This window comes from Nocardia sp. NPDC051833 (assembly GCF_040681225.1).
GTDB lineage: Bacteria > Actinomycetota > Actinomycetes > Mycobacteriales > Mycobacteriaceae > Nocardia.
On sequence record NZ_JBFAYK010000002.1, the window covers coordinates 226052 to 340769 of the forward strand.

The following is a 114718-nucleotide window of genomic DNA, read 5'->3' on the forward strand; positions in this document are numbered from 1 at the left end:
CCGAGCCCAGCATCTCGTAGGCGACGGTGAAGAGCAGATTGCGCTGTGCGACGAAGGCCGCGGTGGCGCGTTCGCTGTCCCTCATGCCGGTCCTTTCCTCGGTGTCGACAGGTGTCGCACACGAGAGGTCCGCGACCGCCGTTCTGTGACATCGGCGGACCGTGGCACCGCTCACACCGCGGTGGTGTCACAGCTGTCCGGGCGCGGGCTACTCGTGGTCATCCAGCACACACGCGGACAGGAGAACCGAGATGGAGTACGAGATCACGGACGAACAGAGTGGGGTCGCGCGGCGGATCGCCGTCTTCGGGGCGAACGGTCCCACCGGCAGGCTGCTGACCGGTCGGGCACTGGCCGCCGGCCGCCTGGTCACCGCGGTGACCAGGCGGCCGGAATCGTTTCCGCTGCAACATGATCGGCTCCGGGTGGCGGGCGCCGACGTGCTCGACCCGGTGGCAGTCGACGAAGTGATCGCCGGACAGGACGCCGTGCTGTCGACGCTCGGGGTACCCGCGGGCAAGGAGCCGATCACCACCTACTCGCAGGGCACGGCGACGATCGTCGCCGCGATGCGACGGCACGCGGTCCGCCGTCTCGCCGTGGTGAGTTCGAGCGGCGTCGACCCACAGTCCTATTCCGACGGCGGGTTCCTGTTCAACCGGGTACTGCTGCCGTACGTGACGCGGGTAGCGGGCCGCACCCTCTACGACGATATGCGCCGGATGGAACAGCTGGTCGGTGACAGCGGACTGGACTGGACGATCGTGCGCCCGAGCGGGCTGTATCACCGGCCCGCACCCACCGACTACACGGTGGTCGACGGACACGCCGACGGCCGATTCACCGCCCGCGTCGACCTCGCCGCCTACCTGCTGGCCCTGCTCGACGACGACCGGCACATCCACCGGACCGTCGGCATCATCACCACCACCGACACCCCGACCCTGCTCCGATGGCTCCGCACCGAAGCCCTCGCCGGACGCTGAAAATGGGGGTGGCGGACCGTGGCAGGTGTCGTTAGGGTCGGAGACCTCATGGGTATCGGTTTCCTGTTCTTGTGATCGCGCGAAACGCGTCGAGCTGAGCTCCGCGTTCCGCCACCGCACGCACCCTCCCACAGCGCGTGCGTTCCCTCGATCCAGTCCCGCCACGGGGACTTTCGTGCGGCCGGATGCGGCCGAGAACAGGAGCTGCCATGACCAGCACCGCCCAACTCACCCTCCACGACGTCACCCTGCGCTACGACGCCACCACCGTCCTCGACGCCGTCTGCCTGTCGATCGCGCCCGGCGACACCGTCGGCGTGATCGGCGAGAACGGATCGGGGAAATCGACCCTGCTCCGGCTGCTCGCCGGAATCCAGCAGCCCGACAACGGCAGCGTCACCGTGGTCGCGCCGGGCGGAATCGGGTACCTCCCGCAGGCACTCGACCTGCCGGAGACCGCCACCGTCGCCGACGCGATCGACCACGCCCTGGCCGAACTGCGTGCCATCGAAACGCGGTTGCGCGACACCGAGCGGGAACTGGCACACGGCGATCCGGCCGTGCTCGACGCGTACGCGGCCCTGTCGGCCCGGTTCGAGGCACGCGACGGCTACCGGGCCGATACCCGGGTCGACATCGCGCTGGCCGCGCTCGGCCTGCCCGGGCTCGACCGTGCGCGCACGCTCGCGACCCTGTCCGGCGGGGAGAAGGCACGACTCGCGCTGGCGGCGACCCTGGCATCGGCGCCGGAACTGCTGCTGCTCGACGAACCGACCAACGATCTCGACGATGCCGCGGTCGCCTGGCTCGAACAGCAGCTACGCGCCCACCGGGGCACCGTGGTCGCGGTGACCCACGACCGCGTGTTCCTCGAGCGGATCACCGGCACCATCGTCGAGGTCGACGCCGGAAAGGTCACCCGGTTCGGCGACGGCTACAGCGGGTACCTGGCGGCCAAGGCGGCCCAACGTCGCCGGGCCGCCCAGGAATACGAGCAGTGGCGGGCCGACCTGGCGCGCAGCAGGCGGCTGGCCGAATCGAATGTGATCCGGCTCGAGGCGATCCCGCGGAAACTGCCGCTGGCGGTGTTCGCGGCGGGACCGTTCCGCGCGCGTGGCCGTGGACACGGGACGATGTCGCGCATCCGCAACGCCAAGGAGCGCGTCGCCCGCTTGCACGCCGATCCGGTCGCGGCGCCGCTCGACCCGCTGCGGTTCGACGCGACCGTGGCGACGGAGGCGCCGACACCGACCGGGCCGGTCGCCGAACTCACCGACCTCCGGATCGGTGACCGGCTACGGGTGCCCGCCCTGCGCATCGAACCGGGTGCCCGGCTGCTCGTCACCGGGCCGAACGGTGCCGGCAAGACGACGCTGCTACGCGTGCTCGCCGGAGATCTGCGCCCCGACACCGGGTCGGCGCGCATCGCGGGCCGAGTCGGCTGGTTGCGTCAGGACGCGCCGCGCTACCCGGCGTCGGCGACCGTCCTCGGCGCGTTCGCCACGGGCAGGCCCGGGCATCCCGACGAGCACGTGGACACGCTGCTCGCGCTCGGCCTGTTCCGTCCCGCCGAACTCGGGCTGCGGGTCCGCGAACTGTCCTACGGACAGCGCAGGCGGATCGAGATCGCCCGCCTCGTCACCGAACCCGCCGATCTGCTGCTGCTCGACGAACCGACCAACCACCTCGCACCCGCCCTGGTCGAGGAACTCGAGCAGGCCCTCGACGACTACCGGGGCGCGCTGGTGATCGTCACCCACGATCGGCAGCTGCGCCGCCGGTTCACCGGGCAGCGGATGGCGGTGTGTCACGGTGCGGTGGTCGACGCCGCCGCCTAGAACCGGATTTGCCGTTCCGGCAAGGAATCTGGTCACCCCGGCGCGGCGGTGGTGATACTCGGGCGCTGCTCCGAGGAGGTCTTCCCATGCTGGACAATCCCACCCGCGCCCACACCACGGCCGGCGCCGTCCGTCCCTGGACGGTGCTGGCCGTGTGCTCACTGAGTCTGTTCGTCGTCGGGCTCGACGCCACCATCGTCACCGTCGCGCTGCCGTCGATCGGGGCCGGGGTGGACGTGGGCACCCAGGGACTGGAGTGGATCGTCGACGCCTACACCTTGGCCCTGGCGAGTTTCCTGATCACCGCGGGCGCGCTCGCTGACCGGTTCGGCAGGCGGCGGGTGTTCCGGCTCGGGCTCGCCGTCTTCGGGCTCGCCTCGGCGGCGTGCGCGGTCGCGCCGACGGTCGAGGTGCTGATTCTCGCGCGGGTCGCGCAGGGGATCGGCGGGTCGATGCTGAGCCCGGTGGCGTTGGCGATCGTGGTCGCCGCGATCGCCGATCCGCGGCAGCGGGCGAAGGCGATCGGGGTGTGGGCGGCGGTGTTCGGGCTGAGCATGGCGGTCGGGCCGACCCTCGGTGGCGCGCTGGTCGACTGGTTCGGGTGGCGGTCGGTGTTCTGGATCGCGGTGCCGGTCGTGGTCGTCGCGCTCGGGCTGACGTGGCTGGTCGTGCCGGAGTCGCGGGGGCGGCCACGCCGGATCGATGTCGTGGGCCAGGCGCTGCTGGTCGTCGTGGTGGGCGGGGTGATCGCGGTGCTCATCGAAGGACAACGGATCGGGTGGACCTCGCCGCTGGCGCTCGCGGCCTATCTCGGAATCGTTGTCGCGGTGGTCGGATTCGTGCGGGTCGAGGCCCGGGTGGCGGCGCCGCTGATGGATCTGCGGCTGTTCCGGCGGCCGCCGTTCACCGCCGCGGTGGGCGGCGCGGTCGTCGTCTTCGTCGCGCTGACCACGACGCTGCTGCTGAGTACCTGGCAGCTGCAACACGATCGGGGCCTGAGCGCGGTCGCGGCCGGTGCGTTCACACTGCCGCTGGCCGTGGCTGCCACCCTGTGCGCGCCGCTGTCGGGCGTGCTGGTCGGCCGGGTCGGCGCCAGGACACCGCTGCTGTTCGCCGGTGGGTTTCTCACCGCCGGTGGGGTGGTGCTCGTGGCCGCCGGGGACGACGCGAGCAGCGCGGTGCTGTTGATCGCGTTCGCGCTGATCGGGATCGGATTCGGATTCGCCAACGCGCCGATCACCAACACCGCGGTGAGCGGGTTGCCCGCCGACCGGGCCGGTGTCGCGGGCGGGATCGCCTCCACCGCCCGCCAGGTGGGCGCGGCGGTGGGGATCGCGGCGGCCGGCGGGCTGATCGCGGGCGCCCACTCCGCCCGGATCGGGTGGTCGGTGGTGGCGGTCTGCGGGCTGCTGGTGCTGGCGACGGCCCGGCTCGCACCGACGAAAGCATCCTGACCTGCGGAAGCGGCGGGTGCGAAAAAGATTTCGCGCGCAGCGATGAGTTCGCCGACCCGGCCCCGTCTCAATGAGTGCTACCTGTAGCCGAGATCCGGGAGAGTCGCATGACCGCCAGTTCCGCCGTCACCACCGGCACCCTTGTGGTGCCCGATGCCCGCCTGTACTACGAGGTCCGCGGGGCGGGGCCACTGCTCGTGCTCGTCGGCGCGCCGATGAACGCCGCCTCGTTCGCGGCCGCGGCCGAGCAGCTCGCCGCCACCAACACCGTCCTCACCACCGATCCGCGTGGCCATTTCGCCAGCCCCCTCGACGATCCGCACCAGGATTCGACGGTGCTCGCCCGTGCCGACGACCTCGCCCGCCTGATCGCCCACATCGACGCCGGTCCCGCCGTCGTCTTCGGCTCCAGCGGCGGCGCCGTCAGCGCGCTGGCTCTCGCCCAGACCAATCCCGATCGGGTCACCACCGTCGTCGCCCACGAACCGCCACTGCGGGAACTGCTGCCCGACGCGTCCGCGCAGCGCGCTGTCACCGAGGAGATCATCGCCACCTACGACCTCGGTGACGTGGTCGGCGCGTGGAAGAAATTCTTCGCCCAGGCCGCCCTGCCGATCCCGGACGAGGTGGTGGAGCACATGTTCGGTGGCGACCGCGATCCGCTGCAGGTCGCCAGTGAACGCCACTGGTTCGACCACGAACTGCGCGCCACCACCGGCTGGGTGCCCGACCCGCCGTTGCTGCGTGCCGTGCCCACCCGGGTGATCGTCGGGATCGGCGCCGATTCGGCGGGCCAGTTCTGTGACCGGACCTCGCGCGCGCTGGCCGCCGAACTGCGCTGCGAGCCGGTACTGTTCCCCGGCGATCACACCGGATTCGTCGGGGATCCCGCGGCATTCGCGCTCCGGCTCCAGGAAGTCGTCGACGAGCCGTGACGCGACACCCCATTTCGGCAGTCGATGCAACTACGCATCAGGTGCGACGGGAATGGCGTCGCGGCATCGCACACTCAGACGCTCCAGGGCCGCGAGGAGTTCGGGCGGGCCGGTGACGGTGAAGTCGGTGTCGAGGGCGGTGATCATCCAGGCCAGCGAGGCGGGGGAGTCGGCGCCCAGACGCAGCAGGCAGGTCGCGTCGTCGACCGCTTCGAGCACACCGGTCCCCGGCCACAGCCGCTCGGCCACGTCGGCCGCGGAGCAGTGCAGGGTGACGACGGTGCGCCACGGCCACGAGGCCACCGACAGCCTGCGCGACAGATACGTGGCCGCGTCACCGTCGGGCGGCGGGCGCGGCGTGAAGCGCGGCCCGGTCGGGACGCGCGGCACCAGCCGGTCGACCCGGAACGACCGCCAATCCGCGCGATCGACATCCCAGCCCACCAGATACCAGTGCCTGCTGACATTGACCAGCGAGTCGGGTTCGGTGTCCCGCCGCGACACCCGGCCCGCGTGATCGGTGTAGTCGAACCGGAGACGTTCGTGCCGACGGCACGCCTCCGCGATCGCCAGCAGCGTCGCCGGACTGACCCGCGGCGCCTCGGCCGCGACCCGCACCATCGACTGCTGCAAGGTGGTCAGCCGGTGGCGCAGCCGGGAGGGCAGCACCTGTTCCAGCTTGGCGAGCGCGCGCAGCGACGCGTCCTCGATGCCGGTGACGGTGCCGCCCGAGGTGGTCCGCAGACCGACCGCCACGGCCACCGCCTCCTCGTCGTCGAGCAGCAGGGGCGGCATCGACGCCCCTGCGCCCAGCCGATATCCCGCCGCCCCCTGCAATGCCTGCACCGGATAGCCGAGACCGCGCAGCCGCTCGATGTCACGGCGGACCGTGCGCGCGGTGACATCCAGTTCCGTGGCCAATTCGGCACCGGACCACGCCCGATGGGTCTGCAACAGCGACAGCAGACGGAGCAGGCGGGCGGAGGTCTCGGACATGCCTCCAGAATGCTCTCGACTTAGGACCGATGTCGACCTAAGTGGTTCGTAGCGTGGTCCGCATGAACGACATCCACCCTTTCCGGATCGACATCCCGCAGTCCGACCTCGACGATCTGCACGACCGCCTCGCCCGCACCCGCTGGGCCGACGACCTGCCCGACGTCGGCTGGACCTACGGCCTGCCCACCGCCTACCTGCGCGGTCTGGCCGACCACTGGCGCACCGGTTTCGACTGGCGCGCCGCCGAAGCCGCGCGCAACGCCCGACCGCAGTTCGTCACCGACATCGACGGACAGCGCGTGCATTTCACCCACGTGCGCTCGCCCGAACCCGGCGCGTTGCCACTGGTCCTCGTGCACGGATGGCCGTTCACCGATTTCGGCGCGACCATCGGCCCCCTGACGAACCCCGCTGCCCACGGTGGCGACCCGCGCGACGCGTTCGACGTGGTGATCCCCACCCTGCCCGGCTTCGGCTTCTCCGGTCCCACCCAGCTGCCCGGCCAGGCCGCGACCGAACAGTCCGCCGCCGTGATCGCGCAGCTCATGCGCCGCCTCGGCTACGCACGCTACGGCGCGCAGGGCAGCGACGCCGGCTCGTTCATCGCCCCGCAGCTGGGCCGGATCGACACCGAGCGGGTCGCCGGCGTGCACCTCAACGCCGCCATCACCATTCCCGCCTGGGACGACGACGGCGCCGGCTACTCCACCCAGGACCAGGAGAAGCTCGCCGCGTTGCAGGACTGGAACAGCAACGAGACCTCCTCCTACGCGGCCGTGCACAGCACCCGCCCGCAGACCCTGTCCCACGCCGTCACCGACTCGCCCGCCGGGCTGCTCGGCTGGGTCGTCGACGTGGTCAACACCTACAAGGACCCGGCCGCCGCCCTCCCCGAGGACTCCCTCGATCGTGACGCCCTGCTCGCCGAGATCGCCGTGCTGTGGTTCACGCGCACCGCGGGCTCCTCGATGCGGCTGTACAAGGAATCCCAGCAGTGGGGCGCCGACCTGCCCAGCTCCGGGGTGCCGACCGGTATCGCGGTCTTCCCCGGCGACACCACCATTCGCGGTATCGCCGAGAAACAGAACAACCTCGTGCGCTGGACCGAATTCGACCGCGGCGGACACTTCGCGGCGATGGAGACACCGGATCTGCTCGTCGACGACATCCGGGAGTTCTTCCGGCCACTGCGCTGACGGCAGCCGTGTTCGAGGACCACGCGCCGGCCGGTCCTGGCATGCTCGGATCATGACCGATACCGAGGGCACGACACTGTTCCACGCCTCCATGCCGTTCACCGAGCGACTCGGCGTCGAGGTCCTCGAACACGGGCCGGAGGTGGTGCGCAGCAGGCTGGCCTGGGACGAGTCCCTGTGCACGCTCGGCGGCGCGCTGCACGGCGGCGTGCTGATGTCGCTGGCCGATGCCACCGGCGCGGTCTGCGCGTTCCTCAACCTGCCCGAGGGCAAGCAGGGCACCACGACCGTGGAATCGAAGACGAACTTCGTGCGCGCGGTGCGCTCCGGCTATGCCGTGGCCACCGCGCGTCCCCTGCACGCGGGCCGCAGCTTCATCGTGGTGGAGACCGAGATCCACGACGACGCGGGCAAACTCGTCGGCAAGACCACCCAGACGCAGGCCGTGCTGTAGTTCGCGGCTACGCGTCGACGAAGACGGCGCCGACCTCGGTCATCCGCCGCGCGGCGTAGCCGGGGTCGATCAGCGCCTCCGGGGTATGGGTCCCCGGGGCCACCGGGTCACCGCGCAGGCCGATCAGCCGCTCGACACCGAGGGCGATACCGAGGGCGGTGAGCGGTCGCTGGCCCGCGGGATGGACCAGGTAGCGGTGCCTGCGCAGCGGCGATCCCGTCGCGTCGGCGCCGTCCAGTTCGATGCGGATCTCGATCGAGGCCGCGTCGCCCCGGCGCCGGCCCGGCGATTCACCGACCGCGAGATCCACCCGGACATCCGGTGCTCCGGTCGCCAGCGCCAGGCTCGGCACATCGAGGACGGGAACGCTCTGTCCGGCCAGCCGGGAGCCGTCCACGGCGGGCACGTCGACCTGCGCGTCCTCGGCGGCCAGCCAGGTGAAGACCCCGTCGCGGCGCACCAGGCCCGCCGCGGTCACCGCCGACCACCGTTCCAGGTCGGCGATCCCCGCGGGCCCACCGGTATCCGTCTCGTCCAGGATCGCGCCGAGCCGGACGCTGTCGATCCGGTCGAACTCGCGCGCGGCCGCCAGGGCGGCGAGCGTGGCGAGTCCGGCGAGCAGGTGACTCGCGACCAGAATCGGTGCGACGCTTGCCCGTCGGGCGCCGGTGACGACTTCGGGCCCGATGTCGAGCAGGCCGCTCGAGATGCTGAGGTAGGGCAGCCCGTGCTCCTGGGCGTAGCCGAGGCCGTTGAGCCGGTCGTCCCATAGGGTGGCGACCACCGCCGCGAAGGTGGCGTCGGTCGGCAGGCCCAGGTCACGGCGGCGCAGGTCGATCGTGACCGCCGTGGCGGTGCCGAGGTCGTCGGCGACCCGCTGGGCGCGGTCGAGATCGCGGCCGGCGATCGTCAGCGGCAGGGTCGGATGCCAGCGCCGCAGCAGCGCGGCCGTGTCCGATCCCGCCTGTCCGGAACCGCCAAGGATCAGGACGGATGGTGCAGTCGACATGGTGTTTTCCTCTCGCCACACAAGCTACATTTTGTAACCTACTCTTTGTAGCTAAACTGTTTCCATGACGCAAGGCAGGACGGCCCGCATGCCCAAGGCGGCCCGGCGCGAGCAGCTGCTCGACACCGCGCTGGCGATGGTGCGCGACCACGGCACCGACGGGCTCACCCTCGTCACGCTCGCCGAGGCCGCTGGCGTGAGCAGGCCGATCGTCTACGACCACTTCGGCACCCGCCCCGACCTGCTGCTCGCCCTGTACCGGCGACTCGACGAACGGCACCGGCTCGCCGCCGAACAGGCCGTCCTCGCGGCCCCGGCCGACGCGAAGGAGATCGCGCGCGTGATGAGCGCCGCCTACTTCGCCTGTGCCACCGACATGCCCGAATTCGACGCGATCTCGGCGGCGCTGAAAGGCAATCCGGAGGTGCTGGCGATCCAGCACGCCATGCTCGACAGCTACCGCGACTGGATGGCCACCACGCTGCTGCCGTATTCGGATCTCACCGACACCGCGCTGCGGCTGCGCTGCGTCGCCGTCCTGGGTGCCGCGGAAACCCTGGGCGCCGAACTCAATCGGGGCACCACCACCGCCGGCGACGCGATCGACGCACTCGCCGACCTCCTCGTCGGCAGCATCGGCGCCGACCGTCACCGCACCGCTCCTCGGTAGGATTCGGCGCGTGCCAGAGACTGCCGACATCGCCCGGCTCTTCGACAAGCGACCGCGCCAGTGGGGTTCGCCCGCGGATCCGGTCGCGTGGAATGCGGTGCGGGACAGAGTTTGTGCGGCCGCGCCGCCCGCGACCGCGACGGAGTTCGCCGTGCTGCTGCGCGACGAGTTCGCCCTCGTGGCGGGCGTCGAGCTCGACGATCCCGATGCCGTTCCCGAGCTGTCCTTCGTCGTCGAAGGCACCTCGGAAGCGGTTCACCTGCCGACCTGGCGCACCATCCTGCTCCCGCTGCTGACGACCCGCGCCCGCCAGCTCTACGGCGAAATACCCACCGAACGCCCCTGATCGACGAGCTGGTCGTCGAGCATGCCCAGGAAGAACGTCCGGATGTCCTCGGCCGGCAGCTCGGGCACTTCCATCGCCGCGAAGTGGCCGCCGCGATCGAATTCCGACCAGTGCCGGATGTCGTAGAGCCGCTCGGCCGGTGGTCGCACCGACTGGGTGATGTCGCGGGGGAACACCGCGACACCGAGCGGGACCGGGCACGGCGTGACCCCGCGCGTGGTCTCACGGTGCAGTCGTGCCGAGGACGCCGCGGTGGCGGTGAGCCAGTACAGCGAGATATCGGTGAGCATTCGGTCGTCGTCGATGGGGGAGCGCGGGTCGGTCCACTGCGCGAAGCGTTCGGCGATCCAGGCGAGCTGGCCGACAGGGGAGTCGGCGAGCGTGTAGCCGATGGTCTGTGGCGTGGCGGCCTGCAGCGCCTGGGAGACGCCCGAACCGAAGTCGCCGCCCTGCGCGCCGTAGCGCTCGTAGCCGAGCCGGTGCATGAGCTCGGCCCAGGCACGCGCGATCCGGGTGACATCCAGCCGCGCTCGTGGGTGGGACCTGAGAAGCCGTAGCCCGGAATCGACGGGATCACCAGATGGAAATCGCGGGACAGTGGCTCGATCACCTCGAGGAACTCGAGGAACGACCCGGGCCAGCCGTGCGTGAGGACGAGGGCGAGCGCATCCGGCTTCGGTGACCGGACGTGGACGAAGTGGATGTTCTGGCCCTCGATCTCGCACGCGCATCGCCTGGTGTCCGATGGGTTCGCGGCTTCGGCGCCCGCGGCTACCACTACCGGCTGCTGGCCACGCTGGCGGAGTTCGGTCCGGCCAGTCAGGCCGAACTGGGCAGGCGCAGCGGCATCCACGTCAGCGACATGGTCGCGACGATCAACGACCTGGCCGACAACGATCTCGTCGAGCGCGACCCGATCCCGACGACCGGCGCCGCAACATCATCTCCCTGACCGCTGCGGGCACACGTCAGCTCCGGCGCCTGGAGAAGCAGCTCGCCGCATGCCAGGACGAACTGCTCGCCCCGTTGTCGGCCGCCGAACGCGCGCAGCTGACCACGCTGCTGACCCAGCTCCTGGATGACCGGACGCTTGAGCGCGGGCACACGGAGGGCCTTTCGGGCCGTTTCCACCTGTGCGACGATGGACGCTATTCGGAGCATTCACGCAATCGGGTGATCGATATGCGGTCGGTGAACCAGTTCGCGATGTACGCGCTCGTCTTGCTTCTCCTCGGCACCGCCTGTGCCAGGCCGACCAAGGACGGCTCACCGCCGACCACGGTGGCTAATCCGCCGCCGGAATTCGTCGATGGTCCCTGCGCGACCACCTCACATCCGGTACCGATCCTGGACGGGGCGCACTGCGGGGAATTGATCGTGCCCGCCGACCGCGCCGAAGAAAACGGCGCGACACTGCGCTTGGCGGTAGCCGTTGTTCCGTCGCGAATTCAGCCGCCGACCTCGGATCCGCTGGTCTTCCTCATGGGCGGACCCGGCCAGGACGGCGTCACGAACCCACCGATTCCGGAGGATATCGTGCTGAATCGCGACCGCGATCTGATCCTGCTGTCCCAGCGCGGCACTCCCTCGTCGACGCCGGCATTGACCTGTCCGGAAATCTACGATTTCTACGCCCGCCGAGTCGGCCTGCTGTACGACGCTCCCACCACCGGCGAACAGTACGTGCAGGCGGTCCGGGCGTGCCGCGACCGGCTTTCCGCCGACGTGGACCTGGCGGCATTCAACACGAACGAGAGCGTCTACGACGTGATAGACCTGCGAAAGGCGCTCGGTATCGATACGTGGAATGTGTATTCCCACTCGTACGGTACCCAGCTCGCGCTCAGCTACCTGGCGCACGATGCTCGCGCTGTCCGATCGATCGCGTTCGACGGCGTACTCCCGAACTCCGCCGTCGACGTCTCGATTCTGGGGACCAGCGCCCGGGAAGGGATCGACACGATGATCGCGGCGTGTGCGGCACAGCCCGCCTGCCTGCAGCGCTATCCCGACCTGGGCGCGACGTTCACCAGGCTGGTCGGCGAACTCGCGGCGAATCCCGTCACCACCACCGTCGACGTCCCCGGGATCGGTGCGACGCAGGTGGTCCTCGACGGCGGCGCGCTGCTGAACTGGGCGGTGTCGGCCACGCATTTCCCCACCGAGTTCGCCGCCGGGCTCGACGAACTCGACCACGGGAATCCACAGCCGATCGCCGCGCGCTGGGCCGAGATCTGGTCGAATGCCGACCAGGCCGGTGTCCTGGCCTGGGGCCTGCTGCTGAGTGTCGTGTGCCAGGAATGGGTCCCGTTCGAAACCCCGGCGGAACAGCTTCGCCAGGCGCGGGAATCGTTCCCGGAATTCCCGGCGTCGGTACAGGCGCACACTCCGCAGCTGCCGTTCATCCGGGAAGCGTGCGCGGTGTGGGATGTCCCGGCGGGCCCGGAGTCCGCGCGTGCGGTGGTCACCAGCGATATTCCCGCGCTTGTGCTGTCGGGCAGTTTCGACGCTCAGACCAGCGCGCGATGGGGAGCCGAGATCGCGCAGAATTTCTCGCGGTCCACCGTCGTCGTGGTACCCGGAGCCGCCCACGGCTTGTACGCCGACCCCTGCGGAGCCGCGGTGATCGCCTCCTTCTTCGACAATCCCGAGCGTCCCGATACTCGTTGTGTCGAGGAAACGGAGCCACCGCCGTTCGACATTCTCCCGCCACGACCCTGACGCCGAAAAGGTGGCCCTATCGCGGTGCGCGGTCAGATGATCTTCCGGTGACACGCGATGTGTGTGACGATTGATCCGGTGGCGATATCCGCCCCGATTCTTCCGGGCATCCACATGGTCGGGTGATCGAAATGCGGTATAGGAACCAGCTCGCGGTCTACGCGTTCGTGCTACTGCTCGTCGGCGCGGCGTGCGGTACGCCGAACACCCCGCCCGATGCGGGCGCGCCATCGACGGTGGCCGCTCCACCGGCGGAATTCCTCGACGGGCCCTGCGCGACGACACCACATCCGGTGCCGATCCTGGACGGGGCGCGCTGCGGGGAGCTGGTGGTGCCCGTGAACCGCTCTGAGCCGAACGGCGCGACCCTGCGCCTGGCGGTCGCGGTGATTCCGTCGCAGATTCAGCCTCCGACCTCGGATCCGCTGGTGTTCCTGATGGGCGGCCCCGGGCAGGACGCGATCGCGGATCCCCCGATCAACCCCGACTACCCACTGAACCGCACGCGCGACCTGATCCTGATGGGGCAGCGGGGCAACCTGACGTCGAGCACGCCGATGGCCTGCCCGGAGATCGACCGGTTCTACGCCCGCCGGGTCGGATTGCCGTACAACGCGCCGTCCACCGGTGCGGAGTACGTGGCCGCGGTGCGGGAATGCCACGACCGCCTCGCCCCCACCACCGACCTGTCGGCATTCAACTCGACCGAGAGCACCTACGACCTGATCGACCTCAGAAAGGCCCTCGGCATCGCGAAGTGGAATGTGTTCTCCCATTCCTACGGCACCGACCTCGCCCTCATCTATCTGCGCCACGACGCCGACGCCATCGCCTCGATCGCCTTCGACGGGGTCACCCCGCCCTCGGTCGCCGCGCTGGGCTGGACCTGGGCCAGCGCCGAGGAAGCGTTCGACAACATGATCGAGGCCTGCGCGGCGCAACCGGCCTGCGCGCAGCGCTACCCCGACCTGGAAGCGACATTCCTCCGGCTCGTCGGCGATCTCGAGGCGAATCCCCTCACCACGACGGTCGATGTTCCCGGCGTCGGCCCCACGACGGTGGTCATCGACGGTGGCATGCTGCTGAACTGGTTCGTTCCCGTGGCCACCCACCTGCCCGCCGACTTCCCAGCGGCGATCGACGAACTCGCCCACGGGAATCCGGACCTCGTCGCGAGCCAGTGGGCCGCGGCGTGGACCAATCCGGACAAGGTCGGCTTCCTGGCGTGGGGTCTGACGCTGAGCATCTGGTGCCGCGAATGGGTCCCGTTCGAGACCGTCGAGGATCAACTGGCCGCGGCGAACGCGGCCTTCCCCGAATTCCCCGACTCCGTGCTGGCCCAGGCGCCGCAACTGCCGTTCCTGCGCGAAGGGTGCGCGGCGTGGAACGTGCCGAAGGCTCCCGACTCGATTCGTGACACCACCACGAGCGACGTTCCCTCGCTGGTGCTGTCGGGCAGCTATGACGGGCAGACCGGCGCGGTGTGGGGAGACTACATCGCGAAGAACCTGTCGCGATCCACCGTCGTGGTCGTCGCCGGAGCCGCCCACGGCGTGTACGCCGAGCCGTGCGGCGCCGAGATCATCGCCTCGTTCTTCGACAACCCGGGCAATCCGGACACGAGCTGCGCGGACACCACTCGACCACCCGCATACGACATCCGTCCACCAGGGCCATGACCACCATGTCCCCGGTGGTGTCGCGGCGATCGGTGCTGGGCGGTGCGGTCGCCGGGCTGGCGATCCTCGGACTGCAGGCCTGCTCGTCGGACCAGCCGACGAACACGCTCGCGACGAGCACCCCGGCCGGAAGGGCAGCCGCGTTCGCCGAACTCGACGCCAAGATCGAGACGGCCATGCGGGCGTATCGGATTCCGGGCGTCGCGGTCGGTGTGCTGACCGACGGCGAGGAATACATCAAGGGGTACGGGGTCACCAATGTGGACCGGCCGGTCCCCGTCGACGGCGACACACTGTTCCGGATCGGCTCCACGACGAAGACGTTCACCGGAACCGCGATGATGCGGCTGGTCGACGAGGGCAGAGTCGAACTCGACGCACCGGTGCGCCGCTACCTGCCGGACTTCGCGGTCGCCGACCCGGACGCCGGCGCCACCGTCACGGTGCGACAACTGCTCGACCACACCTCCGGATGGCTCGGCGACTTCGTCCAGGACTTCGGGCGCGGCGACGATGCCATCGCCCGGTACGTCGCGGCGATGACCCGGCTCCCGCAACTGACCCCACCGGGTGCCGTCTTCGCCTACAACAACGCGGGACTGGTGGTGGCCGGGCGGATCATCGAAGTGGTCACCGGAGCGACATACGAGACCGCCGTGCAGAACCTGCTGCTGGACCCGCTCGCCCTCACCAACACCCGGTTCTTCTCCGACCAGATCATCGGACTCAACGTCGCGGCCTCGCACGATGTCGTCGGCGAGAAGGCCGTCGTCGACACCGGCTTCTGGCACTTCCCGCGTAGCTGCAACCCGACCGGCTCGCTGATCTCCACCGCCCGTGATCAGCTGCGGTACGCGAGATTCCACCTCGGCGACGGCACCGGGCTGATGAGCGAGCAGGCGCTGATCGCCATGCGCTCGGACCCGGGGGCGGGCGGCACCCTGCAGGTCGAGCTCACCGGAATGGGTGTGGCCTGGATGCTGCGGCCGTCCGCGGAGAACGAGACGATCGTTCAGCACGGCGGGACCTGGTCGGGACAGCGATCGGGATTCTTCCTGGTGCCATCGCGCGATTTCGCGATGACCGTGCTCACGAATTCCGAAGGGGGAGGGCACCTGCTGTCCGAACTCTTCGCCGACGACTGGTCGCTGCGGACCTTCGCCGGCCTCAGCAACCTCCCCGCGACACCGCAGCGGCTCGGTGCCGCTGAGCTCGCGCCGTACGAAGGGCGCTACGTCGCCGACCTGATCACCGAGACGGGCGCGTGGGACCACGCGGTCATCGACTTCCGCAGCGGTGACGGGCGACTGATCGGCACGACGGTCGACAGCCCGGACGCGAGCACCCCACCCGGCTGGCCACCGACATCGGGCCTCGCCTTCTACAAGCCCGACTACGGCCTCGACCTCGACGCCGACCTCGAACCGGTGGGCACCCGATCGGATTTCGTGCGCGGAACGGACGGGAGTGTCACATGGTTCCGCAGCCATGGGCGGCTGTACCGACGGCAATGAGTCGCGGCGAGCGATCCGCTACGGGTGGCAGGTAAGGCTGGTCAGCGCGGCATCGAGCTCGGGAAGACTGGCCGCGGAGTGGAACTCGCCGTCGGCGAGCTCGGCGAGCGCGTCGGTGAACGCGCCACGGTCGGTCGTCGGCAGCACCTGCACCGAGGCAGTGCCTGCAAAAGTGACCAACCCCAGGGTCGTTCGAGCGGGCTGCCGGTACGCGAAATCCGTCGCCGCGCGCCGTGCGACGGTCCATCGACTCGGCGCGACATCGGTGGCTTCCATGGACAGCGAGACATCCAGGACGAACAGCACCATCGTGGGACAGGCCGCGGCGCCATCGGCCTGGGGGATCGGTGTCCCGGACACGGACTGTCCGCAGGCCGCGACGAGGACACCGACACCGGTCAGCATCGCGGACACGGCGATTCGGATCCCGGGGCGTCGCGGCACCCTGTCACGTTACCTGCGGTGGACGGTCGCCAGCCAGGCGGGAGTGGACTCGCTGAACCGGGTGCGCAGGCTCTCCTCGTCGATGGCGGCGATCTCCCATTCGGCCGGATCGAAGGCCGCGGTGAGCTCGGCCCGGCTGACCGGGTGCGGTCCGGGGTCGACACCGAAGTCGGCGAAGCACAGCACGTACAGGGTCCCGCCCGGGGCGACGACCGCGCCGAGACTCCTGGCGTAGACGGCTTGTTCGGTGCGGTCGAAGGTATGGAACAGTCCGCTGTCCAGCACGGTCCGGAACCGGCGCTCCAGCCGTTCCAGGTGGAGCGCGTCGGCCACGTCGAAGGTGGCTGCGAGGCCACGGTTCTCGGCGGTGCGCCGGGCGATCGCCACCGCCGTCGCCGCCACGTCGACCCCGTGCACCGGAAACCCGAGCGCGGCGAGGTGGAGCGCGTTGTCACCGGTGCCGCAGCCCACGTCGAGCACGTCGCCGGCGAAACCGCCCGCCACGGCCAACCGCACCACCGCCGGTTGCGGCTGACCGATGTCCCACGGCGCGGGTCCGTCGCGATAGGACGCGTCCCACGATCGACCCGACTGCCGCTCGTGACTGGTCGGCAGCCGGTCGGGCAGCGGGTCGTCGGCGAACGAACTCATGTCAGCGCAGGAAGACCGCGGCGCGATCGGCCAGGTCGAGCAGCGGCTGCGGGAAGACACCGAGGATGAGCGTGGCTCCCGCGCTGAACGCCACCACCAGGGTCGTCGCGAACGGGGCGGTGACGGTCGGGGCATCGGCCGGTGGGTCGGTGAAGAACATCAGCACGATCACCCGGATGTAGAAGAACGCCGCGATCGCGCTGCACAGGACGCCGACGATCACCAGGAACGTGTACCCCGCGCCCGACGCGGCGGCGAACACCGCGAACTTGCTGACGAAACCGCTGGTCAGCGGCAGGCCAGCGAACGAGAGCAGCAGCAGCGCGAACACCGAGGCCAGCCACGGGGACCGGCGGCCCAAGCCCGCCCACTGTGACAGCTGGGTGGCCTCGTCACCGGAGGAATCCCGCACGAGACTCACGACCGCGAACGCGCCTACCGTCCCCAGACCGTAGGCCAGCAGATAGAACAGGACCGCGGCGACACCGGCGTCGTCGGCGGCGACGAGCCCGACCAGCAGGAAACCCGCGTGCGCGATCGAGGAGTACGCCAGCATCCGCTTCACATCGGTCTGGGTGATCGCCATGACCGCGCCGACGACCATCGTTGCCACCGCGACCGCGGCCAGGACCGGTCGCCAATCGTCGCGCAGCGCACCGACGGCCACCATCAGCACCCGCATGGTCGCGCCCACCGCCGCGATCTTGGTGGCCGCGGCCATAAAGGCGGTGATCGGCGTCGGGGCGCCCTGGTAGACATCGGGCACCCACGCCTGGAACGGGACCGCGCCGATCTTGAACAGCAGGCCGACGGCCAGCATCCCGATACCGAGCAGGGCCAGCGTCGCGTTCTCGGGCTGTTTGTCCAGCGCCGCACCGATACCCGGCAGCGACACCGTCCCGGTCTGCCCGTACAGCAGGGCGACGCCGTAGAGGAAGAACGCGGAGGAGAACGCGCCGAGCAGGAAGTACTTCAGCGCCGCCTCCTGCGAGAGCAGGCGCCTGCGCCGCGCCAGCCCGCACAGCAGATACAGCGGCAGCGACAGCACTTCCAGCGCGACGAACATCGTCAGCAGATCGTTCGACGCGGGGAACAGCAGCAGACCGCCGACCGCGAGCATGGTCAGCGGGAACACCTCGGTCGTCGACACCCCCGCCCGCACGGCGGCGAGCTCGTGCGCGCTCCCCGGGACCGCGGACGCCTGCGGGGTGAACGCGTCGACGCCACGATCGAGCACGGCGGCCGCCCGGCTCCAGGTGCCCGGTCCGCTGCGGGCCCGGGGCACCGCGCCACGCTCGGCGATCAGCAGCAGACCGAGTACCGCGACCGCCAGGATCGTGCCCTGCAGGAACAGCGTGACCCCGTCGACGGCGACCGCGCCGGCCACCGCGGTGCCCGTCGTCCCCGCGAGCAGCACGACAGTGACCAGCGCGCCGACCACACCGGCCAGCCCAAGGCTCAGCTGCGTGAGGTACCGATACGGTCGCGGCACGAACGCCTCGACCAGCACACCGACGACGCCGACCGCGAACACGATCAACATCGGTGCGAGCAGGTGGTATTCGATGCTCGGTGCGGGCAGGGTGGCCGCGAGCTCGTTGATGGTCACGGAGTCCGTCCTCATTTGTGTCCGCCCGCGGGCGGGGTGGCCGCACCTGCTTCGGGAGCGGGAACCGTCGGAGCGGGATCGTGCTTGCCGATCGTCGAGAGGGTGTGTCCCACGGCGGGATCCACCAGGTCGAGGATCGGTTTCGGGTAGAAGCCGAGTACCAGCAGCGCGGCCAGCAGCGGCACCACCACGGCCAGTTCGCGCGGCACCAGGTCACGCAGGTGCTCGTTGCCCTGCTTCAACGGGCCGGTCATCATGCGCTGGTACATCCACAGCACGTAGATCGCGGCCAGCACCAGTGCGCCGGTAGCGATGACGGCGGCCACCTTGTACTTGGAGAAGGTGCCGACCAGCACCAGGAATTCGCTGACGAACGGCGCGAGACCGGGCAGCGACAGGGTGGCCAGACCGGCGATGAAGAAGGTGCCCGCCAGGATCGGCGCGACCTTCTGCACGCCACCGAACTCGGCGATCATCCGGGTGCCGCGCCGCGAGACGAGGAACCCGGCGATGAGGAACAGTGCGGCCGTGGACAGTCCGTGATTGACCATGTACAGCGTCGCACCGGCTTGCGCCTGGGTGGTCATGGCGAAGATGCCGAGGATGATGAACCCGAAGTGCGAGATCGAGGTGTAGGCGATCAGCCGCATCACATCGGTCTGGCCGATGGCCAGCAGCGCACCGTAGACGATGCCGATCACCGCGAGGGTGATCACCAACGGCGCGAACGTATCCGAGGCCAGCGGGAACAGCAGAATGCAGTACCGGAGCATGCCGAACGTGCCGACCTTGTCGACCACCGCCATCATCAGCACCGCGCTCGACGGTGTGGCCGAGACCGCGGCGTCGGGCAGCCAGGTGTGCAGCGGCCACAGCGGCGCCTTCACCGCGAAGGCGAACATGAACCCGAGGAACAGCGCGTTGACGACCGCGGTGCTGCCGCCGAGCTGTCCGTTGTTGGCCGCGGCGACGACGGTCCGCAGATCGAAGGTGCCCGCGCCGCCGTCGCCCAGGCCCGCCTGCGCGGTGAGCACGTAGAGGCCAATGACCGCCGCCAGCATGATCAGACCGCCGAACAGGTTGTACAGCAGGAACTTCACCGCGGCCCGCGAGCGCTGGGCGCGCACGGCGGCGTCGCTGGTGCGCGGTCCGAAGCCGCCGATGAGGAAGTACATCGGGATGAGCATGGCCTCGAAGAACACGTAGAACAGCAGGATGTCGAGGGCGAGAAAGGAGATCAGCACCATCGACTCGACCAGCAGCATCAACGCCAGGTAGATGTGCGCGGTCTTGCGGCCGTCGCCCGCCGCGGTGTCGTCGTGCCAACCGGCCAGGATCAGCAGCGGCATCAGCACGGCGGTCAGCAGCACCAGCACGGTGGCGATGCCGTCGAGGCCGAGCGTATAGCCGACGCCGAACGCCGGAATCCATTCGTGCGCTTCGACGAACTGGTACTGGTCGCCACCGGGATGGAACCGCAGCGCCAGGCTCACCGCCAGCACGAGCACGCCGATCGATACCGCCAACGCCAGCACGCGGGCCACATTCCGGCGCGCGGCGGGCACGGCGAGCACCGCCGCCGCGCCGATCGCGGGGGCGAGCCAGAGCGTCGTCAGCCAGGGAAACGAGTTCACCAGAACCTCACCGCCAGCAGGGCAGCGGCCACCAGGGCCGCGCCGGTGAACATGGACAGGGCGTAGGAGCGTACGAAACCGGTCTGAATCCGCCGGACCCGTGCGGACAGGCCGCCGATGCCCGCGGCCGTGCCGTTGACGATCCCGTCGATGCCGCGCGCGTCGAGGAACACCAGCGCGCGGGTGAGGTGACGGCCGGGACGCTCGAAGGCGGCCTCGTTGATCGCGTCACCGTAGAGATCCTTGCGCGCGGCCGTCGTGAACACCGTGACCGGCTCGGGCGCGGTCTCGGGGACCGGGCTCTCGGCGTACTTGCGGTAGGCGATCGCGACACCGATGGCGACCGAGGTCAGGGCCAGCCCGGTGACCACACCCGCGGGCACGACCGGCTCACTATGGTGCGAGCCGACGACCGGGGCGAGCCAGTTCTGCAACGACGAACCCCACACGAACAACCCACCCGCGAACACCGAGCCGAACGCGAGCAGGATCATCGGCCCGGTCATCACCGCGGGGGCCTCGTGCGGGTGGGTGTCGGGCTTCCAGCGGCGTTCGCCGAAGAAGGTCATCAACATGACGCGGGTCATGTAGAACGCGGTGAGCCCGGCGCCGACGAGCGTGACCACGCCGAGCAGGATTCCGGTGGTGCCGCCGTGGTCGAACGCGGCCTCGATGATCTTGTCCTTGGAGAAGAACCCGGAGAACGGCGGCACCCCGATGATGGCGAGGTAGCCGAGACCGAACGTGGCGAAGGTGATCGGCAGCAGGGTACGCAGACCGCCGTAGCGCCGCATATCGGTCTCGTCGTCCATCGCGTGCATCACCGAACCGGCACCGAGGAACAGTCCGGCCTTGAAGAAGCCGTGGGTGAGCAGGTGCATGATCGCGACCGCGTAGCCGGCCGGGCCGAGGCCGACGGCCAGGATCATGTAGCCGATCTGGCTCATCGTCGAGGCGGCCAGCGCCTTCTTGATGTCGTCCTTGGCGCAGCCGACGATCGCGCCGAACAGCAGCGTCACCGCACCGACGGCGAGGACCGCAGTCCGGGCGTCGGGTGCGAGGTCGTAGATCGGGTTGGAGCGGGCGATCAGGTAGACGCCCGCGGTGACCATCGTGGCAGCGTGGATGAGCGCCGAGACCGGGGTGGGACCCTCCATGGCGTCACCGAGCCAGGACTGCAGCGGTACCTGGGCCGACTTGCCGCACGCGGCGAGCAACAGCAGCAGGCCGATCGCGGTGAGCGTGCCCTCGCTCGCGCCCGGGGACGCCGCGAACACGGTGCGGAAATCGAACGATCCGAACGTGGCGAACATTGTCATCATGGCGATGGCCAGGCCCATGTCACCGACCCGGTTGACGATGAAGGCCTTCTTGGCCGCCGTTGCGGCCGAGGGCTTCTCGTACCAGAACCCGATCAGCAGGTAGGACGCCAGACCGACGCCTTCCCAGCCCAGGTAGAGCACCAGGTAGTTGTCGGCCAGGACCAGCACCAGCATGGCGGCCAGGAACAGATTGAGGTAGCCGAAGAACCGGCGCTTGCCCGGATCGTGGCTCATGTAGCCGATCGAATAGACGTGGATCAGCGAACCGACGCCGGTGATGAGCAGCGCGAAGCACACCGAGAGCTGGTCGAGTTGCAGTCCGAACCCGACCTGCAGATCACCGACCGGCACCCACTCGAACAGCTGCTCGTGGATGGCGCGGTCGGCGTCGGATCGGCCGAGCATGCCGATGAACGCGACCACGGCGACGACGAACGAGGCCACCGCCGCGGCGGTGCCCAGGTACACACCCCAGCGGTCGGCGAACCGGCCGAGCAGGAGCAGCAGGATCGCGCCGGCGAGCGGGAAGGCGGGCAGCAGCCACAACGTTGCGGTGCCCATGTCAGAACTTCAGCAGGTTGGCGTCGTCGACCGAGGTCGACCGGCGGGCACGGAAGATCGTCATGATGATGGCCAGGCCGACGACGACCTCGGCGGCGGCGACGACCATGGTGAAGAAGGCGATCACCTGACCGTCGAGGTTGCTGTGCAGGCGGGCGAAGGTGACGAAGGCCAGGTTCACCGCGTTGAGCATGAGCTCGATGCACATGAACACCACGATGGCGTTGCGTCGCAACAGCACTCCCGCCGCGCCGATGGTGAACAGCAGGGCGGACAGGAACAGGTAGTTCTGGGGGTTCACCGGTTGCCTTCCTCGTCGGCCGTCGGGGTGACGTCGCTGCCCGCGCCGACCGAGAGCGCGGCGGCCTCGGTGTGCGCGCGGGTGCGGCGGTGACGCAGGATCGTGCTCACCGAGAGTTCGGCGAAGCTGCCGTCGGGGAGCTGAGCGGGGCTGTCGACGGCGTTGTGCCTGGCGTAGACGCCCGGGGTCGGGAGCGGAGTGGCGCGTTCGCCCGCCGTCCGGAATCGGTCCCGCGACATCTCGCGCTGCCCGCGCCGCGGCGTGAACTGTTCGCGGTGCGCGAGAACCATCGCGCCGATGGTGGCGGTGATCAGCAGCGCACCGGTCAGCTCGAAGGCCCACACGTAGCGCAGGAAGATCAGTTCGGCCAGTTCGGCGATGACGTCGCGGCCACCGAAACCCCGCCCGGGGAAGCTGATCCCGCTGTCGCGCAGCGCCGCGCCGATCCCGCCGATGAGCAGGAACCCGAACCCGACACCGACGACGGCGGCCGCGATCCGCTGGCCGCGCAACGTCTCGCGCAGCGATTCGGCCGAATCGACGCCGACCAGCATCAGCACGAACAGGAACAGCATCATCACCGCGCCGGTGTAGACGACGATCTGCACGACGCCGAGGAACAGCGCGCCCTGGGCGATGTAGAACACCGCCAGCGCGATCATGGTGGCGGCCAGGCACAGTGCCGAGTGCACGGCCTTGGCCGCGGTCACCATGCCGAGCGCGCCGAGCACCGCGATCGGGGCGAGCACCCAGAACAGCACCGCCTCCCCGGTGGAGGTCGACGCGACTTCGGCGGCCAGCAGTGCGGTCATCGCAGCACCTCTTCCGACGTGGTGGGACGAACCCGGCCCAGGTAGTAGTCGGCCTCGTCGGTGCCGGGCGCCATGGCGTGCGGCGGGGCGACCATGCCGTCCTGCAGCGGGGCGAGCAGGCGGTCCTTCTCGTAGATGAGGTCGGCGCGGTTGTCGTCGGTGAGTTCGTATTCGTTGGTCATCGTCAGCGCGCGGGTCGGGCACGCTTCGATGCACAGGCCGCAGCCGATGCAGCGCAGATAGTTGATCTGGTAGACGCGGCCGTAACGTTCACCGGGGGAGAAGCGTTCGTCCTCGGTATTGTCGGCGCCCTCGACGAAGATGGCGTCGGCGGGGCAGGCCCAGGCGCACAGTTCGCAGCCGATGCACTTCTCCAGGCCGTCCTCGTACCGGTTGAGCTGGTGGCGGCCGTGATAGCGCGGCGCGGTCGGCACCTTCTGCTCGGGATAGGACTCGGTGTTGGGCTTCTTGAACATCGTCGCCGCGGTGACCGCGAAACCGGCGAGGGGTTCGAACAGGCCGATCTCGGGTTGCACCTCGTCCGTGCGCGGGGGCAGCGGCGGAACCGGGAACCCCAGGAACACCGGTGATTTCGTGGGCTCCTCCGGCAGCGGTGGCAGGCCCTCGGCCCGGCCCGCGCGCAGGAACATCGCGATCATCGCCGCGGTGATGACGATGCCGACGGTCACCAGGATCGGGGTCTGGCCGGTGACGCCCTCGATATCGAGGACCCGGGCCGTCGCCACGATCATCACCCACACCAGCGAGGTGGGGATCAGCAGCTTCCAGCCCAGGTTCATGAACTGGTCGTAGCGCAGACGAGGCAGCGTGCCGCGCAGCCAGACGAAGACGAACAGGAACGTCCACACCTTGAGGGTGAACCACAGCAGCGGCCACCAGCCGGAGTTCGCGCCCTCCCACAGGCTGATCGGGAACGGCGCCCGCCAGCCGCCGAGGAACAGTGTCGTCGCCAGCGCGGACACCGTGGCCATGTTGACGTACTCGGCGAGCATGAACATCGCGAACTTGAGCGAGGAGTACTCGGTGTGGAAACCACCGACGAGTTCGCCTTCGGCTTCGGGCAGATCGAACGGCGCGCGGTTGGTCTCGCCGACCATGGACACGCAGTAGATGAGGAACGAGGGCAGCAGCAGGAAGACGTACCAGGTGCCCTCCTGCGCGGTGACGATGCCGGAGGTGGCCATGGTGCCCGAGAGCAGGAACACCGTCGCGAAGGTCAGCGCCATCGCGATCTCGTAGGAGATCACCTGCGCGGTCGAGCGCAGGCCGCCGAGCAGCGGATACGTCGAGCCCGACGACCAGCCGGCGAGCACGATGCCGTAGACGCCGATGGAGGTGATGGCCAGGATGTAGAGGACACCGACGGGCATGTCGGTCAGTTGCAAGGCAGTCTGCTGGCCGAAGATCGACACCTCGGGGCCGAACGGGATCACCGCGAACGCCATGAACGCCGGGATCACCGAGATGATCGGGGCGAGCACGAAGATCGGCTTGTCCACGATCGCCGGGATGATGTCTTCCTTGAGGGCCATCTTCACGCCGTCGGCGATGGACTGGAACATGCCGCCTGGGCCGATCCGGTTGGGGCCGACGCGCATCTGCATCCACGCGACGACCTTGCGTTCGGCGTAGACCGCGATGAGCGGCACCAGCATCAGGTAGATGAACACGCCGAGCGCCTTGACGATCACCAGCCAGAGCGGGTCGGTGCCGAAGACAGGGGCGGTGTCGGCTGCCAGGTGCAGCACGGGATCACTCATGGCGGTGTTCCTTCATCCTGTCGTCGGCGCGGCGCAGGCGCACCACGGCGCCGGGTGTCACGCCGAGCGTGGCGGCGACCGTCGAGCCGGGGGAGTGCAGCGGCAGCCACACCACCCGGTCGGGCAGGTCCGTGATCATCAGCGGCACGGTGATCTCGCCGCGTTCGGTGTAGACGATGACGTGATCGGCGTCGGCCGCTTCGATCTCGGCGGCGGTGGCGGCCGAGAGCCGGGCGACCGGTGGGCGGGCGACGCCGGCGAGGTTGGCTTCACCGTCCTGCATGCGCCCGGCGTCGAGCAGCATCCGCCAGCCGGCCAGCACCGCGGTACCGATACCGGGCGCCGGGCGGGTCTGGCTGCTCAGCTCGGGTGCGGCGATCGGTGTGCCGTTCCACGCGCCGAGCAGGTCGAGTTCGCTACGCGCGGACGCGGTGTCGGGCAGGTTGATCGGCGTCCCCATCTCGGCGGCGAGCGAGTGCAGCACCCGCAGGTCCGACAGCGGAGCGGCGGCGCGGCGGGTGGTGTCGAGCGGGGCGGCGGCGAACGGGCGCGGCCTGCCCTCCCAGGTGCGGAAGGTGCCGGACTTCTCCATGACGGGCGCGATCGGGAAGACGACGTCGGCGCGCTCGGTCACGGCACTGTGCCGCAACTCCAGGCTGACCACGAACCGCGCGGCGTCGATCGCGGCCAGCGCGGCCGCCGGGTCGGCCAGGTCGTCGGGGTCGACACCACCGATGACGAGCGCGCCGAGCTGAGCGGCGCTCGCCAGGATGCCCGCGGTGTCACGGCCGAGCGTGACGGGCAGATCGTCGGCCTGCCAGCGGTGCCGAACCTGTTGCCGCGCGGCCGGATCGACCACGGGCCTGCCACCGGGCAGCAGTCCGGGCAATGCTCCCGCTTCCAGCGCACCGCGTTCACCCGCCCGTCGGGGTACCCAGGCGAGCCCGGCGCCGGTGGCGTCGACCAGCCGGACCACGGCCGACAGCGCGCCGGGGCTGCCCGCGAGCCGCTCGCCCGCCAGGACGACCGCCCCCGGGCTGCGCAGCAGTGCCATGAGTTCGGCCGCGTCCGCCGAGGTCTCGGCGGCGATGGCGTCGAGCACGTCGGCCTCGCCGCACGGCGGGGTCTGGATGAGCGCGCCCGACATCCGTTCGAGCCCGCGGGAGGCGAACGGGGCCAGCGACACCACGCGCAGCCCGCGGGTCCTGGCGGCCTTGCGCAGGCGCAGGTAGACGATCGGGGATTCCTCTTCGGGTTCGAATCCCACCAGCAGCACGACCGGTGCGGCGGCCAGCGCCGCGTAGTCGACGTCGACACCGTGTCCGGCGACGCGGGCGGCGAGGAAGCGTTCCTCCTCCTCGGAGTGCACGCGGCTGCGGAAGTCGATGTCGTTGGTGGCGAGCACCATGCGCGCGAACTTGCTGTAGGCGTAGGCGTCTTCCTCGGTGACCCGCCCACCGACGAGCACGCCCGCGTTACCGATCGCGGCCCGCAGCCCGGTCGCCGCGGCGGCCAGTGCCTCCGACCAGGACGCCGGGGCCAGCACACCGTCCCAGCCCCGGACCAGCGGCGTGGTGAGCCGATCGCGTTCGGTCGCGTAGGTGAAGGCCCAGCGGCCCTTGTCGCAGTTCCATTCCTCGTTGACCTGGGGATCGTCACCGGCCAAGCGGCGCAGCACTTTTCCGCGCCGATGGTCGGTGCGCTGGGCGCATCCGGAGGCGCAGTGCTCGCACACGCTCGGAGTGGACACCAGGTCGAACGGGCGGGCCCGGAAGCGGTAGGAGGTGCCGGTGAGCGCGCCCACCGGGCAGATCTGCACCGTGTTGCCGGAGAAATAGGAGTCCAGTGGTTCGGCCTGGGCGATGCCGACCTGTTGCAGCGCACCGCGATCCATCAGTTCGATGAACGGATCACCGGCGACCTGCTGGGAGAACCGTGTGCACCGTGCGCACAGGACGCACCGTTCGCGGTCGAGCAGGACGGCCGAGGAGAGCGGGATCGGTTTCGGGTAGGTGCGCTTCTCCCCGTCGAACCGGGAGTCGGCGCTGCCGGTGGACATCGCCTGGTTCTGCAGCGGGCACTCGCCGCCCTTGTCGCAGACCGGACAGTCCAGCGGATGGTTGATCAGCAGCAGCTCCATCACCCCGCGCTGCGCCTTCTCGGCGACCGGCGAGCTGACCTGGGTACGCACGATCATGCCGTCGGTGACCGGAATCGTGCACGACGCCACCGGCTTGCGCTGCCCCTCCACCTCGACTAGGCACTGCCGGCAGGCGCCGACCGGGTCGAGCAGCGGGTGATCGCAGAAGCGGGGAATCTGCACGCCGACCAGTTCGGCGGCGCGGATCAGCAACGTGCCCGCGGGCACCCGGACGGTGGTGTCGTCGATGGTGACGCTCACCAGATCCGCGGGAACGACGTCGCTGCTGTTGCCGGGGGCGATCGCTGTCATCGGTCCTCATTCCCTGCCGAGGCCCACACCGTGGCACGGGCCGGATCGAACGGGCAGCCGCCGCGGCGCTGATGCTCGAGGTACTCGTCGCGGAAGTACTTCAGCGAGGAGAAGATCGGGCTGGCCGCGCCGTCGCCGAGCGCGCAGAACGATTTGCCGTTGATGTTGTCGGCGATGTCGGCGAGTTTGTCGAGGTCGGCCTCGGTGCCCTGCCCCGCTTCGAGCCTGCGCAGCAGTTGCACGAGCCAGTAGGTGCCCTCGCGGCACGGTGTGCACTTGCCGCAGGATTCGTGGGCGTAGAACTCGGTCCAGCGCAGGACGGCACGCACGACGCAGGTGGTGTCGTCGAAGATCTGCAGGGCCTTGGTGCCCAACATGGATCCGGCGGCGGCGACACCCTCGTAGTCGAGCGGGACGTCGAGGTGCTCGGCGGTGAACAGCGGCGTCGACGAACCGCCCGGTGTCCAGAACTTCAGGGTGTGACCCGCCCGCACGCCACCGGCGTATCCGAGCAGTTCACGCAGGGTGATCCCCAGTGGCGCCTCGTACTGGCCCGGCCGGGCGACATGGCCCGACAGCGAGTACAGCGTGAACCCGGGTGACTTCTCGCTGCCCATGGACCGGAACCATTCGGTGCCCTTGCGCAGGATCGACGGCACGGACGCGATGGACTCCACATTGTTGACGACCGTCGGGCAGGCGTAGAGCCCGGCCACGGCCGGGAACGGCGGCCGCAGCCGCGGCTGACCACGCCGGCCTTCGAGCGAATCGAGCAGCGCGGTCTCCTCGCCACAGATGTAGGCGCCCGCTCCGGCGTGCACGATCAGTTCCAGGTCGAACCCGGAACCCAGGATGTCGCGCCCGAGGTACCCCGCGTCGTAGGCCTCCGCGACCGCGGCCTGGAGCCTGCGCAGCACCGGCACCACCTCGCCGCGCACGTAGATGAACGCGGTGGCCGCCCGGATCGCGTAGGCGGCGATCACCACCCCTTCGATCAGGGTGTGCGGGGTGGCCAGCATCAGCGGAATGTCTTTGCAGGTCCCGGGTTCGGACTCGTCGGCGTTGACGACCAGATAGTGCGGTTTGGTCGTGCCGTCGGGACCGGGTCCCTGCGGGATGAACGACCACTTCATGCCGGTCGGGAAGCCCGCGCCGCCGCGACCGCGCAGGCCGGCGTCCTTCACCGTCTGGATCACGTCGTCGGGTGCCATCCGCAGGGCGGCGCGGAGTCCTTCGTAGCCGCCGGTGGCGCGGTAGCTGTCGAGGGTCCAGGATCGTGGGCGGTCCCAGTGTTCGCTGAGAACAGGGGTGAGGGTGGTCATCTCATTCCCCCTGTCCGAGGGAATCGCCCTCTGCGGCAGTGGTTTCCGCGATGTGCAACCCGGCGAGGGTAGCCGCGCCCGGGGCGCCGTCGAGCGCGCCGGGACGTTCGTCGGGGAAGCCGGCGAGGATGCGGGCGGTCTCCCGGAAGGTGCACAGCGGCGCTCCCCGGGTGGGACGCACCTGGTGCCCCGCGCGCAGGGCATCGATGATCGCGCGCGCCGACTCGGGCGTCTGGTTGTCGAAGAACTCCCAGTTGACCATCATCACCGGCGCGTAGTCGCAGGCGGCGTTGCACTCGACGTGCTCGAGGGTGATGGCGCCGTCGGCGGTGGTCTCGCCGTGGTGGATGCCCAGATGGTGTTGCAGCGCTTCGTAGATGGCGTCGCCGCCGAGGACCGCGCACAGCGTGTTGGTGCACACGCCGACGTGGTAGTCGCCGGTCGGTGTGCGCCGGTACATCGAGTAGAACGTCGCGACGGCGGTCACCTCGGCGCCGGTGAGACCGAGATGGTCGGCGCAGAAGTCGATGCCGGTGCCGGTCACGTATCCCTCTTCGGCCTGCACCAGGTGCAGCAGCGGCAGCAGCGCCGAGCGGGGGTGCGGGTACCGGGCGATGATCTCCTTGGCGTCCACTTCGAGCCGCTGCCGCACGTGCGGCGGGTACGGTTCCGGCCTGGTGGTGAGTTTCAGTTCGATCTTCATCGGTCCACTCCGCCCATCACGGGGTCGATGCTGGCGACCGAGGCGATGACGTCGGCGACCATGCCGCCTTCGCACATCGCGGCCACCGCTTGCAGATTGGTGAACGAGGGATCGCGGTAGTGCACCCGGTACGGCCGGGTGCTGCCGTCGCTGACCATGTGCACGCCGAGCTCACCGCGCGGTGACTCCACCGCCGCGTACACCTGGCCCGCGGGTACCCGCATGCCTTCGGTGACGAGCTTGAAGTGATGGATCAGCGACTCCATCGAAGTGCCCATGATCTTGCCGATGTGCTTGGGCGAGTTGCCCAGTCCGTCGGGACCGAGTTGCAGGTCGGCGGGCCAGGCGATCTTCTTGTCGTCGACCATGACCGGGCCGGGCCGCAACCGGTCCAGGCACTGCTCGACGATCTTGAGCGACTCGCGCATCTCGGCGACCCGGATCAGGTAGCGGCCGTAGCAGTCGCACCCGGTGGTGGTCGGGATGTCGAATTCGTAGTTCTCGTAACCGCAGTAGGGCGCCGACTTGCGCAGGTCGTGCGGCAGACCGGTGGCACGCAGGACGGGGCCGGTGATGCCGAGCGCCATGCAGCCGGTGAGGTCGAGGTAGCCGATGTCCTGGGTGCGCTTCTTCCAGATCGGGTTGGCGCTGAGCAGGTGCTCCATGTCGCGCAACCGGCCCGGCATGATCTCCAGGAGCTCACGCACCTTGGTGACGCCGTCGTCGGGCAGGTCCTGGGCGAGGCCGCCGGGACGGATGAACGCGTGGTTCATCCGCAGGCCGGTGATGGTCTCGAACACGTCGAGGATCAGTTCGCGTTCGCGGAAGCCGAACAGCATCGGGGTGAGCGCGCCGAGTTCCATGCCGCCGGTCGCGAGGGCGACCAGGTGCGAGGAGATCCGGTTGAGCTCCATCAGCATGACGCGCACGACGGTGGCGCGTTCGGGGATCTGCTCGGTGATGTCGAGCAGCTTCTCCACGCCGAGGCAGTAGGCGGTCTCGTTGAAGAAGGGGGACAGGTAGTCCATCCGGGTCACGAAGGTGACGCCCTGGGTCCAGGTACGGAACTCCAGGTTCTTCTCGATCCCGGTGTGCAGGTAGCCGATGCCACAGCGGGCCTCGGTGACGGTCTCGCCTTCGATCTCGAGGATCAGGCGCAGCACGCCGTGCGTCGACGGGTGCTGCGGGCCCATGTTGACGACGATGCGTTCTTCGCCGCCGCCCTCGATCACTTCGCTGACCTGGTCCCAGTCCTGGCCTGCGACGGTGACGACCTGCGGTTCGTCGCGGCGGAAATCGGTGTCGGTCATCAGCTGTAGGTCCTCCGCTCGTCGGGCGGCGGTATCCGCGCGCCCTTGTACTCCACCGGGATCCCGCCGAGCGGGTAGTCCTTGCGCTGCGGATGGCCGCGCCAGTCGTCGGGCATGGTGATGCGGGTGAGGGAGGGATGCCCGTCGAAGAGGATGCCGAAGAAGTCGTAGGTCTCGCGTTCGTGCCAGTCGGTGGTCGGATACACCGCGAACAGCGAGGGGATGTGCGGATCGGCGTCGGGGGCCGACACTTCCAGCCGGATCCGCCGGTTGTGGGTGATCGACATGAGGTGGTAGACCGCGTGCAGTTCGCGGCCCTCGTCGTCGGGGTAGTGCACGCCGTTGACGCCCAGGCACAGTTCGAAGCGCAGCGAGGTGTCGTCGCGCAGCGCGCTCGCGACGGCGACCAGGTGCTCACGCCGGACGTGCAGGGTGATCTCGTCGCGGAAGACGACGATCTTCTCGATCACGGTGTCGAACGCGATCACCCGGTGGGTCAGCGCGGCGCGCAGGGTGCCGACGAACGCGTCGAACCAGCCGCCGTAGGGCGGCGGGGTGCCCGCGGGCAGCGCGACGGGCGTGACCAGACCGCCGTAGCCCGAGGTGTCACCGGTACCGGTGACACCGAACATGCCTCGGCGGGTGCCGATCACCTCGTCCTCGGGTGCCGCGGGCGGCCTCGGCGTGGCGGGTGTGTCGTCCGGAATGTCTTGTCCCGCAGTGCTGTCGGCGTTGTCGGGAGCGTCGAAGGTCATCGCAGCAGGCCCTCCATCCGGATGGTCGGCGTGCTGGCCAGCGCGGCCTGTTCGGCGGCCCGGATCGCTTCCTCGCGGTTGACGCCCATCGGCGTCTCGGCGATCTTGGCGTGCAGCGCGAGGATCGCGTTGAGCAGCATCTCCGGGCGCGGCGGGCAGCCGGGCAGGTAGATGTCGACGGGGACGATGTGGTCGACGCCCTGCACGATCGCGTAGTTGTTGAACATGCCGCCCGAGGAGGCGCACACGCCCATGGCGAGTACCCATTTCGGCTCGGTCATCTGGTCGTAGACCTGGCGCAGGACCGGCGCCATCTTCTGGCTCACCCGGCCCGCCACGATCATCAGATCGGCCTGGCGCGGGGAGGCGCGGAACGCCTCCATGCCGAAGCGGGCGATATCGAATCGTCCCGCGCCGGTGGCCATCATCTCGATCGCGCAGCAGGCCAGGCCGAACGTCGCGGGCCAGACCGAGCCCTTACGCAGGTAGCCGGCGAAATCTTCCACGGTGCTCAGCAGGAACCCGCTGGGCAGTTTCTCTTCGAGACCCATTATTTCCCACTCATTCCCAGCTGAGGCCGCCGCGCCGCCACTCGTAGGCGTAGGCGACCGACACATTGACGATGAACAGCGCCATCGCGGCGAGACCGAAGAGCCCGAGCGCATCGAAGTGCACGGCCCACGGGTAGAGGAACACGATCTCGATGTCGAAGATGATGAACAACATCGCGGTGAGGTAGTACTTCACCGGAAAGCGCTGTCCCGTGGCGTTTCCGGGGCCACCCGCGATGGCGTGCGGGGTCGGCTCGATGCCGCATTCGTAGGGTTCCAGCTTGGCCCGGTTGCGCCGCTTCGGGCCGATCAGCGCCGCCATGATGACGGAGAACACCGCGAACGCGGCGGCGATGGCGCCGAGAACGAGCGCGGGCACCTCGATATTCACGACTGCTTTCCCCTCCTCGCTGGAGCAGGTCGAGCCGTGTGGCCCGGCCGCGGACGGCAGCTTTGGCGAGACGGGGCCGACAACGTTGTCCGCCGATACGGGGCTCGCGCAAGGCTGTGCAGCGATGGCGGAGCGTTATACAGGAGCCCGCGCTCGTGTGAGCTAGAGCACAGACTACCGCCGTTGCTGGGGCGCGCCGCGCGTTTCCGGGGTGGGCTTTGATCGATTTCGATACAGCGATTCATGAGCGATCCGGGGGTAATCCCGGATCGGCGCACGCCACGTAACCACTGGTGTTACCAGTGGTAATAGGCAGAACTGTGGGGCGTGGGACTATCCGCGGGGGCGGGACGATGCCCGGAGGTCGCCGATCAGCGGGCGAGCAGGATGCTGGTGACCGCGTGGGTGAGCTGCATGGGGTCGATCGGGTGCGAGACCGCGGCCTCGGCGCGCGACCAGTTCGCCAGCCAGGCGTCGTCGGGCCTGCCGGTCAGCACGACCACCGGCGGGCACTCGTCGATCTCGTCCTTGAGCTGCTTGGCGATGCCGAGGCCGCCCGCGGGCGCGGACTCCCCGTCCAGGACCGCCAGATCGATCCCCCCCGCGTCCATCTGTTCGATGACCACGGGTGCCGTGGCCACCTCGAAGAAGTCGAGCTCCGGCAGATCGGGGCGCGGCTTACGGCCCAGCGCCAGCATCACCTGTTGCCTGGTGTCGGCATCGTTGCTGTAGACCAGCACACGCAGCGGGGTGGAACCATTCGATTCGGCCACGCTCGGATCGTACGTCCGCGCGGGCGCGCGGCGTGGCAGGTTCGCCGGATCGGCCGGTTGGCCTGCGGGGCAAGCGAGTCCACCGCGGGCCCGCGACGGCTACCAGTCGCCGTCCTCGACCTTCTTGCCGCCCAGCGGGATCACCGGAAGTGGTTGCTCGAGCGGCGGATTGGGCTGCTCGTCGGCCAGCCACGCACCGGTGGGCTTCACCCCGGCGAGCTCGGCCGAAGGGGCCAGGTCTTCGGCGTCGGCGGCGTAGTAGTCGAACCAGGGCAGATTGTGCTCGGCGTAGGCCTGGGCCGTGATCGGCGTCGGCGGGGCCGGTTCACCCGTGATCTGCTGCCATTCGGCCGCCGAAGCGAGGTGGACGAAGACGCGGCCGTCGGCCTCGGCGTGATAGTCCTCGACCGGCCTGCGGTCGGCGAAGATCTCCTGCCGCATGGTGCCACCCGCGCCGAGCCCCATCTTCCTGGCCGCTCCACGCATCCGGGCGGCCCCTGCGGGCGCCGCGGGCGGCGGCCCACCCGGCGCCGGACCGGAATACATCGCCCCGGCCGCTGGCGCGCTCACCGGCATCGGCGCACCGTACACCGGCTCACCGGACTGCCAGGGCGGGACGGTGCGCGCGGCGCGCTGCCGGGCTTCCTCGGCAGCACGCCAAGCAGCACGGGCGGCGTCGGTGAGCCCGTGGACGGCCAGTTGCACGCCACCCCACTGTTCGACCCCGGTGACCTGACCTTCGACGGTCGCGCCGAGCCCGAGCGGCACCGCGACGAACTGGCGGACGGTGCCGTCGCCGGAGTTGATGCCGTCCATCCACGGCTGCTGGGGCAGGGCGAGATAGTTCTGCGGGTCCTGGCCGATGGTGTCGCTCCACGGTTTCCCGGAGACCGCGCAGATCTTGCCGACGCCGACCTTGAGCGCGGTGGGCGCGCTCGCGGAGAAGCGCAGCCACAGGGCTTCACGCTGATACACCGGCAGCATGACCCCGCCGCGTGTGCGCCACTCCTCGGGCACGGTGTCCGGGTAGTCGGCGACGCGGCGCAGCGGAAAGCTGCCGAGTCCGGGCGGCAGCGGATAGGCGCCCGTCTCGGGCAAGCGCAAGGTACGGATGAACGTCACCCGGACGCCGCCCGGCAGTTCGAGCGCGTCTCCCGACAGCGTCACTTCCGTTGCCATGCCCCACCCCTTCGTTTCGATTGTGCGCAGACGATGGACCGCCCCTGGCGACGACGGTACCCGCGGCGACCATGGCCGTCCACGGCGTTGTCGTCAGTACCTCGGCGGCAGTCCGAACTCGGCGCGGATGCCCGCGAACAAGACCTCGACCCGGTCGCCGAAGGTGATCGCGGCTTCGTTCAGGCCCGCGAGCGCACCCTGCAGCGGATCGGCGAGGCGCGCGTGGAACAGGGTGTTGACGGCGAAATGCGGGCGGCTGATATTGCCGCGGTCGTAGGGATTTCGGCGGCGTGCGGGCAGATCACCGTCTACCCGGAGGACGGACCGGAACTGCGCCGCGCCGGGGCCGTACTCGTCCTCGTCCAGCCGGGCGAACGTCGCGGCCGCGTCCTGGAAGTGCTCGGGGAACGGGTCACCAGAACGCAGGGCGGCGAGCGCGGGACGGACCCACGGGCGGTCGGCGAGCCCGGCGTACTCGTAGGCCCGCTCGGCGCAGAACACGCTCAACGCCCGGAGTTGCTCGACATCCATCCCGGCGATCGACTCGGCGAGCGCGCGGTCGTATCCGGCGAGATCGCGGGCGCAGTAGATGTCGGCGAGCGCGGCGATCGGCTCGCCGCCCCATTCTTCCCTGGCACGCTCCGCCGCCTGTTCCCACTGCCGTGCTTGGTCGTCCGGCGCTGAGCCCTCGGTGGCGAACGGGATCACGAGGTGCGCGGACGCGGCCGTCGTTCCGCTCGGGAGTGTGACGCCGGAATCGATGCGCGGCAGTGCGCTGGACGAGTCGGCTGCGAGATCGGGGTCGACCCAGACCCGTGGTGTTCGCAGCGCGCTGCCGTCGTCGGGCCAGCAGCGAATCCGCCAATGATCGCCCGGCGTGGTGGTGCCCGGCCAGCCGTATCCGACGAAGCCGGTGCCCGCGATCTCGACGATGTAGTCGCCCGGCGGCACCGGCGCGGACTCCCAGGTGTCCACCGGCGAACTGATGTTCAGTCCGTACTCGCCGATGTGCAGCCGGGCTTCGCTGATCTGTTGCCAGTCGTCCTCGTCGGCCGGGGGACGTGTCGCCCACACCTGCACCACCACGGGCATCTCGAAGTTGTTCTGGTGCGGACTGCACACCACGACGGTGTGTCCGTCACCGGCGGACGGACCGGTGGCGAGCGCCGCTTCCAGCAGGGCCAGTTCGGCGTCCTCCTCGCCCTCGCCGCCGTGGAGCACGAATTGGCCGTAGTCGAGGGCCAATTCCAGGTGGTGTTCCAGCACGGGTTCCAGGTCGCGGGTCATGAGCGGCATCGTGACACGGTGTACCGACACCCTGCTCCGGCCAGCCGGTCGGCATAGTTGTTGTTATCGAGACAAAAACCAGTGGCGGGGCGACGGTCTCGCCGGTTACGGTCACGACGATGACGAAGAAATGGCACCACGTGGCCGTGGTGAACGAGGAAATCGCCGAACGAGGCACCTACCGGACCGCCGCGGGAGTGGCCGTCGACGTCGGTCCGGAACTGGCGGCGGCGCGAGGCGGAACGGTGTCCTACACGCCGACGCTCTTGGACGAGATGATCCGAACGCCGACACCCGGTTCCGGCCCGACGAGCATCGACGTGACCGGCGAAGGCAGCGTGGCGGCCGCCCGGCGACTGCACTGCGAGGAAAACGGCGGGCGGATCGGAATACTCAACTTCGCCTCGGCACGGAACCCTGGAGGTGGCTACCTCAGGGGCGCGCGAGCCCAGGAGGAGGACCTGTGCCGGAGCGCGCTGCTCTACACCTGCCTCATCGAGGCGACGGATTACTATGCGGCGCATCGCTCGTCGTCGGATCTGGCCTACAGCCACCGGGTGATCGTCTCGCCTGATGTGCCGGTCATCCGTGACGACGAGGACGCGCTGAGCGAACCGTTTCCGGTGACCTTCCTGACCTCGCCCGCCCCCAACGCCGGCGAACTGGCCCGTCGGGCGGTGACCGTCGACCTGCCCCTGCTGTTGGCCGAGCGAGCCGAACGGGTGGTCGCCGCCGCGGCGCGGCACGAGGTGCGCACCCTGGTGCTCGGCGCGTGGGGCTGCGGCGTGTTCCGCAACGATCCCGTCCAGGTGGCTGACGCCTTCGCCGCGGCGCTGGAGCAGTGGGGCGCGGCGTTCGATCGGGTCGTGTTCGCCGTGTGGGATCGGGCGGCGGTATCGGCCAATCGCACAGCCTTCGACGCCCGCTTCGCCGCCCGATAACGCCCGAAAACAGCCCGCTAGGGCCCGATCGCGGCGTGGAAGGCGTCGGTTCCGGTCTCGAGCGGGTCGATCAGGTGCGCCAGGAACAAGCGGGTGGCCGGGGTGGGGGTCGGCGTCGTGACCGCGTGCCAGGCCCGGTCCAGCGGGGTCCCGGGCACGTCGATCGTGTGCAGCGCACCGGATTCCAGATGCTCGCCGACGGCATCGGAATGAATGAGGGTGATGCCCAGCCCCTCACGGGCGGCGGCGATGACCGCGCCGTGCGAACCCAGTGTCAGGGTGGGGGGATCGATCTGGAGCCGGTCGAGTAGCGCGAGGGTCGCTTCCCGGGTGCCCGAGCCGTTGCCGCGCAGCAGCCAGGTGTCGTGGCGTGGATCGTGGGCATCGTTCGCGCCGACGACGACGAGCGTGCTCGGCCGCCGGGCCTGGATGACCAGATTCGCCGCGTGCGGGGGACGGCCCGCGATGACGAGATCGGTCTCGTGGTGCTGCAATTCGAGAAACAGCACGTCACGGGGCTGAATCGACAGGCTCAGTTCCACATCGGGATAGCGGTGCCGGAACGAGGCCAGCGGGCGCAGCACCACCGATTCACCCGCCGTGGCGACGACGCCGATGCGGAGCCTGCCCGCCTCGGCCTGGCGGACCGCGGCGTGCGCTTCCTTCATCAGACCCAGGATTCCGCGGCAGTACTCGGCGTAGACCCGGCCCGCTTCGGTCAGCGCGATCCCACGCCCCGATCGGGTGATCAGTTTGGCGCCGAGCTGCTTCTCGACATGGGCGACGGCGGCGGAGACGGCCGCCTCGGTGACGTGCAGCTGAGCGGCCGCGCGGCGCACGCTGCCGAGCCGGGCCACCGCGAGGAAGGTTTCCATCCGTCCCGCGCTCACCCTGCCCATTACCCGACGGTAGCAAACTCAACGTTTCGGTTGAGCGTTCCCAGAAACATTCACATTGTTTGCTGCCCGGCCGGGCCTCATCCTGGAATTCGCAAGGCGTACACCGGATTCCACCGCCGGTGAAGTCAGGGCCCGGAGGCGGTAGCTTGCGTCACCATGGAGGGCCCCTGAACCGGCGAATCAGGTACAGGAGGAACGATGGCGGAAGAAACCGAACGGGATCGTTGGGATCCGGGCGTACAGTCCTACGCGTCGATGGGATATTACGCGCCCGACTACGTGCCTTCGGAGACCGATGTGCTCGCGGTGTTCCGGGTGACGCCGCAGCGCGGAGTCGACCCGATCGAAGCGGCGGCCGCTGTCGCGGGTGAATCCTCCACGGCGACATGGACTGTCGTGTGGACCGACCGCCTCACCGCGCATTCGAAGTATCAGGCCAAGTGCTACCGGATCGACGAGGTGCCGGGCAGGCCGGGTGAGTACTTCGCCTACATCGCCTACGATCTGGATCTTTTCGAGGAAGGGTCGATCACCAACCTGACCTCCTCGATCATCGGCAATGTGTTCGGATTCAAACCGCTGCTCGCGCTGCGGCTCGAGGACATGCGTATTCCGGTGGCCTATGTCAAGACCTTCCAGGGCCCACCGCACGGCACGGTGATGGAACGCGAATATCTCAACAAATACGGCAGGCCGCTCCTGGGCGCGACGGTGAAACCGAAACTCGGTTTGTCCGCCCGGAATTACGGCCGGGTGATCTACGAGGCCTGCAAGGGGGGTCTCGACTTCACCAAGGACGACGAGAACATCAACTCCCAGCCGTTCATGCGCTGGCGCGACCGGTACCTGTTCGCGATGGAGGGCGTGAACCGGGCGATGGCCGAGACCGGCGAGATCAAGGGCCACTACCTCAACGTCACCGCCGCGTCCATGGAGGACATGTACGAGCGGGCCGAGTTCGCCAAGGAACTCGGATCGGTGGTCATCATGATGGACCTCACCGTCGGCTACACCGCCATGCAGTCGATGTCGAAGTGGGCGCGACGCAACGGGGTCCTGCTGCACCTGCACCGGGCCGGGCACTCGACGTTCACCCGGCAGAAGACGCACGGCGTGAGTTTCCGGGTGCTGGCCAAGTGGTGCCGGCTGATCGGCGTCGACCACGTCCACGCGGGCACCGTGGTGGGCAAGCTGGAGGGCGATCCGGCGACCACGCGGGGGTTCTACGACACGTTGCGGGAGAACCACATTCCCACCGATCTCGGCAACGGCATCTTCTTCGACCAGGACTGGGCCAGCCTGCCCGGTGTCATGCCGGTGGCTTCGGGCGGTATCCACGCCGGGCAGATGCATCAGCTGCTCGATCTGTTCGGCGACGACGTCATCCTGCAGTTCGGTGGCGGCACCATCGGCCATCCGCTGGGCATCGCGGCGGGGGCCGAGGCCAACCGGGTGGCGCTGGAGGCGGTCGTCAAGGCTCGCAACGAGGGTCGCGACCTGCTCAAGGAGGGCCCGGACGTGCTGCGCGCCGCGGCCTCGACCTGCCGTCCACTGGAGGTCGCGCTGTCGACCTGGGGTGATGTCACCTTCGATTACACGTCCACCGACGCACCCGACGCGGTGCCGACGCCGAGCCTGTAGGGAGCAACCATGTATCTGCGACACGGGACGTTCTCGTATCTGCCCGAGCTCACCGACACCGAGATCGCCGCCCAGGTGCGCTACGCGCTGCTCAACAACTGGCCGATCTCGGTCGAGTACACCGACGACCCGCACCCGCGCAACACCTACTGGGAGATGTGGGGGTTGCCGCTGTTCGACCTCGACGAACCCGACGGGGTGATGGCCGAGATCAACGCCTGCCGGGCGACCTTCCCCCGACACTACGTGCGGGTCACCGCCTACGACGCGACCTACACGAAACAGACGACGGCGCTGAGCTTCCTGGTGCAGCGTCCCGCGGACGAGCCCGGTTTCGAGCTGGCGCGCACCGAGGGACCGGATCGGCGCCAGATCTACAGCATGCGGTCCTACGCCACCGATCGTCCGCAGGGACAGCGGTATGGCGGCTGACGGGTCCGCTGCCGGATTCCGGTTGCCGCGGCCGGGCGTCGATGACGCCCGGCCGTCGCGCCCGCCCGCTGAGGGCGTCACCGCGACCGAGGAACTGCTGAGCGAGGACGCGCTGTTGGACCTTTCCCTCGATGTGGCCGGGCACGACGTGGCCGAGACGCTGGCCGCGTTGGACGCCGAGCTGATCGGCCTGGCGAATGTGAAGGAACGGGTGCGCGAGATCGCCGCGCTGCTGATGATCGATCGGGCGCGGCGGCGGTTCGGGCTCGAATCGTCGCGCCCGACCATGCACATGAGCTTCACCGGTGGGCCGGGCACCGGCAAGACGACGGTGGCGTTGCGGATGGCGCAGATGCTGCACGCGCTGGGCTACATCCGCAAACCCAAGGTGCACACGGTGACCCGTGACGACCTGGTCGGCCAGTTCATCGGCCACACCGCACCCAAGACCAAGGAGGCGATCGCCAAGGCCGCGGGCGGGGTGCTGTTCATCGATGAGGCCTACTACCTGTTCCGGCCGGAGAACGAGCGCGACTACGGGCAGGAGGTGATCGAGATCCTGCTGCAGGAGATGGAGAGCGAGCGGGCGAGTCTGGTCGTCATCTTCGCCGGCTATCCCGACCGGATGGACCGGTTCTTCTCGGCCAATCCGGGGCTGTCCTCCCGGGTGCCCCATCACCTGGAGTTCGCCGACTACACCCACGACGAGCTGATGGGCATCGCCGAACTCATGGTGGCGGGCGAGAACTTCCGGTTCGACGCCGCCGCGCACGTGGCGTTCTCGGAGTACCTGACGGTGCGGATGACCAGGCCGCGGTTCTCCAACGCGCGCAGTGTGCGCAACGCGATCGATCGGTGCCGGTTGCGGCAGGCCAAGCGACTGGTGGAGGCGGCGCGGCCGCTGTCACGGACCGACCTGATCACCCTGTGTGACCGGGACGTGTACGGCAGCAGCGTGTTCGACGAGACGGTGCAGGAGGTGGCCACGACGCCATGCCGAACGGATTGAAGACGCTCACCCGCTACACGATCGAGGAGGAACATCGGCATCCCGGCTCGTCGGGGGAGTTCTCGGCGCTGGTCAACGTGGTGGCCACGGCCACGAAGATCATCGCCAATCAGGTGACCCGTGGCGCGATCATCAGCTCGACCAGCGACGCGGAGCCGCTGTCGGTGAGTGCGCGCCTGGATGTGCTGACCGACGAGATCATGGTCGCGCAGACGCAGTGGACCGGGCATCTGTCGGGGCTGCTGTCCGAGCGCCGCGCCACGGCGCTGCCGGTGCCCGCCACGCAGCGGCGCGGCAAGTATCTGCTGGCCTACGACGCGCTGGACGGGTCGAGCAATATCGATGTGAACCTGCCCGTCGGTTCGATCTTCAGCATTCTGCGCGCGCCGCAGGAGGTGCTCGACGGGACGGCGGAACCGGTCGACGCGGATTTCCTGCAGCCGGGGGTGCGCCAGGTCTGTGCCGGGTTCACCCTCTACGGGCCCGCGACCATGCTGGTGCTCACCACCGGCAGCGGCGTGGACGGGTTCACCCTCGATCGGGAGATCGGCGCGTTCGTGCTGACCCACCCGCGCATGCGCATCCCCGAGGACACCGCGGGATTCGCGATCAATGCCGCCAACGAGCGGTTCTGGGAGCGGCCGGTGCGCCGCTATGTGCAGGAATGTCTGCAGGGGTTGGACGGACCGCGGGGCCGGGATTTCAATATGCGCTGGGTCGCGTCGCTGGTGGCCGACACGTTCCACATCCTGACCAGGGGCGGGGTGTACCTCTATCCGCGCGACACCCGCAATCCCGCCCGCCCGGGGCGGGTTTCCCTGCTGTACGGGGCGAATCCGATCGCGTTCATCGTCGAGCAGGCGGGCGGGGCGGCCACCACCGGGCACGACCGGGTGATGCTCGTGCCGCCCGCGGAGGTGCATCAGCGGGTGCCGTTCATCTTCGGTTCCCGCACCGAGGTCCTGCGCATCGAGCGCTACCACTCCGAGCCGGACGCGGGCCCGAGCTTCGACAGTTCGCTGTTCGGCACGCGGTCACTGTTCCGTCCGGCCAAGCACGACCAGCGCACTTAGGAGTCGCCCATGTCGGTCAAGCATCCCGTTGTCGCGATCACCGGGTCCTCCGGCGCGGGAACGACCAGCGTCACCCGCACGTTCGAGGAGATCTTCCGCCGCGAGGGGATCAGCGCCGTGGTGGTGGAGGGTGATTCGTTCCACCGGTACGACCGCTCGGAAATGAAGGTCGCGATGGCCGAGGCCGAGCAGCAACGCAATACGACGTTCTCGCATTTCGGCGAGGACGCCAATCTGCTGCCCGAATTGGAGGCACTGTTCCGCGAATACGGTGAATCGGGGGTGGGGCAGGTGCGCAGATACCTGCACGACGACGAGGAGGCGAAACCCTACGGGCAGCCGGCGGGCACGTTCACCCCGTGGGAGGATCTGGCGCCCGGCAGCGACCTGTTGTTCTACGAGGGATTGCACGGCGCGGCCGTCACCGACGCCGTCGATGTCGCCCAATACACCGATCTGCTGGTGGGGGTGGTGCCGATCATCAATCTCGAGTGGATTCAGAAGGTGTACCGGGACAAGACTCATCGCGGGTATTCCAGTGAGGCGGTGATCGATACGATCCTGCGCCGGATGCCGGACTACGTGAAATACATCTGTCCGCAGTTCTCGCGGACCTATGTGAACTTCCAGCGGGTGCCGACCGTCGACACGTCGAATCCGTTCATCGCGCGCAGCATTCCCACGGCCGACGAGAGTTTCGTGGTGATCCGGTTCGCCGACCCGAAGGTGATCGATTTCCCGTATCTGCTGTCGATGCTGCACGACTCGTTCATGTCGCGGCCGAATTGCATCGTGGTACCCGGCGGCAAGATGGAACTGGCGATGCAGCTGATCTTCACCCCGCTCATCCTGCGCTTGATGGACAAACGGCCCAAACGATTCGTGTGAGGTCGAGGGTGCGGGCCTGTCAGTCCGGGAGCATCGGGACCGACAGGCCCTCACCGCTGTTGAGCAGTGCGGCGCGGGTGACGGCGGCCGAGCCGAACCGGCGGCGCAGGTCGTCGAGGGTGGCGTCGAGTGTGTTCTCGGCGCGGGGTTCCAGGGGGAGGGTGAGTTGCATGGTGTCGGCGTCGTCGAGGTTGGTCAGTGACAGGCCGATGAGGGTGATGCCGCGTTCGGTGATCAGGGGCTGGGCGGTGTCGAGCAGCAGGCGGGCGGCGTGGCGCAGCGACGCGGTGGCGTCGGTGGCCTCGACCAGGGTGTGCGAGCGGGTCGCGCGGGTGAAGTCGTCGAAGCGTAATCGCAGGATGACGGTGCGGCACACGCGCTCCGCGGCGCGCAGCCGGCGACCGAGCCGGTCGGTGAGACCGTCGAGGTAGGCGGCGATCTCCTCCGGGGTGCGGTGGCGGCGGCCCAGGGCGCGCTGCGCGCCGATCGAGCGCCGGCGTTTCCCGGTCTCCACGCGCCGGGGATCGCGACCCCACGACAGTGCGAACAGGTGCCGTGCCGCGCCCGGCCCGAGGATGGCGCGCAGATGTGGTTCGCCGAGTTCGGCGAGCTGCCCGACCCGAGTGATGCCGTTCTCGTGCAGAGTCGCGGCGGTCACCACGCCGACGCCCCATAATCGTTCGACCGGCAGCGGGTGCAGGAAGTCGAGTTCACGGCCGGGCTCCACCAGCCGCAAGCCGTCGGGTTTGGCCACCGCCGAGGCCACCTTGGCCAGGAATTTGTTGCGGGCGATACCGACCGAGATCGGCAGCCCGACCTCGCTGCTGATCCGGGCCCGCAGGGCGTGCGCGATCTCGATCGGCGCGCCGCTGATCCGCCGCAGCCCGCCGACGTCGAGGAACGCCTCGTCGATCGAGATGCCCTCCACGATCGGGGTGGTGTCGTGGAAGACCGCGAACACCGCCTTGCTCGCCGCGGCATAGGCCGACATCCGCGGCGGCACGACCACCGCGTGCGGGCACAGGCGCAAGGCCTGGCCCGCGTTCATCGGGGTCCGGATGCCGAAGGCCTTGGCCTCGTAGCTCGCGGCCAGCACCACCCCGCCACCCACGATGACGGGTTTGCCCCGCAACCACGGCTGATCGCGTTGCTCGACCGAGGCGTAGAAGGAATCCAGGTCGGCATGCAGGATCGACGCCTCGGCGCGGGTCTGGATGCGCGGGCGGCGGGTGGGAACGGAGTCGGACACGAACATATGTTCGCATCGGGGTACGACAGAAAGGGTTGCCGCGCGATAGCGGTCTCACCGCGGCCCAGCCGGTAGTGTGAAGCCGGTTTCGGCGAGTCGGCGATGATGAGGGAGACGGTAGGCGGTGCGTGGTTTCGGCGATCTCGAAGCGGTGCTGATGGACCGCCTGTGGGATCGCGACGTGGACTCGACCACCGTGCGCGAACTGTTCGACGAGCTCGCCGCCGAACGTGACATCGCCTACACAACGGTCATGTCGACCATGGACAACCTGCACCGCAAGGGCTGGCTGGCCAGGGAACGCGACGGTCGCGCCTACCGGTACTGGCCGACGATGACCCGCGAGGAACACAGCGCCCAGCTCATGCACGAGGCGCTTGGGCTCGGCGGTCGGTCCGATCTCGTGCTGAGTCATTTCGTCGACCGGATCAGTGACGACGAGTTCGCCGGATTACGGGCCGCGCTCCGGCGGGTGGTGTCCAAGCGCGCCGAGGAGAACTAGTGCTCGAAGTCGGGTGGGACCAGGTTTTCGCCTGGCGGTTGCGCAGGCAGTTCGTCTCCGAGCCCGCCGCGGGCGGCGTCGCGGCGATCGCGGGCAGGCTGGCCGGGGTGCAGGCGCAGGTCGCGTCGGCGGCGGAGACCGCCGTCGCGATCCGGAGCCGGGACGCGGCGCCGAACGCGCTGGCCGACGCGCTGGCGGCGGGCACCCTCGTCAAGACCTGGGCGATGCGCGGCACGCTGCACGCGATGGTGCCCGATCAGGCCGCCGCGGCCCTGGCGCTGATCGGCGCGGCCCGGACGTGGGAGAAGCCGTCGTGGCAGAAGACCTTCGGCGCGACCCCCGATCAGGTGGCGGCGCTGGTGGAGGTGGTCTCGGCGGTACTCGCCGAGCAGGTGCTCACGCGCGACGAACTCGTCGATGCCGTGCTGGCCGAGCCCGGCTTCGCGCACCTGGGTGAGCAGTTGCGCTCCGGCTGGGGCGCGGTGCTCAAGCCGCTGGCCTGGCAGGGCGCGCTGTGTCACGGTCCCGCGCGCGGCACCAAGATCACCTTCACCAGTCCCGGACGCCTGGTTCCCGGCTGGACGGGTGTGCCCGACCCCGAGCTCGCCGCCCCGACACTGATCAACGCCTACCTCGGCGCGTACGGTCCGGCGACGCCGGAGGTCTTCGATGCCTGGCTCAGCCGCAACAGCCTGCGCAAGACCCTGGTGCGCGGCTGGTTCGCCGCGCTGGGCGACGCGCTGACCGAGGTCGACGTCGAGGGCCGGCGCGGCTGGATCCCGACCGAATTCGCCGACGAACTCGCCGCCGCGCGACTCGACGGCGCCGTGCACCTGCTCGGCCCGTTCGATCAGTACGTGCTCGGACCCGGCACCGCCGACACCGCGCTGCTGCCCGCCGAGCATCGCGCGAAGGTCAGCCGCACGGCGGGCTGGATCTCGCCGCTGGTCGTGGTCGACGGGCGGATCGCGGGGACCTGGGACCGGGTCGACGGCGAGGTCACGGTGACGATGTTCGACGGTGGACAACTGCCGTCCCGGGCGCTGTCGACGGCGGTGGCCGCGGTGCGAGAAGGCTGATCGGAGACCGTATTCCGGATATTCCGGACACCGAACCAAGCGCTTGCTACGCTCGCGCGATGATCCCCACGATCGTTTGGGGCACCGGCAACGTAGGCCGAGCGGCCATTCGTGCCGTGGCTGCCCACCCGGCCCTGGAACTCACCGGGGTGCTGGTGCACAACCCCGACAAGGTCGGCCGCGACGCCGGTGACCTGGCCGGACTCGACTACGGGCTGGGGGTGGCGGCCACCGACGACATCGACGCGCTGCTCGCCACCGGGCCACGCGCGGTCGTCTACGCGGCCTCCGGTGAGATCCGCCCCGATGACGCCCTCGCCGACATCGTGCGCGCGATCCGTGTCGGTGCCGTCGTCGTCACGCCCGCCCTCTACGCGCTCTACGACCCCAGCAACGCACCCGCCGAGATGCGCGACCCGGTGCTGGCCGCGATCGCCGAGGGCGGCGGTTCGCTGTTCGTCTCCGGTGTCGATCCCGGCTGGGGCAACGATGTGCTGCCGCTGTTGATCAGCGGGCTCTCGAGCACCCTCGAGGTGGTGCGTTGCCAGGAGATCTTCGACTACTCCACCTACGACCAGCCCGACTCGGTGCGCTATCTGGTCGGCATGGGACAACCGATGGACTACCAGCCGCCGATGCTGCTGCCCTCGGTGCCGACCATGGTGTGGGGCGGGCAGGTCCGGCTCATGGCCAGGGCGCTGGGCGTGGAACTAGACGAGATCCGCGAGACCCTGGACCGGCGTGCACTCGATGCGACGGTGCAGACCACGCAGATGGGCGAATTCGAGGCGGGCACCCAGGGTGCGGTGCGGTTCGAGGTGCAGGGCATCGTGGAGGGTGAGCCGCGCATCGTCATCGAGCACGTCACCCGGATCCATCCCAGCTGCGCGCCGGACTGGCCGACACCGCCCGACGGTGTCGGCGCGCACCGCGTGATCATCGAGGGCACGCCCCGGATCGAGGTCAGCGTGGAAGCCGCGGACGAGGGCGGCAACCGGTCGGCGGGCGGAAACGCCACGGCGGTGGGCCGGTTGGTGAACGCCGTCGACTGGCTGGTCGAGGCCGAACCCGGCCTCTACGACGCACTCGATGTGCCGCTGCGGGCCGCGGTCGGCAAACTCGGAAGGAAGACACCATGATCATCGACATTCCCGAGGGCAAGGACCCGATCGGCTACGTCTGGGGCGAGATGGTGCCCGGTATCGGGGTCGCCGCCGCCGCGTTCTCGCTGTCGGTCTACGAGCACTCGACGCTGGGGCTGCGCGAGTTCGAGGCGGCCCGGCTGCGGATCGCGCAGATCAACGGGTGCCTGTTCTGTCAGGACTGGCGCACCGAACGCGACGGGCAGAAGGTCGAGGCCGAGTTCGCCGACGCCGTCACGAACTGGCGCACCACCGAACTCTTCGACGACCGGGCTCGCCTGGCCGCCGAATACGCCGAGCGCTACGCCACCGACCATCACAGCCTCGACGACGAGTTCTGGGCCAGGATGTTCGAGCACTACACCCAGACCGAGGTGGTCGAGCTGAGCATGAGCATCGGATCGTGGCTCGCGTTCGGCCGGCTCAACCGGGTGCTCGGCCTGGACACCGTCTGCGTCCTGCCCGGCCACTGACGCGGGCGCAGTAGGCTGCGGGCCGTGGTGGACTCTCCGGTACAGCAGCTGATCGACACGGTGGCCTGGGTACTGATCGAGGACGGGCGCATCCTGTGCGCCCGCCCCCGGGGCAAGGACGTCTTCTTCATCCCCGGCGGGAAGCGGGAAGGCGCCGAGACCGATGTGCAGACGCTGGTGCGCGAGGTCGCCGAGGAACTGAGCGTCGACCTCGCACCGGAGAGCGCGGCCCATGTCGGCACCTACGAGGCCGCGATCGCCGACGGTCACCCCACCGTCGTGCGGATGGCCTGCTACACCGCCGAGTACCGCGGCGTCCTGACCGCCAGCAGCGAGATCGAGGCCCTGGCCTGGTTCGGCTACCGCGATCGCGATCTCGTGCCGCCGGTCGATCAGTTGCTCTTCGACGATCTGGCGGCGGCGGGTTCCCTACGGTGAGCGGGGTCGGGCGGACGATCGGCTATGCCCTGCTCGCGCTGCCCCTGGCCCTGTCCCCGGTCCGCACCCGGCTGCGGGTGCCGCGCCTGCTCCTGCACGAACCCGTCTCCGCCCGCCGCGTCCCGGCGCTGCGCTGCCTGGTCCACTCCGTCCTGTCCGCGGGTACCGGTCTGGTCGCCTGGTTCCTCACCCTGCTCGCCGGCCTGGTCCTGATCCGCGGCCTCGCCTACCCCCTGGTCGCCGCGAATGCCTACGAAACCGCCTGGGGCGGCCCCACTCTCGTCGGCGCCTGGCTGGTCCACGCCGCGCTCGGCCTCCTCCTGGCCCCGGCCTTCCTCGGCATCGTCGCCCTCCTCGGCCGCCTCCAGCTGCGCCTGGCCCGCACCGTCCTCGGCCGCGACGCAACCTGGTGGACCATCCCGATCAGCATCGCCCTCACCACGGCGGGCACCCTGTTCTTCATCGCCTGGACCCACCAGATCTGAACGGGCTCAGCCGAATTCGCGATCCCTCGGCGCGCCCACCGGCATCATCACCGGATACCGCACCAGCCGGAACCCGGTGACCGTGATGTCCCTGACGTGGGTGAAATCCGACCAGAGCAGCTTGCCGCCCCGCAGGAGCCGCATCGGCCGCACCCGGCGACGCACTTCGTCGAGTTCCTCGGCTATGGCCGGTCGTCGGGCGCCGAGCGTGCCGTCGAGGCGCACCCCCGGTGCCGCCGGGAATCGACCTGCCAGCAGCGAGCGGAACCAGAACGACCCGCCGGAATCGACGGCCATCAGGCAGACCCGCGCCTCGGCATCGGCATTGCGTCCCAGTGCCTTCGTGTACTGGTCGAAGAAGTAGCCGGTGCGGTCCGCACGAAGGAACAGGGTTCCGACCGGGGTGACGTTCGGTGCGCCCGTCGCGTCGACGGACGCGATCGCGAAGTGTCCGGTCGACCGCCGTGCTCGCGCGACGATCGACCGGACCTCGTTCCAGTCGTCTGCTGGTGTGCTCACCCGAGCCACGCTACGGCGAGCGGAGGCCGAGGGCACGTGATCTCGGATGTGCGAAGTTCTACCCGTGGGATGCCGGTACCGGCTCGGCGTCCAGTTGCTCGGACGCCGGCGGTGTCGAGCGGATGCCGAGGCCGAGTAGGCCGGCGAGGACGGCGACGGCGGCGGTGACGTACCACGCGCGGTGGAAGGCGTCGAGGGTGGCGGTGGGGGTGGCGGGGTTGCCGAGGAGGGCGACCAGGAGGGCGACGCCGACGGCGAGGCCGAGTTGGCGGGACATGCTCAGGACGGCCGAGCCGGTCGCGAAGCGGTGCGGGGGTAGGGTTCCCGCGCCGGCGGCGAAGGCGGTGGGTAGGGTGAGGCCGACGCCGAGGCCGGTCAGCAGCATGCCGCCGAGCAGGCCGGACGGGTAGTCCGGGGTCAGTTCGGCGGCCCGGGCCCACCACAGCAACCCGCCGCCGAAGGCCAGCCCGCCCGCGGCGATCACCGGACCGGCACCGACGCGGGCGATGAGGCGGCCCGCAGCGATCGCGACGAACGGGACGACCAGCGGTCCCGGCGCGATCGCCAGCCCGGTCCGCAGGGCGGACCATCCCCACACGTTCTGCGCCCACAGGGTGACCGACAGCAACATGCCCGCGAACGCGATCTGGAACACGAGCGAATTGGCGCTCGCCAGGGTGAAATTCGGGGCCCGCAGCAAGGCCGGATCCACCACCGGACTGGGATGCCGCGCCGACGACACGACGAAGACCACTCCCAGGACGAGCGCGACCGCGAACGCGGCCAGCACCCCGGTCGACGTCCAGCCCCAGTCCGGCCCCTGCACCACGGCCAGGATGAACGACCCGACCGCACCGATCAGTGCCACCGCACCCACCAGGTCCGGCAGCGGACCGCAATCGGCAGGCGGGCGTGGCAGCGTGCGCGCACCGACAGCCAAGGCGACCAAACCGATCGGCACGTTCACCAGAAACACCCAGCGCCAATCGAGTTCGACCAGCAGCCCGCCGATCACCGGTCCCAGCGCCGCGCCGAGACCGCCGAAGGCGACCCACAGCCGCACCGCGCCCGCCCGCCGCTCCGGCGGTGTCGCGGCCAGCACCAACGCCAGCGACGACGGTGTCAGCAGCGCGCACCCGACGGCCTGCACGACGCGGAATCCCACGAGCGAGGCCACATCCCAGGCCACCGCGCACAGCGCCGAACCCAGCACGAAAACGGCGAGGCCGAGCAGGAAGGTCGCGCGATTGCCGTTGCGGTCGCCGAGTCGCCCCGCGGGGACGAGCAGCGCGGCGAAGACGATCGCGTAGAGATTGAGCACCCACGACAGCCCGGTGAGCCCGGCGCCGAAATCGGTGGCCATGGCGGGCATGGCGACATTGACGATGAACAGGTCCAGGCTCGACAGCAGGACGCCGGTGGAGACGACGGCGAGTACCACCCGGGGATCGGTGGTGCGCGCGGTGACGACGGAATTCATACGAAAGCTCCCGATCAGCCGAGCACGCGGCGGGTTTGGCGGGCGGTGGCGAGCAGGACCCCGTCGCGATCCCAGATATCGGTGTCGTCGACGGACCAGCCGTCCCCGGCACTGATCGCGGCGGCGCGCACGAGGACGGGGGCCTCGGCGAGGCGGGCGGGATCGGCGTGCAGTTGCAGCGACAGCGTGACGGTGGGCACCGCGACCGGCGCGGTGAGCAGCGGGAACAGCCCGGGCGGCAGCGCGTCGGCGAGGACGGCCAGGCTGGGCGCGTCCAGCGGCAGCGCGGGATCGAGCGCGATCCAGGCGCACATCATCGCCTCGTCCGCGCCACTGAGCGGCAGCGGGCCGGCGGCGGGCCGGATGACGAAATGCGCTCCCACCGGAACGATCTCCGGCGGCAACTGGAACAGCGCGCACTCCTGCGGCGCGGGCACAGCGGGCGCGGGCCGGGCCGAGTGGGCGGCGATCGCGGTGACCCCCGCCGCGCCGAGGGTGACCGAGGCGGCGGCGACGGGCGCGCCGTCCTGCTCGGCGATCACGTCGAGGATCGTCGTGCTGCGTCCGACGACGTGTTCGGCGGTGCGCAGCGTGAACGCCCCGGTCGCCGGGCGGCCAAGGAAGCGGATGTCGGCGGCGCGCACGGGCTGGTCGCGGGTGCTCGCGCGCTGGGCGGTGTCGATCAGGAGTCCGGCGAGCGCGCCACCGTGCGGGCCGGTCCAGCCTCGCCAGGAATCGTCGACGACAGCGTGCCAGTGCCCGGGCGCGATGGCGGTGAGGGCGAATTCCGCACCCAGCCGCCCAGTGAGTTTCATCATGCAACTTACGGTAGATGGGTGAGTTCGTTCATGCAACCGACTAGACTCGGGGCATGCGCCGCACCAGCTTCGAGGACATGAACTGCTCCCTGGCCCAATGCCTGGAGGTGGTCGGGGAGTGGTGGACGCTGCTGATCGTGCGCGACGCCCTGTTCGGCGTGACCCGCTTCGACGAGTTCCGCGAGCGGCTCGGCATCGCGCGCAATGTGCTCACCCAACGCCTCGACGGCCTGGTCGAGCACGGGATCATGACCAAGGAGCCCTACCAGGACAACCCGGTCCGCCACGACTACCTGCTCACCCCCAAGGGGCGCTCGCTGTGGCAGGTCGTCACCGCGATGCGGCAGTGGGGCGACGAGTGGGCGGCGCCCAACGGCGCGCCGGTCGTGGCCGTGCATCGCGGCTGCGGTCACGTCGCCACCGTCGAACCGGTGTGTTCGCACTGCGGCGAGCGGGTGCTCGGCCGGGACCTGACGCCGATCGACGGCCCGGGGGCCGGTCCGGTGTCGATGCTGCCGACGCGCTGACCACGCCAGCGCCGGTTCGGCTCGGTCCCGCGTAGAGCGTGCACACCGGGCGACGCCACTGTGAAGTGTGCCAAGGTGTGCGCGGTCGTGCGACGAGTCAGCTAGCCTGCCGGGTGTCCGTTCCCCGAACGAAGGTGATCGAAAAGTGACTTCCGTGGTCGATGCCCCTGATATCGCGTCGAAGGTTGGGCATTACTACCGGGTCGGCGACGTCTACGAGGTCGGCCGCGAGAAGATCCGCGAATATGCCCGCGCGGTACAGGATTTCCACCCCGCGCACTGGGACGAGGACGCGGCGACCGCGCTCGGCTACCCGGGCCTGGTCGCGCCGCTGACCTTCGTTTCCATCCCGGCCATGGCCGCCAACCGGCCGCTGTTCGAGTCGGTCGTCGTCGGCTACGACATGTTCGTGCAGACCGAGCAGGTCTTCGAACAGCACAAGCCGATCGTCGCCGGTGACCGGCTGGTCGTCGACGTCGAGCTGTCCTCGGTGCGCCGCATCGCGGGCAAGGACCTGATCACCGTCACCAACACCTTCGCCGACGAATCCGGCGAGACGGTGCACATCATGCACACCACGGTCGTCGGTATCACCGGCGAGGGCGTCGATCCCGAGATCACCAGCGCGGTGGAGAACGTCATGGTGCACGGCGTCAAGGTGTTCGGCAACAGTGACGCCACCGCCGAAGACGCGGGCGAGACGCCGCTGCGCCCGGAAGGCGAGCTCCGGCTCTCCGTGGCCGGCGCGGCCCGCGTCCCCAGCACGACGCTGTCGTTCGAGGAGCTGACCGTCGGTGCCGAGCTCCCGCTGCGCGACGCGCACTTGTCCCGCGGTGACCTGGTCAACTACGCGGGTGTCTCCGGCGACGGCAACCCGATCCACTGGGACGAGAGCATCGCCCGCCTCGCGGGCCTGCCCAACGTGATCGCGCACGGCATGCTCACCATGGGCCTGGGTGCCGGTTTCGTCTCGGCGTGGTCCGGCGACCCGGGCGCGGTGACCCGCTACGGCGTGCGGCTGTCGAACTACACCATTGTCGACTTCCAGAGCGGCGGCGAGGTGGAGTTCACCGGCCGGGTGAAGTCGCTCGACGCCGACACCAAGTCCGCGGTGATCGCCATCGTCGCCAAGTCCGGCGGCCGCAAGATCTTCGGTCTCGCCACCACCACGCTGCGCTTCCGCTGATCCGATGGTGGTGGACCCGGCCGCCCGGGTTCACCACCATCGCCGGTTCAGCCGGCCGCGGGCACGCCGATCCGGTCGCTGTCGGCCGCGCCCCGCTCGGTCACGACCGGGCTCACGCGCACCCAGGTGTTGTTGACCGCCGCGGTCCCGGTGAGCGGATCGGTGCGGGTCGGATCGTGCAGCAGGTTGACATTGACGCCCGGCTGGGCCGCGGCCACCTGCCAGCCGACGCCGGGCTCCCGATGCCCCCAGCCGTGCGGGATGGCCACCACGCCGGGACGGATGTCGTCGCTGACCTCCACCGGCACGACGATCGTCCCGACCGAGGACTCGACGCGGGCCGGATCGCCGTCGGCGAGGCCGCGGGTGGCGGCGTCGTCGGGATGCACCAGGACGGTGCAGCGATCGCGGCCCTTCATCATGGACGGGATGTTGTGCAGCCAGGAGTTGTTGCTGCGCAGGTGGCGTCGGCCGATGAGTTGCAGGTCGTAGCCCGCGCTCGTCGCGGTGTCGGCCTCGTCGAGGACCGCGTGGAGCGCGGCCAGCAGGTCCGGCGGCGTCAGCTGGACCTTGCGATCCTTGGTTCCGATCAGCTCGCGCAATCGGGGCACCAGCGGTCCCAGGTCGACACCGCCGGCTGTGGACCGAATCCTGTTGACCGTCAACCCCTTCCGCCCCTTGCGCAGGATGCCGTACGGTCCGGTGGCGATGGCCGCTGCGGTCAATCGCAGCGGGCTGAGCTGTTCGAGCACGCCGGTGAGCACGCGGCCGGTGACGCGCCGTGCGGGCAGCGGCACCACCTCGGTGAGCAGCCGGGCCAGGATCTGCCAGTCCTCGAGCCCGTCGGCAGGCGGTTCGAACACGGGCGCGTCGAAGCGCACGTTGTTGCGGACGCTGAACACCGGGAACACCAGATTGAGGTCCTCGCGTTCCAGCGGCGAGACCGGCGGCAGGATGATGTCGGCGTGGCGCGTGGTCTCGGTGACGTACATGTCGACCGCGACGTAGAAGTCCAGGGACTCCAGGGCCTCGTCGAGGCGTCCGCCCTGGGGCGTGGACAGCACCGGATTGCCCGCGTAGGTGATCATCGCCCGGATCCGGTCCGGGCCTTCGGCGAGGATGTCCTGGGCCAGCACCGAGACCGGTAGTTCGCCGCGGAAGGATTTCTGGGTGCCGGAGCGATCGGTCCAGGCGCCGTAGCCCATCGGCAGGTATTTGCCGTAGCGGGCGACGTCGACCGGCGGTGTCGCGAACATCTGCCCGCCTACGCGATCGAGATTGCCGGTGACGGCGTTGATCGTGTTCACCAGCCAGTGGGTCAGCGCGCCGGTGGTCTGCAGGCAGACCCCGATCCGCGCGTACAGCACCGCCGAGGGGGCCGCGGCGTGATCGCGGGCCAGGCGGCGGATGGTGTCGGCGTCGACGCCCGCGTGCACTGCCATCCGGTCCGGTGTCGTCGTCGCGACCAGCTCGGTCAGCTCATCCCACCCCGCGCACTGCGCGCGAACGGCGCGCTCGTCGCACAGCCCCTCGGTGACGAGCACATGCAGCATGCCCAGCAGCAGGTAGACGTCGCCGCCGGGACGCACCGCGACGTGCTCGTCGGCCAGCCGGGCGGTCTCGGTGCGGCGCGGGTCGATCACGACGACAGTGCCGCCGCGCTTGCGGACGTCCCGGATGCGCAGTTTCGCGCCGGGCATGGTCGTGATCGACCCGTTGGACACCGCCGGGTTCGCGCCGAGGATCACCAGCCGGTCGGTGCGGTCGATGTCGGTGACCGGCATCAGCACATTGGCGCCGAACATCCGCCAGGCGACGAATTCCTGCGGGAACTGGTCGATCGAGGACGCGGAGAAGAAATTGCGGGTCAGCAGCGCGGTCCGCAACGCGACGCCGTAGATGACCGAGGAACTGTGGGCGGCCGGGTTGCCCATGTACATCCCGATCGCGCTGGGACCGTGTGCCGCGCGCACCGCCCGCAGCCGCTGCCCGATCTCGCGGAACGCCTCGTCCCAGCCGATCGGTTCGAAACCGTCCCCCACGCGGCGGACGGGAGTGCGCAAACGGTCGGGATCGTGGTGCAGCCCGCCCATCGCCGTCGCCTTGGGACAGATGTAGCCCTTCGACAGCACGTCATCGGGATTACCCTCGATCCGCGTGACCTGCTCGCCCTCGACCGTCACCAGAATTCCGCAGTGTGCCTCACACAGTGTGCACTGCCGCGCGATCGTCTTGCCGTCCACAGCTTCCCCACCTTTCGCCGAACCGCTCGATCCACGCTAACCCGGCCCCAGTGCCCACAGATCCATCTACGGGTGGAGATTTTCCTTCGTTGGTGGTGGGTGACGGGTAGTCCGGCGATTCTCGACACGGTGGGCTGTTGCGGCGAGGATGGGCCGATGTCGACACGTGAACTGGTCGTGCTCGGGACAGCGGGTGCTGTGCCGACGCGGCGGCGGAACCACAACGGGTATCTCCTGCGCTGGGACGGGCGGGGTGTGCTGTTCGATCCCGGGGAGGGGACGCAGCGGCAGATGTCGCAGGCGGGTGCGTCGGCGACCGAGCTGCACTGGCTGTGTGTCACCCATTTCCACGGCGACCATTCCCTCGGGGTTCCCGGCATCGTGCAGCGGCTGGGCCGTGATGGTGTCCCGCATGATGTGCACGCGGTGTTTCCCGCGGACGGCGCCGCCTACTGGGAGCGGTTGAGGTACGCGACCAGCTACTACGACGAACCGCGTCTGGTGGAACATCCGCTCAGCGGGCCCGGCGAGACACTCCAGGCCGACGGTTTCAGCCTGACCGCTCTGCCGCTGGACCACAGCATCACCACCTACGGTTACCGCCTCGCCGAACCCGACGGCCGGACCTTCCTGCCCGAACGCCTACGCGCCCACGGGATCTCCGGTGCGGCGGTCCGGGAACTGTCCGGCGCGCTGCTCGAGGAATGCACGGTGCCCCGGCCGGGGCAGAAGGTCGCGTTCGTGATGGACACCCGCCTGTGCGACAACGTCTACGCCCTCGCCGACGGGGTGGACATGCTCATCATCGAATCCACGTTCCTGGACTCCGAGACCGACCAGGCCAACGAGCGGGGCCACCTCACCGCCCGGCAGGCGGGTGAGGTGGCCCGGTCGTGTGGGGTCCGGACCCTGGTCCTGACCCATTTCTCGGAACGCTACGGCGAATCCGACGATCCACTGTTCCTGGAACAGGCAGACTTTCCCGGGGCCGTGCTCGCGCACGATCTCGACCGGGTCCCGCTGCCCGCCCGGCGCCTGGTCCGGTGATCCGTCACCGTTGGTAGTCCCGCACGAACGGCGTGTCGACGCCCAGCGGGCCGAGCGCGGTCGCGCCACCGGGTTCCCCGAGTGGCGCGTCCCGCCCTGGCAGCGGCTCGGCGAAGAAGCGGGCGTTCTCGGCGCGGAACTGTTCCTGCCCGGCCGGGAGGTCGTCCTCGTAGTGGATCGCCTCGACCGGACAGACCGGTTCGCACGCCCCGCAGTCGATGCACTCGACGGGCTGGATGTAGGCCATCCGGTCACCGACGAAGATGCAGTCGATCGGGCACTCCTCGACACAGGCCCGATCCAGGACGTCGACACAGTCGGCGCCGATCACGAACGTCACAGTGGTCTCCTCCGATCCTGACCCGCGACACGGGACACCTACGATCCTGGTGCCCGTTCGGCGCGGTGGGTAGTAGGCCGGTGCCTACCACCCCATCAGCACCGCTTATGGGTTCGTGGTCGTCACAGCCACTCGCGCAACACCTTCGCGATCGCCTCCAGTGCTCGGCCCTCCGTCATCCGCCAGTGCGTCGCGTCGACGACATGGTTGCGCACGGGGCGGGTGACGGCCTCGGTCCAGGACGCGGCGCCGGTGGCGCCGGTGGGATCGTCCTGGCCCGCGGTGAAATAGGTGATGGCACCGTCGAATCGGTGTGGCCGGTAGGCCGCGTCGAGTGCCACCGAGGTGATCGCCGCCTCGACGACGCGCTCGATCCGGGCGGGATCCAGCGAGGCCAGCGGCGAGGCGAGCCGGCCGAGGACCTGCGCCAGCCCCTGGGCATCGGCGACCTCGTCGAGGGCGCCGTCGGTGGCGAGATCACCGGCGAAACCGCCGAGCAGATCGGCCGCCGTGACCTGGCTCGCCGTGGCCGGTGCCGCGGCGGTCAGCGTGCTGTCCAGCATGGCGAGCAGCGCGACCTCCTCACCGTCCTCCTGCAACTGCACGGCCATCGCGTGCGCGATCACCCCGCCCAGGGACCAGCCGAGCAGGTGGTAGGGCCCTTCGGCCTGGACCTCGCGGATCTGCTTGAGGTAGAGCAGCGCCCATTCCTCGATCGAATCCGGCAGCGGCTCGGCCGAACTCAGCGCCGGTGACTGCAGACCGTAGACGGGCCGGTCGGGGTGCAGGTGGGCGGCGAGCCCGCCGAACGACCAGGCGACACCGCTGATGGGGTGGATACAGAACAGCGGTTCCCTGGTTCCGCCGGTCCGCAACGGCAACAGGACCTCGAACGCGGCGTCGGCACCCGTGCTGTCGGCCCCGTCGGCGCGCAGCGCCGCGAGGATGCCCGCGGGCGTCGGCGTGCTGAACAGCCAGGTGACCGGGATGGTCGCGGCCACCGCGTCGCTCAGCTGCGTCGCCAGGCGGGTGGCGCTGAGCGAGGTGCCGCCCAGCTCGAAGAAGTGGTCGTCCAGGCCGACCCGGTCCAACCGCAGGACATCGGCGAAGATCTCGCACACCGTCTGCTCGATCGCGGAATCGGGGGCCCGGTAGGCGCGGACCGCCAGCTCGGGTGCGGGCAACGCCGACCGGTCGAGCTTGCCGACATGGGTGAGCGGCACCTGATCGATGACCATGATCGTGGCGGGCACCATGTGCGAGGGCAGCGACCGCGCCGCCCACTCGAGCAGGTCCTCGACGACGACCACCCGATCCGGCGCGGCGACCACATAGGACACCAGCACCGTCGCGCCGGTCTGGTTCTCCCGGCCCACCGTGACGGCATAGCCGACATCGGCGTGCCCGGCGAGCACGGCGTCGATCTCCTCGAGTTCGATGCGGAAACCGCGGATCTTCAGCTGGAAGTCGGTGCGCCCGCGATACTCCAGCGCCCCGTCGGCATTCCACGCCGCCAGGTCACCGGTGCGATACAGGCGGGTGCCCGCGTGGAACGGGTTGGCCACGAACCGCTCCGCGGTCAGATCCGGCTTGCCGAGATAGCCGCCGGCCAGCTGCGCGCCGGCCAGGTACAGCTCACCCGGCACACCGACCGGCACCGGGCGCAGCCGCGCGTCGAGCACGTAGACCTGACTGTTCCAGACCGGCTTGCCGATCGGGACCGTCGCGGTGTCCGCGGAGCCGACCTGGTGACTGGTGATCGAGACCGCAGCCTCGGTCGGCCCGTACACGTTGAACAGGGTGGCGTGCGGTGCCGCGGACTCGAATCGGCGGGCCGAGGCCGCGGGCAGGGTCTCGCCGATGGCCAGGACCCGGCGCAGCGAGCTGGGCAGGGCGTCGGCGGGCAGCGCGTCGAGCATCGAGGGCACCGCGTGCAACGTGGTGACGCCCTCGCGACGCATCAGGTCGGCGAGGTAGGCCGGATCCCGGTGACCGTCGGGGGCGGCGATGACCAGGCGTCCGCCCGAGACCGCCGTCGACCAGAACTCCCACACCGACAGGTCGAAGGTCGCCGCCGTCTTCAGCAGCACGACGTCCTCGGCGGTGAGACCGAATCGTTCTGCCTTCCAGCGCAACTGGTTGACCACCGCCGCGTGCGACACCACGACACCCTTGGGCCTGCCCGTCGAGCCGGAGGTGAAGATCACGTACGCGGTATTGGCGGCCCGCAACGGTGCGCGCCGATCGCGATCGGTGAGCGGGGCGGCGTCGAATGTCGACAGCTCGAGCTGATCGACGGCGACGACCCGGGTTCCGGCGGCCGTGAATCCGGTGGCGGTGTCGGTGAGGACGAGGATCGGCAGGGCAGTGTCCAGGATGTACTCGGTGCGCGCGACCGGCTGATCGGGATCGATCGGCACATAGGCGCCACCGGCGGTGGCCACCGCGTACATCGCGACCACCAGGTCGACCGAGCGCCGCAGAGCGAGCGCCACCCGGGTCTCCGGTCCCACACCCGCGGCGACCAGATACCGGGCCAGCCGGTTCACCCGCGCGTCGAGCTCGGCGAAGGTCCACCGTCGGCCGTCGGCGACGAGGGCCACCGCGTGCGGGTCGGCGGCGACGGTCTCGTCGAGCAGCGACACCAGGGTCGCGGCCGGATCGGTATGGCGCGCGGTGCGATTCCACCGCTCCACGATGCGGGTCCGCTCCGCTGGGGCGAGCAGATCGATCGTGTGCAGCGGGGCGCCGGGCGCGGCTACCACGGCGGCGATGATCCGGCTGAACCGCTCGAGGAAGCCGCGCACCGTCGACGCGTCGAACAGGTCGGTGGCGAAGGTGCAGTAGCCGCCGATCCCGGCCGCGGAACCGTCGGCGGTGTACCGGTCGGCCAGGATGAGGTGCAGGTCGAACTGGGACAGTTCGCGATCGATCTCCACCGAGGAGACGGTGACGCCGGGCAGGTCCATCCGCACCTCGGCGAGGTTCTGGAACGACAGGCCGACCTGGAACAGCGGGTGACGGGCCGTGGAGCGGGCCGGGTTGAGCACCTCGACGAGCCGCTCGAACGGGACGTCGCTGTGCGCGAAGGCCCGCAGGTCGATCTCGCGCTGGCGGCCGAGGAGTTCGGCGAAGCTCGCGTCGCCGTCGACCTCGGTGCGGAACACCAGCGTGTTGACGAACATGCCGATCAGATCGTCCAGCTCGGCCTCACCGCGCCCGGCGACCGGAGTGCCGATGGCGATGTCGGTCGTGCCCGACAGCCCGGCCAGCAGCACCGCCAGCGCGGTGTGCACGGCCATGAACAGGGTCGCGCCCTGCGTGCGGGCCAGTTCGGTGAGCGCGGCATGGGTGGCGTCGTCCACGGTGAACGGCACCCGGCCACCGGCGTAGGACTGGACGGGCGGTCGCGGGCGGTCCCGGGGCAGGTCGAGCTGGTCGGGCAGCCCGGCCAGGGCCCGGCGCCAGTAGGCGATCTGCTCGGCGCCCACCGAGGAGGGATCGGTGTCCTCGCCCAGCAGCGTCTGTTGCCACACCGCGTAGTCGGCGTACTGCACCGCCAGCGGGCTCCAGGTCGGCGCGTGCCCGGTGGCGCGGGCGCCGTAGGCGGTTACCAGATCGCGGGTGAGGGGTCCGCCGGAGAAGCCGTCACCGGCGATGTGATGGATCGCCATGGCCAGGACGAAGTCCTCGGGGCCGACCTCGAACAGCGCCGCCCGCAACGGCACCTCGGTGGTGACATCGAACACCGTCGAAACGAGCTGCGACACAGCGGATTCCACCTCGACCGTCGCCTGCGCGGTCAGCCGGGGCAGGTCGGGATGGTCGGCGGGCAGCACCACCTGCACCGGCGCGTGATCGGCGACCGGATACACCGTGCGCAGGATCTCGTGCCGGGCCACCACATCGCCGAACGCCGCCTGCAACGCGACGACATCGAGCGCACCGGACAGGCGCAACACGACCGGAATCGTGTAGGCCGAGGTGCGGGTGTCGAAGCGGTTGAGGAACCACATGCGCTGCTGGGCGGGCGAGAGCGGCACCCGTTCGGGCCGTGGCTGTGCCCGCAGCGCCGGACGGCGGCCCGCCCGGGTCAGCCGGGACACCTCCGCGGCGCACTCGGCGACCGTCGGTGCCGCGAACAGCACCCGCACCGGGACCCGCAGGTCCACTGCCGCGCTGAGGCGAGCGGTGAGCCGGGTCGCGAGCAGCGAGTTGCCGCCGCGTTCGAAGAAGTTGTCGTCGGCGCCGATCCGGTCGACGCCGAGCACCTCAGCGAAGATCTCGGCCACGGTCCGTTCCAGCCCGCTCGCGGGCCGCCGGTAGGGGCGGGCCGCGAAGACGGGCGCGGGCAGCGCCGTACGGTCGAGTTTGCCGGAGGCGGTCAACGGAATCCGCTCGAGCACCACCACGGCGGCCGGAACCATGTGCGCGGGCAGCATCGACGACGACCACCGGGCCACCGCGGCGGGGTCGAGGTCGCGGCCGGTCACATACGACACCACCGTGGTCTCGCCCGCCGGATTCTCGGCCCCGACCGTCACCGCGAACGTGACCTGCGGATGCCGCGCCAGCACGGCGTCGATCTCGCCGAGCTCGATCCGGAAGCCCCGGATCTTGACCTGGAAATCGGTGCGGCCCAGATACTCCAGCTCGTCGGCGTCCTCGGCGCCGCGCACCCAGCGCACGAGATCGCCGGTGCGGTACATGCGTTCACCCGCCGCACCCCACGGGCAGGCGACGAACCGGTCGGCGGTCACAGCACCACGGCCGTGGTAGCCGCGGGCCAATCCCGGACCGGCCAGATACAGCTCGCCGGTGACCCCGAGAGGTACCGGATGCAGCCGGTTGTCGAGGACCACCGCGCGCAGTCCGGGCACCGGGCGACCGATCGTGACCCGGTCACCGGCGCGCAACCGCGCGTAGGTCGCGCCGATCGTCGCCTCGGTCGGCCCGTACCCGTTGAGGAAGCGGCGGCCGCGCTGCCAGGCGGCCAGCAGCTCGGCGGTGCACGCCTCGCCACCGGCCGAGACACACACCAGATCGGGCAGACCCGCCGGATCGAGGGTGCCCAGCAGGGCCGGGGTGATGATCGTGTGGGACACGCGTTCCCGGCGCAGCAGGTCGTCCAGATCGACGCCGCCCACGGTCTCCGGTGGCGCGATCACCAGGGTGGCACCGCGATGGAAGGCGGTGCCGATCTCCTCGATCGACTGGTCGAAGCTGGGCGAGCAGACGTGCAGCATCCGATGGTCGTGCCGCAGGCCCATGATGGTGGCCGAGTGCGTGACCAGGGCTGCCAGGCCCGCGTGGGTGACGCTGACGCCCTTGGGCCGCCCGGTGGAGCCGGAGGTGTAGATGACGTAGGCCGCGTGGTCGCGCCGTAACGGCGCCCGGCGGTCCCGGTCACGCACCGCGGTGGCGGGACGGCCCGCGATGCGGGAACGCACGGCCGGATCGTCGAGCACGAGCCAGCGCACCGATTCGCCGAGGTCCTGTGCGTGTCCGGTGACGGTGAGGCCAACGGCGGCACCGGAATCCTCGAGCATGTGCCGCACCCGGTCGGCGGGATAGTTCGGGTCGACCGGCAGATACACGCCACCGGCTTTCGCGATCGCCCAGAACGCCAGGATCGACCGGTAGCCGCGCGGGATCGCCGAGGCGACCACGGTTTCCGGCCCGACCCCGTCGGCGATCAGGACCCGCGCCAGGCGCGAGGAGTCGGCGTCGAGCTCGCCGTAGGTGTGGCCGCGACTGTTGTCACGCACCGCGATCCGGTGCTGTCCGTAGTCGGTGCCACGGACCAGCAGCTGCGGCAGGGTGGCGATGGTCGACGGTGTGCCGCCGTCGCCGAGCCGGGTCAGGAACAGGTCCTCGTCGCGGTCCGACAGCGGCAGGTCACCGACCGGTGTCCCCGGGCGCTGGGCGAGCGCGGCCAGGATACGGAGCAGGCGCCGACCGAACGTCAGTGCGTCGTCGTCGTCGAAAAGTGTTCGGGCGAAGGCGATGTCGAGCGTCGGGCCCGCCGCGTCGTCGAGCACGGCGAGGGCCAGCTCGCCGGCGGGGAGGTGATCGAAGCCCAGACACACCTGAGCGAGGTGATCGGTCCCGAGCAGGACAGCCAGGTCAGCCGGGGGAATTCCGGCGTGCTCGAGGGCCTGGGTCTCGCTGTGGTGCGCGTGGGGCAGCAGGGCCAGGAACGGCTGGGCGGCGTCGATCCGGGTGCGGACCACCATGTTCTGCTCGGGTGCGGCGATCACGATGTCGTCGGTGCCGGTGAGCCGGGCCAGTAGCACCGCGACCGCGCTGCGGATCAGCGCCGACCAGCTCACCCCCGCCGCCTCGGCGAGCCGGCGCAGGTCGTCGTACACCGCCGCCAGGATCGGCAGCCGCGCGCGTCCCGGAGCGTCCGCGGTGCCGCGTCCGGCCGTGGGGAGCGTGAGCCGCCCCGGCGGATCCGCCAGGGTCCGGCGCCAGAAGCGGGCGCGCGTGATCGGGTCGGTGGGCTCGGCCGCGAGCCGCCGCGCGACCTCCGCGGCCGCGCTGTCCGGGGCGGCGATCACCTCGGACAGAGCGGACTGCAGCCGATCGGTCACCGCCTGCGCGGTGGCATCGGCGACGAGATCACGTCGGTACTTGATCTGCACCTGGGTGCGGGCACCCAGGAACACCAGGATGGTGAGCGGGTAGTGGGTGAAGTCGGCGCCGCGCAACCCGTCGATGCTGAGGTCGTCCAGCGCGCCACCGGCCTGCTGGAGTCCTTCGGCGTCGACCGGGTAGGACTCGAAAGCCAGCATGGTGTCGAACAATTCACCGCGCCCGGCCACCCGCTGGATCGCGCCGAGACCCAGATGGTGGTGATCGAGCACCGAGGCCTGCTCGGCCTGCACCGCGCGCACCAGGTCGGTGACCGTGGCGGCGGGGTCGAGCCGGACCCGCACCGGGACCGCGTCGACGAACAGGCCGATCATGTCACCGACACCGTCCAGCTGCGGCGGACGACCGGACACCGTGGCACCGAAGACGATGTCGTCACGGCCCGTGGTGCCGGCGACGACCAACCCCCACGCCGCCTGGAACACGGTGTTCGCGGTGACCTCGGTGTGCGCGGCGAACGCGGTCAGCTCGGCCGTGCGGTCGGCGTCGAGGTCGAACTCGCACAGCCCGAATCCGGACTCCGTGGCCGGCGGCCACGCCAGCTCCGGTGCGAGCACGCTCGGCTCCACCCCGGCCAGCACCGTCGCCCACGCGTGCTCGGCGACCGCGCGATCCTGACGGCTCAGCCACTCGAGGTAGGCGCGGTAGGGCCGCACCGGCGGCAACGGCGTCGCGTCACCGTGCGTCGCGTACAGGACCAGCAGTTCCTTCATCAGCAGCGGCATCGACCAGCCGTCGAGCAGGATGTGATGACCGGTCAGCACGAGCCGGCTGCGCCCGGAACCGGTGGTGTACACGGTGAATCGCAGCAGCGGCGCGATCGCCGGATCGAATCCGGCCTCCTGATCGGCGGCCAGCAGCGCGGGCAGGTCGGCGTCGGCGAGACCGCCGACGATCCGGAACGGCGCCTCGACCGCGTCGGCCACCACCTGCACCGGTGTGCCGTCGGCGGCGGTGACGAACGCCGAACGCAGATTCGCGTGCCGCTCCAGGACGGTGCGGGCCGCGCGGCGCAGCCGCTCGGTGTCGAGATCACCCGTGAGTTCGGCGACGAGCTGGATGACATAGGCGTGCACCGACTCGTCGAGCAGCTCACCCAGCGCCAGCAGCGAATGCTGCAGCGGCGACAACGGCAGCACCTCGGCCAGACCGGGGTGGGTGCGGCGCCAGAGATCCAGATCCGCCTGTGACACCCGCACCAGCGCGACGTCCGACGGTGTCAGACCGCCCGCGTCCGCGTGCCGGGTGTGCTCGGCGAGCGCGGTCAGGTGCCTGCGCCAGTCGTCGGCCAGTTCCAGCACGTCGTCCGCGTCGAGAATGCCGGTGACATACCGGAAGTCGGCGCGCAGCTGGAGACCGGTGTCGGTGGGGACGGCGATCGCGTTGATGTCGACGACGGTGGTCGCGGGCAGCGCGGGGTCATAGTCGACCGCGAGGTCGCCGAGATCGGCGGCGGGCAGCCAGGCGGTGTCGTCGGCGGGTCCGTGACCGGTCGTCGCACGGCCGAGGTAGTTGAAGCCGACCTGGCCGAGACCACCGGTGAGCTGGTGTGCCGCGTCCAGGCGCAGCACACCGAAGCCGATGCCGTTGTCCGGCACGGCCAGCAGCTGCTCCTTCACCGACCGGACCACCGTGGCGAGGGCGGCGTCATCGACCTGCCCCGGGACCCCGGACAGGTCGAGCACGACCGGGTAGACGCTGGTGAACCAGCCGACGGTCCGGGTCAGATCGGCGCCGGGGACGAGGTCTTCCGCGCGACCGTGCGCTTCCAGCCTGATCCGCAGGGTGTCGGCGTCCACGCCACGGCGTGCGCGCCAGTCACGCACGGCCAGCGCGAGCGCAGCCAGCAGGGCGTGGTCGGCGCCGGCCCGGTACTGCGCGGGCAGCGTGGTGAGCAGCGGCTCGGTGATCTCGGCGGGCACCTGCACCGTGATCGAGCGCGTCGTCGCCTCGGTATCGACCACACTGTCCACCGCTCGCGCGCCGAGCAACGGATCCGGGGTGGCCAGCAGCTGCCGCCAATAGTCGAGTTCGCGGGTCCGGTCGGCCGCGACGAGACCGTGCGCCCACCGCCGGAACGACGTACCCACCGGCGGCAACACGATCGCCTGCCCCGCGGTGTACCGGGCCCACGCGACGACCAGATCGGGCAGCAGGATCCGCCACGACACACCATCGATCGCATAGTGGTGCGCCGCCACCACCAGCACATCCCGGGCCCCGTCGCGGCGCACCCAGGCGAACGTGATCATCCGGCCCTCGCCCGGATCGAGCGCCGACAGCGCCGAGTCCATGGCGGTGCTACCGAGCCGGGTGAGGTCTTCGCCGTCGGCAGCGGCCGCGTCGACCTCGGTGATCAGCGAGCCCGCGTCCACGGTCTCGGGGTCGAGGACCTCGAACCGCCACCGGAGGCCGTCGTGACGCAACCGCGAACGCAGCATGTCGTGATGGCGCAGCACGGCGGCCACGGTCGTGACCAGCCCGGTGCGATCGATACCGTCCGGCAGCGCCAGGACCATCGTCTGCGCGAAACGATCACTCGAACCGGTGGCCAGGAACTCCGCCAGCACCGGGGTCAGCGCCACCGCACCGATCCCGCCACCGGGCAGCTCGGCGAGCGCGACCGCAGGACTGTCGACCGCGGCGATCGCGGCCAGCTTCGCCACGGTCCGGTGCTCGAACACCTCCCTGGTCGTGAACACGATGCCCGCCGCACGAGCCAGCGAGACCAGCTGGATCGACAGGATGCTGTCGCCACCCATAGCGAAGAACGACTCGTTCACCCCCACCAACTCGACCCCGAGCACCCTGGCGAACAACTCGCACAGCACGGTCTCCCTCGGCGACGACGGCGCCCGGTCGACCGCAGTCGCGGCCACCGGCGCCGGGAGAGCCGCACGGTCGAGCTTGCCGTTGGACGTCAACGGCAGCGCGTCGAGCACGACGATCGCCGAGGGCACCAGATACGACGGCAGACGCTGCGCCGTGTAGTCGGTGAGCGCGGCCGGATCAGCGGCCCGGCCCGGGGCCGCGACCACATAACTGACCAGGGTGGTGGACCCGGACGCGGTAGAGCGGCCCACCGTCACCGCGGCAGCGACCTCGGCGCGACCGGCGAGCACCGCGTCGACCTCGCCCGGTTCGATCCGGAACCCCCGCACCTTCAGCTGCGTGTCCGCGCGACCCACATAGAGCAGTTCCCCCGCGCGCAGGCGCACGAGATCACCGGTGCGATACATCCGTGACCCCGGAGCACCCCACGGATCGGGGACGAACCGGGCCGACGTCGTCCCCGGCTGACCACGGTAACCGCGCGCCAGCCCACGACCGGCCAGATACAGCTCACCGGTCACCCCCGGCGGTACCGGACGCAACCGCGCGTCCAGGACCATCGCGTCCGTGCCACGGACCGGCCCGCCGATCGAGACCGGACGGCCCGCGGTGAGCTCGGCGTAGGCGGAGATGATCGTGGTCTCGGTGGGGCCGTACCCGTTGAGATAGCGGCGACCCGGCTGCCACGTCGCCAGCAGCTCCGGCGTGGTCACATCACCGCCGACGGACAACACCTCCAGCGTGTCGAGACCCGCCGGATCGAGAGTGCCCAGCACGGCGGGGGTGATGATGGCGTGGGTGACGGCTTCGGCCGCCAGCAGCTCGGCCAGCTCGACACCGCCGATGATCTCCGACGGCACGACGACGAGCGTCGTCCCCGTGCTGAACGCGCACAGCCATTCCAGGACCGACGGATCGAACCAGGGCGCGCAGATGTGCAGGAACCGGTGATTCCAGGTCAGGTCGTAGCGGCGGACGGCTTCGTCGACCAGGACGCTGAGCCCGGCGTGCGTCACCGTGACACCCTTGGGGACGCCGGTCGAACCGGACGTGTAGATGACATACGCGGGATGCTCCACCCGCAGCGGCGCACGGCGATCCGCGTCGGTCACCGCGGTCGCGGCAAAGGACGCGGCATCGTCGACGGTCAGCCAGTCCACGCCCGCGGGCACCCGCTCGCGCTGTTCGGGCGCGGTGATACCCACCACCGCACCGGAGTCGGCGACCAGGTGTTCCAGACGCTGTGCGGGCAGGGCCGGGTCCATCGGCACGAAATGCCCACCCGCCTTGGCGACCGCGAGCGCCGCGACCACCATGTCCGACGACCGCGGGAACGCCACCGCGACAGCGACTTCCGGGCCGACACCCCGCGCGATCAGCGCACGCGCCAAACGGGAGGTCTGCGCGTCGAGCTCGCCATAGCTGATCGACCGTCCCCGGTGCCGGATCGCCACCCGATCCGGGCCGATCGCGACCCCGCGCGAGACGAGGTCCGGGAACAGCACCGCGGGCCCACCGGGATCGGTCGCACGTTCGGAGCGCAGCTCGGCGGCACTGAGAATCGCCAGGTCACCGACCGGCGACTCCGGAAACTCGGTGATCGCGGTCAGCAGCCGGACGAGACGTTCAGCGAACACCGTGACACTCGCACGGTCGAACAGGACACCGGCGAAAGCGAACTCGGCGGCGAGGGCGTCCGCCGCGTCCGTGGGGACGGTAAGGACCAGGTCGTACCCGGTGACCTCCGGCCGGGGCTCCGTCAGGAGCGCGACCCGGCTCGACGCTCGCCCGCCGAGACCCAGCGCCGCCGACTCCGCCGCGGACAATTCCATGTGTGCGACAGCCTGCCGGGCGAGACCGGCCGCCTCGGTGAGTAACGCGTCGACGGTCCGCTCGCCCGGCACCGGTAGTCGAAGCAACACCGCCCGATCCTGCGGGCCGAACGCGTCGATCGCGATATCCGCGCTCCCGGACAGCCGCGCCAACAGCACCACGAGCCCGGCATGGACGACGGTGCGCACCGACGTCTGCCGCGACTTCGCGAGCTCGCGCATCCGCGCCGCCAGACCGGCGGGAATCTCGAACCGCACGTGATCATCGACGACCACCGGCTCCGCGGGCCGGGAGCGATCCGCCGGGAGATCCAGCTCCTCGGGCAGATCCGCGAGAACCGCCCGCCAGTACGCGAACCGCGCGACCGCGTCCTCCTGATGAGCGAGCACCTCGAGCAGGTCACGCACCGGACGATCCGGTGTCTCCCGCAGGGCATCGAGCACCACTCGCAGCCGGTGTGCCAACGCCGCGGCGACCTCGGCACCCACGACATCGAGCCGATACTGCAGGCCCACCCGGATACCGTCGCCCACCTCGACCCCGACCGCCACCGGATAGTGCGTCGCGTTGGCCGCCTCGACAGCCACGATCTCCAGACCGTCGATGGCACCGTGCGCGCGCCGCATCCCCTCGGTATCCACCGGATACGACTCATAGGCCATCAGCGTGTCGAACAACTCACCCGCGCCGGCCGCCCGCTGGATCTCGGCCAGCCCCAGATAGTGGCCGTCGAGCAACGCGACCTGCTCGGACTGCACCCGCGACAGCACCGCGCGCAGCGACGCGGCACCGTCGAGCCGCACCCGCACCGGGATCGTATTCGCGAAAAGACCGACCATGCCGTCGATCCCGTCCAGCTGCGGCGGCCGCCCCGACACCACCGCACCGAACACCACGTCGTCGCGGCCGACGACACCGGCCAGCACCAGACCCCACGCCGCCTGGAACACCGTGTTCAAGGTGACCTCGTGCGCCGCGGCGGCCGCCGACAAGACCTCCGCCTCGTCCGCCGACAGATCGACCGCGCACATCCCGAAACCCGCCGACACCTCGGCAGGCGGTGCGACCGCGGCCGTGAGCACGGTCGGCACGTGCCCGGACAACGCCGCACCCCACTCGTCCAGCGCCGCCGAACGATCCCGGCCCGCCAGCCACGCGAGATAGTCCCGATACGGCCGCACCCGCGGCAGCATCGACGGGCCGCCGTCGGTGGCGTAGGAGACGAGCAACTCGGTCATCAGCAACGGCATCGACCAGCCGTCCACCAGCAGATGATGCGCGGTCAGCACCAGATGCAGATCACCGGAACCCCGGCGATACACCGTGAACCGCAACAGCGGCGGCGCCGACAGATCGAAACCGACCCGCGCCTCGGCCGCCAGGAACTCCCGCGGGTCACGCACCTCGGTGTCGACGATCCGCCACGGCACCGCGACACCCTCGGCCACGAAACCCACCGGCGAACCCGACGCCGCCGACCCGAACGACGTGCGCAGGATGGCATGCCGATCCAGCACCACCTGCGCGGCCCGCCGCAGCCGCTCCAGATCCACCGCACCCGCCAACTCGACGGCCAGCTGCACCAGATACGGATCCGCCTCCGGCGCGGCCTGCGCGAGATACAGCAGACCGAGCTGCAACGGCGCCAACGGCACCACATCACTCAGCCCGGGCAACTCCCGATGCCACCGATCCAATTCCCCCTGCGACACCCGCACCAGCGCCACATCGGCGGGGGAGAGGCCACCGGCCGCCGGATCACGAAGATGCTCGGCCAGCAACGCCAACGCCTCGGTCCAGCACTCGGCCAACTCGCGCACCGACGCCTCGTCGATGATCTCCGAGGCATACGAGAACGACGCCCGCAGCAGCACACCCTCCGCGGAACCGGCCGCCAGCGCGTTCACATCGATCACGGCGGCCGCGGGCAACGCCGGATCCTGCTCGGCGACCGGCTCACCCCACGCGTCCGTCGGCAGCCAGCCGTGCCCGGCCAGCGCCTCCGGCACATCACCGGCCGACACCCGACCCAGATAGTTGAAACCGACCTGCCCCAGCACACCATCGAGCAGTGGGCCCGACTCGGCGTCCAGATGCCGGAGCATGCCGAAACCGATGCCCTTGTCCGGCACCGCGAGCAACTGCTCCTTGACCGCCTTCACCAGCGCCGCCGTCGCCGCACCACCCCGCCACGCGGCCTCGGTATCGATCCCGTCCAGATCGAGCGCGACCGGATACATGGTGGTGAACCAGCCGACCGTCCGGGTCAGATCCGCACCCTCGACCGCCGATTCCTCGCGGCCATGACCCTCCAACCGCAGACGCGTCGCCGCGGCCGTCACGCCGCGTCGGGCGCGCCACGTCCGCACCGCCAGCGCCAGCGCGGCGAGCAGCCCGTCCTCGGCGCCCGTGCGATACATCGCCGGCAGGTCGGTCAGTACCGCCTCGCTGACCTCGGCGGGCACCGTGACACTGAAAGTCCGCACGGTCGAGGCCGTATCGACCGAGCTGTCGAGCGGACGCTCGCCCAGCAACGGGTCGGAAACCGCGAGAATCCGCCGCCAGTAATCCAGCTCGTCCCGACGCCGCGGCGCCGCCTCGACCACACCATGCGCCCACCGGCGGAACGACGTACCGACCGCGGGCAACTCGACCCGCTGCCCGGCCGCATGCTGCGCCCACGCGGTCACCAAGTCCGACAACAGGATTCGCCAGGACACCCCGTCGATCACGGCATGATTGGCCGCCACCACCAGACCGTCCGGGCCGTCCGCACGGCACAGCCACACGAACGCGACCATCCGGGACGCCAGTGGATCCAGTGACGCCAGCGCCGCATCCAGCGCCGCGCTCGCGATCTCGGCCAGCGCGTCCTCGGAACGGCCCGCGGGCACATCGACCCGGGTGAGCAGCTGATGCGCCTCCACCGCCCCCGCGGGCAGCGCGTTCAGCTCCCAGCGCCCGTCCACCTGCCGCACGCAGGCGCGGAGCATGTCGTGATGATTCAGCACCGCCGTGAGGGTGTCCAGCACACCGATCCGGTCGATGCCGGACGGCAGCGCCAACACCATCTGCTGGCTGAACCGCCCGAACACCCGGCCACCCGCCACCGACGCCGCGAGCACCGGCGTCAGCGGCATCGTCCCCACGCCACCACCGGGGAGCTCGGCCAACGTCGGCACCGACTCCGCGCCGACCACCGCGACCCGGGCCAACCCCGCGACGGTCCGATGCTCGAACACCTCCTGCGGGGTGAACGAGATACCGGCCGTCCGCGCCCGCGACACCAGCTGGATCGACAGAATGCTGTCGCCACCCGAGGCGAAGAACGAATCCTCCGCACCGATCTCCCGCACACCCAGCACCTGCGTGAACAACGCGGCGATCGCGGTCTCGAGCGGGCCCTCCGGCGCCCGGGACCCGGCCGCGCCGAACACCGGAGCGGGCAACGCCGCGCGATCCAGTTTGCCGTTCGGCGTCAACGGGATCTCGTCCAGCACGACGAGCACGGTCGGCACCATATGACCCGGCAGCGAGACGCCGACGAACCGCGACACCACCTCGGTATCGACCGAGACACCCTGGCGGGGGAGTACATAGGAGACCAGCACCGTCGCACCCGAGTCGGCCTTCACCCCCAGCGTGACCGCGTACTCGACGTCCGGATGCGCCGTCAGCGCGGCATCGATCTCCCCGAGCTCGACCCGGAAACCCCGGATCTTCACCTGGAAATCAGACCGGCCCAGATACTCGAAATCACCCTCGACCGTGCGCCGGACCAGATCACCGGTCCGATACATCCTGGCCCCCGCCACCCCCGCGAACGGCGCGGCGACGAACCGCTCCGCCGTCAGCCCCGGCCTGCCCAGATAGCTCTGGGCCAGCGCCGGACCCGACAGATACAACTCACCGGCCACCCCCGCGGGCACCGGACGCAGCCGCCCGTCCAACACCATCGCCCCGATACCGGGGAACGCGGAACCGATCGTGATCGGCTCGCCCGGCACCAATCCGGCACTGCCCGTGGCCAGAATCGTCGCCTCGGTCGGGCCGTACCCGTTGAAGAACGCACGCTCGCCGACCGCCCACCGCTCCACGAGGCCAGGACCGAACGCGTCACCGGCCACGACCACCACCCGCAGCTCGTCGAGCCCCTCGGCGTCGACCGACTCCAGCGCGGCCGGCGTGATCAGCAGATGGGTCACCCGCTCCCGGCGCAGCAACGCCGCCAGCTCCGGACCACCGAACACCGTCGGCGGCGACACCACCACCGTGGCACCGGCCCCGAAGGCCACCAGCAGCTCGAGCACCGACACGTCGAAGTTCGGCGAGCACACATGCAGGACCCGATCGCCCGCGTTCACCGCGTACCGCTCCCGCGCCGCCGTGACCAGCGCGCCCAGACCGGTATGGGTGACCACCACACCCTTCGGCCTGCCCGTCGACCCCGAGGTGTAGATGACATAGGCCGGGTGCTGATCGGTCAGCGGACGCACCCGATCGAGATAGGAGATCGGATGCGACGGCCACGCCGCGATCCGCTCCCGATACCCGGGCGCGTCGACCTCGACCCACTCCAGCGCGTCGGCCAGGGCGGCCCGGTGCGCCGTCGCGGTGAGCCCGAGGACCGCGCCCGAGTCGGCCACCAGATAGGCGATCCGTTCCGCGGGCAGGCCGGGATCGACCGGGACATAGGCCGCACCGGTCTTGGCAACCGCCCACACGGCCAGCACCGACTCGATCGACCGGGTGAAACCGAGCGCGACCACATCACCGGGCCCGATACCGCGGTCCAGCAGCTCCCTGGCCAGCCGCGAGGACGACTCGTCGAGCTGGGTGTAGGTGAGGTCGATCCGGTCGCCGTCGACGGGGGAGGAGGTCAGGGCGATCGTCTCGCCCGCCCTGTCGACCGCCGCCGTCAGCAGCTGCGCGAAGAGGGGAGTGCTCGCCTTGCGATTGCCTCGACCTCGCGCCGCACGACGAACCTCACCCATCCTTGTACAACATCCTTCATCCGTCCGGCCCACAGCTCTGCGATGACCCACGAACCCTGTCGGATTCTGGGCCTACCGGGCGGCGGACCAGTGTCGAACAAGCAAGAAGGAGTCGATATCGGGGCGTTCGGCGACCATGACACCACACGTCACGCTGTCACGACCACACAACCGCCCCCGACAACCACCTCTGACGCCTTGTCAGGCGGGAATTTGTGCGCATGGCACAATATCGGCGGTAGTTTTTGTACAGCGGACGGAGTGGGCGGTGGCGGCGTACGGATCCCTCGTCTGGGTCGGCCAGGCCCTGGGTCCACTCACCGACGCGATCACCGAGGACCTGATCCGCGTCACCGAACAGATGATCCCGGTGACCGACATCGCCTTCGACCTGGCCGACCTGCGCGCCGCCAGCATCGCCGAGAACATCGCCGTCGTGCAGTACGTCCTGGCCAACAACATCGACCCGGCCACCGTCAGCCCGCCCGCGGGCGCTGCCGCCTACGCCCAGCGCCTGGCCCGGCGCGGCGTGCCGCTGACCGTCTTGCTGCGCGCGTACGGCCTGGGCCAGTATCGCCTCCTCGACGCGGCCATCGGCCTGATCCTCGCCGTCCCCGGTCCCGACCAGGCCACCAGGATCGCCGAACTGCTCCGCTTCGCCAGCACCTACCTGGACCGGCTCAACTCGTCCATGGGCCGGATCTACGAGACGGAACGGGACCGCTGGCTCAGCAGCCGCCAAGCCGCGCGCCAGCAGTGGATCGCCCGCCTGCTCGACAGCGACGACGTCGATGTCCCGGCCGCCGAGGAAGCACTCGACTACCGGCTGGACCAGTCCCACCGCACCGCGGAGGTCTGGACTCCACCGGACACCCCGGGAGCCGACGCGGCCCGCGCGCTCGACCAGGCCCGCCAGCTCCTGTCGACGGCGATGGGCGCCAGGGGAGCGGAGCTGGCGGCCGCGACCGGCGAACGCGCGCTGCGCATCTGGTTCCCGTCCACCGGCGACCACCACATTGCACCCGAAGCCCTCGCGGACCAGATCACGGCCTCCGGGCTGCCCGTCCGGGTCGCCATCGGCACGGTCGGTGACGGGCTCCCGGGATTCCGGAACTCCGCCCGCAGCGCGGCCCGCGCCAAGAACCTCGCCGTGACCGCCGGGCCCGACGCCCCACCGGTGGTCGACTTCGACACCGTGGCTCCGTTCGCGCTGCTGTCCGACGAACCCGACGAGCTCGCCGGACTGGTCCGCCGCGTCCTCGGACCGCTCGCCGACGACGGCGCCAAGATGGCCATGCTCCGCCACACCCTGGAGGTCTTCCTGGCCGAGGGCGGCAGCTACTCGGGCACCGCCCGCCTCCTCGACGTCCACCGCAACACCGTCCAGTACCGCATCCAGCAGATCACCGGCCGCTACGGAATCACGTTGGACGGGGACAACTTCCGTATACGGTTCGCCCTCGGCGTCTGCCGCTGGTATCGTCACATCATTTTTCGGACATTCTGACTCCGAACAGTTTGTGCCCGACGCACAGTCCGGGGGAGTGATCTCTTCGACGGTGGTGGTTGGCGGGCGTAGTGTTGGTAACCCGGGCGGCAGGAGTTGACCATGTCCATACGCGCCATTCCGGCGATAGTCCGGACCGCTGCGATAGTTGTGGCCGTTGGTGCGGCCACGGTCGTCGGCGCAGTCGGTCAAGCAGCCGCCGACGTCGAACCCGGCACGTATACGTCGACGACATGGTCGGGCGGCATCGTGCTCCTGCAACGCGACGGGCGAGTCGAAGACGGGAACCTGGTCTTGATAGGGCGGTACCCAATTCATCCGACGCCCGACGGTGGTTACGTCGACCTCTTTCCCGGCCACCGAGTCGTCCTGATCAGCGACGGACAGGGCGGGTATGCGGGTCCGGCGTATTTCGGTGACGTGGTGATCGGTTCCATCACGCTGACGCCCAAGCGTTGACCCCGGACGCACAGCGGGGAGGAGTCTGCCGCCATACGCCACGGTTCTAGTTGACATAATGTGCATTATCGGCGTTTGAACGGCGCCGGTCGGGTGGGTGTTTTGCATTATTGGATGCAGCGTCTGCCGACATGCATTGCCTGCCGATCGAATGGCCGAGCCGCCCATCCTGTTCCGCATCGACCCGCGAGAACTTCTTCGCATTCACAACGCCGCGTATCGACAGCTTCGATATGTGACGTCGAATTCCGCGTTTGCCGCCGAATGATCAATTCATGACCTCTCGTGATGAATGTCTTCAGCTGCGGGTCGACGGCTCCGAATGTCGAGAAATCTTTGGATTCGCGGGTCTGTAGCGACAGGGTTCGCACTCCCCCTCCACTTCCCCGGTGCCCTTATTTCGTCACTGTGACGAAATAAGGGCACCGGGGAAGTCATGAATAGATCGCGTCGACGTCGGTCGCGTACTTCTTCATGACCTCCGCACGCCGCAGCGACATCTTGGGGGTCAGTTCGCCGGTCGCCTCGGTCCAGTCGGACGGCAGGATCCGGACCTTCTTGATGGCCTCGGCGTGGGACACCAGCGTATTGGTGTCGGCGACGGCGGCATCGATCTCGGCGACGAGATCGGGATTCTCGACCAGGGTCTGGATCGGCGTATCGGCGGGCAGGTTGTGCCGTTGCCGCCAGCCGGGAAGAGCCTCGGGATCGAGGGTGATCAGTGCGCCGACGAACGGGCGACCGTCGCCGACGACCATTGCCTGACCGATCAGTGGATGCGCGCGCAGGGAATCCTCGAGCAGGCCCGGCGAGACATTCTTGCCGCCCGCGGTGACGATGATTTCCTTTTTGCGGCCGGTGATCGTGAGGTAGCCGTCCCGGTCGATGGCACCGAGGTCGCCGGTGCGGAACCAGCCGTCGGTGAAGGCGTCCGCGGTGGCGTCGGGGTTGCCCCAGTACTCGTGGAACACCACGGGACCGCGCAGCAGGAGTTCGCCGTCGTCGGCGATCTTGATGGCGTGCCCGTCGGTCGGGCGGCCCACGGTGCCGACCCTGGTGTGCTGCGGGGTGTTCACGGTGATGGCCGCGGTGGTCTCGGTGAGTCCGTAGCCCTCGTAGATGGGAATGCCAACGCCGCGGAAGAAGTGGCCGAGGCGGGCGCCGAGCGGTCCCCCGCCGGAGACGGCCGCTCCGCAGCGTCCGCCGAGCGCGCCGCGCAACTGCCGATACACGAGCTTGTCGAACAGGGCGTGCTCGAGCTTCAGCAGGAGTCCCGGCCCGCCGCTGTCCAGCGACTCGCTCCAGGCGATGGCGGTCTCGGTGGCCCGGTCGAAGATCCGGCCCTTGCCGCCGGCGTGCGCTTTCTGCTTGGCGCCGTTGAAGACCTTCTCGAACACGCGCGGCACCGCGAGGATGAAGTGCGGTCGGAAGCTGCCGAATTGGTCTACGAGGGTGGACCAGTCGGCGCTGAACCCCACGATGACCTTGGCATCGAGGGCGGCCAGGGTGACGGCGCGCGCGAACACGTGCGCGAGCGGCAGGAACATGAGTGTCTTGTGGCCGTCGACGACGAAGTCCGCCAGTTCGATCCGGTCGGACTTCGATTCCGCGTAGAGGTTCGCGTGGGACAGCAGGACGCCCTTGGGTCGTCCCGTGGTGCCCGAGGTGTAGATCAGGGTGGCCGGGGAGCTCGCGTAGACCTGTGCGCGCCGGGTGTGGACGGTCTCGTCGTCGAGGTCGGCGCCGCGCCTGGTCAGTTCGGCGACGGCGCCCTGGTCGATCTGCAGGATCTCGGCGAGCGCGGGTAGTGCTGCACGGTCGATCTGGTCGATGACGCGGCGGTGCTTGTCGCTGTCGACCACCAGCAGTTGGGTCGCGGAGTCCTGCAGGATCCATTTGGCCTGCTCGGCGGCGGAGCTGTCGTAGATGGCGACGGTGCAGCCGCCGGCGGCCCAGATGGCGTGGTCGAGCACGACCCACTCGTAGCGGGTGGGGGCCATGATGGCGACCCGGTCGCCGAGCCCGACGCCGGAGGCGATGAGGCCCTTGGCGACATCGGTGACGGTGCGCGCGAATTCGGCGGCGGTGACGTCGGCGAGGGTGCCGTCACCGGTCGCGACGTTGAACAGGACCGTGTCCGGCGAGTGTTCGGCGTGCCGGAACACGCTGTCGGAGTTGTTCGCGTGTTCCGGAACGGTGTAGGAAGCGGGGGCTTCGAACTCGCGCATCAGGTGCCCTTCCACGTGGGGGTGTCGAGTGAGGTGTCCGCTAGTGCGCGGTGGCTGGTTCCCGGCGGTGGTCGAGGCCGAGCCGGTGCAGGCCGCGCAGGTCGTAGAGGTGGGTGGCGACGGCGCCGAGGACCAGTCCGATCGCCAGGCCGACGAGGGTCATCCAGAGGCCCTGGCCCATACCGGCTTCGAGGTTGCCGTCGAAGAATAAGATGGCGCGCACGGCGAGGTAGATCTGGTGCATGGGTTCGAAGGCGGCCAGGTCGGCGATCCAGCGCGGGGTGGCCTCGAGCGGGATGGTGCCCGAGGACGACGGGATGCCGAGGACGACGAAGACGATGAGGTTGATCATCAGGCCCGCGGTGCCGAAGGCGGCCATGACCGACAGGCCGGTGACGGCGATGGCGATGATGGCGAGGGTGCCGTAGAGGAACAGCATCAGTGGTCGCTCGATGGACATGTCGAGCAGGGCGCCGATGCCGAGGAAGACGCCGGAGGCCAGTGGTGCGCTGATCGCGGCGATCGCCCATTTGATGAGCAGGGTGCGCCAGCGGCTGATCCGGGCGCGGGCGGCGATCTTGTGCCAGGGGCCGTATTCGGCGGGGACGAAGCCGAGGGAGCCGTCGACGAGGGAGTTGATCATCATCGCGCCGCTGAAGCCGACGATCAGCAGGACGAGGGTGTAGAAGAAGGCCGCCAGGCCCTGGCCGGTGCCTTCGGGCAGCGGGTGGTAGGGGGTGACGACGACGTCGATGGGCTGGGTGAGCTGGAGCTGGGCCGCGCCGCTGAGGGGTGCGGTGCCGATCGCGCCGCGGACCTGATCGGTGAGCTGGGTGCCGACGGTGGTGTTGACCTGGGTCATGGCCTGGTCGGCGATCGTCGCCATGATCTGGGCGGCGAGGGTGCCCGCACGGGGGTTGGTCAGGACGGAGATGATCGGCTGTTCGACGTCGCCGGGGACGATCGAGGACGCGCCGAGGACGGCGACGCGTTTGGTGAAGTCGCCGGGGATGACGATGGCGCCGTAGACCTCGCCGTTGCGTAGTTGGCGTTGGGCTTCGTTGAGACCGACGGTGCGCAGGTCGATCTTGTCGGCGGGGATGTTCTCCCCCAGTGCCGTGGTGATCTGGGCGCCGAGATTGGTGGGTCTGCCCGCGAGGGTGTCGCCGACGTCCTGGTTGACGACGGCGATCGGGAAGTCGTGCAGGTGCTTTTGTGGGTCGGCGGTGTAGCCGAGGTACATGGTGCCCAGGAGTGCGGCCAGCACGGTGACCAGGGTAATCGGTGCCAACCACTCGCGGATCGGCATGCTGCTCGGCGGGCGCGGCGGCGCGGTGTTGTCAGTCATGGCATCGTCAATGTAGTCACCGACTACAAAGTAGTCAATGCAAACATTCGCAGGATGTCGGATATCCTGCCAAGACCATGTCCTTGCATTCGCGCTACCACCACGGAGACCTCCGCGCCGCGCTGCTGCAGCACGCCGAGGCGGCGCTGCGCACGGTCGGGGCGGACGGCCTGTCGCTGCGTCAGCTGGCCCGCGATACCGGGGTCAGTCACGCGGCCCCGAGCCGGCATTTCCGGGACAAGCAGGCGCTGCTCGACGCGCTGGCCGTGACCGGGCTCGAACGTCTCGGCGCCTGCTTCGAACAGGCCGTGACCACCGGACCGATCACGACGCGACTGCAGACCTTCGCGAGGGCCTACCTGCGGTTCGCCCTCGACAATCCAGAGCTGCTCCCGCTGATGTTCGCGCGCAGGCACAGCTCCACCGACACCGGCATCCAGGCGGCCGCGGACCGCGCGTTCGCGATCCCGATCGCGTTGATCGCCGAGGGCCAGGCCGCGGGCGAGATCGTGCGCGGTGACCCCAAGCGGCTCGGCGTCACCGCGCTGGCGGCCGTGCAGGGCCTGGCGACTTTCGTCGGGTCGGGGTACACCGCCGACTACGACGCCGAACAGCTCCTCGACGATCTGGTCCGGCACATGACGCTGGGGCTGCTCCCCCGCTCGTGATCTCCCCTAGTCGGTCCCGGCGAGGATGACCGGGCGGCCGTTTCGGGGTTGTGTCGGCCGGTTGCTGTGCGGGAACAGGGCGCGATACCGGTCGACGTCGGCGATCGCGACGGGACTCGGGGTGCGCAGCACGATCCAGGCCACGCCTTCGGTGCACGGCGGTGTGGTCAGCGACCCCTCGTAGCGGAACTGGGCGAGATCGTCGGGCAGGAACGTGCGGGGGTCGATATTGCTCAGTGTGCGGGTGGCGCCGACGCGATCCGGGGACGCGGTGAGGACCCTGCTCACCGGCGCCGGTGCGTGCTGGGCGTGCAGCAGCACGGCGAGGACGGCCAGCCGTCCGGCCGCGTCGGTATGCACGAGGTGCAGTTCCATGGCGGTTTCGGCGCCGACGACGGTGTGTTCGCTGGGCAGGTGGAAGTGGTACTGGGTCAAGGAGAACGGGGTGCCGTCGACGATGATCCGGTTGCCCGAGCCGGCGGGCACGCTGGTCTGGATGGTGTGGCCGGTATTGGTGAGGGTGGCCGTCGGGGTCGGTCCGTAGACGATCTCGATGTGGTCGGCGGGGTGGGCCTCGGCGGCGTCGGGTAGGTCGATCGGTGACTGGGCGTGACCGTTGCGGCAGGTGGCGTAGTGCTTGTCGAGGTCGGCCCAGTGATCGGGTCCCTCGGCGTCGTAGTCCCAGTGGGGTGCGGTGGCGGTGGTGTCGGCGGCGCCGCACCCGGCGACCGCGAGCAATGCCAGGGCGGCGAACGCCTTTCGACGGGTCAGGACGACTCGATGTGTCACCGGCGCGACTCCTTGCCACGATTCGGCCACCGGTCCGGCGCTGTCGGTCGACGCGCATCCGGAGGGGTGGAGCGATCAGAGCGCACGGCGAAATCAGCGAGTCACCACCGTTCTTCGGAATGTCCGATTGGTGCCGAATATCCCTCTGGTGCAGGTGATTTCGCGTGCGACGGATACTCAGGCTAGGCCGGTGAGTGCGACGCGGACCAGAGGGAACGGCGGCGAGATACGTCACAGCGGACGTGAGAGGAGTGGGATTCCTCCCCCGGGAACCGTTGTCCCAGGGGAGGACAGCGGCGGCTCAGGCGCCGACGTAGTCCGCGAGGTGCTCGCCGGTGAGGGTGGAGCGGGCGGCGACGAGGTCGGCGGGAGTGCCTTCGAAGACGATCTGGCCGCCGTCGTGACCGGCGCCGGGGCCGAGGTCGATGATCCAGTCGGAGTGGGCCATCACGGCCTGGTGGTGTTCGACGACGATGACCGACTTGCCCGCGTCGACGAGCCGGTCCAGCAGGCCGAGCAGCTGTTCGACGTCGGCCAGGTGCAGGCCGGTGGTCGGTTCGTCGAGGATGTACACCCCGCCCTTGTCGGACATGTGGGTGGCGAGCTTCAGGCGCTGGCGTTCACCGCCGGACAGCGTGGTGAGCGGCTGGCCGATGGTGAGGTAGCCGAGGCCGACCTCGGTGAGGTGGGTGAGGATCTTGTGGGCGGCGGGCGTCTTGGCCTCCCCCTCGCCGAAGAACTCACGGGCCTCGTCGACGGGCATCGACAACACCTCGCTGATGTTCTTGCCCGCGAAGGTGTAGTCGAGCACCTCGGCCATGAACCGCTTGCCCTCGCACACCTCGCACACCGTGGACACACCGGCCATCATGGCCAGGTCGGTGTAGACGACACCGGCGCCGTTGCAGTTCGGGCACGCCCCTTCGGAATTGGCGCTGAACAGCGCCGGTTTGGCGCCGGTGGCCTTGGCGAAGGCCTTGCGGATGTGGTCGAGCAGGCCGGTGTAGGTGGCCGGGTTGCTGCGCCGGGAGCCCTTGATGGGCGCCTGGTCGATGGAGATGACACCCTCGTCGATCGGGATCGAGCCGTGCACGAGCGAGCTCTTGCCCGACCCGGCGACGCCGGTGATCGCCACGAGCACGCCGAGCGGGATGTCGACGTCGACCTCGCGCAGGTTGTTGGCCGTGGCGCCGCGGATCTGCAACGCGCTCCCCGACTTCCGCACTGTGTCCTTGACGGCGGCCCGGTCGTCGAAGTGGCGGCCGGTGACGGTCTTGCTGGCGCGCAGGCCGTCGACGCTGCCTTCGAAGCAGATGGTGCCGCCCTTGGAGCCCGCGGCGGGACCGAGGTCGACGATGTGGTCGGCGATGGCGATGGTCTCGGGCTTGTGCTCGACGACCAGGACGGTGTTGCCCTTGTCGCGCAGGCGCAGCAGCAGATCGTTCATGCGCTGGATGTCGTGCGGGTGCAGGCCCGCGGTGGGCTCGTCGAAGACGTAGGTGACGTCGGTGAGCGAGGAGCCGAGGTGGCGGATCATCTTGACGCGCTGCGCTTCACCGCCGGACAGGGTGCCCGAGGGACGCGACAGCGACAGGTAGCCGAGGCCGATCTCGACGAACGAGTCCAGGGTCTGGCGCAGCGATTCCAGCAGCGGGGCGACCGAGGGGTCCTCGATGCCCTTGACCCATTCGGCGAGATCGGTGATCTGCATGGCGCAGGCGTCGGCGATGCTGATGCCGTCGATCTTGGAGGAACGGGCTTCGGCGCTGAGGCGGGTGCCGTCGCAGTCGGGGCAGGTGCCGAAGGTGACGGCGCGTTCGACGAAGGCGCGCACGTGCGGCTGCAGCGCGTCGACGTCCTTGGACAGCATGGATTTGCGGATCTTGGGGATCAGGCCCTCGTAGGTGAGGTTGATGCCGTCGACCTTGATCTTGGTCGGTTCCTTGTAGAGCAGATCGGCGAGCTGCTTCTTGGTGTACTTCTTGATCGGCTTGGCCGGGTCGAAGAAGCCGCTGCCCTTGTAGATGCGGCCCATCCAGCCGTCCATGCTGTAGCCGGGGATGGTGAACGGGCCTTCGTCGAGGGACTTGTTCTCGTCGTAGAGCTGGGTGAGGTCGATGTCGTTGACGGTGCCCTTGCCCTCACAGGTGGGACACATGCCGCCGGTGATGCTGAAGCTGCGGCGTTCCTTGACGGTGACGCCGTGCTTCTCGACGGCGACCGCGCCGGAGCCGCTGATCGAGGCGACGTTGAAGGAGAAGGCCTGCGAGGAGCCGATGTGCGGGTCGCCGAGGCGGCTGAACAGGATGCGCAGCATGGCGTTGGCGTCGGTGACGGTGCCGACGGTGGAGCGCGGGTCGGCGCCGAGGCGGGACTGGTCGACGAGGATGGCGGTGGTGAGGCCTTCGAGGACGTCGACGTCGGGGCGCGACTGGCTGGGCATGAAGCCCTGGACGAAGGCGCTGTAGGTCTCGTTGATGAGGCGCTGGGATTCGGCGGCGATGGTGCCGAAGACGAGCGAGCTCTTGCCGGAGCCGGAGACGCCGGTGAAGACCGTCAGTCTGCGTTTGGGGATCTCGACGCTGATGTCGCGCAGGTTGTTCACCCGGGCGCCGTGCACCCGGATCAGGTCGTGGGCGTCGGCCGGCTCGACGGTCGCGGTGCTGGACTTCTTGGCCGTGCTCATGGATCTCCCTCAGGTCGGTCGGCGTCGCCGGTTTCTCGAATCTACCGGCGGTGGTGCTTACTTGGTCTGCTGGATGCGAACCATGTTGCCCGCGGGGTCACGGAAGGCGCAGTCGCGGATTCCGTAGGGCTGATCGGTGGGTTCCTGTACCACTTCGACATCACCCGCCTGGAGCTTCTCGAACAGGCCGTCGAGGTCGTCGGTGGCGAGGTTGATGCCGGCGTAGGTGCCCTTGGCCATCATCTCGGTGATGACGCGGCGCTCGTCGTCGGTGATGCCGGGGTCGGCGGCGGGCGGGTGCAGCACGATCGCGGTGCTGGGCTGGTCGGGCGGGCCGACGGTGATCCAGCGCATGCCGTTGTAGCCGACGTCGTTGCGAACCTCGAAACCGAGCGCGTCACGGTAGAAGGCGAGGGCGGCGTCGGGGTCGTCCTGGGGCAGGTAGCTCTGGTGAATGGTGATGTTCATGGCGACCACGCTAATTGTCGCGGGAGACCGGCGCTTCTCGATTCCTGATCGGTCTGGTCACCTTCTTGACCACGCACGACGGCATGCCCTGGGTCGCCAGCGCCTCCTGCCGGTAGACGCTGGGCGGGACGCCGACGAGTTCGGTGAAGCGGGTGCTGAAGGTGCCCAGTGAGGACGATCCGACGGCGAAGCACACCTCGGTGACGCTGAGGTCGCCGCGGCGCAGCAGCGCCATGGCGCGTTCGATGCGGCGGGTCATCAGGTACGAGTAGGGCGATTCACCGTAGGCGAGGCGGAATTGCCTGCTCAGGTGCCCGGCGGACATGTGCACGCCGCGCGCGAGGGCCTCGACGTCGAGCGGTTGGGCGTATTCGCGGTCGATCCGGTCGCGGACGCGGCGCAGCAGGGCGAGGTCCCGCAGGTGCTGGGGCCGCTCCGGTGTGCTGGTCACCTGCGCGATCGTCTCATGTCGGGGCGGGGTTTCCCAGCAGGGGATGTGTCATCGGCCGGTCTCTCGCCGGGCACGTGCGGTAGCCGGGCGGACGGCGGCGACCTGGTCGAGGAAGTGCGGGCAGGTGCGGAAGTCCTCGGCGTCGCAGTCCAGGACGTGGGTGACGGCGTCGAGGGCGGCGCGGGTGCGGGCGAGCTGGTCGGCGAGGCGGGCCCGGTGCGCGTGCAGGACCTGCGTGCGGGTGGCGCGGTCGGGTGCCCGGGTGAACAGCAGGGCCAGGTCGTCCAGGGACAGTCCGGCTTTCTTGCCGAGGACGATCATGGCGATGGTGTCGAGGTCGGTGTCGCGGTAGCGGCGCCGGCCCGCCGAGTCGCGGTCCGGGGTGAGCAGCCCGCGGTCCTCCCAGTGCCGCAGGACGTGGGTGGCGAGTCCGAAGTGTGCCGCCGCCGCGCCGATCGTGGTGTGCTCACCCGTCATTCGTCGAGCCTAGGCGGTGGCGCGGTAGCGGGTGACGACGGCGACGGGATGCCAGGGCAGCCGGACGGCGGCGGTGTCGACGGTGCCGAATCGGGCGCGCAGGGTGTCCTTGACGGCCCTGGCGCGGGTGAACCGGAAGTCGTAGACGGTGAGGGTGCCGCCGGGGCGGAGGATGCGGTGCAGTTCGTCGACGGCGCGGTCGAGGTCGGGCCATTCGTGCATGCTCAGGCTGGAGACGGCGAGGTCGATGCTCGCGTCGGGGTGCGGGAGGTCGGTGACGTCGGCGACGGTGAGGTCGACGGGGTGGCCGTGCAGGTTGTGGCGGGCGATCTCGATCATGTGCGGGGACAGGTCGACACCGTGCAGGCGTAGATCGGGGCGGCGGGTCGCCACGTGGGACAGCAGTTTTCCCGGTCCGGTGCCGATGTCGGCGACGGTGGCGCCGGGCGCGGTCGCGGTGTCGATGTCGGCGGCGATGCGGCGGTAGAGGCCGCCGAGCAGCCGGGTGGCGCGGCGGTCGTAGCCGAGGCTGTGGGCGTGGTCGAAGGTGGTCATGGGACCACCGTGCCGGTTCAGGTCGACCTGAAGTCAAGCTCCGCGGTCGGGCGGACGGCGGCGGTGCGGCCGGGCGCCCGCTGATACTGCCAGTACAGGTTGGTGTGGGCGATGACCTCGGCGGGTTGCGGTGCGCCCCACGGGGTTTTGTCGAAGGTGGTGTGGGCGTCGGCGACGAGGGTGACGTCGTAGCCGCGGACGAACGCGCCGTGGATGGTGGAGCGGATGCACGCGTCGGACTCGGCGCCGGCGACGACGAGGTGCCCGGCGCCCGCGTCGGCGAGCAGGTCGTCGAGCGGGGTGTCCTCGAAGGAGTCGCCGTAGCGTTTGTGGACGAGGGGTTCGTCGTCGGTGCGGGTGAGTTCGGGAACGTACTGCCAGGCCTCGGTGCCGGTGACGAGGTCGTCGCCGGAGTGCTGGACCCAGATCACCGGTACCGACGCGGCTCTGGCCCGGTCGACGAGTGCGGCGATGTTGGCGACCACTTCGTCGCGCCGGATCGCTTCGCCGACGACCCCGTTCTGGACGTCGACGACGAGCAGTGCGGTGTGGGGGCGATCGGGCAGGGTGGTCACGGCGAATCCCTCGATGGTGGTGCGGTGGTCAGAGCGGGCGCAGCACGACGATGCCCGGCGTGGTGCGGACATAGTCGGCCAGCGGGGTGTCGAGGACCTGGTAGGCGGCCAGCGAGGACGCGTTGCGGAACATCGGGCCGTCGGCGGTCTGGACGATCAAACCGACGTGGGTGACGTCGAGGCCCGCGTCGGGGGTGTAGGCGCCGACGAAATCCCCGGTGCGCAGCCCGGCCACGACTCCCCCGTCGACGGCTGCCGCGGGAATGTGGGTGATCGCCCGGTCGACGACGGGCAGACTCGGCAGATAGGTGCCGCCGTCGGCTTTGGCGTTGAGGTGTTTGGTGACGGTGACCGCGGCGGGGCTCAGGCTCGCGGCGATATCGGTGGCGGCGACGCGCCCGGTGGCCGCCCAGTCGGTGAAGAAGTGTTTGCGCTGGGTGAATTCGACGCGGCTGTCGACGTAGCGGGTGGCGACGAGGTTGCTGACGAACTGGTCGCGGTCGGCCGAGCGGGACGCTGCCTCGAGGTAGTCGAGGAAGGTGAAGCAGTCGACGCGGCGCAGGTCCACGACGAGCTGTTCGGGCTCGGTGGCCGAGCCGACGAGCATGTTCGCGCCGTACGGCGTGCCGAGCAGGCGCGTGGACAGCCGTGCGAGCAGGTCCGCCCGGCTGATCGGGCCCGCGCCGGCGCGCACGGCGAGCAGTTCGTCGATCTTGCGGCTGGTGGTGTCATCGATGGCCGGGGTGGCGAGCGCCGGCGCGGCGGCACCGATGAGGGCGGCGAGCACGAGCAGGATCCGGACGATGATGCGCAAGACGCCTCCCAGCAGCCAACGGGTCGATCGGTGCGAGCGGTCTCCACCGTAGCCGACCCGGCAACCGGTGTTTCCGGCGTTGGGGACGATGACCGCGCGGGGTGATTGCAAGCAATTCGCGATCATCGCGGTGCTGCGGGATCCCGGCGGGTTCCCGTACCGTTGGCGCAGGTGGTGCGTGTGCTCGCGGGTTCGCGAGTGAGTTGCTCGTGCAGGTTGTCGACAGCGTCGCCCGGGGTGGCGGAAGGGAAACGACATGCGTGCTTTGACCGTTGTGCCCGAACAGGCCGGTTCGCTGAGTGTGCTGGACGTGCCGGATCCGGTAGCCGGGCCGAACGAGCTCCTCGTCGACGGGGTGTCGCTGGGCATCTGCGGCACCGACCGCGAAATCGCCTCGGGTATCTACGGATGGGCGCCGCCGGGGCGGGAGCGGCTGATCCTCGGGCACGAGTCGCTGGGTCGGGTGCGTACCGCGCCGGCCGGAAGTGATTTCGCGCCGGGCGATCTCGTCGTGGGGATCGTGCGCAGGCCGGACCCGCAACCGTGCGGGGCGTGTGCGCGTGGGGAATTCGACATGTGCCGCAACGGGCAGTACGTGGAGCGCGGGATCAAGGAGATCGACGGGTTCGGGTCCACCGCGTGGGTGGTCGACGCCGACTACACGGTGCGGCTCGATCCGTCCCTGGCCGAGGTCGGGGTGCTGATGGAGCCGACGACGGTGGTCGCCAAGGCGTGGGATCAGATCGAGCGGATCAACCAGCGGGCCTGGTTCGAACCGAAGACGGTGCTGGTCACCGGCGCGGGTCCGATCGGGCTGCTGGCGGCGATGCTCGGCGCGCAGCGTGGGCTCGACGTGCATGTGCTCGACCGGTCGACGGCGGGGCCGAAGCCGGGGCTGGTGGCCGATCTCGGTGGCACCTTCCACACCGGGTCCGCCGCGGCGGTGGCCGAGAAGATCAGCCCGGATGTGGTGATCGAGGCGACGGGTGCGGCGGCGGTGACGCTGCAGCTGATGCAGTTCGACACTCCGGGCTCGATCGTGTGCCTGACCGGGGTGACGGCGGCGGGCAAGGATTCCCCGGTCGATGTCGGTGCGCTGAACCGCAATATCGTGCTCGACAACGCGGTCGTGTTCGGTTCGGTCAACGCCAACCGGCACCACTACCAGCTGGCCGCCGAGTCGCTGGCGAAGGCCGATCCGGCGTGGCTGGCCCGGTTGATCACCCGGCGACTGCCGTTGGAGCGCGCGCTCGAGGCGTTCGAGCCGGGTGATCACACCGATATCAAGGTCGTCATCGACCTGTAGCGGGTCAGATCTTGCAGCCGTCCGGGCCGCACGTGTCGGCGTCGGCGTCGGCGATCACCAGCGGCGCGAGGCGGTCGTTCCAGGCGGTGGTCAGGGCCTGGGTGAAGACCTCGGTGGGCTGGGCACCGGAGACGGCGTACTTGTTGTCGAAGACGAAAAACGGCACGCCGGTGGCGCCGAGCTGGGCGGCTTCGCGTTCGTCTTGGCGGACGGCGTCGGCGTAGGCGTGCGGGTCGGCGAGGACGTCGCGCACGGCGGTCTCGTCGAGCCCGGCGCGAACCGCAAGGGCGACAAGGCGTTCGGTGTCGGCGAAGACCGGTTCGGCTTCGGCGAAGTTGCCCGCGTAGAGGGCGTCTAGCAGGGCGTCCTGCTTGCCCAGGTCGAGGGCGAAGTGCAGCAGGCGGTGCATGTCGAAGCTGTTGCCGTAGTCGCGGCCGGAGGTCTGGTAGGGCAGGCCGAGCTGGGCGGCCTGGGCGCCGATGCCGCGCTCGTTGGCGGCGGCCTGCTCGACGCTGATGCCGTATTTGGCGGCGATGCGCGGGATCACGGGGCCGGACTCGTCGGTGGGCAGGCCGGGATCGAGTTCGAAGGAGCGGTGCACGACCTCGACGTCGTCGCGATGGTCGAACTCGGCCAGTGCGGCTTCGAAGCGCGCCTTCCCGAGGTAGCAGAACGGGCAGTTGATGTCGGTCCAGATCTCTACTCTGGTGGTCAAGCGGGCCTCCTCCGGCACACGAAAATCCGGCGGCGATCCGCCGGAAATATCTGGACAGGCGTTCAATTCTCGGGGTACAACGCCGGCAACGAAGCCGCTATTCCCTGGCGCGTCCGGGCACGACGGGACGAGCACGAAGGACATCGATGGGGTTCGAGCAGCGGAGGGGGTGGGTGCAGGTGCCCGAAGGATTGACGGTGCCACGCGCGCTGGACGGGTTGTGGGCCGTGCGGCACGCCCAGAGCACGGCCAACGCCTGGTACGCGGACCCGGCGACCGAACTGCGGCCGATGCGCGGCACCGACGCCGAGGTCGAACTGACCGAGCTCGGGCGCTGGCAGGCGCAGAGCCTGGGTGAGTGGCTTGCCGGTCTCGCCGGCGTCCAGCGGCCGGGGCTGGTGGTCTGCTCCCCCTACCTGCGCACCCGGCTCACCTGGGCGGTGATGGCGGAGGCCGCCGTCACCCGGAACCGGCACCTGCGCCCGATCCGCACCCTGGTCGACGAGCGACTGCGTGACCGCGAGATGGGGGTGTTCGAACTGCATCCGTACAAGGCGATCCGGCGCCGCTCCCCCGAGGAGGCGGCCCGGCGCGAACGGGTCGGCAACTGGGTCTACCGGCCGCCCGGCGGCGAGTCGCTGGCCGATGTCGCCCTGCGGGTGCGCAGCTTCCTCGACGAACTCGACGTCGTCGCGGCGGGCGAGCAGGTGCTGGTGGTCACCCACGACGCGGTGGTGATGTCGATGCGCTACATCCTGGAGGGCATGGGCGCCGCCGTGCCCGACTCGCTCGAACCGGTCCCGAACGCGTCGGTGTCGCAGTGGCGGCGCGAGGGCAGCAGGCTGGGCCTGCGGGTGTGGGGCGAGATCGGCCACCTCGGGAGTGCCGAGCAGGTCGGCTGAGCGCGGGGCGTCTCCGGAGTGACCGCGATGGAAGAATGCTGGTCGTGCATGTGGCGATCGGTCTGGTGATTCTCGTCGGCTCGGCGACCGCGCTGGCGGCGCTGGCGCGACGGTTCGGGGTGTCCGAACCCCTCGTCCTGACGGTCGCCGGCGTCGCCGCGTCCTATGTGCCGATGGTGCCGCAGGTGCATCTCGAGCCCGAGGTGGTGCTGCTGGGGCTGCTGCCGCCGCTGCTCTACACCGCGGCCCTGCGGACCTCGCTGGTCGATTTCAAGGACAATCTGCGCACGATCGCGTCGCTGTCGGTCGGGCTGGTGCTGTTCAGTACCTTCGCGGTGGCGCTGGTGGCCTGGTGGTTGCTGCCGATCCCGTTCGCGGCCGCGGTCGCGCTGGGCGCGGTGGTCGCGCCGCCGGACGCGGTGGCCGCGACGGCGATCGCCCGCCGCACCGGCATGCCACGCAGCATCGTGACCGTCCTCGAGGACGAATCGCTGTTCAACGACGCGACGGCGCTGGTGTCGCTGCGCGGCGCGATCGCCGCCATGGCGGGCGCGGTGACGGTGTGGCAGATCGGCGGGGACTTCCTGCTCGCCGCGGTCGGCGGGGCGGTCGTGGGCGGGGCCGTCGCGGCGGCACTGGTGGTGCTGCGCAAGCGGATCAAGGACCCGGTGCTCGACACGACGGTGTCGCTGCTCGCGCCGTTCGTGGCGTACCTGCCCGCCGAGCACGTCCACGCCTCCGGGGTGATCGCGGTGGTGACCTGCGGGATGATCCTCGGGCACGGCGCGCAACGCTGGCAGGGCGCGGCCTCCCGGGTCGCCGAGTCGACGAACTGGCGGACCATCCAGTTCATCCTGGAGAGCACGGTCTTCCTGATCATCGGCCTGCAGGTGCGCTGGATCGTCGAGGCCGCCTGGCACAGCGGGCTGGACCGGGGCACCCTGCTGGTCGCCGCGGTGGCGGTGCTGGCCGCGGTGATGCTGGCCCGGCCGATCTGGGTGTTCACGCCGGTGCTGGTGGCCCGGCTGTTCGGGCGCGAGACCGAGCCGTTGAGCCATGCCGCGGTGGTGTCGTGGGCGGGAATGCGCGGCGTGGTGACCCTGGCCGCGGTGCTGTTGCTCCCCGAGTCGACCCCGCAGCTGCCGGTGCTGGAACTGCTGGCGCTGGTGGTCGTCGGCGGCACCCTGCTGGTGCAGGGCACCTCGCTGCCGTGGCTGGTGCGGCTGCTGCGGCTGCGCGGGCCGAGCCGGGCCGAGGACGCGCTCGCGAAAGCCGATCTGCTGCAACAGGCGTCGAGCGCGGGGCTGGCCGAGCTGGACAAGCGGATCGGCCCGGACACGCCGGAACTGGTCATCGAGTCGCTGCGGCAACGGTTGATCTGGCGCACCAACGCGGCCTGGGAACGCCTGGGCCGTCCCGAGGCCGAACTGGTGACCCCCACGGCCGAGTACCGGCGTCTGCGGCTGGCGATGCTGGCCGCCGAACGCGATGCCGTGCTCGCGGTCCGGGACGCGGGCGCGGTGGATTACGAAGTGCTGCAGCACGTTCTCGCGCGCCTGGACCTCGAGGAATCGATGATCGACCGCTTCGACGAAGCCGACGACGAACCCGGCACCGAACCGCTCTCGGGCGCCGCGCCCGCCGACGGCTGCACCCACCTAGAACACGCGCCGCTGCTGCGGGAGCCGGACGGTGCGCTGGTGTGCCGGGAGTGCGTGGCGGAGGGGCTGGCCTGGGTGCATCTGCGGATGTGCACCGACTGCGGCAACATCGCCTGCTGTGAGTCGTCGCTGGGCAATCACGCGAGCGCGCACTACCGGTCCTCGGCGCATCCGGTGATGCGCAGCGTGGAGCCCGGTGAGGTGTGGCGCTGGTGCTACGTGGACGAGTTGCTGGGCTGAGGCCGGTGCGAATAGATCAGCCGCGCGTATTCGGCGAGCAGCTGGTCGAGTTCGGTGGGTTCGCCGGTGGCGGCGAGCTGCTGGTAGCCGATCAGCATCGCCATTCCGAACTCGGTGACGACGGAGGCGGTGGCCGGGTCGCCGACGACGCTGTCGATCACGCGATGCACGGTGCGGCGGCGGGATTCGTCGACACGCTTGACCGCCACGTGAACCGACTCGTCGTTGGCCGCCCAGGCGCGCAGCGCGGCTTCGGCGCCGTGTTCGAGTCCGCCCGCGAGTTCCGACATGGCGCGCACGTCGGCGTCCGGATCGCCGTGGCCGACATCGAGCGCGCGTAGCTCGAGCATCTGCCGGTTCTCCCAGTGCTCGAGCAGGGTATCGACGAACCCCTGCCACGAGCCGAAGTGGTGGTAGAACGAGCCGCTGGTGACCCCGAGGCGACGGCACAGCACACCGATGTTGAGGCCTTTGAAGCCGAACTCGGCGAGCACCGCCACGGCGGTGTCGTAGTACTGCTCCTTGGTGACCACTCGGGACATCGCGATGCCGATCTGTGCGTGCGGACAGGACCGAAGAATGCGAACAGTACCCGATCGTAACGAGGGCTCGCGCGAGCATAACGAAGTCTATGCTGTGGCGGAATAGCGCAACGTGAGATCGAAATACCAAGTGCTGGAACAAAATCCGCGCGCTACCAGGTGACAAGTGCACCCGGATGGAATAACAGAGCAGACGCTCTGTAAACTTTTGTTCATGCCGAGACCGCGAACTCACGACCCGGAGACCGTGCTGGACGCCGCCGAGCACCTCGCCGCGCGCTCCGGTTCCGCGGCGGTGACCGTGCGCGCGGTCGCCGCCGCGACCGGGGTGTCCAACGGCGCGCTGTACCACACCTTCGGCTCCCGCCAGGAAGTGCTGGCGCGCACCTGGTTACGCGCCGCCCGCCGGTTCCTTGCCCTGCAGGCCGCCGACATCGATCGCGCCGTCGCCGCCACCGACCCGGACGCGCGGATCGCCGCGGTGGTCGACGCCGCCGAGACGCCGGCGCGCCTGGCCGACGTCCACCCCGACTCGGCTCGCCTGCTGCTGCTCGTCGACCGCACCGAACTCCTCCACGGCGATCTGCCCGCCGACCTCGCCCGCCAGATCGCCGACACCGAGAAGGCGCTGCTGACCGCGCTGTCGCGTGTCGCGCGGGCGCTGTGGGGCCGGGCCGACCGGCGCGGCGTCGCCACTGTCACCACCTGTCTGGTCGACCTGCCGACCGCGCTGCTGTTGCGGCGCGACCGGCTCACCGATCCCCTGGCCCGCAGGCATCTGCGCGCCGCTGTCCGTGCCGTGCTCGAACTCGGCCCCCGCTGAAAGGAACCCCTCCATGCCCACCCTGCGCCACCACGACGCGATCGCGATCCTCGACCTCGGCGACGGGGAGAACCGCTTCTCCCCCGACTTCATCACCGAGGTGCACGCCCATCTCGACACCGCCGTCGCCGAGGGCGCGGCCGCGCTGGTGACCACCGCGACCGGCAAGATCTACTCCAACGGTCTGGACCTGGACTGGTTGTCCGCCAACGGCGATCGCGCCGCCGAGTACGTCGAAGCCGTGCACACCCTGTTCGGCCGCATGCTCACGCTGCCGATGCCGACCGCCGCGGCCATCGGCGGGCACGCCTTCGGCGCGGGCGCCATGCTCGCCGTCGCCCACGACTACCGGGTCATGCGGGCCGATCGCGGCTTCTTCTGCTTCCCCGAGGCCGACATCCGGATCCCGTTCACCAACGGCATGGCCGCGCTGATCCAGGCCAAGGTGCCGCCGCGGACCGCGGTCGCCGCGATGACCACCGGCCGCCGCTTCGGTGGCACCGACGCGCTGGCCTACGACCTGGTCGACGCCGCCGTCGGTGAGGACGCGGTGCTCGACACCGCGCTGGCGACCGTCGCCCCGTACGGTGGCAAGGACCAGCCCACGCTGACCGCGATCAAGTCGGTGATGTTCGCCGGCGTGCTGGACGCGTTGCGCGGCAAGGACTGACGCGGCTCACGGCAGCCGGGGGCCCTTGCCCAGGTAGACGTCACCACGATCGTCACTGGCCCAGCCGCCCCCGGTGTAGTCGCCGAGCACGAAACACGCGTCGCAGAACTGCTTGCCGAACACCGACAGGTAGATGCTGCGGTAGGAGCTGATCGCCCGCATCTTCACCGACTTGTAGGCGGCCTGAGCACTGGGCTGGGCCTCCAGGAACGCGTAGCGGCGGAAGTCGGCGACCGGTTCGGTGGAGAAGCGCACCAACCCGAGCCTGCTCAGATTGCCCAGGTAGTGGTGATCGCGTTCGGGCAGCGCGCAGCCGGCCATGTAGGCGATCATGTTGATGCCGTCGGCCAGGCGCTGCGAGCCGATCCCGAACGGCGCCTTGGTGCGGATGTCGATGGCGGGTTGCGGGCCGGCGACGGCCAGGAACCGCAGGATGCGCGCCTCGTCGGGGGTCAGGTCGTGCAGGATCGGCACGAACGAGGGATGCAGGTCGCGGGGCTGCTGCGCCGAATCCCAGCCCTCGGTGATCATCGCGTCGCCCATGGCCTTCAAGTCCGCGGCGCCCACACTGGTTTCGGCCTGCCCGTACACCCCCGACGCGGTGCTGGTGAGCCCGAGCGCGCCCAGGGCGATCTTGCGCAGCGCGTCGATCCGCTCGTCGATGATCTGCGACATCGGCTCACCCGCGCGGATGTCGTCGGCGAGGTCGGTGGCGGTGTGCAGCGCGCCCTTGGTGACCGCGCCGACGATGTGGCGCAACGACAGTCCCGCGATGCGCGCCAGCCCGACCAGATCGGTCGGGATCCCGGGCTCCGGGGTGGGTTCGGGCAGGTTCTCGCGGTCGTCCATGCTCACGCTCCGAAGACCAGTAGATGCAGGGCGCCGACGAGCACACCGAGCGCGCCGCCGTGCGCGTAGAGCAGCCAGGCGTCCTGTTCGATGGCGGTGTAGAGCATTTCGACGAACTCCTCCGGCGGCAGTTCACGCAGTTTCTCGGTGGCCAGGCGGTCGACGCTGGCCGCCGTGGTCTGGGAGAACTCGACATCGTCGACCAGCCACGGCTTCATCTCCGTCGCCAGGCTCGCGCCCGCGGTGGCCTGGATGGCGTCGAACTGGCGGGGCCCCACCGCGAGCCGGGTCACCGACCGCAGCGGCCCCAGCACCCGGTCGATCTCGGCCTTGAGGAAGTGGGCGATGACCGCGCGGGTCTTGTCGCCGCTCGGCCCCTCCAGGAGCTGCTCGGCGACGACGTCGAGAGTGACGATCTGATAGCCGATCGCGTGCCCGAGATCGGCCGCCGCCTGATGCTGACGTTTGGCGAATTTCGCCACCCGCCACGGGTATTTGTAGCGCGGTTGCGGGGTGGCCGGCTCGAACACCACCTTGATGGCGATGATGTTGACCAGCACACCCACCACCGCGCCGCCGAACAGCACCCACGCCCACGCGGGCAGGAAGTGCAGGATGTCGTAGAGCCAGCCGGGCAGCGAGATCACCGCCGGGGTGTCCCCGTGCGGGGTGCTGTAGTGCAGCAACGACAACCACAGCGCGACGACGACCCCGAACGGGAACCCGATCACCCCGCTGCGGGTCATGAACCGCAGCTCCGGCGCGCCGAGCCCGTAGATGACGTCCTTGAGCAGTTCCGGGCGCCGCCGCAGATAGCCGACGACCATCAGCTTCACATCGAGCAGCTGGTCGATGTTGGCGCCGATGAAGTCGAAGGCGCGATCGGTGATCGCGGGCAGTTCCGCCTCCACCCGCGAGTACACGACTTCGCGTGCGCGCGGCGGCATGTCGGCCCACAGCTGCGGATGCTCGGTCACCATGATCGAGTCGACCATCGACCGCACGTTCGGCAGCGCCACCTGGGCGACCTGCGCGGAGATCTTGCGCGGATCCATCTGGTCGAAGAAGTCCTTGGCCGTGCCGATCTTGGCGACGGCGTTGTCGACCATCAGGCTCGCCATCTTCTCGGCGCGGGCCGGGATGAAGCCCTGGAAGCCGAGGATGCCGCCGGGGGCGAAGGTCGGCAGGATCTGCACCTTGCGCGGCAGCAGCGGGAAGATCGTCTTGAGGCCCGGAACGTAGAACCCGGTGAAGCGCACCGGCGCGAACAGCATGATGACGCCGGTCCAGTTGGTGATCAAGCCGGCCATGGCGCTGAAGATCGGAATGCTGATCATGTCGACCCAGAACTTGCTCAGGCCGGTCGTCTTCTCCCAGTCGAGCAGGCCGAAGAAGCCCGCCGCTTCGATCCCAGCATTCATCCGGCGTCCACTCCGTCGTGTTCCGAACCTCGCGCGTTCGGGTCATCATAAGTGACCGACCAGGTGGTTTCGGGCAGCTTTCGCGGTTACCCGCAAAACCGGAGCAAACTCGCCGACTGGGCGACCGTTCAGGTGTGGGTGGTGTTGACCAGCAGCAGGTTGGTGTCGATGTCGTGGGTGACCTTGTTGGCGACCGAGCCCAACAACCGTGCGGGACCGCTCATTCCGCGATTGCCGATGACGACCAGGTCGTATTTCCAGGCCGCGTTGCAGATCGCCTCGGCCGCGGGCACACCGGTGAGGACATCACGGCCGAACAGCTCCGGATCCTCGACCTGGGCTTGGCCTTCCACCTCGATCAGCGTGACGGCGCCGTCGTCGTCGGTCTTGGCGGCGGTCACCAGGAACGGGCGGGCGCCGAGCGCCACGGCCACGTCGTAGCCGCGGCGCACCGCGGTGATCGAGCTCGCCGACCCGTCGGTGGTGAGACCGACAGTGGTCCAGCGTTTCGGGATCTTGTGGGTGAACACCACATCGGATTCGCTGTGGTGGGACACGTGATTGGCGGTCGACCCGAGCAGGCGCGCCTTCGAACTGGCCAGCCCGCCCCCACCGATGACCAGCAGGGTGCCGGGTTCGGCGGCGGCGACCTCGAGCAGGACCGCGCCCGCCGTGCCGGGCAATTCGCTGCGCACTACCTCGGTGACACCCACCTCGGCGAGCACCTCGGCGGCGGCCGCGGTGTTCTCCTCGGCCCAGGCGGCGTCGGTGCCCGCCTTCAGCGTCGCTTCCTTCCAGACGCTCACGACGGTGACCCCGAGTTCGAGCTTGACCGCGAGGTCGCCGCCGACGGCGACCGCCGTCTGCGCGGACTCCGAGCCGTTGGTCCCCACCACGATGCGCTGGTACCCCATGTGACGCTCTCCGATCGACGGCAGGTCAGCTGCGCTTGGCCACAGTATAAACGCCGCACACTCCCGGCTACCGTGGCGCGCGGCTCACGCCCCGGTGCGCAGATGCCGGTCGAAGAAGGCGAAGATGCGCTGCCAGGCGTCGTCGGTGGCGGCCGCGTCGTAGCCGATGCCGATGCGTTCCAGCACGGCGTTTCCGGGCAGCACATTGGCGAAGCTGTGGGTGGCGTTCGGGTAGGTCTTGATGTCGTGCTCGACCCCGCCCGCGGTCAGCGCCGCCTCGAGCTTGCCCGCCGCGCCCACAAGCGCCGGATCGAGCTTGCCGTAGCTGGCAACCACCGGGCACGCGCCGTCGAGCAGCGTCTTGTAATCGCCGTAGAGACTGCCGTAGAACGGTGCCGAGGCGTGGAAACCCTGAGGCGCGGTGAGCAGCGCGAAGCCGCCGCCGAGGCAGAAACCGAGTACCGCGATCCGGCCGGTGCAGTCGGGATCGCCGGCGAGGTGGTCACGCGCGGCGAGGATCTCTCCCACCGCGGGCCCCTTCCCGGTGAACGCGACGGCGCGGAACGCCTGCTGGATGCAGCGCACCCGGCCACGCGCGAACAGGTTCGGCGCGATCGCCAGATAGCCCGCGCCGGAGACGATCTCGAGCTGGTGGCGCAGGTCGGCGTTCACGCCGAGGGCGTCGTGGAGGACGACCACGCCCGGCCACGGGCCCGGACCCTGCGGGCGGGCGATCAGGGCGTCGATTCGTCCGGTCGGAGTATCGATCTCGATCGATTCCATGGCACGAATCTAGAGCCTCGACGCACGGTTCGCGGGCCGACGGCCGGAAACCGCACCGGCGCGTCGCCGGTCGGGCGGTTCGGGCAGCGGCAGGCGTTTGAGGTGCAGCGCGTTGAGAGCGACGATCAAGCTCGATCCCGACATCGCCATGGCCGCGATCTCCGGGCGCATCGTCAGCCCCCACGGCGCGAACACCCCGGCGGCGATCGGCAGCGCGATGCCGTTGTAGCCGACCGCCCAGGCGAGGTTCTGGTGTTCCTTGCGGACGGTGCCACGCCCGATACGCAGCGCGGTCGACACGGTGAACGGGTCCGAGCGCATGAGCACGACGTCGGCGGTTTGGATGGCGACGTCGGTACCGGCACCGATGGCGATGCCCAGATCGGCGCGTGCGAGGGCAGGCGCGTCGTTGACGCCGTCGCCCACCATCGCGACCTTCCTGCCCGCCCGCTGCAGTTCGGCGATCCGGTCGGCCTTGTCGCCGGGCAGGACATCGGCGATCACGGTGTCGATGCCGAGGTCGTCGGCGATGCGCCGCGCGGTCGCGTGGTTGTCGCCGGTCAGCATGAAAACGTCCACGCCGAGCTCGTGCAGCGCGGCGACCGCGGCAGCGGAGGTGGGTCGCGGGGCGTCGGCGAGGGCGATCACGGCGGCCGCGGTGCCGTCGACGGCGACCAGGACGGCGGTGTGCCCCGAGGCAGCGAGGTCGTCGCGTCGGGTCGCCAGCTCGCCAAGGGCGATGTGCTCCTGCTCGAGCAGACCGCGATTGCCGACGACGACGCGGTGCCCGTCGACGGTGGCGATCGCACCGCGGCCGGGCACGTTCCGGAACTCCGTCGCCGACAGTGTCCGCGCGTCCTGGCCCTTCGCGTAGTCGACGATCGCCTTCGCCAGCGGATGCTCGGACTCGCGTTCCACCGCCGCGGCCAGGGCGAGCATCCGACCGGTGTCGACGCCGGGTGCGGGCTCCACGTCGGTGACCTCCGGCGCGCCCTTGGTGAGGGTGCCCGTCTTGTCCAGCACCACCACATCGATGTGCGACGCGTCCTCGAGCGCGGTCGCGTTCTTGAACAGCACACCGCGTTTCGCGCCGAGGCCGGTGCCGACGAGGATCGCGGTCGGTGTCGCGAGACCCAGCGCGTCCGGGCAGGTCACCACGACCACGGTGATCGCGAACAGCAGTGCCCGGCTCAGCGAGGCGCCGGCGAGCAGCCACACCACCAGCGTGGTCAGGCTGCCGATCAGGGCGACCAGGGTCAGCCAGAACGCGGCCCGGTCGGCCAGGCGCTGGCCCGGCGCCTTCGAGTTCTGCGCCTGCTGTACGAGTTCCACGATCTGGGCGAGCGCGGTGTCGGCGCCGACCTTGGTCGCGCGCACCCGCAGGCTGCCGGTGGTGTTGATGGTCGCGCCGATGACCGGGGAGCCGGGTTCCTTGTCGACCGGCAGGCTCTCCCCGGTGACCATCGACTCGTCGACCTCGCCCGAGCCGTCGAGCACGACGCCGTCGACGGCGATCTTGGCACCGGGACGCACCAGCAGCACGTCACCGACCGCCACGTCGGCGGTGGGGATCTCGACCTCGTTCCCGTCGCGCAGCACGACGGCTTTCGGCGGCGACAGATCCAGCAGCGTGGAGACCGCGTCGTTGGCGCCACCGCGCGCCCGCATCTCGAACCAGTGCCCCAGCAGCACGAAGGTCGCCAGCATCGTCGACGCCTCGTAGAACACCTCGCCGCCGCCGGTGAGCGTCACGGACAGCGAATACAGCCAGCCGGTGCCGATACCGACCGAGACCAGCACCATCATGTCGAGGGTGTGCGCCTTCAGCGCCTGCCACGCGCCGGTGAAGAAGATCGTCGAGGAGTAGAAGATCACCGGCAGGCTCAGGATCAGCGCCCACACGTCCACGCGCAGCCCGAACGGGACCGCCAGGTGCAGGCCGAGCATGTGGGTGGCCATCGGCGACCACAGCATCACCAGGGTGGAGAAGACGAGCGCGACGAGGAACCGGTTGCGCATGTCGCGGGCCATGTCGTCCATGGACATGGCGGCATGGCCGCCGTGGTGGTGTCCTGCCGTCCCCGCGTCGTGCGCGGCCGCGGCAGTGGTCGGTGTACCGGTGCCCGCGGGAGCGCCCTCCGGCGCGGGCGGCTCACTGCCCGGGTCGCAGAGATGGGTGGGTACCGAGCGGCCCGCGCAGTGGTATCCGCAGTCCCGGATCCAGTCGCGCAGGTCGGTCACCGAGGTCAGCGCCGGGTCGTAGGTGACGGTGGCGGTCTGGGCGAGCGGGTTGGCCTCGACCTCCAGGACTCCGGGCCGATCGCGCAGCGCGGCGGCCAGGGTCTGCCGGGAGCCCGCGCGATGCAGTCCGCCGACGTGCAGGACCGTGGTCGCCGTAGCGGTGGCGGGATGGTGCGTGTCGGGCATCGACGCTCCTGTCGCCGGTCGAACGCACGACGCGACAGCGCCCCGCGCCTCACTTGCGGCGACAGTACCCGGCGCGGGTCACGAGACGACGCAGGTCGCCGGGTGACCCGCGACCGTCAGAGCGTGATGCCCAGCAGCGCGTCCACGGCGTCGCGCACCAGCGCGGGTGCGGCGGGGTCGGCGCCGCCGTAGGTGAGCGCCTGCTCGACCCAGTTGTCGACGGCGTCGAGCGCCTTGGGAGTGTCCAGATCGTCGGCCAGGTGCTGACGCAACCGGGCGACGGTGTCGGCCGCCGACGGGCCGGTGGCCAGTCCGGCGGCTTCCCGCCAGCGGGCCAGGCGGCTCTGGGCCGCGGTGAGGACCTCGTCGGTCCACATCCGGTCCTGGCGGTAGTGCCCGGCGAGCAGGCCGAGGCGGATCGCGGCCGGGTCGACGCCGGAGCGGCGCAGCTTCGACACCAGCACCAGATTGCCCTTGGACTTCGACATCTTCTCGCCGTCGAGGCCGATCAGCCCGGCGTGCACGTAGTGGCGGGCGAAGCGGCGGGCGCCGGTGATCGCCTCGGCGTGCGCGGCCGAGTACTCGTGGTGCGGGTAGATCAGGTCCGAGCCGCCGCCCTGGACGTCGAACTCGGTGCCGATGCGGTTGAGCGCGATCGCCGCACACTCGATGTGCCAGCCCGGGCGGCCCGCGCCGAACGGCGCCTGCCAGGACGGCTCGCCCGGACGTTCGGCCCGCCACAGCAGCGCGTCGATGATGTCGCGCTTGCCCGGGCGGTCGGGGTCGCCGCCGCGTTCGGCGAACAGCTGTTCCATGGTGGCCCGGTCGTAGCCGGACTCGTAGCCGAACTGCTCGGTGGCGTCGGTGCGGAAGTAGATGTCGGGGAACTCGGCGTCGTCGACGATGTAGGCGGCGCCGGCGGCGAGCAGCTTCTGCACCAGCTCCACCACCTCCTCGACCGACTCGATGGCGCCGATGTAGTGCTGCGGGGGCAGCACCTGCAGGGCGGTCATGTCCTCGCGGAACAGCTCGATCTCGGAGCTGCCGAGGTCACGCCAGTCGACGCCGTCGCGGGCGGCGCGTTCGAACAGCGGGTCGTCGACGTCGGTGACGTTCTGCACGTAGTGCACGTCGTGGCCCGCGTCCCGCCACAGCCGGTTGACCAGGTCGAATGTCAGATAGGTGGCGGCGTGCCCGAGGTGGGTGGCGTCGTAGGGAGTGATGCCGCAGACGTACATCTTCGCGGTCGCGCCGGGGGTGACCGGGCGGACCTGGCGGTCGGCGGTGTCGTACAACCGCAACGGCGGCCCTGTTCCGGGGACGGTCGGTAGGGCGATATCGGACCAGGACTGCATGATTCGAGGGTAGAGCCCCCGCCGGGGCGAGCGGTCCGCGGGCCGGTCAGGCGGTTGCCCGCGGTGTCGCCCGGGCGGCCCACTACCTGCAGACAAACGTGTTCCGGCGGTTGCGTCAAGGGTTGTGTTCAGCCAGATCCGCTGGTCACGGCGGTGGCGGACGAATTGCCGATGATCATGCACCGCACCAGCGCCGATGGTTGCCGAAACGGGCGCTTCGCGACCATTGTCACACATCACACCTACCTAAACTTCCCTATTGCTCCCTATATGCATGTTCGTTTACGGTAGTTTCATGACGGATCGTCTCTACTCGGTCGAGCAGGTCGCCGACTTGCTCGGGCTGCATGTGCGCACCGTGCGCAGCTATGTCCGCGACGGCAAGCTCCCCGCGGCGCGCATCGGCAAGCAGTACCGCATCGCGCACGATGACCTCGAGGCCTTCACCGGCCTGCCGATCACCGCGCCCCGCACGCCCGAGACCGCAGGCCCGCACGCCGACGCGTCCTGCATCGTCGAGATCGACGCCGTCGACCGCACGACCGCCGACCGGATCACCACCTTGCTCACGAGCGCGGCGGGCACCCGGGGGCCCGGTGGCACGCCCCTGCGCGTGGACACCGCCTACGACCCGGCGCGCTCGCGCCTCAAGGTCATCCTGCTCGGCGGTCTCGCCGATACCGCCCGCCTGCTCGACTACATGGACGGAGTACTCACCTCATGACCGGCATCTACACCTCCGAGACCGGCCGCCAGGCCATCGCCGAGCGCTATCGCGCCCACCTCGACGCCTGGCCGGTCCCGCACGAGGAGATCCGGATCCCGACCACCGCGGGCGAGACCTTCGTCGTCGCCTCCGGACCGGTGGACGCGCCACCGCTGGTCCTGCTGCACGGATCGGGAGCCAACGCGAGCGCCTGGCGCGGCGATGTCGGCGACTGGTCGACCCGCTATCGCGTGTACGCGGTGGATCTGCCCGGCGAGCCCGGCTTCAGTGCCCCCCGCCGCCTGGCGCTGAACAGCGACGAGACCGCGAGCTGGCTGTCGGAGGCCGTCGACGGCCTCGGCCTGACCACCTTCGCTCTCGTCGGCATGTCCCTGGGCGGCTGGACCGCGCTGGACTTCGTCCTCCGCAGGCCCGGACGGGTCGACGCGCTGACGCTGCTGTGCCCGGGCGGACTGGGTGGCCAGCGATTCGGGTGGCTGATCAAGGGGATGGCCCTGCGGCTGATCGGCAGGCAGACCGTGCGCGACTCCGCGCGCACCGTCCTCGGTATCGACGACGCAGAGGTCCTGGACGAGGTGGAGTCGACGTTCCGGCACTTCTCGCCGCGAACCGGCCGGCTGCCGATCTTCCCCGACGCCGACCTGCGCGCGGTGGACATCCCGGTCCTGGTGATCGTGGGCGGCCGTGACGTGCTCTTCGATTCGGCGCGGACCGCCGAACGGGCGCGGGCCTGCTTCGCCCGGGGTGATGTTCGCGTGCTGCCCGAGGTGGGCCACGCGGTGCTGGGACAGACCGCGGAGATCGAGCGGTTCCTCAGCGCGCACACCGGCTGAACCGGGTGCGGGGCGATGAGCCCGGTGTCGCCGCGCGTCGGGAGCGGCGACACCGGGCTCATCGAAGGCTCACGCCTGCAGGTAGCACTGCACGTTGGCGCCGTCGACCTCGGGGCCGAACTGCGGCAGCGCGTAGAACGAGGCGCCGACCTGATCGGCGGCCTGCACGGTGACGTCGGGCAGCGGAGCGCCGGTGTTGCGGTCGGTCGCGGTGCAGACGTAGGTCTTCTCGCTCCACCATCCGCTGGGGAAGGCCTGCGCGGGCGCGGCCACAGCGGCGACGGCGCCGGTGAGCAGCAGCGCGGCGGCGGAGGTGGTGACGATCGATCGGGTCGACATAGATTTCCTCTGACTCTTGCGTTGGAATGACGAAAGTGCTTGGAGCACACTAGCACCGGCCCCGACCCGGAAAAGCAGCCTCAAGATACCCGACGTCAACGGATCCATGGGCCGGAATCGCCGACATCGACGCGGTCCACCGCGTCACCGTAAACCATCGGGCTGGCATCGCATTCGGCGACGAAATCGGCCGGAAAGCCCCGTTCGAACGGCACCGCGTCCGCGAGCACCCGGATCGCGTCGGCGGGCAGACGAAGTTCGGCCGCCGCCAGATTGCCACGCAGCTGGGCGGCGGTACTCACCCCGAGAATCGGCAGTACCGCGCGGCTGCGCTGCCGGGTCCAGGCCAGGGCGACCTGCTCGGCCGGAACACCCAGCCCCGTCGCGACTTCGGTCACCGCGGCGACCGCGGCCAGCTCCGACGGCGTCCGCGCGCGACCCGAACCCGGCGCGAGCACTCCTCCGGCCAGTGGTGACCACGCGGTGACGGTGAGACCGAAGGCCTCGGCCATCGGCAGCACCTCCCGTTCGATACCGCGCTCGAGCAGGCTGTAGGGCACCTGGACGGCGGCGAACGGTGTCCGGTCGCGGCACTGCGCGAGCGTGTTGGCGCGGGCGATCACCCAGGCGGGCGCGTCGGAGATGCCGATGGCCAGTGCCTTGCCCGCCCGCACCACCTCGTCGAGGGCGCGCATCGTCTCCTCGATCGGGGTGTGCCGGTCCCACACGTGCACCCAGTACACGTCGACGTAGTCGGTGCGCAGTCTGGCCAGACTGCGTTCCAGCGACAGCACCAGGTTCTTGCGGTGGTTGCCCGCCGCGTTGGGATCGGTGGTGTCGCGGCTGAGCGTGTATTTGGTGCCGAGGACGAAACGGTCGCGATCCCGCAGCACCCGACCGAGGATCGTCTCGCTCTCGCCGTAGGCGCTGGCGGTGTCGAGGAAATTGCCGCCCATCTCGGCATAGGCGCCGATGATCCGGTCGGCCTCGACGGGGTCGTCGAAACGCATGGTGCCCAGGGCGAACTCGGAGACGCGCAGGCCGGTGTGGCCGAGCAGACGGTAACGGAGCATGCGATCAGTCTGGCCGGGCAGCGTGGGCGCAGACAGACCGTGTCAGGGCCACCCTGAGATCAGAACGCGGGCCAGGGAATCGGGCGCGACGAGTTCGGGATCGGCATCACCGGATGCTCGAGCAGCGCTTTCGTGCGTTCGGTCAGCGCGGTGATCTCGGCGTCGGTGATGTGCTCGGCGAGCGAATCGGCCACCGAGCCCGGCAGGTTCGCGGCGAACGCGGTGATGTCGGCGAGCAGTGACGCGTGCACCGGACGTCCGGCCCAGCCCCACAGCACCGTGCGCAGTTTCGGCTCGGTGTGCAGGCAGATGCCGTGGTCGACGCCGTAGACCTGCCCGTCGACACCTTCGAGCGCGTGTCCGCCCTTGCGGTCGGCGTTGTTGAGCAGCAGGTCCAGCACCGCCATCCGTTGCAGGCGTGGATCGTCGGCGTGGATCAGCGACACCTCATTGCCCTCGCCGTCGAGGGCGCGCAGTACCTCGCAGAAACCGTCGGGCACCGTCCCCGGCCTGCACAGGTCGACCAGGTCCAGCCGCGGCTTCGGCTCGGTGTGATGGTCGACGGAGGTGACCCAGCGCTGCACCATGCCGGGCCCGAACGGCCCGTCGCGCAGCACCGTTTCCGGGATCACCCCCCAGCCCAGCTGCTCGGAGATCAGGTAGGAGGCGACTTCCCGGCCGGCGAGCGTGCCGTCCGGGAAGTCCCACAGCGGACGTTCCCCGCGTACCGGCTTGTACACCACCCGCAGCGGCGCGCCGTCGGGCTCGGGCGCGGCGATCTCGCACACCAGCGTCAGATTGCTGGCGACGCCGACCCGGCCGACGATGTCCAGCTCGCCTTCGGTGAGTGCGGTCACCGGATCACTCCTCTTCGAGCTCGGCCGCGCCGAAGATCTCGCCCCGCTTGTAGCCGTTGGTGCGCACACACATGTGCCCCCGCGCGGAAAGCGGTTCACCGCACAGCGGGCACGGTGGCCTGCCCGCCGCGATCACCCGCGCCGAACGCAACGCGAACTCGCGGGCCTGGATCGGGGTCAGGAACACCCGCACGGCGTCGGGGCCCTCCTCGGTGTCGTCGAGCACCACCGATTCGTCGACCTCGGTCTCGGTGATCGCCAGCAGTTCCACCACCACGGCACCCGCGTCGGCGTCCCAGCCCAGACCCATGGTGCCGACCCGGAACTCGGTGTCGATCGGGGTCACCAGTGGCGCGACATCGCGCACGTCCTCGCCCTGCGGCGGGACCTCGGCGCCGAAGCGGCGGGCCACCTCGTCGAGCAGCAGTCCCATCCGGTCGGCGAGCACCTTCACCTGCTGCTTCTCCAGCAGCACGCTGACCACGCGCGGTTCCTGCACGGCCTGCAGGTAGAACGAACGATCGCCCGGCTCACCGACGGTACCGGCGACGAAACGATCGGGGGTGCGGAATACATGGATTGCGCGTGACACATGCACCTCCTGATACGTGACCCTGTTCGACACTCACGAACACCCTCCCTCTAAGGAGAATCGCGGTGTCCCGCATTCCCATTATCCGCGCCCGCGCCATTGCTCACCTCTCCACCGGGAGTCGGCGGGGCGATGACTGCGAGGGCGGACAGGTCGGCGCCGGTGTCGTTGAACTTCCACACCGACGGCCCGACCGGGCTGTACCGGACGACGCTGATCGAGGCGGGTTCCACCGCGATCCGCTGAAAGCTGTCCAGATGCAGGCCGAGTGCGTCGGCCAGGATCGATTTGATGATGTCGCCGTGCGCGCAGGCCACCCACAGCACGTCACGGCCTGCCTGCTCGGACAGCCGGCGTTCGGTGTCGCGGATCGCGGCGACCGCACGCTGCTGGACCTGAGCCAGGCCCTCCCCACCGGGGAACACCGCGCCGGAGGCGTGCCGCTGCACGACCTTCCAGAGCGGTTCGGTGAGCAGTTCGGCCAGCGGACGGCCGGTCCACTCGCCGTAGTCGACCTCGATGAGCCGTTCGTCGTGCTCGGGTTCGAGGCCGAGTTTCTCGGCGAGCGGGGCGACCGTGCGCTGACAACGCAACAACGGTGAGCTGGCGATGTGTTCGATCGGCAGCGTCGCCAGCCGGTCGGCGACCGCGGCGGCCTGCTCGGTACCGCGGTCGGTGAGTTCGACACCGGGAGTGCGACCGGCCAGGGTCCGCGCGGTGTTCGACGTGGACACTCCGTGCCGGAGCAGGATCACCGTCATGGGACCAGCCTAACCATCAGTGCCCGGCGGCTCAGGTCGCCGAGACGACGCCCGCGGCGAGCAGACCCATCACGACCAGGCCGAGGATGATCCGGTACCCGACGAACCAGTAGAACGAGTGCTTGCCGACGAACTTCAGCAACCAGGCCACCGAGGCGTAGCCGACGACGAACGCCAGGATCGTCGCGACCAGCAACTGTGGGCCGCTCGCGTTGAGGCCCTCCCCGGCCGGTTCGAACGCGTCCGGGAGGCTGAACAGGCCCGAGGCGGTGACGGCGGGGATGGCGAGCAGGAACGAGAACCGGACGGCCGCTTCACGCTGCAGGCCGAGGAACAGACCGGCGGTGGAGGTGGCGCCGGAGCGCGAGACGCCGGGGACCAGCGCCAGGCACTGCGCCAGGCCCATGACCAGGCCGTCGCGGGTGGTCAGCTGCTCGATCGGGCGGGTCTTGCTGCCGAAGTGCTCACCGGCGGCGATCACCAGCGCGAACGCGATCAGCATGAACGACACCAGCCACAGGTTGCGGGCACCGGTGCGGATCTCGTCCTTGAACAGGAACCCGAGCACGCCGATCGGGATGGTGGCGATGATCACGTACCAGCCGACGCGGTAGTCGAGTTCGCGCTGGGTGTCGCGTTCGTAGGCGTCGCGGGCGCTGCGATCCATCACCGGCAGCCGGGTGGTGACCCGGTCGGCGACCGCGACTTCGCGCTGGGATCGTTCGCGCAGCCGCATGCCGAGGGTGGTGAACCAGGCGACGATGATCCGCCAGATGTCCTTGGCGAAGTACACCAGGACCGCGGCCTCGGTGCCGAGCTGGGTGACGGCGGTGAACGAGGCGCCGGCGTCGTCGCCGAAGAACACGCCCGAGACGATGCGCAGGTGCGCCGAAGACGAGACCGGCAGGAACTCGGTGAGTCCCTGCACCAGCCCGAGTACCAATGCCTGTACCCAGGTCATCGACTCGCCCACCGTGTCCTCCTGCTTACTCGCGCCCGAAAGACCGCGTCCTCCTGGGCTTTTGCTTCACGTGCGGCCGGGTGGGGCCGCGATCCCGCAGCGACCCTACCCGCCCGGTGGCACCGATGCCGCCCGCCCACCTAGGGATCTGCTGAGAGTGCGCGACGCCACGGGTCGTCGGCGAAGACGGCGGGGAGCCGCCCATTAGGCTGGTCGCCGTGACGAAAACGCGGGCGCGGTGATGGAACAGCGAACGGTGGGACGCAGCGGCCTCCGGGTGTCGCGGATCGGGTTGGCGACCCATACCTGGGGGACCCATACCGACGCCGACGAGGCGTCCGTGCAGCTGGCGGCGTTCACCGAGGCCGGTGGCACGCTCGTCGACACCTCCCCGGTCTACGGCAACGGCGCGGCACAGCGGATCCTGGCCGATCTACTCGGCGACCTCGTCGCCCGCGACGAACTGGTGCTCAGCGGCAGCGCGGGGGTCGTGCTGCACGCGCCCGGTGCCGGGGTCGGCGATTCCGTGCCCGCTCCGGCGGCGACCGGCCCGGTGGTCGACGCGTCGCGGCGGACCCTGCTCGCCCAGCTCGACCGCACGCTGCGCGAGCTCGGCACCGACCACCTCGACATCTGGAGCGTCGCCGCCTGGGATCCCTACACCCCGCTCGACGAGGTCGCGGCGACCCTGGAGACCGCGGTCCGCACCGGCCGCACCCGGTATGCGGGGGTACGCGGCTTCGCGGCCTGGCAGCTGGCCAGTCTGGCGGCGATCGCACCGATCACCGCGGCGCAGACGCCGTACTCGCTGCTGGCGCGGGGCACCGAGTCCGATGTGATCCCGGCCGCCCGCCACCACGGGGTCGGCATCATCGCCTCGGCCCCGCTGGCCGGGGGCATTCTGACCGGCAAGTACCGCGACGGCGTGCCCGCGGATTCGCGAGGCGCGGACGAGGCGACCGCCGCCGAGATCCGGCGCAGGCTCGACGACGAGCGGGCGACGCGCGTGGTGGACGCGCTGGTCACCGCGGCCGACGGCCTCGGTACCTCGCCGCTGGCGGTAGCCCTGGCCTGGATCCGGGACCGGCCCGGCATCGCGAGCATGATCGTCGGTGCCCGTGACATCGGCCAGCTCACCGGCGTGCTGGCCGCCGAGACCCTCGAGTTGCCGCGCGCGATCGCGGCGGCCCTGGACGATGTGAGCGCCCGTTCCGAATGATGGCTAGCCTTACCTGCATGAGACTGCGTGGTGTGCTGACGGCGATGCTCGCGGCGACGGTGCTGACCGGCGCCGTCGCCTGCACAGGCGGCAACACCGCATCGACTGCCACCACCGGCGGTCCCGTGACCGCCCAGCTGACCGACCTCGACCCGGTCCCGATCGGCACCGCGCCCACGCCGCGGCTGCCGGTGACCGCGCGGTTCTTCGACGGCACCGAGGTGACCGTCACCGACACCTCGCGGATCATCGCCGTCGACCGCTACGGCACCCTCGCCCAGACCGTGTACGCGCTCGGGCTCGGCGCGAACCTCGTCGGCCGCAGCACCTCCGCGTCCTTCCCCGCCGTCGCGAACGTGCCGAACGTGGCGGGCGGCAACGGCAGCCTGAGCGTCGAGGCCGTGCTCGCGCTGCGTCCGTCGGTGTTCCTCACCGACACCACCAGCGCCGCCCCGGCGGTCCGGGAACAGCTGCGCGCGGCGGGCGTGAACGTCGTCTACTTCGACCCGGACCGCACCATGGACGGCGTGGTCCCGCAGATCGAGGCGGTCGCCGCCGCGCTCGGCGTGCCGGAAGCGGGGACCGCGCTCGGGCAGCGCACCCGCGACGAGATCGCCGCCGCGACGGCCCGCGTACCGAAGCAGGACCCGCAGCCCAAGATCGCCTTCCTGTACCTGCGCAGCAGCGCGATCACCATGATCGCGGGACCCGGCTCTGGCGCGGATTCGCTGGTCACCGCCATCGGCGGGATCGACGCGGGCACGGCGTCCGGGGTGCAGGAACCGTTCACCGCCATCACCAGCGAGGCGATGATCGCCGCGGCACCGGACGTGCTGCTGGTCATGTCGGACGGCCTGAAGTCCGTCGGCGGGGTCGACGGACTGGTGAAGGTGCCCGGCATCGCCCAGACCCCGGCCGGTCGCAATCACCGGGTGGTCGACATGGCCGACGCGGTGGTGCTCAGCTTCGGCCCCAACACCGGCCGCGTCATCACCGCCCTGGCCGACGCCGTCTACGGCAAGCCGGCATGAGCGATGCCCCGGACCTGACGAAATCCGCGAACGCCCCGCGGATCGACGACGCGACGCCGGACCCGCTGCCGCACCCCCGGCACCGGACCACCCGGGTCGCCGTCGTCTTCGCCGTCGCGCTGCTCGCCTTGGTCGTGCTGGCGCTGGTCTCGGCGGTACTGGGGCAGGTGCCGACCACCGCGGCCGAGGTGCTCGGCAGCGTCGCGCACCGGATCGGCCTCGACATCGGCCCGCTGCCCGCCCACCCGGCGGGCGAGGTGACGCTGTGGGAGGTGCGGTTCCCGCGGGTGGCGCTGGCGATCCTGGTCGGGGCCTCGCTGGCGACGGCGGGGGCGTTGCTGCAGGGCGTGTTCGCCAACCCGCTCGCCGAACCCGGCGTGATCGGTGTGTCGGCGGGTGCGGCGGTCGGGGCGGGCACGGTCATCGTGGTCGGCGGCGCGTTCGTCGCGGCCTGGTCGGTGGCCGCTGCCGCGTTCGTCGCCGGACTGCTCACCACCGTGCTCGTGTACCTGCTGTCGCGGTCGGGCGGGCGCACCGAGGTCGTGACGCTGATCCTGACCGGTGTCGCGATCAACGCGTTCGCGGGCGGTCTGATCGCGCTGCTGCTGTTCGTGGCCACGCCCGCCGCGCGCGACCAGATCGTCTTCTGGCAGCTGGGCAGCCTCAACGGCGCCACCTGGCAGTCGGTGGCGATCGTGGCCGTGCTCGCCTCGGTCGGGATACTCGCTGCCGTCCTGATCGCGCCCCGCCTGGATCTGCTCGCGCTCGGTGATTCGGCGGCCCGGCACCTCGGTGTCGACGTCGAACGGCTGCGCAGGCAGGTCATCGTGGTGGTGGCCGTGCTGACCGCCGCGGGTGTGGCGTTCAGCGGCATCATCCTGTTCGTCGGGCTGATCGTGCCGCATGTCGTGCGCATGCTGGTCGGGCCGGGCCATCGGGTGCTGGTACCGCTGAGCGCGATCGTGGGTGCGGTGATCCTGCTCGGCGCCGACGTCGTCGCGCGCACCCTCGTCGACAATGCCGATCTGCCGCTGGGCATGCTGACCTCGCTCATCGGCGGTCCGTTCTTCTTCTGGCTGCTGCGCCGCACCAGGGCCCGCGCGGGAGGCTGGGGATGACCGACATCCGACCCCACGATCCGGCGCTCGCCCCGCCCGTCACGCCGCCGCGACGCACCCGATCGTGGCGCGGCCTGTTCACCAGGACGCCCGATGTCCCGCAGCGGCCGGAACCCGGGACCGTGACGTTGCGCGCGGTCGGCCTGACCGTGCGCCGGGGCAGCCGGACCGTGCTCGCGGACGTCGACTTCCAGGTGGCGGCCGGTGAGATCGTCGCCCTGGTCGGCCCGAACGGGGCGGGCAAGTCGAGCCTGCTCGCCGCGCTCGCCGGGGAACTCGAACCCGGTTCCGGCACCGTGAAACTCGAAGGCCACGCGCTCTCGCACTGGACCCACGCCGACATGGCCCGCCGCCGCGCGGTGCTGCCGCAGTCCCACGCGGTCGGCTTCCCGTTCACCGCGCGCGAAGTCGTCGCGATGGGCCGCGCACCCTGGCTGCACACCCCCGCCGCCGACCACGACGACGAGCTGATCGCCGCCGCGCTGGCCGCCACCGACGTCACCCATCTGGCCGAGCGGATCTTCCCGTCCCTGTCCGGCGGTGAACGCGCCAGGGTCGCCCTGGCCCGTGTCCTCGCCCAGGACACTGCCACCCTCCTGCTCGACGAGCCCACCGCGGCATTGGATCTCGGCCACCAGGAAGCCGTCCTGCGCCTGGCCGCGACCCGCGCTGCCGAGGGCACGGCCGTGGTCGTCGTCGTGCACGATCTCGGTGTCGCCGCCGCCTACGCCGACCGGGTCACCGTCCTCGACGCCGGCCGCGTCGCCGCCGACGGCCCGCCCCGCACCGTCCTGACCCCCGACCTGCTCACCGAGGTCTACCGGCACCCCGTCGACGTCTTCGACCATCCGGTCACCGGGGCGCAACTCGTGCTCCCCGAGCGCGGTCACGCCTGATCCGGTTGCTCGAATCCAGTTATTGACCCAGAGGTCTAGAACGGATACGGTCGAATCATGGCCAGGCCACGCAACTTCGACGCCGACACGGTGATCGATCGCGCCATGGACCAGTTCTGGTCCTACGGCTATGCCAACACCTCGCCCGCTCAGCTCGCCGACGCCACCGGCATCGGAAAAGGCAGTCTCTACAACACTTTCGGCAGCAAGCGCGCCCTGTTCGAGCAAGTCCTCGAACGCTACGGCCGCAACGGTGTCGCCATGGCCGAGGACTACATGTCCCGGCCGGGCTCCACTCGCGACTGCCTGCGTGCCTACCTCCGTGCTGCCGTGGATCTCGACTTCACCACGCCCCTGCGGCGCGGCTGCCTGGCGGTCAATACCGCCGCCGAGTTCGGTGACCGGGACCCCGCGATCGTCGCGACCTTGCGGGGGATCGAGCGCCGCATCGTCGCGGTATTGACCGCCCGCATCGACCAGGGGCGGCGCGACGGTGATGTCGACGCCGCCGTCGACCCGGCCGCGATCGCCGCGCTGCTGTTCACCACCAGCGCCGGTCTGCGCATCATGGCCAAGACCAACGACACCCCCGAGCTCTACCACCTCGTCGACGTCGCACTGACCGTCCTCTGATTTCCCACCCCGCCATCGAGCGGCTTCCGACTGCCCGAATATTTGACCTGTAGTTCAAGAAAGGTACTTCCATGGATCTCGCACTCACCGGCAAGACCGCCGTCGTCACCGGCGCCTCCCGCGGCATCGGCCTCGCCGTCGCCGAAGCCTTCGCCGAGGCCGGCGTCCGGGTCGTCGGCGCGGCCCGCACCATCACCCCGGAACTCGACAAGGTCTCGGCCGCCACGGTTTCCGCCGACCTCAGTACCCGTGACGGCGCGGTTTCGGTCATCGATGCCGCTCTCGAGGCAGTCGGCGGCATCGACATCCTGGTCAACAACGTCGGCGGCGGCGACCCGGAGTGGCTCGACCTCGACGGCTTCCTCAGCAGCACCGACGAGCAGTGGCGCCACTATCTGGACCTGAACCTCTTCAGCGCGATCTGGACCACCCGTGCCGCCCTGCCCAGTCTGCTCGAGCGGCGCGGCTCCATCGTCAACGTGTCCTCGATCAACGCCCACGTCCCCGGCTCGGGCCCGGTCGGCTACAGCGAGGCCAAGGCAGCCCTGGCGTCGTTCGGCAAGCGCCTCAGCGAAGAGTTCGGCCCCCAGGGCGTGCGAGTCAACACCATCTCCCCCGGCCCTGTCGGCACCCGCATCTGGCGCGACGAACACCGCATCGGCGCCAAACTGGCCTCCGCCCAAGGCATGTCCCAGGAACAATTCCTCGACGCACTCCCCACCCAGTTCGACATCGCCTCACGCCGCATCACCGAACCCGAGGAAGTGGCTGCCCTGATCGCCTTCGTCGTCTCCGGCAAGGCCGCCAACATCGTCGGCGCCGACTTCGTCATCGACGGCGGCATCGTCAAGACCACGTAACCGATACCCGGCGGCAGGCCCTACACACCGGACCTGCCGCCGAACCTCGGCATCACAGTTCGCGCACCCGAAGCCATTCGGTCGCTATGGCGATGTCCGCGGCGGTGACAGCGTGTCCGACAGGCAGCACATGATGGGTCACCGGCGCGCCGACGCGGCGCAGCCGTTCCGCCAATCGCCCACCGTCGCCGGCGGATCGACGATCGTCGTTCGCGCCGTCGAGGATCAGCACCGGAGTGCGGTCCGACCGGTAGCGGGCAGCGTCGGTGAAGGGCGACAGCGGCCGGAACAGGATCGCCCCCGCAAACAGGCCGGGATGGTCCATCAGCAGCGCCGCGGCCATGATCGCGCCGTTGGAGAACCCCACCACCACCGGCCGCCGGGTGAGCTCCAGCCGGGCACACGAATGTTCGATGAATTCCGCGAGCACCGGCGTTCGGGCGTCCAGATCGGCTTCGTCCACCCGGCGATCCGGACAGCGGCGGAAGAACGCGTACCCGCCGTCCGTGGCGACCGTTCCCCGGATACCCATTCCCGGTGCGCCGGGCGATACCTCCCCGGCCAGCGGAAACAGATCGGATTCGGTGCCGTCCGAGCCGTGCAGCAGCACCAGAGGCGCACGCGCGGTATCGGTGCCGGGGAGGAAGCCCAGGACGTGCGGGAGCGCGCCCGTGGTCACCGCCAGATGATCTTGAGGAGGGCGGGGGTGAGGACCATGCGGATGATTGTCGCGTCGATGACGAGGGCCACGATCATGCCGTAGGCGATGTATTTCATCAGGACCAGGTCGGAGAAGCCGAAGGCGCCGGTGACGACGATGAGGATCGCGGCCGCCGAGGTGATGACGCCGCCGGTGTGGGCGACGCCGTAGCGTATGGATTCGGGCGCGTCGGCGCCAGAGGCCCGTTTCTCCGCGATCCGGGACAGCAGGAACACCTCGTAGTCGGTCGACAGGCCGAAGATCACTGTGACGATCAGCGCCACCACCGCGAACATCAGCGGGCCGGGGGTGAACTGGAAGGTCCCGGCCCCGTGCCCCTCCACGAAGATCCAGGTCAGCACGCCCAGCGTCGAGACGAGGCTGAGCGCGCTCATCGCGACGGCCTTGACCGCCAGGATCACCGACCGGAACGCGATGATCATCATCGCCAGGGCCGCGGCCATCAGGATCGCCAGCAGCAGTGGCAGCCCGTCGATCAGGCCGTTGATGCTGTCGCGTTCCAGCGCCGGGATGCCGGCGACCATGATCTGCACGCCCGGTGGTTCGGGCCGCGCCCGCAGGGTGTCGATCACCTGGTCGGCGTCGCGTTTGTCGCCCAGCCCGGCCGAGAGCACGTTGACGCCGTCCTTGGTCGGCGCGGCGGGTTCGAAACGGCCGGTCAGCCCGGGTACCTGATTGGCCTCGTACCGGATGTCGCTGAGCTGCTGGGGTGTCGCGTTCACCACGACCAGCTTCAGCGGTTCGGTGCGGAACCCGGGGAACAGGCGGTCGAAGTCCTCCTGCGCGACGCGCGCCGGATTGTCCGCGGCCAGGTACTTCTCGCTGATCCCACCGAACTCGATGTGCCGCAGCGGAATGCTCAGCGCGAGCAGCCCGAGCACGATCGGGATGACGACCGCCCACGGCCGCCGCATCGCCCACTGGGCCAGCCGGGAGAAGAACCCGGCATCGATCTCGGCCTCGGTCTTGCTGCGGGAGAACCGCTTCCAGCCCAAGAAGTCGATGCGCCTGCCCGCGATGCTCAACGCGGCGGGCAGGGCCGTCACCGACAGCAGCGCGGCCAGCATCACCGCGGAGATACCGCCGTAGGGCACCGATCGCAGGACGCCGTTGGGGAAGATGAACAGCGCGCCGAGACTGATGGCGATGATCGCGGCCGAGAACAGCACGGTGCGGCCCGCGGTCGCGACGGTGCGCGCGGTCGCCTCCTCCACGCTGCGCCCCGCCGCCAACTCCTCCCGGAACCGGGTGACGGTGAAGAGCCCGTAGTCGATCGCCAGGCCGAGGCTGACCAGCGTCATCACCGCGCTGGCGAAGACGTTGACCTCGATATGGGCGGTGAGGAAGCGCAGGATGCCGGACGTGCCCAGAACGGTGAGCCCGCCGATCATCACCGGCAGCAGAGCCCCGATCACGCCGCCGAACACGAAGTACAGCAGGATCGCCACGATCGGCAGCGCGATGAGCTCCGCGCGCCGGATGTCGTGCTGCATCCCGATATTGATGCCCTCGACCACCGGCTGCAGCCCGGCCAGCTGCACGGTCGTCCCGCCCGGCCCCGCCCCGGGAACATCGGCGTTCAGATGGGGTTTCAGGGCCAGGTAGTTCTCGACCGTCGCCGTGCCGCCGCCACCGGCCAGGCCGATGCTGGCGAAGGCGTGCTGCTTGGTGGGATCGGAGGCGTTGGCCGAGAACGGTGAGTCCCAGTAGCTGTCGATCTTGTGGATGCGTTCGCCGTAGCGTTCGCGCAGGTCGGCCAGCGCGTCGACGACGGGGCCGCGCACCTGCGGATCGTCGACGGTGGTGCCCGGCGGCGCGGTGTAGATGACGATCAGGTCGCCGTCGGTATCACGGCCGAAGATGTCGTCGGCCAGCTTCGAGGCCGCCACCGACTCGCTGGACTCGTCGAACCAGCCCTCCTGGGTGTAGCGGCCGGCCATATCGCGGCCGTACCAGCCCGAGATCAGCACCGTCAGGACGAACACTCCGAGCACCAGGTAGCGGTGGCGGTGGACGAACCGGCCCCACCGCATCGAACGCGATTCCCGCATCGTCAGCCGCAGGCGGCGGTGCGGTAGTCGGCCGAGCGCAGGATGCC

99 protein-coding genes and 3 pseudogenes (2 of these 102 cut by a window edge) are annotated in these 114718 nt (G+C 69.9%); 43 read left to right on the top strand and 59 right to left on the bottom strand.

The genetic code is table 11. The features are described 5' to 3' along the window. Positions 1-85 (bottom strand): annotated as a pseudogene (locus tag AB0L91_RS19060) (sigma-70 family RNA polymerase sigma factor) (its annotated part extends 545 nt beyond the left edge of the window); the annotation flags it as partial. A gap of 166 nt (positions 86-251) precedes the next feature. Between AB0L91_RS19060 and AB0L91_RS19065 the strand changes: the two are divergent. The 4 genes from AB0L91_RS19065 to AB0L91_RS19080 all read left to right on the top strand — a co-directional run bounded on the left by AB0L91_RS19065 (position 252) and on the right by AB0L91_RS19080 (position 5213). Continuing rightward, positions 252-986 (top strand): NAD(P)H-binding protein, encoded by a 735-nt coding sequence (locus AB0L91_RS19065; protein ID WP_365011680.1) that lies wholly within the window; start codon positions 252-254, stop codon positions 984-986. A 209-nt stretch (positions 987-1195) separates the two neighbouring features. Then, positions 1196-2824, top strand: a complete 1629-nt coding sequence (locus AB0L91_RS19070) for a TlrC/CarA/OleB/SrmB family ABC-F type ribosomal protection protein (protein WP_365011682.1) — start codon at positions 1196-1198, stop codon at positions 2822-2824. A gap of 86 nt (positions 2825-2910) precedes the next feature. Continuing rightward, positions 2911-4278 (top strand): MFS transporter, encoded by a 1368-nt coding sequence (locus AB0L91_RS19075; RefSeq protein ID WP_365011684.1) that lies wholly within the window; start codon positions 2911-2913, stop codon positions 4276-4278. 107 nt (positions 4279-4385) lie between these two features. Then, complete coding sequence (locus AB0L91_RS19080) at positions 4386-5213, top strand: alpha/beta hydrolase (protein ID WP_365011685.1); 828 nt, start codon at positions 4386-4388, stop codon at positions 5211-5213. Positions 5214-5243: 30 nt separating this feature from the next. Here the strand turns inward: AB0L91_RS19080 and AB0L91_RS19085 are convergent, their stop codons facing one another. Next, a complete protein-coding gene (locus AB0L91_RS19085; RefSeq protein WP_365011687.1) occupies positions 5244-6209 on the bottom strand; it encodes a WYL domain-containing protein in 966 nt (321 codons plus the stop codon). 62 nt (positions 6210-6271) lie between these two features. On the opposite strand from AB0L91_RS19085, the gene AB0L91_RS19090 reads away from it, so the two are divergent. Both AB0L91_RS19090 and AB0L91_RS19095 read left to right on the top strand, forming a co-directional pair. Next, a complete protein-coding gene (locus AB0L91_RS19090; protein ID WP_365011689.1) occupies positions 6272-7408 on the top strand; it encodes an epoxide hydrolase family protein in 1137 nt (378 codons plus the stop codon). Positions 7409-7460: 52 nt separating this feature from the next. Next, positions 7461-7862 (top strand): PaaI family thioesterase, encoded by a 402-nt coding sequence (locus AB0L91_RS19095; RefSeq protein WP_355272023.1) that lies wholly within the window; start codon positions 7461-7463, stop codon positions 7860-7862. Between the two features lie 7 nt (positions 7863-7869). Here AB0L91_RS19095 and AB0L91_RS19100 read toward each other — a convergent pair whose 3' ends face one another. Further along, positions 7870-8871 (bottom strand): saccharopine dehydrogenase, encoded by a 1002-nt coding sequence (locus AB0L91_RS19100; protein WP_365011691.1) that lies wholly within the window; start codon positions 8869-8871, stop codon positions 7870-7872. 64 nt (positions 8872-8935) lie between these two features. Between AB0L91_RS19100 and AB0L91_RS19105 the strand changes: the two genes are divergently transcribed. Beyond that, a complete protein-coding gene (locus tag AB0L91_RS19105) occupies positions 8936-9541 on the top strand; it encodes a TetR/AcrR family transcriptional regulator (RefSeq protein WP_365011692.1) in 606 nt (201 codons plus the stop codon). 10 nt (positions 9542-9551) lie between these two features. Further along, on the top strand, positions 9552-9887 hold the full coding sequence (locus AB0L91_RS19110) for a hypothetical protein (protein ID WP_365011694.1): 336 nt from the start codon (positions 9552-9554) through the stop codon (positions 9885-9887). Here the strand turns inward: AB0L91_RS19110 and AB0L91_RS19115 are convergent. Further along, entirely contained in the window at positions 9857-10372 is a 516-nt protein-coding gene (locus AB0L91_RS19115; RefSeq protein ID WP_365011696.1) for a hypothetical protein, read from the bottom strand. The two genes, AB0L91_RS19110 and AB0L91_RS19115, sit on opposite strands and share 31 nt — an antisense overlap. 104 nt (positions 10373-10476) lie before the next feature. Beyond that, positions 10477-10665: pseudogene (locus tag AB0L91_RS19120) on the bottom strand (epoxide hydrolase N-terminal domain-containing protein); the annotation flags it as partial. On the opposite strand from AB0L91_RS19120, the gene AB0L91_RS19125 reads away from it, so the two are divergent. The 4 genes from AB0L91_RS19125 to AB0L91_RS19140 all read left to right on the top strand — a co-directional run bounded on the left by AB0L91_RS19125 (position 10576) and on the right by AB0L91_RS19140 (position 15801). Further along, positions 10576-10839, top strand: a complete 264-nt coding sequence (locus AB0L91_RS19125) for a MarR family transcriptional regulator (protein WP_365011697.1) — start codon at positions 10576-10578, stop codon at positions 10837-10839. The pseudogene AB0L91_RS19120 and the gene AB0L91_RS19125 sit on opposite strands and share 90 nt — an antisense overlap. Positions 10840-11069: 230 nt before the next feature. Continuing rightward, a complete protein-coding gene (locus AB0L91_RS19130; RefSeq protein WP_365011699.1) occupies positions 11070-12608 on the top strand; it encodes an alpha/beta fold hydrolase in 1539 nt (512 codons plus the stop codon). Positions 12609-12739: 131 nt separating this feature from the next. Continuing rightward, a complete protein-coding gene (locus AB0L91_RS19135; protein WP_365011700.1) occupies positions 12740-14287 on the top strand; it encodes an alpha/beta fold hydrolase in 1548 nt (515 codons plus the stop codon). Beyond that, the gene (locus AB0L91_RS19140) at positions 14284-15801 is read left to right on the top strand and encodes a serine hydrolase domain-containing protein (RefSeq protein ID WP_365011701.1); all 1518 of its coding nucleotides are present in this window, start codon (positions 14284-14286) and stop codon (positions 15799-15801) included. The genes AB0L91_RS19135 and AB0L91_RS19140 overlap by 4 nt, the downstream gene beginning before the upstream one ends. Before the next feature lie 18 nt (positions 15802-15819). On the opposite strand, the gene AB0L91_RS19145 is transcribed toward AB0L91_RS19140, so the two are convergent. From AB0L91_RS19145 to AB0L91_RS19235, 19 genes and pseudogenes are all read right to left on the bottom strand, one after another. After that, positions 15820-16245, bottom strand: coding sequence for a VWA domain-containing protein (locus AB0L91_RS19145; RefSeq protein WP_365011703.1), 426 nt, complete (start codon positions 16243-16245; stop codon positions 15820-15822). 9 nt (positions 16246-16254) lie between these two features. Next, a complete protein-coding gene (locus AB0L91_RS19150) occupies positions 16255-16896 on the bottom strand; it encodes a class I SAM-dependent methyltransferase (protein WP_365011704.1) in 642 nt (213 codons plus the stop codon). 1 nt (position 16897) lies between these two features. Further along, the gene (gene nuoN / locus AB0L91_RS19155; RefSeq protein ID WP_365011706.1) at positions 16898-18520 is read right to left on the bottom strand and encodes an NADH-quinone oxidoreductase subunit NuoN; all 1623 of its coding nucleotides are present in this window, start codon (positions 18518-18520) and stop codon (positions 16898-16900) included. Further along, the gene (locus AB0L91_RS19160; RefSeq protein ID WP_365011708.1) at positions 18517-20139 is read right to left on the bottom strand and encodes an NADH-quinone oxidoreductase subunit M; all 1623 of its coding nucleotides are present in this window, start codon (positions 20137-20139) and stop codon (positions 18517-18519) included. Before AB0L91_RS19160 ends, nuoN begins: the two co-directional genes overlap by 4 nt. After that, positions 20136-22022 carry an NADH-quinone oxidoreductase subunit L gene (gene nuoL / locus AB0L91_RS19165; RefSeq protein ID WP_365011709.1) on the bottom strand — a complete coding sequence of 629 codons (1887 nt, stop codon included), beginning with the start codon at positions 22020-22022 and terminating at the stop codon, positions 20136-20138. Before nuoL ends, AB0L91_RS19160 begins: the two co-directional genes overlap by 4 nt. 1 nt (position 22023) lies before the next feature. Further along, positions 22024-22323 (bottom strand): NADH-quinone oxidoreductase subunit NuoK, encoded by a 300-nt coding sequence (gene nuoK / locus AB0L91_RS19170; RefSeq protein ID WP_189028720.1) that lies wholly within the window; start codon positions 22321-22323, stop codon positions 22024-22026. Further along, positions 22320-23135, bottom strand: a complete 816-nt coding sequence (locus AB0L91_RS19175) for an NADH-quinone oxidoreductase subunit J (RefSeq protein ID WP_355272046.1) — start codon at positions 23133-23135, stop codon at positions 22320-22322. The genes nuoK and AB0L91_RS19175 overlap by 4 nt, the downstream gene beginning before the upstream one ends. Beyond that, on the bottom strand, positions 23132-23671 hold the full coding sequence (nuoI, locus tag AB0L91_RS19180; protein WP_365013633.1) for an NADH-quinone oxidoreductase subunit NuoI: 540 nt from the start codon (positions 23669-23671) through the stop codon (positions 23132-23134). The genes AB0L91_RS19175 and nuoI overlap by 4 nt, the downstream gene beginning before the upstream one ends. Further along, positions 23672-24916, bottom strand: a pseudogene (gene nuoH / locus AB0L91_RS19185) (NADH-quinone oxidoreductase subunit NuoH); the annotation flags it as partial. Continuing rightward, positions 24909-27368: an NADH-quinone oxidoreductase subunit G gene (locus tag AB0L91_RS19190; RefSeq protein ID WP_365011712.1), complete on the bottom strand. Its 2460-nt coding sequence runs from the start codon at positions 27366-27368 to the stop codon at positions 24909-24911. The gene AB0L91_RS19190 and the pseudogene nuoH, both read right to left, overlap by 8 nt. Then, positions 27365-28690 (bottom strand): NADH-quinone oxidoreductase subunit NuoF, encoded by a 1326-nt coding sequence (gene nuoF, locus AB0L91_RS19195; RefSeq protein WP_355272050.1) that lies wholly within the window; start codon positions 28688-28690, stop codon positions 27365-27367. Before nuoF ends, AB0L91_RS19190 begins: the two co-directional genes overlap by 4 nt. Position 28691: 1 nt before the next feature. Continuing rightward, positions 28692-29393 carry an NADH-quinone oxidoreductase subunit NuoE gene (gene nuoE, locus AB0L91_RS19200; protein WP_365011714.1) on the bottom strand — a complete coding sequence of 234 codons (702 nt, stop codon included), beginning with the start codon at positions 29391-29393 and terminating at the stop codon, positions 28692-28694. Next, on the bottom strand, positions 29390-30703 hold the full coding sequence (nuoD, locus tag AB0L91_RS19205; RefSeq protein WP_355272053.1) for an NADH dehydrogenase (quinone) subunit D: 1314 nt from the start codon (positions 30701-30703) through the stop codon (positions 29390-29392). Before nuoD ends, nuoE begins: the two co-directional genes overlap by 4 nt. Continuing rightward, a complete protein-coding gene (locus AB0L91_RS19210) occupies positions 30703-31458 on the bottom strand; it encodes an NADH-quinone oxidoreductase subunit C (protein ID WP_365011716.1) in 756 nt (251 codons plus the stop codon). Before AB0L91_RS19210 ends, nuoD begins: the two co-directional genes overlap by 1 nt. Continuing rightward, positions 31455-32009, bottom strand: coding sequence for an NADH-quinone oxidoreductase subunit B (locus tag AB0L91_RS19215; RefSeq protein ID WP_218720158.1), 555 nt, complete (start codon positions 32007-32009; stop codon positions 31455-31457). The genes AB0L91_RS19210 and AB0L91_RS19215 overlap by 4 nt, the downstream gene beginning before the upstream one ends. Positions 32010-32019: 10 nt before the next feature. After that, complete coding sequence (locus tag AB0L91_RS19220) at positions 32020-32400, bottom strand: NADH-quinone oxidoreductase subunit A (RefSeq protein ID WP_355272057.1); 381 nt, start codon at positions 32398-32400, stop codon at positions 32020-32022. A gap of 371 nt (positions 32401-32771) precedes the next feature. After that, on the bottom strand, positions 32772-33098 hold the full coding sequence (locus tag AB0L91_RS19225) for a hypothetical protein (RefSeq protein ID WP_365013636.1): 327 nt from the start codon (positions 33096-33098) through the stop codon (positions 32772-32774). A gap of 174 nt (positions 33099-33272) precedes the next feature. Further along, positions 33273-34352, bottom strand: a complete 1080-nt coding sequence (locus tag AB0L91_RS19230; RefSeq protein ID WP_365011718.1) for a hypothetical protein — start codon at positions 34350-34352, stop codon at positions 33273-33275. 93 nt (positions 34353-34445) lie between these two features. Continuing rightward, positions 34446-35639 carry a hypothetical protein gene (locus tag AB0L91_RS19235; RefSeq protein WP_365011720.1) on the bottom strand — a complete coding sequence of 398 codons (1194 nt, stop codon included), beginning with the start codon at positions 35637-35639 and terminating at the stop codon, positions 34446-34448. A 119-nt stretch (positions 35640-35758) separates the two neighbouring features. Between AB0L91_RS19235 and AB0L91_RS19240 the strand changes: the two genes are divergently transcribed. Beyond that, complete coding sequence (locus AB0L91_RS19240; protein WP_365011722.1) at positions 35759-36580, top strand: TIGR02452 family protein; 822 nt, start codon at positions 35759-35761, stop codon at positions 36578-36580. Between the two features lie 17 nt (positions 36581-36597). Here AB0L91_RS19240 and AB0L91_RS19245 read toward each other — a convergent pair whose 3' ends face one another. After that, positions 36598-37479 (bottom strand): LysR family transcriptional regulator, encoded by an 882-nt coding sequence (locus AB0L91_RS19245; protein WP_365011723.1) that lies wholly within the window; start codon positions 37477-37479, stop codon positions 36598-36600. A gap of 198 nt (positions 37480-37677) precedes the next feature. Between AB0L91_RS19245 and AB0L91_RS19250 the strand changes: the two genes are divergently transcribed. Genes AB0L91_RS19250 through AB0L91_RS19270 form a run of 5 tightly spaced genes read left to right on the top strand, consistent with a single transcriptional unit; the run spans position 37678 to position 42522 of the window. Further along, positions 37678-39120, top strand: a complete 1443-nt coding sequence (locus tag AB0L91_RS19250; protein WP_357347089.1) for a form I ribulose bisphosphate carboxylase large subunit — start codon at positions 37678-37680, stop codon at positions 39118-39120. A gap of 9 nt (positions 39121-39129) precedes the next feature. Then, positions 39130-39552 (top strand): ribulose bisphosphate carboxylase small subunit, encoded by a 423-nt coding sequence (locus AB0L91_RS19255; RefSeq protein ID WP_357347087.1) that lies wholly within the window; start codon positions 39130-39132, stop codon positions 39550-39552. Next, a complete protein-coding gene (locus AB0L91_RS19260) occupies positions 39542-40561 on the top strand; it encodes an AAA family ATPase (protein ID WP_365011725.1) in 1020 nt (339 codons plus the stop codon). Before AB0L91_RS19255 ends, AB0L91_RS19260 begins: the two co-directional genes overlap by 11 nt. Beyond that, complete coding sequence (locus tag AB0L91_RS19265; RefSeq protein ID WP_365011727.1) at positions 40546-41634, top strand: class 1 fructose-bisphosphatase; 1089 nt, start codon at positions 40546-40548, stop codon at positions 41632-41634. Before AB0L91_RS19260 ends, AB0L91_RS19265 begins: the two co-directional genes overlap by 16 nt. Positions 41635-41643: 9 nt before the next feature. After that, a complete protein-coding gene (locus AB0L91_RS19270; protein WP_365011728.1) occupies positions 41644-42522 on the top strand; it encodes a phosphoribulokinase in 879 nt (292 codons plus the stop codon). 19 nt (positions 42523-42541) lie between these two features. Here AB0L91_RS19270 and dinB read toward each other — a convergent pair whose 3' ends face one another. Further along, on the bottom strand, positions 42542-43777 hold the full coding sequence (dinB, locus tag AB0L91_RS19275; RefSeq protein ID WP_365011729.1) for a DNA polymerase IV: 1236 nt from the start codon (positions 43775-43777) through the stop codon (positions 42542-42544). A gap of 118 nt (positions 43778-43895) precedes the next feature. On the opposite strand from dinB, the gene AB0L91_RS19280 reads away from it, so the two are divergent. From AB0L91_RS19280 to AB0L91_RS19305, 6 genes are read left to right on the top strand one after another with little or no spacing between them, the layout of a single operon-like run. Continuing rightward, a complete protein-coding gene (locus AB0L91_RS19280) occupies positions 43896-44273 on the top strand; it encodes a BlaI/MecI/CopY family transcriptional regulator (RefSeq protein ID WP_355272075.1) in 378 nt (125 codons plus the stop codon). Beyond that, a complete protein-coding gene (locus tag AB0L91_RS19285; protein ID WP_365011731.1) occupies positions 44273-45352 on the top strand; it encodes a winged helix DNA-binding domain-containing protein in 1080 nt (359 codons plus the stop codon). Before AB0L91_RS19280 ends, AB0L91_RS19285 begins: the two co-directional genes overlap by 1 nt. A 59-nt stretch (positions 45353-45411) precedes the next feature. After that, positions 45412-46491, top strand: a complete 1080-nt coding sequence (locus AB0L91_RS19290; protein WP_365011732.1) for a dihydrodipicolinate reductase — start codon at positions 45412-45414, stop codon at positions 46489-46491. Next, the gene (locus AB0L91_RS19295) at positions 46488-46967 is read left to right on the top strand and encodes a carboxymuconolactone decarboxylase family protein (protein WP_355272080.1); all 480 of its coding nucleotides are present in this window, start codon (positions 46488-46490) and stop codon (positions 46965-46967) included. The genes AB0L91_RS19290 and AB0L91_RS19295 overlap by 4 nt, the downstream gene beginning before the upstream one ends. Positions 46968-46991: 24 nt before the next feature. Next, entirely contained in the window at positions 46992-47405 is a 414-nt protein-coding gene (locus tag AB0L91_RS19300; RefSeq protein ID WP_355272082.1) for an NUDIX domain-containing protein, read from the top strand. Further along, the gene (locus tag AB0L91_RS19305) at positions 47402-47890 is read left to right on the top strand and encodes a hypothetical protein (RefSeq protein ID WP_365011735.1); all 489 of its coding nucleotides are present in this window, start codon (positions 47402-47404) and stop codon (positions 47888-47890) included. Before AB0L91_RS19300 ends, AB0L91_RS19305 begins: the two co-directional genes overlap by 4 nt. 6 nt (positions 47891-47896) lie before the next feature. On the opposite strand, the gene AB0L91_RS19310 is transcribed toward AB0L91_RS19305, so the two are convergent. Genes AB0L91_RS19310 through AB0L91_RS19320 form a run of 3 tightly spaced genes read right to left on the bottom strand, consistent with a single transcriptional unit; the run spans position 47897 to position 50707 of the window. After that, a complete protein-coding gene (locus AB0L91_RS19310; protein ID WP_365011737.1) occupies positions 47897-48409 on the bottom strand; it encodes a pyridoxamine 5'-phosphate oxidase family protein in 513 nt (170 codons plus the stop codon). A 58-nt stretch (positions 48410-48467) separates the two neighbouring features. Continuing rightward, a complete protein-coding gene (locus tag AB0L91_RS19315) occupies positions 48468-49889 on the bottom strand; it encodes an MFS transporter (protein WP_365011739.1) in 1422 nt (473 codons plus the stop codon). Between the two features lie 14 nt (positions 49890-49903). Beyond that, entirely contained in the window at positions 49904-50707 is an 804-nt protein-coding gene (locus AB0L91_RS19320) for a thioesterase family protein (protein WP_365011741.1), read from the bottom strand. Between the two features lie 53 nt (positions 50708-50760). On the opposite strand from AB0L91_RS19320, the gene AB0L91_RS19325 reads away from it, so the two are divergent. Together AB0L91_RS19325 and AB0L91_RS19330 are read left to right on the top strand one after the other, a co-directional pair. Continuing rightward, positions 50761-51234 carry a helix-turn-helix domain-containing protein gene (locus tag AB0L91_RS19325; RefSeq protein WP_357347066.1) on the top strand — a complete coding sequence of 158 codons (474 nt, stop codon included), beginning with the start codon at positions 50761-50763 and terminating at the stop codon, positions 51232-51234. Between the two features lie 145 nt (positions 51235-51379). Then, positions 51380-52420 carry a fused (3R)-hydroxyacyl-ACP dehydratase subunits HadA/HadB gene (locus AB0L91_RS19330; RefSeq protein ID WP_365011743.1) on the top strand — a complete coding sequence of 347 codons (1041 nt, stop codon included), beginning with the start codon at positions 51380-51382 and terminating at the stop codon, positions 52418-52420. A gap of 47 nt (positions 52421-52467) precedes the next feature. Here AB0L91_RS19330 and AB0L91_RS19335 read toward each other — a convergent pair whose 3' ends face one another. Further along, positions 52468-54663, bottom strand: coding sequence for a molybdopterin oxidoreductase family protein (locus AB0L91_RS19335; RefSeq protein ID WP_365011745.1), 2196 nt, complete (start codon positions 54661-54663; stop codon positions 52468-52470). Between the two features lie 156 nt (positions 54664-54819). Here AB0L91_RS19335 and AB0L91_RS19340 point away from each other — a divergent pair, with 156 nt between their 5' ends. Continuing rightward, on the top strand, positions 54820-55710 hold the full coding sequence (locus tag AB0L91_RS19340) for a ribonuclease Z (RefSeq protein WP_365011746.1): 891 nt from the start codon (positions 54820-54822) through the stop codon (positions 55708-55710). Between the two features lie 4 nt (positions 55711-55714). Here the strand turns inward: AB0L91_RS19340 and fdxA are convergent, their stop codons facing one another. Together fdxA and AB0L91_RS19350 are read right to left on the bottom strand one after the other, a co-directional pair. Further along, positions 55715-56050: a ferredoxin gene (gene fdxA / locus AB0L91_RS19345; protein WP_357347059.1), complete on the bottom strand. Its 336-nt coding sequence runs from the start codon at positions 56048-56050 to the stop codon at positions 55715-55717. A gap of 122 nt (positions 56051-56172) precedes the next feature. Then, positions 56173-72366, bottom strand: a complete 16194-nt coding sequence (locus tag AB0L91_RS19350) for an amino acid adenylation domain-containing protein (RefSeq protein WP_365011748.1) — start codon at positions 72364-72366, stop codon at positions 56173-56175. Between the two features lie 268 nt (positions 72367-72634). Here AB0L91_RS19350 and AB0L91_RS19355 point away from each other — a divergent pair, with 268 nt between their 5' ends. Next, on the top strand, positions 72635-73873 hold the full coding sequence (locus tag AB0L91_RS19355; RefSeq protein WP_365011749.1) for a helix-turn-helix domain-containing protein: 1239 nt from the start codon (positions 72635-72637) through the stop codon (positions 73871-73873). Positions 73874-73975: 102 nt separating this feature from the next. Beyond that, complete coding sequence (locus AB0L91_RS19360; RefSeq protein WP_365011751.1) at positions 73976-74332, top strand: hypothetical protein; 357 nt, start codon at positions 73976-73978, stop codon at positions 74330-74332. 434 nt (positions 74333-74766) lie between these two features. Here AB0L91_RS19360 and AB0L91_RS19365 read toward each other — a convergent pair whose 3' ends face one another. Further along, positions 74767-76560 carry a long-chain fatty acid--CoA ligase gene (locus tag AB0L91_RS19365; RefSeq protein ID WP_365011752.1) on the bottom strand — a complete coding sequence of 598 codons (1794 nt, stop codon included), beginning with the start codon at positions 76558-76560 and terminating at the stop codon, positions 74767-74769. Between the two features lie 40 nt (positions 76561-76600). Beyond that, positions 76601-77908 (bottom strand): ABC transporter permease, encoded by a 1308-nt coding sequence (locus AB0L91_RS19370; protein WP_365011753.1) that lies wholly within the window; start codon positions 77906-77908, stop codon positions 76601-76603. A gap of 77 nt (positions 77909-77985) precedes the next feature. Here AB0L91_RS19370 and AB0L91_RS19375 point away from each other — a divergent pair, with 77 nt between their 5' ends. Further along, the gene (locus tag AB0L91_RS19375) at positions 77986-78576 is read left to right on the top strand and encodes a WHG domain-containing protein (protein ID WP_365011755.1); all 591 of its coding nucleotides are present in this window, start codon (positions 77986-77988) and stop codon (positions 78574-78576) included. Positions 78577-78582: 6 nt separating this feature from the next. Here the strand turns inward: AB0L91_RS19375 and AB0L91_RS19380 are convergent, their stop codons facing one another. The 8 genes from AB0L91_RS19380 to AB0L91_RS19415 form a co-directional block, all read right to left on the bottom strand. Continuing rightward, positions 78583-79365: a carbonic anhydrase family protein gene (locus AB0L91_RS19380; RefSeq protein WP_365011756.1), complete on the bottom strand. Its 783-nt coding sequence runs from the start codon at positions 79363-79365 to the stop codon at positions 78583-78585. Between the two features lie 301 nt (positions 79366-79666). Next, positions 79667-82051, bottom strand: a complete 2385-nt coding sequence (locus tag AB0L91_RS19385) for an excinuclease ABC subunit UvrA (protein WP_365011758.1) — start codon at positions 82049-82051, stop codon at positions 79667-79669. 57 nt (positions 82052-82108) lie between these two features. Beyond that, on the bottom strand, positions 82109-82519 hold the full coding sequence (locus AB0L91_RS19390) for a VOC family protein (RefSeq protein WP_355272109.1): 411 nt from the start codon (positions 82517-82519) through the stop codon (positions 82109-82111). Between the two features lie 10 nt (positions 82520-82529). Further along, on the bottom strand, positions 82530-82970 hold the full coding sequence (locus tag AB0L91_RS19395) for an AraC family transcriptional regulator (protein WP_218720192.1): 441 nt from the start codon (positions 82968-82970) through the stop codon (positions 82530-82532). 48 nt (positions 82971-83018) lie between these two features. Beyond that, positions 83019-83447 (bottom strand): MerR family transcriptional regulator, encoded by a 429-nt coding sequence (locus AB0L91_RS19400; RefSeq protein ID WP_355272111.1) that lies wholly within the window; start codon positions 83445-83447, stop codon positions 83019-83021. A 9-nt stretch (positions 83448-83456) separates the two neighbouring features. After that, entirely contained in the window at positions 83457-84002 is a 546-nt protein-coding gene (locus AB0L91_RS19405) for a class I SAM-dependent methyltransferase (RefSeq protein ID WP_365011760.1), read from the bottom strand. Between the two features lie 17 nt (positions 84003-84019). After that, positions 84020-84577 (bottom strand): cysteine hydrolase family protein, encoded by a 558-nt coding sequence (locus tag AB0L91_RS19410; RefSeq protein WP_365011761.1) that lies wholly within the window; start codon positions 84575-84577, stop codon positions 84020-84022. A 28-nt stretch (positions 84578-84605) separates the two neighbouring features. Further along, positions 84606-85391, bottom strand: a complete 786-nt coding sequence (locus AB0L91_RS19415) for an N-acetylmuramoyl-L-alanine amidase-like domain-containing protein (protein ID WP_365011763.1) — start codon at positions 85389-85391, stop codon at positions 84606-84608. Between the two features lie 256 nt (positions 85392-85647). Here AB0L91_RS19415 and AB0L91_RS19420 point away from each other — a divergent pair, with 256 nt between their 5' ends. Next, a complete protein-coding gene (locus AB0L91_RS19420) occupies positions 85648-86697 on the top strand; it encodes a glucose 1-dehydrogenase (protein ID WP_365011765.1) in 1050 nt (349 codons plus the stop codon). 4 nt (positions 86698-86701) lie between these two features. On the opposite strand, the gene AB0L91_RS19425 is transcribed toward AB0L91_RS19420, so the two are convergent. After that, positions 86702-87412, bottom strand: a complete 711-nt coding sequence (locus AB0L91_RS19425) for a DsbA family oxidoreductase (RefSeq protein WP_365011766.1) — start codon at positions 87410-87412, stop codon at positions 86702-86704. Between the two features lie 197 nt (positions 87413-87609). Between AB0L91_RS19425 and AB0L91_RS19430 the strand changes: the two genes are divergently transcribed. Together AB0L91_RS19430 and AB0L91_RS19435 are read left to right on the top strand one after the other, a co-directional pair. Further along, positions 87610-88314 (top strand): histidine phosphatase family protein, encoded by a 705-nt coding sequence (locus tag AB0L91_RS19430; protein WP_365011768.1) that lies wholly within the window; start codon positions 87610-87612, stop codon positions 88312-88314. Between the two features lie 35 nt (positions 88315-88349). After that, positions 88350-90215 carry a Na+/H+ antiporter gene (locus AB0L91_RS19435; protein WP_365011770.1) on the top strand — a complete coding sequence of 622 codons (1866 nt, stop codon included), beginning with the start codon at positions 88350-88352 and terminating at the stop codon, positions 90213-90215. On the opposite strand, the gene AB0L91_RS19440 is transcribed toward AB0L91_RS19435, so the two are convergent. After that, positions 90191-90757 (bottom strand): TetR/AcrR family transcriptional regulator, encoded by a 567-nt coding sequence (locus tag AB0L91_RS19440; RefSeq protein WP_365011772.1) that lies wholly within the window; start codon positions 90755-90757, stop codon positions 90191-90193. The two genes, AB0L91_RS19435 and AB0L91_RS19440, sit on opposite strands and share 25 nt — an antisense overlap. Positions 90758-90971: 214 nt before the next feature. On the opposite strand from AB0L91_RS19440, the gene AB0L91_RS19445 reads away from it, so the two are divergent. Both AB0L91_RS19445 and AB0L91_RS19450 read left to right on the top strand, forming a co-directional pair. Then, positions 90972-91580 carry a TetR family transcriptional regulator gene (locus AB0L91_RS19445; protein ID WP_365011773.1) on the top strand — a complete coding sequence of 203 codons (609 nt, stop codon included), beginning with the start codon at positions 90972-90974 and terminating at the stop codon, positions 91578-91580. 13 nt (positions 91581-91593) lie between these two features. After that, on the top strand, positions 91594-92250 hold the full coding sequence (locus tag AB0L91_RS19450) for an enoyl-CoA hydratase-related protein (protein ID WP_365011775.1): 657 nt from the start codon (positions 91594-91596) through the stop codon (positions 92248-92250). Between the two features lie 6 nt (positions 92251-92256). Here the strand turns inward: AB0L91_RS19450 and AB0L91_RS19455 are convergent, their stop codons facing one another. The 6 genes from AB0L91_RS19455 to mshC all read right to left on the bottom strand — a co-directional run bounded on the left by AB0L91_RS19455 (position 92257) and on the right by mshC (position 99999). Next, a complete protein-coding gene (locus AB0L91_RS19455; protein WP_355273024.1) occupies positions 92257-93099 on the bottom strand; it encodes an Abi-alpha family protein in 843 nt (280 codons plus the stop codon). A 2-nt stretch (positions 93100-93101) separates the two neighbouring features. Beyond that, positions 93102-94520: a hypothetical protein gene (locus AB0L91_RS19460; protein ID WP_365011777.1), complete on the bottom strand. Its 1419-nt coding sequence runs from the start codon at positions 94518-94520 to the stop codon at positions 93102-93104. A 128-nt stretch (positions 94521-94648) separates the two neighbouring features. Next, a complete protein-coding gene (locus AB0L91_RS19465; protein ID WP_365011779.1) occupies positions 94649-95434 on the bottom strand; it encodes a universal stress protein in 786 nt (261 codons plus the stop codon). Positions 95435-95518: 84 nt separating this feature from the next. Beyond that, positions 95519-96217: a dienelactone hydrolase family protein gene (locus tag AB0L91_RS19470; RefSeq protein WP_365011780.1), complete on the bottom strand. Its 699-nt coding sequence runs from the start codon at positions 96215-96217 to the stop codon at positions 95519-95521. Positions 96218-96226: 9 nt separating this feature from the next. After that, positions 96227-98644: a heavy metal translocating P-type ATPase gene (locus tag AB0L91_RS19475; RefSeq protein WP_365011781.1), complete on the bottom strand. Its 2418-nt coding sequence runs from the start codon at positions 98642-98644 to the stop codon at positions 96227-96229. Between the two features lie 116 nt (positions 98645-98760). After that, positions 98761-99999, bottom strand: a complete 1239-nt coding sequence (gene mshC / locus AB0L91_RS19480; protein ID WP_365011783.1) for a cysteine--1-D-myo-inosityl 2-amino-2-deoxy-alpha-D-glucopyranoside ligase — start codon at positions 99997-99999, stop codon at positions 98761-98763. A 295-nt stretch (positions 100000-100294) separates the two neighbouring features. On the opposite strand from mshC, the gene AB0L91_RS19485 reads away from it, so the two are divergent. Both AB0L91_RS19485 and AB0L91_RS19490 read left to right on the top strand, forming a co-directional pair. Beyond that, positions 100295-100723, top strand: a complete 429-nt coding sequence (locus AB0L91_RS19485; RefSeq protein WP_357347014.1) for a helix-turn-helix domain-containing protein — start codon at positions 100295-100297, stop codon at positions 100721-100723. Continuing rightward, a complete protein-coding gene (locus tag AB0L91_RS19490) occupies positions 100720-101559 on the top strand; it encodes an alpha/beta fold hydrolase (RefSeq protein WP_365011784.1) in 840 nt (279 codons plus the stop codon). The genes AB0L91_RS19485 and AB0L91_RS19490 overlap by 4 nt, the downstream gene beginning before the upstream one ends. 69 nt (positions 101560-101628) lie before the next feature. On the opposite strand, the gene AB0L91_RS19495 is transcribed toward AB0L91_RS19490, so the two are convergent. From AB0L91_RS19495 to AB0L91_RS19520, 6 genes are all read right to left on the bottom strand, one after another. Then, on the bottom strand, positions 101629-101898 hold the full coding sequence (locus AB0L91_RS19495; RefSeq protein ID WP_355272142.1) for a hypothetical protein: 270 nt from the start codon (positions 101896-101898) through the stop codon (positions 101629-101631). Positions 101899-101993: 95 nt separating this feature from the next. Beyond that, complete coding sequence (locus tag AB0L91_RS19500) at positions 101994-102971, bottom strand: aldo/keto reductase (RefSeq protein WP_365011786.1); 978 nt, start codon at positions 102969-102971, stop codon at positions 101994-101996. A 59-nt stretch (positions 102972-103030) separates the two neighbouring features. After that, positions 103031-103828 carry an SCO1664 family protein gene (locus AB0L91_RS19505; protein WP_365011787.1) on the bottom strand — a complete coding sequence of 266 codons (798 nt, stop codon included), beginning with the start codon at positions 103826-103828 and terminating at the stop codon, positions 103031-103033. A gap of 4 nt (positions 103829-103832) precedes the next feature. Next, complete coding sequence (locus tag AB0L91_RS19510) at positions 103833-104420, bottom strand: DUF3090 domain-containing protein (protein ID WP_355272148.1); 588 nt, start codon at positions 104418-104420, stop codon at positions 103833-103835. Positions 104421-104470: 50 nt separating this feature from the next. Continuing rightward, on the bottom strand, positions 104471-105181 hold the full coding sequence (locus AB0L91_RS19515) for a histidine phosphatase family protein (protein WP_365011789.1): 711 nt from the start codon (positions 105179-105181) through the stop codon (positions 104471-104473). A 31-nt stretch (positions 105182-105212) separates the two neighbouring features. Continuing rightward, positions 105213-106154: an undecaprenyl-diphosphate phosphatase gene (locus tag AB0L91_RS19520; protein ID WP_357347003.1), complete on the bottom strand. Its 942-nt coding sequence runs from the start codon at positions 106152-106154 to the stop codon at positions 105213-105215. 229 nt (positions 106155-106383) lie between these two features. On the opposite strand from AB0L91_RS19520, the gene AB0L91_RS19525 reads away from it, so the two are divergent. The 6 genes from AB0L91_RS19525 to AB0L91_RS19550 all read left to right on the top strand — a co-directional run bounded on the left by AB0L91_RS19525 (position 106384) and on the right by AB0L91_RS19550 (position 111899). Next, a complete protein-coding gene (locus tag AB0L91_RS19525; protein ID WP_365011791.1) occupies positions 106384-107361 on the top strand; it encodes an aldo/keto reductase in 978 nt (325 codons plus the stop codon). A 17-nt stretch (positions 107362-107378) separates the two neighbouring features. Beyond that, entirely contained in the window at positions 107379-108392 is a 1014-nt protein-coding gene (locus AB0L91_RS19530; RefSeq protein ID WP_365011792.1) for an ABC transporter substrate-binding protein, read from the top strand. Further along, positions 108389-109510, top strand: a complete 1122-nt coding sequence (locus AB0L91_RS19535; protein ID WP_365011794.1) for an iron ABC transporter permease — start codon at positions 108389-108391, stop codon at positions 109508-109510. Before AB0L91_RS19530 ends, AB0L91_RS19535 begins: the two co-directional genes overlap by 4 nt. Beyond that, the gene (locus tag AB0L91_RS19540) at positions 109507-110406 is read left to right on the top strand and encodes a heme ABC transporter ATP-binding protein (protein ID WP_365011795.1); all 900 of its coding nucleotides are present in this window, start codon (positions 109507-109509) and stop codon (positions 110404-110406) included. The genes AB0L91_RS19535 and AB0L91_RS19540 overlap by 4 nt, the downstream gene beginning before the upstream one ends. A gap of 57 nt (positions 110407-110463) precedes the next feature. Continuing rightward, entirely contained in the window at positions 110464-111039 is a 576-nt protein-coding gene (locus AB0L91_RS19545; protein WP_365011796.1) for a TetR/AcrR family transcriptional regulator, read from the top strand. Positions 111040-111110: 71 nt separating this feature from the next. Continuing rightward, complete coding sequence (locus AB0L91_RS19550; protein WP_365011798.1) at positions 111111-111899, top strand: SDR family oxidoreductase; 789 nt, start codon at positions 111111-111113, stop codon at positions 111897-111899. A gap of 52 nt (positions 111900-111951) precedes the next feature. Here AB0L91_RS19550 and AB0L91_RS19555 read toward each other — a convergent pair whose 3' ends face one another. The 3 genes in view from AB0L91_RS19555 to AB0L91_RS19565 are tightly spaced (at most 2 nt apart) and all read right to left on the bottom strand, a layout consistent with a single transcriptional unit that may run on beyond the window. Then, entirely contained in the window at positions 111952-112578 is a 627-nt protein-coding gene (locus tag AB0L91_RS19555) for a dienelactone hydrolase family protein (RefSeq protein WP_365011799.1), read from the bottom strand. After that, positions 112575-114671 (bottom strand): MMPL family transporter, encoded by a 2097-nt coding sequence (locus tag AB0L91_RS19560; RefSeq protein ID WP_365011801.1) that lies wholly within the window; start codon positions 114669-114671, stop codon positions 112575-112577. The genes AB0L91_RS19555 and AB0L91_RS19560 overlap by 4 nt, the downstream gene beginning before the upstream one ends. A 2-nt stretch (positions 114672-114673) precedes the next feature. Then, positions 114674-114718, bottom strand: the 3' portion of a protein-coding gene (locus AB0L91_RS19565) for a hypothetical protein (RefSeq protein ID WP_357346988.1). It continues 489 nt past the right edge of the window; 45 of the gene's 534 nt are visible here — the last part of the coding sequence; its start codon lies beyond the right edge, outside the window; it ends in the stop codon at positions 114674-114676.

What these genes read in the sequence shown, in the direction of transcription:
- AB0L91_RS19065 (WP_365011680.1), top strand. Translation starts at nt 252, where the DNA reads ATGGAGTACGAGATCACGGACGAACAGAGTGGGGTCGCGCGGCGGATC.
- AB0L91_RS19070 (WP_365011682.1), top strand. Translation starts at nt 1,196, where the DNA reads ATGACCAGCACCGCCCAACTCACCCTCCACGACGTCACCCTGCGCTAC.
- AB0L91_RS19075 (WP_365011684.1), top strand. Translation starts at nt 2,911, where the DNA reads ATGCTGGACAATCCCACCCGCGCCCACACCACGGCCGGCGCCGTCCGT.
- AB0L91_RS19080 (WP_365011685.1), top strand. Translation starts at nt 4,386, where the DNA reads ATGACCGCCAGTTCCGCCGTCACCACCGGCACCCTTGTGGTGCCCGAT.
- AB0L91_RS19085 (WP_365011687.1), bottom strand. Translation starts at nt 6,209, where the DNA reads ATGTCCGAGACCTCCGCCCGCCTGCTCCGTCTGCTGTCGCTGTTGCAG.
- AB0L91_RS19090 (WP_365011689.1), top strand. Translation starts at nt 6,272, where the DNA reads ATGAACGACATCCACCCTTTCCGGATCGACATCCCGCAGTCCGACCTC.
- AB0L91_RS19095 (WP_355272023.1), top strand. Translation starts at nt 7,461, where the DNA reads ATGACCGATACCGAGGGCACGACACTGTTCCACGCCTCCATGCCGTTC.
- AB0L91_RS19100 (WP_365011691.1), bottom strand. Translation starts at nt 8,871, where the DNA reads ATGTCGACTGCACCATCCGTCCTGATCCTTGGCGGTTCCGGACAGGCG.
- AB0L91_RS19105 (WP_365011692.1), top strand. Translation starts at nt 8,936, where the DNA reads ATGACGCAAGGCAGGACGGCCCGCATGCCCAAGGCGGCCCGGCGCGAG.
- AB0L91_RS19115 (WP_365011696.1), bottom strand. Translation starts at nt 10,372, where the DNA reads ATGCACCGGCTCGGCTACGAGCGCTACGGCGCGCAGGGCGGCGACTTC.
- AB0L91_RS19130 (WP_365011699.1), top strand. Translation starts at nt 11,070, where the DNA reads ATGCGGTCGGTGAACCAGTTCGCGATGTACGCGCTCGTCTTGCTTCTC.
- AB0L91_RS19135 (WP_365011700.1), top strand. Translation starts at nt 12,740, where the DNA reads ATGCGGTATAGGAACCAGCTCGCGGTCTACGCGTTCGTGCTACTGCTC.
- AB0L91_RS19140 (WP_365011701.1), top strand. Translation starts at nt 14,284, where the DNA reads ATGACCACCATGTCCCCGGTGGTGTCGCGGCGATCGGTGCTGGGCGGT.
- AB0L91_RS19150 (WP_365011704.1), bottom strand. Translation starts at nt 16,896, where the DNA reads ATGAGTTCGTTCGCCGACGACCCGCTGCCCGACCGGCTGCCGACCAGT.
- nuoN (WP_365011706.1), bottom strand. Translation starts at nt 18,520, where the DNA reads ATGAGGACGGACTCCGTGACCATCAACGAGCTCGCGGCCACCCTGCCC.
- nuoL (WP_365011709.1), bottom strand. Translation starts at nt 22,022, where the DNA reads ATGGGCACCGCAACGTTGTGGCTGCTGCCCGCCTTCCCGCTCGCCGGC.
- AB0L91_RS19175 (WP_355272046.1), bottom strand. Translation starts at nt 23,135, where the DNA reads ATGACCGCACTGCTGGCCGCCGAAGTCGCGTCGACCTCCACCGGGGAG.
- AB0L91_RS19190 (WP_365011712.1), bottom strand. Translation starts at nt 27,368, where the DNA reads ATGACAGCGATCGCCCCCGGCAACAGCAGCGACGTCGTTCCCGCGGAT.
- nuoF (WP_355272050.1), bottom strand. Translation starts at nt 28,690, where the DNA reads ATGACCACCCTCACCCCTGTTCTCAGCGAACACTGGGACCGCCCACGA.
- nuoE (WP_365011714.1), bottom strand. Translation starts at nt 29,393, where the DNA reads ATGAAGATCGAACTGAAACTCACCACCAGGCCGGAACCGTACCCGCCG.
- nuoD (WP_355272053.1), bottom strand. Translation starts at nt 30,703, where the DNA reads ATGACCGACACCGATTTCCGCCGCGACGAACCGCAGGTCGTCACCGTC.
- AB0L91_RS19210 (WP_365011716.1), bottom strand. Translation starts at nt 31,458, where the DNA reads ATGACCTTCGACGCTCCCGACAACGCCGACAGCACTGCGGGACAAGAC.
- AB0L91_RS19215 (WP_218720158.1), bottom strand. Translation starts at nt 32,009, where the DNA reads ATGGGTCTCGAAGAGAAACTGCCCAGCGGGTTCCTGCTGAGCACCGTG.
- AB0L91_RS19225 (WP_365013636.1), bottom strand. Translation starts at nt 33,098, where the DNA reads ATGCTGGCGCTGGGCCGTAAGCCGCGCCCCGATCTGCCGGAGCTCGAC.
- AB0L91_RS19230 (WP_365011718.1), bottom strand. Translation starts at nt 34,352, where the DNA reads ATGGCAACGGAAGTGACGCTGTCGGGAGACGCGCTCGAACTGCCGGGC.
- AB0L91_RS19235 (WP_365011720.1), bottom strand. Translation starts at nt 35,639, where the DNA reads ATGACCCGCGACCTGGAACCCGTGCTGGAACACCACCTGGAATTGGCC.
- AB0L91_RS19240 (WP_365011722.1), top strand. Translation starts at nt 35,759, where the DNA reads ATGACGAAGAAATGGCACCACGTGGCCGTGGTGAACGAGGAAATCGCC.
- AB0L91_RS19245 (WP_365011723.1), bottom strand. Translation starts at nt 37,479, where the DNA reads ATGGGCAGGGTGAGCGCGGGACGGATGGAAACCTTCCTCGCGGTGGCC.
- AB0L91_RS19250 (WP_357347089.1), top strand. Translation starts at nt 37,678, where the DNA reads ATGGCGGAAGAAACCGAACGGGATCGTTGGGATCCGGGCGTACAGTCC.
- AB0L91_RS19255 (WP_357347087.1), top strand. Translation starts at nt 39,130, where the DNA reads ATGTATCTGCGACACGGGACGTTCTCGTATCTGCCCGAGCTCACCGAC.
- AB0L91_RS19260 (WP_365011725.1), top strand. Translation starts at nt 39,542, where the DNA reads ATGGCGGCTGACGGGTCCGCTGCCGGATTCCGGTTGCCGCGGCCGGGC.
- AB0L91_RS19265 (WP_365011727.1), top strand. Translation starts at nt 40,546, where the DNA reads ATGCCGAACGGATTGAAGACGCTCACCCGCTACACGATCGAGGAGGAA.
- AB0L91_RS19270 (WP_365011728.1), top strand. Translation starts at nt 41,644, where the DNA reads ATGTCGGTCAAGCATCCCGTTGTCGCGATCACCGGGTCCTCCGGCGCG.
- dinB (WP_365011729.1), bottom strand. Translation starts at nt 43,777, where the DNA reads ATGTTCGTGTCCGACTCCGTTCCCACCCGCCGCCCGCGCATCCAGACC.
- AB0L91_RS19290 (WP_365011732.1), top strand. Translation starts at nt 45,412, where the DNA reads ATGATCCCCACGATCGTTTGGGGCACCGGCAACGTAGGCCGAGCGGCC.
- AB0L91_RS19295 (WP_355272080.1), top strand. Translation starts at nt 46,488, where the DNA reads ATGATCATCGACATTCCCGAGGGCAAGGACCCGATCGGCTACGTCTGG.
- AB0L91_RS19315 (WP_365011739.1), bottom strand. Translation starts at nt 49,889, where the DNA reads ATGAATTCCGTCGTCACCGCGCGCACCACCGATCCCCGGGTGGTACTC.
- AB0L91_RS19320 (WP_365011741.1), bottom strand. Translation starts at nt 50,707, where the DNA reads ATGATGAAACTCACTGGGCGGCTGGGTGCGGAATTCGCCCTCACCGCC.
- AB0L91_RS19325 (WP_357347066.1), top strand. Translation starts at nt 50,761, where the DNA reads ATGCGCCGCACCAGCTTCGAGGACATGAACTGCTCCCTGGCCCAATGC.
- AB0L91_RS19340 (WP_365011746.1), top strand. Translation starts at nt 54,820, where the DNA reads ATGTCGACACGTGAACTGGTCGTGCTCGGGACAGCGGGTGCTGTGCCG.
- AB0L91_RS19350 (WP_365011748.1), bottom strand. Translation starts at nt 72,366, where the DNA reads ATGGGTGAGGTTCGTCGTGCGGCGCGAGGTCGAGGCAATCGCAAGGCG.
- AB0L91_RS19360 (WP_365011751.1), top strand. Translation starts at nt 73,976, where the DNA reads ATGTCCATACGCGCCATTCCGGCGATAGTCCGGACCGCTGCGATAGTT.
- AB0L91_RS19365 (WP_365011752.1), bottom strand. Translation starts at nt 76,560, where the DNA reads ATGCGCGAGTTCGAAGCCCCCGCTTCCTACACCGTTCCGGAACACGCG.
- AB0L91_RS19370 (WP_365011753.1), bottom strand. Translation starts at nt 77,908, where the DNA reads ATGACTGACAACACCGCGCCGCCGCGCCCGCCGAGCAGCATGCCGATC.
- AB0L91_RS19375 (WP_365011755.1), top strand. Translation starts at nt 77,986, where the DNA reads ATGTCCTTGCATTCGCGCTACCACCACGGAGACCTCCGCGCCGCGCTG.
- AB0L91_RS19385 (WP_365011758.1), bottom strand. Translation starts at nt 82,051, where the DNA reads ATGAGCACGGCCAAGAAGTCCAGCACCGCGACCGTCGAGCCGGCCGAC.
- AB0L91_RS19390 (WP_355272109.1), bottom strand. Translation starts at nt 82,519, where the DNA reads ATGAACATCACCATTCACCAGAGCTACCTGCCCCAGGACGACCCCGAC.
- AB0L91_RS19400 (WP_355272111.1), bottom strand. Translation starts at nt 83,447, where the DNA reads ATGACGGGTGAGCACACCACGATCGGCGCGGCGGCGGCACACTTCGGA.
- AB0L91_RS19405 (WP_365011760.1), bottom strand. Translation starts at nt 84,002, where the DNA reads ATGACCACCTTCGACCACGCCCACAGCCTCGGCTACGACCGCCGCGCC.
- AB0L91_RS19420 (WP_365011765.1), top strand. Translation starts at nt 85,648, where the DNA reads ATGCGTGCTTTGACCGTTGTGCCCGAACAGGCCGGTTCGCTGAGTGTG.
- AB0L91_RS19435 (WP_365011770.1), top strand. Translation starts at nt 88,350, where the DNA reads ATGCTGGTCGTGCATGTGGCGATCGGTCTGGTGATTCTCGTCGGCTCG.
- AB0L91_RS19440 (WP_365011772.1), bottom strand. Translation starts at nt 90,757, where the DNA reads ATGTCCCGAGTGGTCACCAAGGAGCAGTACTACGACACCGCCGTGGCG.
- AB0L91_RS19445 (WP_365011773.1), top strand. Translation starts at nt 90,972, where the DNA reads ATGCCGAGACCGCGAACTCACGACCCGGAGACCGTGCTGGACGCCGCC.
- AB0L91_RS19450 (WP_365011775.1), top strand. Translation starts at nt 91,594, where the DNA reads ATGCCCACCCTGCGCCACCACGACGCGATCGCGATCCTCGACCTCGGC.
- AB0L91_RS19455 (WP_355273024.1), bottom strand. Translation starts at nt 93,099, where the DNA reads ATGGACGACCGCGAGAACCTGCCCGAACCCACCCCGGAGCCCGGGATC.
- AB0L91_RS19460 (WP_365011777.1), bottom strand. Translation starts at nt 94,520, where the DNA reads ATGAATGCTGGGATCGAAGCGGCGGGCTTCTTCGGCCTGCTCGACTGG.
- AB0L91_RS19465 (WP_365011779.1), bottom strand. Translation starts at nt 95,434, where the DNA reads ATGGGGTACCAGCGCATCGTGGTGGGGACCAACGGCTCGGAGTCCGCG.
- AB0L91_RS19470 (WP_365011780.1), bottom strand. Translation starts at nt 96,217, where the DNA reads ATGGAATCGATCGAGATCGATACTCCGACCGGACGAATCGACGCCCTG.
- AB0L91_RS19475 (WP_365011781.1), bottom strand. Translation starts at nt 98,644, where the DNA reads ATGCCCGACACGCACCATCCCGCCACCGCTACGGCGACCACGGTCCTG.
- mshC (WP_365011783.1), bottom strand. Translation starts at nt 99,999, where the DNA reads ATGCAGTCCTGGTCCGATATCGCCCTACCGACCGTCCCCGGAACAGGG.
- AB0L91_RS19485 (WP_357347014.1), top strand. Translation starts at nt 100,295, where the DNA reads ATGACGGATCGTCTCTACTCGGTCGAGCAGGTCGCCGACTTGCTCGGG.
- AB0L91_RS19490 (WP_365011784.1), top strand. Translation starts at nt 100,720, where the DNA reads ATGACCGGCATCTACACCTCCGAGACCGGCCGCCAGGCCATCGCCGAG.
- AB0L91_RS19495 (WP_355272142.1), bottom strand. Translation starts at nt 101,898, where the DNA reads ATGTCGACCCGATCGATCGTCACCACCTCCGCCGCCGCGCTGCTGCTC.
- AB0L91_RS19500 (WP_365011786.1), bottom strand. Translation starts at nt 102,971, where the DNA reads ATGCTCCGTTACCGTCTGCTCGGCCACACCGGCCTGCGCGTCTCCGAG.
- AB0L91_RS19515 (WP_365011789.1), bottom strand. Translation starts at nt 105,181, where the DNA reads ATGACGGTGATCCTGCTCCGGCACGGAGTGTCCACGTCGAACACCGCG.
- AB0L91_RS19525 (WP_365011791.1), top strand. Translation starts at nt 106,384, where the DNA reads ATGGAACAGCGAACGGTGGGACGCAGCGGCCTCCGGGTGTCGCGGATC.
- AB0L91_RS19530 (WP_365011792.1), top strand. Translation starts at nt 107,379, where the DNA reads ATGAGACTGCGTGGTGTGCTGACGGCGATGCTCGCGGCGACGGTGCTG.
- AB0L91_RS19535 (WP_365011794.1), top strand. Translation starts at nt 108,389, where the DNA reads ATGAGCGATGCCCCGGACCTGACGAAATCCGCGAACGCCCCGCGGATC.
- AB0L91_RS19540 (WP_365011795.1), top strand. Translation starts at nt 109,507, where the DNA reads ATGACCGACATCCGACCCCACGATCCGGCGCTCGCCCCGCCCGTCACG.
- AB0L91_RS19545 (WP_365011796.1), top strand. Translation starts at nt 110,464, where the DNA reads ATGGCCAGGCCACGCAACTTCGACGCCGACACGGTGATCGATCGCGCC.
- AB0L91_RS19550 (WP_365011798.1), top strand. Translation starts at nt 111,111, where the DNA reads ATGGATCTCGCACTCACCGGCAAGACCGCCGTCGTCACCGGCGCCTCC.
- AB0L91_RS19560 (WP_365011801.1), bottom strand. Translation starts at nt 114,671, where the DNA reads ATGCGGGAATCGCGTTCGATGCGGTGGGGCCGGTTCGTCCACCGCCAC.